The sequence below is a fragment of the Pseudomonas sp. Irchel 3A18 genome, from assembly GCF_900187465.1.
Classification (GTDB): domain Bacteria; phylum Pseudomonadota; class Gammaproteobacteria; order Pseudomonadales; family Pseudomonadaceae; genus Aquipseudomonas; species Aquipseudomonas cichorii.
The window spans coordinates 245089-340794 of the sequence record NZ_FYDI01000007.1 but is presented as its reverse complement, the minus strand read 5'-3'; the positions used below and the strand labels follow the sequence as shown (position 1 = coordinate 340794).

At 59.0% G+C, this 95706-nt stretch carries 52 protein-coding genes; 9 read left to right on the top strand and 43 right to left on the bottom strand.

The window, feature by feature from the left end:
• Nucleotides 1–121: 121 nt before the first annotated feature.
• Nucleotides 122–604, bottom strand: a complete 483-nt coding sequence (locus CKW23_RS16665) for an SDR family oxidoreductase (RefSeq protein ID WP_095067992.1) — start codon at nt 602–604, stop codon at nt 122–124.
• 920 nt (nt 605–1524) lie between these two features.
• On the opposite strand from CKW23_RS16665, the gene CKW23_RS16655 reads away from it, so the two are divergent.
• Nucleotides 1525–1734: a hypothetical protein gene (locus CKW23_RS16655; RefSeq protein ID WP_025260164.1), complete on the top strand. Its 210-nt coding sequence runs from the start codon at nt 1525–1527 to the stop codon at nt 1732–1734.
• Nucleotides 1735–2175: 441 nt separating this feature from the next.
• Here the strand turns inward: CKW23_RS16655 and CKW23_RS16645 are convergent, their stop codons facing one another.
• From CKW23_RS16645 to CKW23_RS16515, 26 genes are all read right to left on the bottom strand, one after another.
• Nucleotides 2176–2973 (bottom strand): type IV pilus biogenesis/stability protein PilW, encoded by a 798-nt coding sequence (locus CKW23_RS16645; RefSeq protein ID WP_143498969.1) that lies wholly within the window; start codon nt 2971–2973, stop codon nt 2176–2178.
• A gap of 41 nt (nt 2974–3014) precedes the next feature.
• The gene (locus CKW23_RS16640) at nt 3015–6293 is read right to left on the bottom strand and encodes a calcium-binding protein (protein ID WP_177434653.1); all 3279 of its coding nucleotides are present in this window, start codon (nt 6291–6293) and stop codon (nt 3015–3017) included.
• Nucleotides 6294–6309: 16 nt separating this feature from the next.
• Nucleotides 6310–7332 (bottom strand): tetratricopeptide repeat protein, encoded by a 1023-nt coding sequence (locus CKW23_RS16635; RefSeq protein ID WP_025260168.1) that lies wholly within the window; start codon nt 7330–7332, stop codon nt 6310–6312.
• 5 nt (nt 7333–7337) lie between these two features.
• Nucleotides 7338–9374, bottom strand: coding sequence for a type VI secretion system tip protein VgrG (gene tssI / locus CKW23_RS16630; protein ID WP_095067990.1), 2037 nt, complete (start codon nt 9372–9374; stop codon nt 7338–7340).
• Between the two features lie 21 nt (nt 9375–9395).
• Nucleotides 9396–10403 (bottom strand): serine/threonine-protein kinase, encoded by a 1008-nt coding sequence (locus CKW23_RS16625; RefSeq protein WP_025260170.1) that lies wholly within the window; start codon nt 10401–10403, stop codon nt 9396–9398.
• On the bottom strand, nt 10400–11128 hold the full coding sequence (locus CKW23_RS16620) for a PP2C family serine/threonine-protein phosphatase (RefSeq protein ID WP_025260171.1): 729 nt from the start codon (nt 11126–11128) through the stop codon (nt 10400–10402). Before CKW23_RS16620 ends, CKW23_RS16625 begins: the two co-directional genes overlap by 4 nt.
• The gene (gene tssM / locus CKW23_RS16615; RefSeq protein ID WP_025260172.1) at nt 11128–14655 is read right to left on the bottom strand and encodes a type VI secretion system membrane subunit TssM; all 3528 of its coding nucleotides are present in this window, start codon (nt 14653–14655) and stop codon (nt 11128–11130) included. The genes CKW23_RS16620 and tssM overlap by 1 nt, the downstream gene beginning before the upstream one ends.
• Before the next feature lie 13 nt (nt 14656–14668).
• The gene (icmH, locus tag CKW23_RS16610) at nt 14669–15544 is read right to left on the bottom strand and encodes a type IVB secretion system protein IcmH/DotU (protein WP_025260173.1); all 876 of its coding nucleotides are present in this window, start codon (nt 15542–15544) and stop codon (nt 14669–14671) included.
• Between the two features lie 5 nt (nt 15545–15549).
• On the bottom strand, nt 15550–16881 hold the full coding sequence (tssK, locus tag CKW23_RS16605) for a type VI secretion system baseplate subunit TssK (protein WP_025260174.1): 1332 nt from the start codon (nt 16879–16881) through the stop codon (nt 15550–15552).
• 2 nt (nt 16882–16883) lie between these two features.
• A complete protein-coding gene (gene tssJ / locus CKW23_RS16600; protein ID WP_025260175.1) occupies nt 16884–17384 on the bottom strand; it encodes a type VI secretion system lipoprotein TssJ in 501 nt (166 codons plus the stop codon).
• Nucleotides 17385–17389: 5 nt separating this feature from the next.
• Entirely contained in the window at nt 17390–18586 is a 1197-nt protein-coding gene (gene tagH, locus CKW23_RS16595; protein WP_025260176.1) for a type VI secretion system-associated FHA domain protein TagH, read from the bottom strand.
• 17 nt (nt 18587–18603) lie between these two features.
• Entirely contained in the window at nt 18604–18744 is a 141-nt protein-coding gene (locus CKW23_RS16590; protein ID WP_025260177.1) for a hypothetical protein, read from the bottom strand.
• 87 nt (nt 18745–18831) lie between these two features.
• On the bottom strand, nt 18832–20349 hold the full coding sequence (locus CKW23_RS16585) for a sigma-54-dependent Fis family transcriptional regulator (RefSeq protein WP_025260178.1): 1518 nt from the start codon (nt 20347–20349) through the stop codon (nt 18832–18834).
• 10 nt (nt 20350–20359) lie between these two features.
• A complete protein-coding gene (gene tssH / locus CKW23_RS16580; protein ID WP_025260179.1) occupies nt 20360–23014 on the bottom strand; it encodes a type VI secretion system ATPase TssH in 2655 nt (884 codons plus the stop codon).
• Between the two features lie 13 nt (nt 23015–23027).
• Nucleotides 23028–24035, bottom strand: coding sequence for a type VI secretion system baseplate subunit TssG (gene tssG / locus CKW23_RS16575; RefSeq protein ID WP_025260180.1), 1008 nt, complete (start codon nt 24033–24035; stop codon nt 23028–23030).
• Nucleotides 23999–25786, bottom strand: a complete 1788-nt coding sequence (gene tssF, locus CKW23_RS16570; protein WP_095067989.1) for a type VI secretion system baseplate subunit TssF — start codon at nt 25784–25786, stop codon at nt 23999–24001. Before tssF ends, tssG begins: the two co-directional genes overlap by 37 nt.
• Before the next feature lie 127 nt (nt 25787–25913).
• Nucleotides 25914–26297, bottom strand: a complete 384-nt coding sequence (locus tag CKW23_RS16565) for a hypothetical protein (RefSeq protein WP_095067988.1) — start codon at nt 26295–26297, stop codon at nt 25914–25916.
• On the bottom strand, nt 26290–27789 hold the full coding sequence (locus CKW23_RS16560) for a PAAR domain-containing protein (RefSeq protein ID WP_095067987.1): 1500 nt from the start codon (nt 27787–27789) through the stop codon (nt 26290–26292). The genes CKW23_RS16565 and CKW23_RS16560 overlap by 8 nt, the downstream gene beginning before the upstream one ends.
• A 10-nt stretch (nt 27790–27799) precedes the next feature.
• A complete protein-coding gene (gene tssE, locus CKW23_RS16555) occupies nt 27800–28207 on the bottom strand; it encodes a type VI secretion system baseplate subunit TssE (protein ID WP_025260184.1) in 408 nt (135 codons plus the stop codon).
• Between the two features lie 10 nt (nt 28208–28217).
• Nucleotides 28218–29693: a type VI secretion system contractile sheath large subunit gene (gene tssC / locus CKW23_RS16550; protein ID WP_025260185.1), complete on the bottom strand. Its 1476-nt coding sequence runs from the start codon at nt 29691–29693 to the stop codon at nt 28218–28220.
• A gap of 28 nt (nt 29694–29721) precedes the next feature.
• Nucleotides 29722–30225 carry a type VI secretion system contractile sheath small subunit gene (gene tssB, locus CKW23_RS16545; protein WP_025260186.1) on the bottom strand — a complete coding sequence of 168 codons (504 nt, stop codon included), beginning with the start codon at nt 30223–30225 and terminating at the stop codon, nt 29722–29724.
• Nucleotides 30226–30257: 32 nt separating this feature from the next.
• Complete coding sequence (gene tssA / locus CKW23_RS16540; RefSeq protein WP_025260187.1) at nt 30258–31814, bottom strand: type VI secretion system protein TssA; 1557 nt, start codon at nt 31812–31814, stop codon at nt 30258–30260.
• A 653-nt stretch (nt 31815–32467) separates the two neighbouring features.
• Nucleotides 32468–33472: an SMP-30/gluconolactonase/LRE family protein gene (locus tag CKW23_RS16530; RefSeq protein ID WP_095067986.1), complete on the bottom strand. Its 1005-nt coding sequence runs from the start codon at nt 33470–33472 to the stop codon at nt 32468–32470.
• 73 nt (nt 33473–33545) lie between these two features.
• Entirely contained in the window at nt 33546–35042 is a 1497-nt protein-coding gene (locus CKW23_RS16525; protein ID WP_371856572.1) for an MFS transporter, read from the bottom strand.
• A 50-nt stretch (nt 35043–35092) separates the two neighbouring features.
• The gene (locus tag CKW23_RS16520) at nt 35093–38203 is read right to left on the bottom strand and encodes an efflux RND transporter permease subunit (protein WP_095067985.1); all 3111 of its coding nucleotides are present in this window, start codon (nt 38201–38203) and stop codon (nt 35093–35095) included.
• Nucleotides 38203–39360 (bottom strand): efflux RND transporter periplasmic adaptor subunit, encoded by a 1158-nt coding sequence (locus CKW23_RS16515; protein ID WP_095067984.1) that lies wholly within the window; start codon nt 39358–39360, stop codon nt 38203–38205. The genes CKW23_RS16520 and CKW23_RS16515 overlap by 1 nt, the downstream gene beginning before the upstream one ends.
• 151 nt (nt 39361–39511) lie before the next feature.
• Here CKW23_RS16515 and CKW23_RS16510 point away from each other — a divergent pair, with 151 nt between their 5' ends.
• Both CKW23_RS16510 and CKW23_RS16505 read left to right on the top strand, forming a co-directional pair.
• Nucleotides 39512–40213, top strand: coding sequence for a response regulator (locus tag CKW23_RS16510; RefSeq protein ID WP_025260193.1), 702 nt, complete (start codon nt 39512–39514; stop codon nt 40211–40213).
• A gap of 55 nt (nt 40214–40268) precedes the next feature.
• Complete coding sequence (locus CKW23_RS16505; RefSeq protein WP_095067983.1) at nt 40269–41576, top strand: ATP-binding protein; 1308 nt, start codon at nt 40269–40271, stop codon at nt 41574–41576.
• A gap of 16 nt (nt 41577–41592) precedes the next feature.
• On the opposite strand, the gene CKW23_RS16500 is transcribed toward CKW23_RS16505, so the two are convergent.
• Nucleotides 41593–43023 carry a diaminobutyrate--2-oxoglutarate transaminase gene (locus tag CKW23_RS16500; protein WP_095067982.1) on the bottom strand — a complete coding sequence of 477 codons (1431 nt, stop codon included), beginning with the start codon at nt 43021–43023 and terminating at the stop codon, nt 41593–41595.
• Between the two features lie 37 nt (nt 43024–43060).
• Nucleotides 43061–43276 carry an MbtH family NRPS accessory protein gene (locus CKW23_RS16495; protein ID WP_025260196.1) on the bottom strand — a complete coding sequence of 72 codons (216 nt, stop codon included), beginning with the start codon at nt 43274–43276 and terminating at the stop codon, nt 43061–43063.
• Nucleotides 43277–43480: 204 nt separating this feature from the next.
• On the opposite strand from CKW23_RS16495, the gene fhuF reads away from it, so the two are divergent.
• Nucleotides 43481–44209: a siderophore-iron reductase FhuF gene (gene fhuF, locus CKW23_RS16490; RefSeq protein ID WP_025260197.1), complete on the top strand. Its 729-nt coding sequence runs from the start codon at nt 43481–43483 to the stop codon at nt 44207–44209.
• Here fhuF and CKW23_RS16485 read toward each other — a convergent pair whose 3' ends face one another.
• The 10 genes from CKW23_RS16485 to CKW23_RS16440 form a co-directional block, all read right to left on the bottom strand.
• Nucleotides 44210–45853: a cyclic peptide export ABC transporter gene (locus tag CKW23_RS16485; RefSeq protein WP_025260198.1), complete on the bottom strand. Its 1644-nt coding sequence runs from the start codon at nt 45851–45853 to the stop codon at nt 44210–44212. It lies immediately after the preceding gene.
• On the bottom strand, nt 45850–49635 hold the full coding sequence (locus CKW23_RS16480) for an amino acid adenylation domain-containing protein (RefSeq protein WP_095067981.1): 3786 nt from the start codon (nt 49633–49635) through the stop codon (nt 45850–45852). Before CKW23_RS16480 ends, CKW23_RS16485 begins: the two co-directional genes overlap by 4 nt.
• The gene (locus tag CKW23_RS16475) at nt 49632–58673 is read right to left on the bottom strand and encodes a non-ribosomal peptide synthetase (RefSeq protein WP_095067980.1); all 9042 of its coding nucleotides are present in this window, start codon (nt 58671–58673) and stop codon (nt 49632–49634) included. Before CKW23_RS16475 ends, CKW23_RS16480 begins: the two co-directional genes overlap by 4 nt.
• A 2-nt stretch (nt 58674–58675) precedes the next feature.
• Nucleotides 58676–68140, bottom strand: coding sequence for a non-ribosomal peptide synthetase (locus CKW23_RS16470; RefSeq protein WP_095067979.1), 9465 nt, complete (start codon nt 68138–68140; stop codon nt 58676–58678).
• Between the two features lie 42 nt (nt 68141–68182).
• Entirely contained in the window at nt 68183–72991 is a 4809-nt protein-coding gene (locus tag CKW23_RS16465) for a non-ribosomal peptide synthetase (protein WP_095067978.1), read from the bottom strand.
• 66 nt (nt 72992–73057) lie between these two features.
• Complete coding sequence (locus CKW23_RS16460; RefSeq protein WP_074569179.1) at nt 73058–74011, bottom strand: TauD/TfdA family dioxygenase; 954 nt, start codon at nt 74009–74011, stop codon at nt 73058–73060.
• A gap of 156 nt (nt 74012–74167) precedes the next feature.
• Nucleotides 74168–75106: an ABC transporter substrate-binding protein gene (locus CKW23_RS16455; protein ID WP_236249412.1), complete on the bottom strand. Its 939-nt coding sequence runs from the start codon at nt 75104–75106 to the stop codon at nt 74168–74170.
• 27 nt (nt 75107–75133) lie between these two features.
• On the bottom strand, nt 75134–76183 hold the full coding sequence (locus tag CKW23_RS16450) for an iron ABC transporter permease (protein WP_025260205.1): 1050 nt from the start codon (nt 76181–76183) through the stop codon (nt 75134–75136).
• Nucleotides 76180–77163: an iron ABC transporter permease gene (locus CKW23_RS16445; RefSeq protein WP_095067977.1), complete on the bottom strand. Its 984-nt coding sequence runs from the start codon at nt 77161–77163 to the stop codon at nt 76180–76182. The genes CKW23_RS16450 and CKW23_RS16445 overlap by 4 nt, the downstream gene beginning before the upstream one ends.
• Entirely contained in the window at nt 77160–77963 is an 804-nt protein-coding gene (locus tag CKW23_RS16440) for an ABC transporter ATP-binding protein (RefSeq protein WP_025260207.1), read from the bottom strand. The genes CKW23_RS16445 and CKW23_RS16440 overlap by 4 nt, the downstream gene beginning before the upstream one ends.
• A gap of 279 nt (nt 77964–78242) precedes the next feature.
• Between CKW23_RS16440 and CKW23_RS16435 the strand changes: the two genes are divergently transcribed.
• On the top strand, nt 78243–80450 hold the full coding sequence (locus CKW23_RS16435) for a TonB-dependent siderophore receptor (RefSeq protein WP_143498967.1): 2208 nt from the start codon (nt 78243–78245) through the stop codon (nt 80448–80450).
• Nucleotides 80451–80510: 60 nt separating this feature from the next.
• On the opposite strand, the gene CKW23_RS16430 is transcribed toward CKW23_RS16435, so the two are convergent.
• Entirely contained in the window at nt 80511–81689 is a 1179-nt protein-coding gene (locus CKW23_RS16430; RefSeq protein WP_236250108.1) for a carboxylesterase, read from the bottom strand.
• Nucleotides 81690–81899: 210 nt separating this feature from the next.
• On the opposite strand from CKW23_RS16430, the gene CKW23_RS16425 reads away from it, so the two are divergent.
• The 4 genes from CKW23_RS16425 to CKW23_RS16410 all read left to right on the top strand — a co-directional run bounded on the left by CKW23_RS16425 (nt 81900) and on the right by CKW23_RS16410 (nt 86901).
• On the top strand, nt 81900–82934 hold the full coding sequence (locus CKW23_RS16425) for a LacI family DNA-binding transcriptional regulator (protein ID WP_095067976.1): 1035 nt from the start codon (nt 81900–81902) through the stop codon (nt 82932–82934).
• 153 nt (nt 82935–83087) lie between these two features.
• A complete protein-coding gene (locus tag CKW23_RS16420; protein ID WP_095067975.1) occupies nt 83088–84464 on the top strand; it encodes an MFS transporter in 1377 nt (458 codons plus the stop codon).
• A gap of 26 nt (nt 84465–84490) precedes the next feature.
• The gene (gudD, locus tag CKW23_RS16415; RefSeq protein WP_025260211.1) at nt 84491–85846 is read left to right on the top strand and encodes a glucarate dehydratase; all 1356 of its coding nucleotides are present in this window, start codon (nt 84491–84493) and stop codon (nt 85844–85846) included.
• A gap of 386 nt (nt 85847–86232) precedes the next feature.
• Nucleotides 86233–86901 (top strand): LuxR C-terminal-related transcriptional regulator, encoded by a 669-nt coding sequence (locus CKW23_RS16410; protein ID WP_025260212.1) that lies wholly within the window; start codon nt 86233–86235, stop codon nt 86899–86901.
• A gap of 29 nt (nt 86902–86930) precedes the next feature.
• On the opposite strand, the gene CKW23_RS16405 is transcribed toward CKW23_RS16410, so the two are convergent.
• From CKW23_RS16405 to CKW23_RS16395, 3 genes are all read right to left on the bottom strand, one after another.
• Complete coding sequence (locus CKW23_RS16405) at nt 86931–88937, bottom strand: MacB family efflux pump subunit (RefSeq protein WP_025260213.1); 2007 nt, start codon at nt 88935–88937, stop codon at nt 86931–86933.
• Between the two features lie 2 nt (nt 88938–88939).
• Entirely contained in the window at nt 88940–90091 is a 1152-nt protein-coding gene (macA, locus tag CKW23_RS16400) for a macrolide transporter subunit MacA (RefSeq protein WP_025260214.1), read from the bottom strand.
• 118 nt (nt 90092–90209) lie between these two features.
• The coding region (locus CKW23_RS16395) for a non-ribosomal peptide synthetase (protein ID WP_143498971.1) at nt 90210–95706 on the bottom strand (5497 nt) is incomplete at its 5' end.

Genomic DNA, 95706 nt, shown 5'->3' with positions numbered 1-95706 from the left:
GCTTGATGCGTCTTGAATCGGCACACTGCTGCTAAGCTTATTCACAATTGCTGGGGCAAAAATCAGCAATCCATCCTGGGTCAATTTTCAATCGGCAGGGTGGGTCAGTTTTCAATCAGCGCTAACAGGAGTGGATAGCCGCCTTGGTCGCACAGTACACCGGCACGTCAGCCATAGGCGAGAATGCCAGACCAGAGCTGACGTTAATGACGTAAGCGTTTTCTTGCTGCTTAAAGCTCGGCAGCAGCTCCGCAATCAGGTGGACAGGAGCCGTAAAGTTAACGGCGATTTCGGCATCGAGCGTATCCATATGCGGGTCGCTGTTGAAATCACGTTGGTTTTGAACGCCTGCATTGTTGATCACAACGTTGAGGCTTGGGTGGTTATCCTTAAGCCATTTCACCATCGCACGACGACTTTCCGTGTCGGCAATATCGCAAGCATATGGGATCAACGTTGGAACATCATTTTTAGCGCGAGCCAACATCGCCTCATTGCGGCCGCAAATGATCACCGTATTGTTTTCAGCAAGGCGTTTGGCGAGAGAGAAGCCGATGCCGGTGGCACCGCCAGTGATCAGAATGGTATTGCCATTGAGCTTCATGAGAGCTTCCTACTTTTAGTAAGAAGGTGCGCTGCACAAAGAGAGAAATCCGCAGGCACACCTCCACAACCGGCAAGCCGGGCAAGGTGTCGCGGATACCCTTTCGGGAGGAGTTGACGTTCCATGGAACGTTGACCGGGCTACCATCCGGACTGCACTCTTTCGACGCACAATTTTTACCAAGCTTTTGTGCGGATCACAACCCGTGTCGTTAGCTGCAGCTAACAAATATCGGGCATTGCAAAAGTGGATAAGGTTTCTCTCACGCCTGGTTAAGGCGTCCAGGGTCACACACATAAGTGCTATCCAGGTCTAAGGCGCTTGGCTTTCCAAAATCCTTGGAAGCCCGAGTGCCAGCAAGTCAATCGCCAGACGTGATCGTAATGAAAGGTGCTGAGCGTCAGGCCAAACAACGTTGCACTCCATCACCGCCCAGGGATGCACACGAGCAAAACCCAGCAAAATGGGCGCAACGCAGTACCGCCCAAATAGCACAGGAAGCGACACTCTCAAACTTGGCGACAACCTCCCGACGGCCAGTCTCCAACATGATCTCGCCGACGCGCAATTCCTCTATGGTTCGGAGGCATTGCTCGTAATACTGTTGGCCATCTTCGGTATGGATTAAAAGAGCTGCATTCGGCTTGAGGAAAGTCATTCTGGAAGCACATGACAAGAGCGAAGTTAATCTCTTTGCAGAATAATGGCCAAGCCTTTAAAGCATATCAACAGCTACTGCCAATGTGACTGCCGGGGATACGGTGACTCTCTTTTAGCCTGCCTGACTGGAGATAGATGATAAGGCATGCCCACAGGCCATTGCTCACAACGCCTGGAGCACACTGGGGTCGATCAGCTCTAAAGCTCATCGAAAAGCGGCCGTTACACTGGGTTCAACCCTCACTCACGGAAGTAGTGACATGCAAATAACCAACAATCCTCTGCCCATACTGACCCCCGGCGGTACTCGCCCGGCGACTCCCCTGCCCGTTTCTCCAACCCCGCCGCCACCCTTGACCGATGAGCAAAAAGCAGCATTGGAAAAGCTCAGGGATCAGTTGCAAAATCCGACCAACCCTCCGGTTACTGTGACGCCGGTGAAAACCTCGCTGATCGATGAAGTGGTTTAATTCGACACAGTAATGGTGTTCAGGAGGTTATTTCCAAATAACCTCCCTTCTGGTTAACAGCCGTCTACGTTACCGCACTGAATCCAGCCACGAATCAACGTCCCGAGTCATTCAACTCAACGAATACTGTTCGCTGGATGAGCACATGTTTTCCATCAGGAGATGGTGGCGATAGAGTTCACATTCAAACCTGTCGAAGCTCTATTGTATAAGAGAAAATTTGAATCGTTTTTTATAAAGCCAGCCTCATCCCAAACTGCACGGCCTGTATTCCATGAGCCAAGCCTTAAGATGGAGCCCTCAACACCCAATAATAATGCGGCAATCTTAATCATATTTGCCCTGTTACTTTTAATGTTTTCCCAGGCTTTGTAGCCTGGGTTGTAATTGAGATATTTTTATCGCCTGGTCGAGGGCAGCTAAAATAAGTGTCTTCATGCTTTATTTTATGCGCTCAAAAACTCGCATTGGTATCTTTTTACTTTTTCCGGCAGCATTCATTGCGTCAGTGTATTTTTTGTAATACCCCACAGCCTCAGTGGTTTTTTTCATATTCCAGAGAGAGTCAGCAATATTCAGCATCAATACTGTGCGCTGGCCGACAGATTCAAGGCCTCGATATATTTTAAGCGCAGAAGCATCATCCCCTGCTTGCGCCAGATAAAACCCCAAATCATTTAACGCTTGGGTGTTTTTTTCGGGGGAATAACAGCTCATGTAAGAGTCGCCCCCCATAAACATCTGATCTTTTATCGCTGCGGCCCTAGAAGCTGCTTCGCCTATAACAGAAGTCGACTTTATCAACTCCTTAGGGCTTATTGTTTCCAGTTGTGGCTTTATAGTTTCTCCACCATCCGTTGACCAAGTGCCCTCCTTCCAGCTTCCCGAGCAAGCTTCAGCTGGCCGAGAGAGAAGTACACACCCGCTGTCCATGGAAATCATATCGCAGTAATTTTTTTCAGTACTTGTAACTTTCTCAGAGTCATGCAGCTCACCAAATACTGTTCGCTGAATTATTGCATACTTCCCATTCGGGGAGATGGCGGTAGAGTTTGCTCCCAAACCTATCGAGGCGCTTGAGCCGCCATCATACAAAGGGACGCTCAGGCCGTTCTTTGCAAAATCCAATTTACTCCAAACGGAAAAATCTTTATTCCATAAAGAAAAATTTAAAGCTGAGTTTTCAGCACCTTTTAAACTAAGGTCTGCCGCATTGCAAGTAGCCGCCAACGAGAGCAAGCAGTATAGGCCTGCGCCGAAGTTTCTGAGATATAACATTATTACAATTCTGCCTTTAGGTGGTTGTATCGAAGTGATGCGTTTGTCATTCTCCTGCCGGAGCCATACAGATCAAGAACCTTTCTTTCATGAACGTCATGTGTTGCTCCCCATGTATCAATATTTTTGCTGATCGTAGGGTTTTGAGCGAAAAAAGCGTTAAGTGCAGTTCCTAGGTCATCACTTACATAGCCCGGCCTGTTGATATCATGGTCAAGCACCACTGCTCTACCGAGAGCTGTTTTAAAGAAAGCTTCGGCAGTAAAACTATAGCCAGTGGGTTTCTTTTTCAAGGCGCTTCGCAATCTATCTATAAAGTCCATTATCTGTATTTCTATGTATGATGAACTTGCGATTGCGCAGGCCATCACTGAAACCGGCTGACAGTTAACTACCTGTCCAAAAGTTGACTCGCCGCAACCAATTTTCAAGTTGGTCTTGAGTGCCTGCCCTTCTAGCTTGGCACCATTAGCGCGCGCTTCTCCTTGATAATACATTTTTGGCGAAGTTCCAGTCTCATCAAGCTTCCAGCCCTTAGATTCAAAATACTCGATATAATCTTCAGGGTATTTGTCTTTGAATTTTTTGACCTGCGCAGGTAATTCTCCCCCTCCAGAAATATTAATGGTTTTTTGCATTGCGCCCGCAGTGATCACTTCACTGTCGTAACTTTGTACGCCATTGATTTTCGCCTCATTGCCTGACATCACAACAATTATTTTTTTCTCGATCGCAGTTATTTTTCCTCCTGAAACCAGCTCATCCCATTGGGGAGCACTACCAAGCTCTTTATCACCCGTATGTAATGGCCCATAATGTGTCATGCTCGATGAAATCCAGCGAGTAACCTTTACAATGGCGTTGCAGTCACAGGTTTTCTTAGCCCTCATTATTGTAATAAACTCGACAGGATGAAAATGCCAAACCAGACTCGACCCTATCGCCGCCTTCCCAGACAAGTCATCCCAAAAAGCATACTTGTCAATACGCTCTTTCTCATGCTTGAGGGTTTTCGGCGAAGTCTCCAGCAGCGCATCCAGCTTGCTCCACTTCGCTGAACCGGACTTGTCCTTCCACTCCGTCGGATGATAAGCAATCAGCCTCGACCATTGATCTCTCGTATCCTTGTTTTTCAAGGCTTCTGACAGCTCGTCAGAGCTGACCTCCTTATCATTGTTTTTATCGATTTTAGCGAAAAGATCCTTGAAAAATGGCGGCATGTCATCCGGATCGAGAAAACCGTCGGCTGTAGTGTTGGTTTCTTCGACAATCTGAAAACCCAACTTCTCCCAGTCATGCTGAGTGATGAGCTGCGCACCTGTCTTTTTCACCAGGCCGGTCAGCGTCTGGTTGTCATCGACGACGCTGACTTCATACCAGTCTTCGTTGTTCTCCTTGATGACAGGTGCCTTGGCCAGATCGATGGCATGTTCTTTCTTGAGGGGGGCAGTTTCGGTGGCAGAGGCTTTTACCTTGAGTTTCGTGTCTTTTGCCAGGTAAAGATACTGCTTGCCTGTTTTCAAGCCAGCGATGTTCTTGAGAAATTCCTTGACCTCTGCTTCGGCGGTGAAAATCTCGACGTGTACCTGATGCTTGCTGCTTATTCCTCCCTCTTCACCTGTGAGGTTTTCGGTCAGCCCCAGATAGCCAATAGGATCGCCTGCCTTGATGCCTGTACTGGCCGTTTCAACCGAGTCGAAACTGCTTGGGGTCAGAGATGTCCATTCGACAACTTTGTAACTTGCTTCGTTTTCCACACATATCCAGAAACTTGGCGGTACAGTACCTGCCCCAGCGACTTCGCCACTAACCAAGGTGCATTTCGCCATTCTGCGGAGTTTGCCCCCCACGTTGAGAGTCAGAACCTCTTTGCTCTCAAACTCTACGATACTGGTGGCGTTGAGTTGGGTGCTGTACTTGTCTCCCGCTGGCTGACCATTTTGTGGATTCACCGGATCCTTGTACAGATCGAGCTTGATGGCGGCAGTCGCCTTTACCTTACCCTGCCAATAGTTCGGGCGCAGACGCTCAACGAGCTTGTCCGCTGTCCAGATTTTGTCGCCAGCGGAGTTTTTATAAGGCGCGTCGTTTTCCTTGTAGGCGAACCAGATTTCATCGCCTGCGTTACGTGTCGTACTTGAACCGCTTTTTACCGACCCGACAAGAATCTTGCCCTTGGCGTATACCTTCACGCCTTCGCTGGCCTGATCGATAATCTCCAACCTTGTGCCTTTCTTGATCAGGCCATAAGACTGGGCACCCTCTACCCAGGGAGCCTTGTCGTAAGCCTTGTAATCACCAACGTTCATCGTAACGACGGGCTTTGGTGTTTCTTCCGGGGCCAGTGGGTAACGTGCGTAGGGCAACAGATGCATGTACAAACTGTAGAAATTCAGTTTGTTCTGCTTACCTTTGTTGGGGCCTTCTTCCGGGTTTGGTGCTGATTTGTATTCGTGGCGCACCAGACAAAAGGAGTTGGAGTACTTCAACTTCTTCTCGTTGTCGCCGAAGGTCGACTCCAGGTAATCCTGATTCAGGCGATAGGCGACAACCTCACCATCGGCCATGCAGCGTACGGGTTCATTCAGTACGCACTGTGGAGCAGTTTTGTCTGAGATATGAATTCCGCCATGCCAGAACCTGTTGCTACCCAGCAGGTAATGGCCAGATGTTTCGCCCTCCAATGCTTTATAGACGTCTTCCACGTCGGTGAACTGCTTACCGTCAGCCTTGCGGAACGGGTACTGAAAGTTCAACAAGGGCGCAGGCCCGGCAGGTGCTGGAGTCGGTTCTGGTGCTGGTGCTGGGGTCGGAGCAGGTGCTGGCGAGCCCCCTGTTCTGAACTCTTCCTTTGCTCTCAGGAATTTCGTCGGGACTGGCCAATAGTAACTAAGAGGCGGTCTTGGGCCAAAAGCCGCAGTGGCATTACCACTACTCTGAGCGCCGAAAAATTTTCCACCCTGAGTCACAGGGTTATAGTCTTCAACAATACCTGTATGAAATAGTGCCACACCACCACGAACAGGAGGTATATTAATCCAGAGCGCGATATCTCCCTTTCTCACATCTTGCGGTAATACGGTCGTGTAATAGGTCGAGTTATTCATCACTCGAGTATCTTCATACGGAATATTGTAACCAGCGCCTGTCAGCAGCAGGTTGACCATATGAGAGCAATCAATCGCCTTTTTGCCGTTAAATAGGGCTGTACCATTACCACCCATCTTGTAAATATAATCGCCGCCGGTGTATCTGCTTTTTAAATCAAGTGGCTCTGTCATTTCTACATCCTGAGAATTAATAGCAATGGCTGGCTATTGTGAGGTCAGCCGCCTGCGTCTTCAGACGCTGCACATTAGTAGCGGCGGTTTGATTACCTTTATCGGCGGCTAGACGATAACAAGCCATCGCTCTAGGTACATCTTTAGTCCCCCATTTCCCGTCTTCAAAGACATAGCCCAGGTAATTGATCGCATCGACAGAACCCATGGATGCAGCTCGAACAAGCTCCTTTTCTGCCAGATCGGGATGTTGGCATACACCGTTGGCTGCAATGTCATTGCCATAGCAGTAAAAAGTCGACAAGCTCGCAGCTCCATCAGCAAGAGTAGTTGCAGCCGCTTTTAAAAGCGCCTCGACCTGTGCGGTTTCCAACTGTGGAGCCATGCCAGAAAGACTCAAACTTGCAGCATCCAGGCTGGCTTCAGGATCACCCGAGGCGGCAGCGCATAGATAGTTTTCCAGAGTCGCTTCAAATAATTCGGTAGTAAGCGGGTACTGCTCTGCCCCTGCTAGCCCGGAGTAAGCATCAGCACGTTGATAGCAGTAATTTTCAGTACGACTCATACCGGGTCTTTTTTCTGCCAACAGGTCTTTCTCACTGATCGACCAGTCTTCCATTCCCCCAAGCACCCAGCACGTCTGGCGAGTAAAGTTGAAGATTTTGATATTGCTGTTACCGGCACGCTTATCAATGACATTGACGTGGCTGTCGTCCACGTTCTCAATGACAACGCCTTCAGTCTTATCCGAAGCCATCGGTGCCATCAGTGGAAAAGCCAGCTCTGTATTCCTCACCTTAATAGTCTGAGGTTCAAATTGCTCAGCCTGTGCCGCAGGCTTGAGCACCAAAGCCGTTACCGTACTTGCCGTGAAACGCTGCTGCACTTGCGGAGCAGTAGAAAACGCCGTGAGGAAGGTGGTGAATTCCTCGGATGGGCACTCATCAGATGCACTGGCACTACCATGAAAAAGACTAAGGCCTGATGTAGCGAAAATCATCGCAGCCAGCAGGCGTCTTTTCTTTAATAGACTATTCATATCAATCACTCAGAAAACACAAAAAAAGCCTTCGGCTTAACCTTCTCAGGCGGCGCATTCACCAACGCCTGATCCATCAAACTCCCCGCCTTGTCCTTATCCGCTGCCCCCGGCAACACGGGTGGTTTGATCGCGATTCCCGTACCTGACCCTGCCGAGCCGCCGGCATTGATCTTCACTACCGGGCCGATCACGGTGATGCCGCCGCCATCGAGCTTGATGAAGCTCCCGCCTCCCAGCGCCGTCAGTTCCGTGCCGGCTTCGATGACGATCTTGTCACCAGCCTTGAGGTGGATTTCTCTGCCGACGCTGGTCAGTTGTGCAGTACCGAGCTTCACATGCTGGTTTTGTCCGATGGTGAGGTGGTCATCCATCCGGACCTCGACCTTGCGATCGCTGTGGGTGGTGCGGTGTTCTTCGGCCTTGAGCTCGGTGTAGGTGTTTTTCTCTACAGTGTCGTGGCGTTCGTTGCCGACGCGGATTTTCTGGTCGTGCTCGATGTTTTCGTCCCAGTCGCGCTGGGCGTGGATGTAGATCTGTTCGGCACCTTTCTTGTCTTCGATGCGCAGTTCGTTGTAACCGCCACCGCCAGGAGAGCTGAGGGTCTTGAAGACGGTGCGGGTCTTGTTGGCTGGCAATGGGTACGGAACCTGGTTTTCCTTGTGGTACAGGCAGCCGTTCACCAGCGGCTGGTCGGGGTCGCCTTCGAGGAAGGTGACGAGGACTTCCATGCCGATCCGCGGGATGGAAATAGCGCCATAGCGGTCGCCGGCCCAGGCGCTGGATACACGCAACCAGCATGTGGTCTTGTCGTCGGCCTGGCCTTCCCGGTCCCAGTGGAACTGCACTTTGATCCGGCCGTACTGGTCGCAGTGAATCTCTTCACCTTTTGGCCCTGTAACAGTGGCTGTCTGGGTGCCGAGAACACGGGGTTTGGTGTGCTCCAGCGCCGGACGGTAGAACACGGCCCACGGGGTGGCGAGGAAGCGGTTGCGGTAGCCCTGATGGAAGTCGTCCTTGTTGTCAGTGGTGTCGCTGGTGACCGACTCTTCCAGCACTTGCGGCTGTTTGCCTTCGTGAACGATTTCGGTCAGCAACCACAGGTCGTTCCACTCGGTCTGGGGATGATCCGAGATTTCCAGAAAGTGCCCGCTGGTGAGGGTCGTCTGGTCGCCCCAGCCTTCGACCTGCTGGTAATCGGCGCGATGACGCTCCAGAGCGCGCTGGCTGAGGAATTTACCCCGGGCGCGGTCCAGGAAACGGCCAGGATAGTCGTAGTCTTCCAGATCCGGCTCGGTGCTTTCGTCAGCGGGCTTCCAGGCGGCTTCAAGTTGTATGCCGGGCTTTTCAAAGTCGTAGTCACGCCGAGTGACACGACTAGTGCGCGTTTCCAGGCGAAAGTTCAAGCCTTTGATTACCGGTTCGTCGGCAACCAGACCGCTGCCTTGTACATACGCCGTTGGCTGACCGAGTTTGGGAAACACAGTCTGATCGTCGCCAAATACCAGCAGATGAAGCTTTTCGCTGTGCTGGAAGTGATAGTGAATCCCCTCCTCTTCACACAGGCGCTGGATAAAGTGCAGGTCGGTTTCGTCGTACTGCACGCAATACTCACGCTTGGGGCACTGCTGGCTGAGCTGGAAGCTGTAGGCGTTACCCTTGATGCCGTGCTCTTCGAGGATCAGCGCAATGATCTCGGGCGACGACAGTTGCTGGTAGATACGCTGGTTGGTCCTGTGGTGCAGGTACTGCAACTGCGGAACCAGAGACAGGATGTAACGGGTCAGACGCTTGCCGGCGTCGCCCTGGGCGATACGGTATATCTGGCCATGAATGCCGCTGCCCTGAGGATCGAACGCCAGAAACGCCTGCTTGTGCAGGAGCTTTTCCAAGTCCAGATCAGGGTTTTCGCTGACAAGTTCCACGTCGAAACGAAAGGCCTGGCTGATGCCTTCTGTACCAGTAAACGACAGCACCTGCAGATCGCCCTCGTAATCTTCGATGGTCAGGCTGAAGTGCGTTTCGTTGGAAGGGTTGAACATTGTTTGCTCCCTGTTCGGTAGTCATCCGTTACGCCAAGGCATCAGACGCTGCTGCCAGGACGAAGTGACGGTGAAAGCGTCACGCAATTGTTTGGCGGTGATCCTTCGATCCCCGGCATCGAAAGCCAGTGCTGCGCGCAGGGCTGGCCAGCAGTGTCTGGGCAAGTTCTTCGGCGCTTGCAATTCACGATCGAGGCGCTCGTCACGGGCCTGGGTCGAGGGCAAACGGCGAAACGGGTGTTTGCCTCCCGCCAGCTCGAAGATCACACAAGCCACGCCGAAAATATCGGCACCTGCCGACAGTGGCTTGCCTTCGAGCAATTCCGGGGCGGCATAGCCCGGTGTCCAGGCATGGAATCGCTCGCGGCTCAGGTGCGGCAGACCGGGCAGGATACCCTCCTCTGCCTGGCCAAGGCCAAAGTCGAACAGGCGTACGCCGTCTTCTGTGACCATGACGTTGCTCGGCTTCATGTCACCATGCAGCACGCCATGAGCATGGGAATAGGCCAAGGCATCGAGTAACGGCAGTGTGATGTCACGCAGTTCTTTCCACGGCAGCCCCAGAGGCCGCTCACAGAGCAATTTGTCCAGGGTCAGCCCACGCATGAGTTCCATGGTGATGAAGGCCCGCTGACAGTCAGTATCCACTTCAAAGTTATGCAGGCGCAGTACGTTGTCGTGGCGCAGGCGTCGGGTCAGGGCGTACTCGCTGTAAAGCAAGGCGCTGGCATCCGGCGACTCTGCAAATTCTTCGCTGAGGACTTTCAGCGCGATATAAGGATCGGGATCGCCGAACTGCTCGCTCAGCAAGTCCCGGGCACGATAGACCAGGCCCATGCCACCGGCACCGAGCAAACGCTCGATACGGTAACGACCTGCCAGCAGATCGGGCATCTCCGAGATGCTGGCACGGGTCGGCGCCGGCGCAGCGTCTGCCTTGTGCGACTGGGCGAAGGCAAAGTAGGTCAGATTGCTGTCCTGCTCCTCGCTCACCAGCAAGTCGTCTATCGGTCGCATGAGTTCAGTCATTGGCGGATTACCACGGCCGTCAGGTTGTCCCGTGCCGAACCACGCAGGGCACCATCGAACAGGCGCTCCAGCGCAATCTGCGGCGCAGTCAGGCTCAAGGCATTGCCGAGTGCATCGCTGCTGAGCCCTTGATACAAGCCATCGCTGCAAAGCAGAAAGGTATCGCCGGGATACACTTCCAGCTCCAGTACATCCAGGGTCAGTTGCTCTGCAGCCCCGACTGCACGAGTCAGGGCATGGGCGCCAGGATAGGCCCGCGCCTGCTCCGCGCTCATTTTCTGCTCGTCGATCAGTTGCTGCTGCAGCGAGTGGTCCCTGGACAACTGATACAGACGCTGACCGCGCCACAGATAGCAGCGGCTATCGCCGGCCCAGATGCAGGCCGCACGATTACCCTCCACCAGCAGCGCCACAACGGTGCTGCCCATGATGCTGTCGTGGCGTCCGGCGGTGACAGTCAACTCTTGCCCCAAACGGCGATTGAGCCAGTGCAGGCACTGGCGTATGTCCTTGAGTCGTTCGTTGAAATCATTCTGCACCGGCAATTCCGCCAGGCTGGCGACGATCAACTGGCTGGCGATATCGCCCCCCTGATGACCGCCCATCCCGTCTGCGACCACCCACAGCCCATGCTGTGGGGAGTCCAGAAAAGCATCTTCGTTGCGCGCCCGAACCTTGCCGGCATCGGTGCGCGCAGCGCTGCGCCATGGGCTGGCTACCAGCATCAGAGCTGCACCGGCATGCGGAAGGTACGCAGCACGCCCATGTCGAACGGGTTCGGCGTGCGCTGGCTGGTCAGCAGGTAGTTGGCGCGCAGGCCACCCACGTCGGCCTTGAGCACCAATACGTCACGCCCTGTCAGGTATTCGGTCTGCATCAGGTCGAACAGACGGAACAGTGACCATGGGCCAGTGTTCTTCTCGATACCCAGCGGGCGACCGACCATTCTGTCGAGTACCAGGCTGGTGCGCCCGTCTTCGGCATCGGTTGGCCATTTGAACGACACAGGCACGATCGGGCCATGGCGGTATTCAATGGTCTTGTCGCCCAGCTTGAACTCGGAACGGCTGACTGCCGGGTCCAGGGTGTAAGGCTCCAGCTTGAACTGCACTTGCGGCTCGGCCGGGTTATCGGCGAAGAAGCTCTGGCGGATAACCAGTGCAGACGCCATCTGGTCGAGGTAGACCTTGGAGACCGGCAGGCTGTAACCGTCGACAGTGCGCATACGGTAGTTACCCGGATCGCCACTGACGAATGGACGCATGTAGCTGTCGAAGAAGCGATCGGCAATACCTTGAGCCTTGAAGAACTCACGGAAGTCGCTGATTGCCACGTCGCTGGCGCTGTGCGCGTTGAACGGATAACGCTGGTTGATCGCCTTGCCGTAAAAACTGTACAGCTCGTTCTGATAACGCTGGTTCAGGTACTGATAGGAATCACGCAGCACCAGGCGCCATGTGTCTTCAGCCAGGACGTTGAACCACACACCCACCGGACGCGGCAGACGGCTGGATACAGTGCGCAGGTTGCTCAGCGCATCACGCTGGCCACCCATGCGGTTCTTGGCCAGCTCGAACGCGGCCTGATCCGGAGAGCTGGAGCGCGCCAGGCTGGCCATCTGCATTTGCAGTTCGTTGAGGGCTGCCAGGGCTGGCGTCAGGTCAGCGGTCGGGCCGTTGTTGTCATCCAGCAAACGGTGCAGCGGTTCAAAGCGGCTCTGCAGGGATTTGCGTGCAGTATCCGGCAGTTTCTTCGCCAGAGCATCAGACGCATTGCCTGCTGCAGCGGCTGCTACCTTGCCGAGTTTTCCGCCCTTGTCGGCCAGTTGCGCGGCAGCTGCAGCGGCTTCTTCTGCCGTTTCCGCGACCACCGGGAAGCGGGTGTTTTCACGCACTTCCACCAGCATCTGGATGACCGGTGAGTTGGCTGACGTCAGGCCTGCCAGTTGCTCGGCACCCTCGCCAAAGTCGTTGATGGCCGGCAGTTGAACCTGGCCTACCGCTTCACCCCAATAGTTGGCGTAGTCACGGAAATACAGTTGCTCCAGCTCAACCATCAGGCGACGCAAATCCATGCTGCTCAGGCCAGAGCCTTCACCCAATACCCAGTTGTCACGCAGGATATCGCTGACCAGCATCGAGCCCTGTACCGAGAAATACTGCTGGTAACCCTGTTGGGTGTAGAAGCCCGGAATCACGTAGTCGGTGCCGACAAACAGCGAGCCTTGTGGTCCCAGGTGTTGGTCCAGACGGTATTCCGGCAAGTTGCGAGCCTGTTCGCGCAGCATGCGGTAGACCACGTTGGCAAGGGACTCGCTGCGCAGAATCTGACGCGCCTGAGCCACCAGTTGCTCGTCCAGGGGATAAACGAACGGCTGCTTGAGCAAACGCTCGAAGTGGCTGTTCAAGCCGTTCTGTACGGCAGTGTTGCCACTGTAACGCTGGGACCATTCTGTCGCGACCCAGTCCTTGAGCCATTGCTCGTCACGACGGTCCTTCATGTTCAGCATCAGGTACGCACGCAGGCTGTTGAGCAGGCGATCGCGGTCCTTGGTGTTGGCACGCACCTGGCCTTCCAGCAGGGTTGCGACCCGTGGCAACAGTTGTTCTTCGAGCTGACGATCGTAAGCGTCCTTGACGACCGGGTTGACGACTTCACCCTGATACAGACCACCGCGTTCGTGGTAGCTCACATCGTCTTTTGCCGGGAACACCTGGGTAGCGGCGTAGCTGGTGTCCAGGGTCTTGAGCGCTGCCATGGCATCATCGCGGGTGCTGAGAGCCGAGCGTTGCTGGGTCCAGGTCTGAGCAAGGTTGCGCAGGTTTTCCAGACGCTCATAGTTGGCAGAGAAACCGCTTGCCCAAAGCAGGCCGAACAGTCCCAGTGCTGCCAGTGCGCCCACGTACAGCGCACGTTGGCCCCAATGGATGCGGCTGCGTTCGCGTTTGTCCAGACCCGCAAGATCGGCCTCAGGGAAAATCACCCGGCTGAGCAAGTGGTGAATGAAGCGCGAGCGACCGCTGCGCAGGGTTGGCAAGATGCCAGCATTCAGGCCCAGGTTGGCGCCGATACCAGCAGTGGTGGCGTCCATTTCCGCAGTCAGGTGCGGCGCGCTGGTCAGGTAGAAACCACGCAACTGGCTGGCACGCTGGTAGCGGTTGCCGGTGAATGCCATGTCGACGAACAGGCACAGACGCTCGCCGATCTGACCCAGTTGATGCGGGAAGTCGAGGATGCGGCCACGACGCTGGGTGTCACGCTCCTGGTGCATGCGCATGATCACCTGGCTGTTGAGGCGACGCAGCAGTTCTTCAAACTCGTTGCGCAGCACAGCCACATCGGTGCCAATCTGCTCTTTGCGGAAGCTGGTACCCAGTACCTGATCGCTTTCTTCGCGAGTCAGTTGATCGAAGAACTCATCAAAGCCCAGCAGGCTGTCAGCCTTGCTCAGCACCAGATAAACCGGCACGTCCACATGCAGTTTCTGATGCACGTCCTGCAGGCGGCCACGCACCTGACGAGCCAGGGTTTCGAGTTGCTGTTCGCTGCCCTGTAGCAGGGTTTCCACCGGAATGGTCACCAGCACGCCGTTCAACGGACGATTGCGACGACGCTTGCGCAGCAGGTCAAGCAAGGTGCTCCAGGCACTGCCATCGACTTCGGCATCCGGCTGGGTCAGGTAGCGGCCAGCGGTGTCGATCAGCACGCCATGATCAGCGAAGTACCAGTCGCAGTGGCGGGTGCCCAGGGTGTCTCGGGTCAGCTTGCGTTCGATCTTGTTGATCGGAAACTCAAGGCCGGAGAAGTCCAGCAAGCTGGTTTTGCCACTGCCTTGTGGCCCGATCAGCAAGTACCAGGGTAAGTCACTGCGCCAGCGCTCGCTACGGCCGCGATACAGGCTCGACGTCTTCAGGGTCTTGAGCGCATCCTTGAAACGCACTTTCAACTCTTTCTGTTCTTCGTCGATCTGCTCTTCGCGGCGGAGACGATCCTGGCCGTCTTCGCTCTCTTCCATCGCTTTCTTGCGAACACCGGCGCGCCAGCTGACGAAGACCATGGTCAGGCCCCAGATCAGGAACAGCACGCTGATGGTCAGCAGGCGGGAGGTCGAGCCTTCCCAGAACTTGTAGTCATTGACCGCCAGCAGCGGCCCCACGAACCACACCAGCAACGCGACAAACAGTACCAGCAGCAGCGTCCAGACCCATGTCTTGCGCAGGAATGCGCCGACTTTCTTGAAAAAATTCTTCATCACGCGTCCCTGATTACGGCTGCGACTGCGGCTGAACCGCGGTCTGATCAAACGGCTGATAAGGTTGCAGAACGGTGTCGCGCTGCTCGCCCAGCATCCAGGCGAAACCGGAATACATCACCACCAGGCAGACGAAGGTAAACAGCACCACCATCCACACCGGCACGATGCGTACCAGGCTGCGGCGCTGATCGTTCAAGCCTTCCCAATGGGGCGACAGCTCACGTGGTACATCACCGCGCAGTTGACGGATCTGGCGATACAAGGCGTCACGGATGCCTTCGAGCTCGAGCATGCCCCGTGCCTGGACCCGATACTTGCCTTCAAAACCGAGGGACAGGCACAGGTACATCAGTTCCAGCATGGGCAGATGCTTGACCGGGTTTTTCGACAGGCGATCCAGCAACTGGAAAAACTTCTCGCCGCCGAAGGTTTCATTGTGGAAGCTGCTGAGCAGGCTCATCTGCGACCACTCGCTTTCGTTGCCCCAGGGCGTGGTCACAACCGCTTCATCTACCACAGTGCACAGCACATAACGGGCAGCCATTACCTGACTGCTCTCGGCACCGTTGTGCAAGGCGCGCACTTCAAACAGTTTCAGCCCGGCCGTCAGTCGATCGTTGAGTGCGTACAGGTCCTCGCGGGAGTCACTGTGCTTGAGTCGCACCACTTCAGACAGCAGCTCGGAGCCAGCAGCCACCAGCGAATTGAGGCTGATGTTGAACGCTTCGGCCGGGCGCAGGCGCGCTGCATAGATCATGCGCTCTTCAAGCTGCTCGAAGCGTGGCGGCGCTGCGAAGTCGGTCAGCGGGCTCGATGCAGGCCCATGGCCCTGACGGTCGAGCAGGACGGTCTTGTCGTCCTGGTTGTATTCCGTGTCCTTGATCATGTCGATCAGTTCCTTATGGCCCAGAATTTCAGTTCAAGCTCGGCGAATTCGCCGGATACATGGAACGCGAAGCCGCCGGAGCGCTCGAGTTGTGCCAGGTCTTCGGAACTGAGTTCGAGGATGAAATAGGTTTTGTTGGAGTGGAACGCGATCTGCCGCGGGGCCACCGGCAAGGGTTTGACCTTGATGCCTGGCAGGTGCAGGTTGACCAGTTGGCGGATACGCTCCACCGGGCCGACCTTGAGGTGCGCGGGCAAGCGATGACGCAGCTCTTCGGAATCGCAGTTGGCACTGGCCGCCAGCACGAACGAGGCTGAGCCCAGCAGAGTGTGATCGTGCAGCGGCGAGACAATGATGCCGTACTGGCGCGCCTGCAGAATCAACTCGATGGCATGCTGCTCCAGCACCATCGACAACACCTGGCGGATCGCCTCCATCAGTTTGCGGAAGCTCGCGCCCTGGTCGCTGTGCTGATAACGGCTGTCCAGGCGTGGGCGTTTGCTGTCACTGGAAAAGGTCGCCAGATCGCCAAGCATGGTCAGCAGCGTGCGGTACAGTTCTTCCGGGTGAACCTGCTCCAGGCCCAGATAGTGACGCAGCAGCAGCTCGGTGCGGTTGATCAGTTGCAGCATCATGAAGTCGCCGACTTCAGCGCCACCCACCTTGCCGTTGGAGCGAATCCGGTCGGCGATGGTGTCGCCCCGGTGGCTGAGCATGCTGATGACTTCCTTGAGGCATGACAGCAGGTAGCTGGAAGCGTGCGCCTGGATGTAAGTCGGCACAAAGTCCGGGTCGAGGCTGATCACGCCGTCCGGCGTCGTATCGAGCACTTCGCAGATCTTCAGCTTCACGTAGGCCTGATCGCTCTGCTGCTCGCCGAGCAACAGTTTGAAATCGGGACGACCACAGCTGACCTGACTGGCGGAGTCGTCGCCGGCATTGGAGTCGGCCACTTCGGCTTCGTACGCGGTATAGCGCGCCAGCACGTCGGACTGCTCCGGACGACGAGCCTCGATGTGATTGCCGGTCACCAGCGGCAGTGCCAGATAGACCGGTGTATTACCGGTATTGGGTGGCACGTCGAGAGCCAGCGGCTCCGTGTTGCCGCCCAGCTCGAACAGGCTGCCGTCCGGCAGAATCCCCGAGGCCTGACTGACCACCAGCTTGCCCATATTGAGGAACTGCAGGTCGATGTCCAGATTGAGGAAGCCCCAGGTGTAGCTGCCCAGCAGCTTGGTGCGGGTCTTCATCTGGTGATCGTAGTAGCGATCGTTGTGCTGGAAGTGCTGCGGACGCAGCAACATGCCTTCCTGCCAAATGACTTTATGAGAGTTCATGGTCAGTCGACTGCCTTGGCGAGCGATTCATTGGTGTTGCGAATACCGTTCTGATCAAGAACCAGTTCGGCATCGGTGAGTGCCAGCGGAGTAACTTGAAGCGTGTAGCGCCATCTGGTTTCCGGCAGGTCGCGGTAGGCCGCGAGGACACCGACGTAACGGCTACCCTCTCCCACAGTCAGCTTGAGTTCGACGGTTTCACCCGGACGCAGCTCCAGCTCTTCGCTGGTCACCATGTCCGGAGCCAGGGACTCCTTGGCGCGCTCATAAAGGCTGAAGAAGTCCGCATTCTCGAACGCCACCGGGTGCTTGAGCTCGAACAGGCGTACCACGATCGGTGACGGACGGCCGTTGAGGTCCGGGTTCAAACGATCACTGGCCGTCAGCTTCAGGTTGAGCTTGGTGAGATGGGAGTACGGCGAAAGCGTTGAGCAGCCGGCCAGCACCACCAGGGCGGTCAGCGCAGCCAGCGTTTTAGAGAAAGCAGTCATACGGCGAGACATGCGCATCATCCTTGGTGATCGGTGTGGAGGGTGGAAATCAGGCGAATCTGCTCTTCATAGGCCTGGGCGAAATCGCGGGCCATCAAACGCTCGCTCCAGTCATCATCCTGGCGCAGCGCCTGGTGATAGCGCCCGTAAGCTCTCCAGCGACTGCCGGACGTGGCAATCAGCGGTTTGTTGTCGCGCTCGAAACGCAGGGTGAGCTGTTGCGGCGAGAAGTGTTCCAGGGTGCCGCGAACTGCGGCGCGGCTGGCGGTCAGCAAAGCCACCTGATGCGCCTGCAGATCACGGAATGCGCGGGATATCGCCTGCTCGGCCGGCAACTGCCCAGGCTTGCCTGGCTGCAACAGAATGCCCAGTGCTTCACGAGTATCGACGGCAAACTTCAACGGGTTCTTCTGACTGCCCTGAACCGTGGTCTGCGCCAGGCGTAATTCGTTTTTCAGCTCGCTGCGGGTGCGCAGGCTCTGTTGCAGACCGCCGATGCTTTGCTTGAGCAAACGGGCTGCATTGAGCGCCAGTGCCTCTTTTGCATCGTGATCGAGATCCTTGAGGTCAACCCCCAGAGCCACAGCAAACTTGTCCCAGAAAGCCTCGGACTGACGCTCGACCGGTGGCGGTGCGGGCGCAGGTTCAGGCTTTTTCGCAACCTCGACCAGTTCCGGCACCAACAGGCTTTCCATATCGATGCGGGCATAGTCGGCACGCTGCCGTCCATCATCGATAGCGGTGTTCGGGGAGATCAACTCCTCGATTTCCGAATAGACACGCTCCTGCTGGTCAAGGGCGTTCAGCGGGTCCAGGTCGAGGAAAGCATCGTCAGGGATGATGCTGCCTGCCGCTTGTGGACGACCGACTTCCACGTCGAAAGTGGCCGGGTCACGAACCAGCCGCGCACGAATCTCGAAGTCACCCAGGACATACACACTGCCGTGTTCGATACGTACGGCTTCACCCTTGCGCAGACGCGCGCCGTTGGCACTGTCCTGAATACCGTTGCTGCTGGTATCGGTCAGGAAAAACGTTCCCTCGCGATAGCTGATCAGCGCGTGATGGTTGGACAAATGACGCTTGCGGTCCGGGATGATCCAGTCGCAGTCCTCTCCCCGACCAATCACGCCACCAGCCTGCTTGAAGGTCTTCTGGCACAACTCCGTGGGCACGAACTGCTTGGTGTTAAGCATTTCGAAAACCAGTTCCATGATGATGCTCCTTGCGGTCACTTGCCGCGATTGACCGCCTGAGGATCACCCAATGGGCGATAGGTGTTGTCGTTGAATTTGTAATTGCCGCTGCAGCCGCCAAGGCCGCATAGAACGACAAGTGTCAGCAGGAAGGCTTGCCAGTGACGAACAGACATCAGAGGGTCTCCAGGAGTAAGCACAAAGCGCCGGACCTTTCGGAGGGCGCTGTTAGAAGCGGATGAATTGGAAAAGAGTGTTGTTGCCTACCCATTGAAATCACCCAGATTGATATTCAGGCGCTCAAGGCGGTAAAGCAGCGTGCGCCTCGGCAAGCCGAGTTCACGCGCGGAAAGAGTCTGGTTGCCATCGTTCTTGCGCAGGCAATCGAGGAGCATGCAACGTTCTACCTGTTCCAGGCGCTCGCGCAGATTGAGGCTGCTGTCCAGAGGAATGGCTTCTGTGCGCAGGGAAAAGTGTTCGGCCAGCAACTCACCGCCCTCGCACAGCAGCACGGCACGTTCGACCAGGCCCTTGAGCTCGCGAACGTTGCCGGGGAAGGCATAACTGGACAGGTGAGTCAGTGCCGAATCCGACCAGCGCAACGACTCACGCTGCAGGAATGCACAAGTCTTGTCGGCAAAGTGCCGAGCCAGGTCGACAATGTCGCCTTCGCGCTGACGCAAAGCCGGCAGTTCGATAGGAAACTGCGCAAGGCGGTAGTACAAGTCCTCGCGGAATGTGCCTTCACTGACCATCACCGACAGGTCCCGGTGCGTGGCGGCGATGATACGCACGTCGATCTTGTGAGTCTCGTTGGAACCCAGCGGCCGAATCTCGCCTTCCTGCAGGACGCGCAGCAGCTTGGCTTGCAGGGCCAATGGCATGTCGCCGATTTCGTCGAGCAACAGGGTGCCGCCATTGGCTGCGTCGAAAAGCCCTTCACGGTCAAAGTCAGCACCGGTGAATGCGCCCTTGCGATAGCCGAACAACTCGCTTTCGAGCAGGTTTTCAGGGAATGCCGCACAGTTCTGCACGATGAATGCCTTCGAGTGGCGCGGGCCGAAGTCATGAATCGCCCGTGCGACCACTTCCTTGCCCGTCCCCGTCTCGCCGCGCAACAGCACGGTATAAGGGCTGTGCAGGACTTTGCTGATCATCGAGTAGGTACGGCGCATGCTTGCGCTTTTGCCGATCAGACCGTAATCGCTGGCATTGGGCACGCGGGCCGATGCAACGGGCAGCTCATCCGTGGGCTGACGCAGGCGCTGCATCAGATGCAACTGGCCAAGTACAAACGAGCCAAGCTGCCCGAGTGAGTCGGCAAAACCTTGCAGGTCGACATGCCGACGGCTCGCGCACAACAATACGCCTTCGACGGATTTCTGATGGGTGACCATGGGGACACACAGCAGCGACTGCCATGGCGTGGCCTGTGCCGGCAGGAAGCTGGTTTCATGCAGGCTGCCGCTCAGTTCACTGAGGAACAGCACACGATTCTGGCTCAGGGCGAACTGCAGCAACTGTTCGTCGCTGTAATCAACCGGCAAGCTCGCCGCTTCCCGTGGTTGCAGGATGCCATCAAGGCACTCGGCATTCATGCCCAGGCAGGTGTTGGTGGCATCCAGCAGGTAGAGCTGAGTCAGCTCGCAACCGCTGAGTCCGGCCAGCCCGCGCACAAAGCCACCCAGCAGATCGGCACCGCTGGCCGCCCGCGACAGTTCAGCGTACTGCGCAAGCAACGCTTCGGCATAGGCCAGTGGCTGAGGCACCTGAGTGAACATCACACCCACCTCAGGCGAACTCGCACGTCACACTGGCGTTGCCGTCAAGCGTGGCGTGAACCCGCTTGAGGCTTTCACCGGTGGCCATGGCATCCAGAAGGCGGTCGGCCACCAGCGGCAGAACGTGCTGATCCAGCAAGTGATCGATCAGGCGCGCACCGCTTTCGCTCTGGGTACAACGCTCGGACAGGTGATCCACAAGGTTCTGGCACCAGGTGAACTCCAGTTGGCGACGGTTCAGGCGCTCGCCCAGACGACCGAGTTTGATCTCGATCAGCTCGCGCAGCACCGGGCCGCCGACCGGGTAATACGGCACGACGCGCATACGGGCCAGCAGCGCCGGCTTGAAATGCTTGCTGAGGACTGGGCGGATGGTTTCTTCCAGCACTTCGGCAGACGGACGCTCGCCGTTTTCGCACAGTTCGGCGATACGGTCGCTGCCCAGGTTCGAGGTCATCAGGATCAGGGTGTTGCGGAAGTCGATCTCACGCCCTTCCCCGTCGTTGGCCACGCCCTTGTCGAAGATCTGGTAAAACAGGTTGAGCACGTCCGGGTCGGCCTTCTCGACCTCATCGAGCAACACCACGGAGTAAGGCTTCTGGCGCACGGCTTCGGTGAGCATGCCGCCTTCGCCGTAACCGACATAGCCCGGTGGAGCACCGATCAGGCGGGAAACAGTGTGCTTCTCCTGGAATTCGGACATGTTGATGGTGGTGATGAAACGATCACCGCCGTACAGCAAATCCGCAAGCGCCAGCGCGGTTTCGGTCTTGCCGACACCACTAGGACCGACCAGCAGGAACACGCCCACCGGTGCGTCCGGCTTGTTCAGGCCCGCAGCCGTGGCGCGCATCGAACGATCAAGCGCATGTACGGCCTGTTCCTGACCACGAATGCGGGTACGCAGGTCAACGGCGAAACTCGTGACCTTGGCATTGTGCTCACGGGCCAGTTGCGACAGCGGCACACCGGTCCAGGCGCTGATCACTTCGGCCACCAGACGCGGGCAGACTTCGAAGCTGACCAGACGCTCCTGGGTCTGGGCGGCGGTCAAGGCGCTATGGGTCTGGTTCAACTCGGCTTCCAGCGTCTCGACACTCAGGGCTTCGTCGGCTTCATTGCTCAGGGTTTCGATGACCGTGCCTTCGGCGTCTTCTTCGACACTGATGGTCGGCTCGACCGCTGCGGCTTCACGGGCCTTGGCCAGTTGCTGACGAAGTTCCAGCAGACGCTCGGCCAGTTGCTTCTGTTCGGTCCACTGGCTTTCCAGAGCGCTCATTTCGCTTTGGGCTTCCTCCAGTCGGGCTTCCAGTGCATCAAGGGCTTCATGGTCGATCAGCAGACCGGCTTCGGCATCACGGCGCAGCGCCTGACGCTGGCGGCCACCTTCAGCCAGCTCGCCACGCAGGCGCTCAAGGCTCTCAGGAGCCGCGGCCAGGCTGATACGCACACGGGCGCATGCGGTATCGAGAACATCGACAGCCTTGTCCGGCAACTGGCGGCCTGCCAGATAACGGGCAGACAACTCGGCGGCACACACCACGGCGTCATCGCGCAGGTAGATACCGTGGCTCTTCTCGTAAACCTGAGCCAGGCCACGCAGGATGGTCACGGCTTCGCTGACAGTCGGTTCGTGCAGTTGCACCGGCTGGAAACGACGGGCCAGGGCCGGGTCTTTTTCAAAGTACTTCTTGTACTCCGCCCAAGTGGTGGCGGCGATGGTACGCAACTCGCCACGGGCCAGTGCCGGCTTGAGCAGGTTGGCTGCATCGGAGCCACCGGCATTGCCGCCTGCGCCAATCAGCGTGTGGGCTTCGTCGATGAACAGGATGATGGGCTTTGGCGAGGCTTTGACTTCGTCGATCACACCTTTGAGGCGTCGTTCAAACTCCCCCTTGACGCTGGCACCGGCTTGCAACAGGCCCATGTCCAGGGACAGAAGCTCTACGCCCTTGAGAACTTGTGGCACTTCACCCGCGGCGATGCGCGAAGCCAGACCTTCGACGATGGCGGTTTTACCCACACCGGCTTCACCGACCACAATCGGGTTGTTCTTGCGGCGACGGGCCAGAATATCGACCATCTGACGGATAGCGCCGTCACGGCACAGTACCGGATCAAGTTTGCCGTCACGAGCCTGTTGGGTCAGGTTGTGGGTGAAGCGCTCCAGCAGCGACTCGCCCTGCACTGCCGGTTTTCCGCTGGCCGGTTGTTCTTTCTGGGACAGAGCGAACTCTTTCAGACGTTCAACATTCAACTTGGCCAGCAATGGTTGGTAGCGGCTACCGGCATAGCGCATCGGGTTGCGCAGCAGTGCCAGGATCAGTGCGGCCTGCTCGACCTGGCTTTGGCCCAGCTCAAGGTTGGCAACCAGCAGCGCATCCTGCAGCCATTGCACCAGCTCCGGCGCGAACACCGGGTTGCGCGAAGCGCTGTGCTCGACCCGCGACTGCAAGGCTGCGCTCAGTTCACCGGCATCCACTTCGGCATCCTGCAAAGCGCGCGCGAGCAAGCCTTGGGGACGTTCCAGCAGGCCCAGCAACAAGTCTTCGACGAGGATTTTGCTACCGCCACGGGCAACGCAGCGCTCGGCCGAACGTTCCAGATCACGACGGGTTTCGGCGTCCAGTGCCTGAATAAGTTGTTGCAGGTCTACGTTGATCATGGGTCATCTGTCCTTAATGAGTTTTGCTGCCCAGGGTTACCACACCGTCCGCTTTTTCGCGGCCGAGCCAACTGGTCCATCCCAGGCGACAGGCGTTTTGTTCACCGATGCGCAGTTCGCGTATTTCTTCCTGGCGCAGTACCAGGCGAATGTCGTAATCAAGCGGGTCACGCAAGGTGAACCGCACCAGCGCGCACAGCGGCTGGTAGCCGAAACCGATTGGCAGGAACTCGTGAAAGCGCTGCCAGTCGAGCTCGCGAATGTGAATGCGGAACTTGCCGCTGCGGTCGCGTACATGTTCACCCAGCACCAGGTCTTCCCCGAGCATGCTGTTGGCGCAACCCAGACGATTGCGCTGCTCGTCGAGAATTTCCACCCGACGCTCGATGCACTGCTCGATGGTCAGTTCGGCGTGCTTGAAGTAGTAACGCAGCACCGCTTCGATCAATGCTGCCGAGTGAGCACGCAGGCTGAGCAAGCCCAGATATGGCAGCAGGCGCTTCCAGTTCAGTTCCTTGGCGCGCCGGATCTCTTCACCACCAAGGCCGATCAGGGCGAAAAGATGCGAAGAAAACGCATCGACCGCGCCGCTTTCGAAGCTGGCCCGATAGCGGTATTTTTTCCAGATCGGCAGCATCAGCCGTTGCAGACGATGGTGAAACAGATCGAGGAAATTGCGGGTCGGGTTGCCGTCCTCGCTGTCGCCCAGCGCCTGTTCGCCATAAAACGCAGGCAGCGGCGAACCGGAACCCACCAGACCGATCAGGTTGAAGCGCATGCGCGCTCGCATTTGCCCGTGCTCTTCAAAAAACTCCACGCGATCAACGTCACTGCCAGGGAAACCCAGGCTCGGGTTGGCCTGGAATTCCAGCTGGTCGTACAGGTCGTCCTCGCTCAGGTACGGGTGCGCCTCGCGCAGCCGGTCGATGACCAGCAGCACGGCCTGAAACAGCGAGTACTCTCGTATACTTCGGGTCAGCCCGCTTAAAGCAGGGGCTGAAGGCCCATACGTGGTGTCCATTGGTACACCTCTCCCTGTGTGCTTTTTACCCGCAGCTCATGGTACGAATTGAGACTGGCGTAAAGCGCGAAAAACTCGTTGAGAACCGAAGCGAACACGAACAGGTCGCCTTCGCCGATATACCCTTCCGGGTCGATGGTCAGTTCGGTGCGCAGACCGCGTACCGGCAGACCACGGTGCAACCGGTCCACGTGTTGATGCTTGATCGACTTGAGCCCGCCCAGCAGGCGCTTGCTGACCTTTTCCGCGTGCTGGTCGTAGTAGCGCGGCAGGTCGTAGGTTTCCAGAATCACCTTCAGTGCATTGACGTCGGCCAGGGACAAATAGTTAAGCGACATGTTGCTGATCAGCTTCCACAGGAAGTCACGGTTCAGCGGCGGCGCAAAACTCGACGTGGCCGGGGTGATATTGCGAAAGCTCAGGAACTCCGGCGTCTCTTCACAGGCCACGCAGATATCGCCGAGCTTGAGCTTGCGCGGCAGGTTCTGGTTGGTGCACATCAGCTCGATAGACAGGGTTTCGTGGGCTTCGGTATGACGGATACCGAAGCTCAGGTAAGTGTCCAGGCCGTGATGCAGCAAGGATGAACGCTGGCGGATACTGTAATGCGGACGGCTATTGGGCACATCGAAGCTCGGGTCATGTTCAAAAGACTCGAACGGCACGTACTCCTGATAACCGAGGCCACCGGGCTTCCAGCCGGTCACGGTTTCTACCGAGAACACACCACAGTTTTCCAGATCGTATTCCGCTGGCAGAAGCAGGTACTCGTCCTGTTTGCCATCGAGACGGATCGGCAGCGCATCGTGCTTGAACAGGTTGACGATGGGCGTGCAGAACAGCTTCACGTTATCCAGGGTCGGACGCAGGCGCTGGATGCCGCTTTTACGGATATCGAAACGCAGTTCCAGGCCACGCATCTGCTTGAGGGTGTCTTGCGGCAGCGCTTTGAGAATATCCAGGCCGTTGACGTCGACGAACAGGAACTTGTCCTGAAAGGCGAAGTATTCCTGCAGGTAGCGATAGCCGCGGAAGGTGTTCAGCGGATACGGGATCAACGCCTCTTCCTCGGCAAAACCCACCGGCTGTACGCGGTCGCCCGGTATCTTGAATGCCATCGGAATGTCGTTGACGCCATTGATAGGCTTGCCGGCTCCGTCCAGAGGAATCAACTCGATGCCTTCCAGATTGCGCAACAAGCTGAGGTAAAGCATCTGGCTGATATAGCGCTCACCGGCGAAGTGCAGGCGCAGACGGCTCAGTTCCAGTTCGCCCAGATGACCATCAGCACTCATCTCCAGGCGCAGACTCAACAGCGAACCGTCGCCCTTCACCGAGTAATTCAGTGCCGCCAGATCCAGCGCCAGCACCTCGGTCGGGTAGCAGGTACGGAAACGGCAACGCACGTCATCCTTGGGCACGCTCTCGACGGGCGTATCACGCTCGACATTCAACGCAGGCCCTGAACGCTTGAGCGGATCGAACTGCAAAATACTGAACGCCGGCAGCGGCCGCATATAGTTGGGCCACAGCAACTGCATCAGCGAATGGCTGAGCTCCGGCAATTCGTCATCGAGCTTCTGGCGCAGACGCCCGGTCAGGAATGCAAAACCTTCCAGCAACCGCTCCACATCCGGATCACGCCCGGCCTGCCCCAGAAAAGGCGCCAACGCCGGGCTACGCTCGGCGAAACGGCGGCCCAACTGACGCAGTGCGGTGAGTTCGCTTTGGTAGTAGTGGTTAAAGGACACGGGTTACCTGCCTGGTAGTGGATCTCATGAAAAAGCGGTTCTGCTGTTTTTCAAGATGCGATGGACATTAAAAATGCAACTGAGTTCTTATTTGATGATGCGATAAACAATCGCAACAACATGCTAACTATGGGCAGATCGAAACATCATTGATCGTCCACTCACGCTGAGTACCCTCAGTGACTTTTTCTACATTACCCAAGTACTGCCGCAACCTGGCACCGTCAACCACTTTAGTGCCAGTCGCATCACTTATTGTCAGAAAATAGTTGTCCGGAATCTGTCCAATCACATCTTCCCCATAAGAAGCAAAACTCGCCACCAATGCTCGGGAGTCTGTTTCAGACTTTACGTTGCGCTCCAGCGAATGCAGGTTGGAACTGTTGGAAATCTTCATTTCTAGTGTTTGGCTGCAACGGTTCTTGACATAAACATGGTTGTTGTAAACCTGCTGTGCAGCACAGCTCGTTAGAGAGGTAAAGAGCAGGATGGAACCGACGACTTTAATCATCGAATTCAATCCTTGCCAGCCAGAGCAAGCTTTTGACGTCCTGTTCGGAAGCAACCATACGGCTCCGTAACTCGGAGGCCAAGACGGTGTATTTGCTGAAGTAATGCATCACGTCCACTTCACCCGATTCTGGAGTTGGATGATTTTCCTTCGGGTTTTGCATCAGCGTGGAAGAGTCTTTGTGCGTCCATGAGTAGGTAGGAATCAGGCCCCCACCATATTCGTTGAGAATCAAATGTCCGAATTCATGAGCAGAAGTTTCCTTAAACTCTTCTTTTGCAGAGGTTATTGCAGTCAACGCGCTCAAGCCTTGGAGAGTAACTAATTGCTCATAGGCATAGCCGGCGTTGTGATAAACCTTTCTGGCAATAGCCAAACTGGTCGAACGCCCGAAGTCCGCTGATAGCGAATCAATAAGCGGAAAGTCGCCAGCTTTTGGTAGGGTATTGACTTCTGCCTTGACAGTTACTTTGTAAACGCCCTTGTTCGTCGTAATGCCACTGGCGATACCTGCACCACGCGAGCCATCACGCGACCAATACAGCTCAATCCCTTCCTTGGCCCAACCCAGCAATGTACTGAACGGTGTTGCTGCCAAACCCGGTGTAGAACCGCAGCTGCCGCCATCGGAGAAGCTCGGGCGCAGCACGGTTTCAACGGTCAAGGCGTTACGGTCGATACGCACGTCGACCCATTTCACTTCGTTAGCCGAACACTTGAGTTTCAGATCGACAACCTGGGTTTCTCCGTCCCCAGTCGCTGTCAGCCGTACTTTAAGGTTGGGGCTTTTCAAAACCCGGGTATCGAGAATCCCCGTGCTGTCATAGCCGTCCCACTGCCAGGCATGCTCACCATTAGGGAGAAATGGTGCTGTATTGGGCTCGGAATAAATCAGTTTCTCACCGTCCAGAACCTCCAGCTTCACGTTGTCGGCGGCGGACTTGCGGTTTTCAATTACAAACTCGATCAACTCACGATTCTTTGTTGCCCCCTTCTTGAGTTCATCGAAGTCAGGCACCTCCAGCGGCGTGAGGATCGAATTACCGCCAGACTTCAGGCCAAGCTGATAGTCAGGTTGAGTTTTTTTCTCGTCGGCCATGGCGGTTGGCACAAGCGCATCTACGATCGTACCCAAAGTGGCTGCTGCTACTGCGGTGACTGCGGTGACTGCCGCAGCAGCGGCACCGGAAAGTCCGGAGAACGGAGCCGGCGTATGCGTATTCCCGATAATCACCGTCCCGGACCCGGCCGTCACCTTGTTGCCATGACTACCCACCGAACCTACGGTCGCAGCCGGTTTGCCATTGATCAGAACGGTTGTTGCAAGATCACCCACCAACGCACCGCCACAGGCCGAGGCATCGCCTTGGCGGGCGGCCGGGAGGCCGTCGAAGAAGACGTCGCCGGAACCGGCGGCAATCGGGTTGGTGCCGTGGCCGGAGACAGGGCAAGCAGTCGGGTCGGATACGCGTGCAGCGGGTTTACCGGACATCGGAGTCTCCTTAGTTGACCTTCACTTGACCGCTACCATCCAGGCGCGCGGCGAAACTGACCTGACGTTTGAAACCATCAACTTCCAGCAGGCCTTCGATGCTGAAGGACAGGCGAAGCTGATCGTTGTCACGCGGCAGGGAAATGACACGCACGTTGCTCAGGCGCGGCTCGTAGGCTTCGATGAAGCTTTCGATGGCCAGGCGTGCCTGACTCAAGGAATCGTGCAGGCTCAGGCGCATGTCATTGAGATCGGGTAACCCGTAATCGGACAGCGTTTGCACGCTGCCCGCACGGGTGCTGAGCATCTTGGCCAGATGGGCAGCCACGGACGACATGGCGGAAACCTCGCGGCTCCATCCGACGCGTTGATCCGCGTCGCCATTCAGGCGTTCGAAAAGGCTGCCGTATCCAGTCATGAGTTGCTCCTTACTCTTTGTCCAGCTTGCCAACCAGCGACAGGGTGAAATCGGCACCCATGTACTTGAAGTGCGGACGCACGTTCAGGCTGACGCGGTACCAGCCCGGCTCCCCTTCTACATCGCTGACGATGATCTGGGCAGCGCGCAGCGGGCGACGGCCACGCACTTCGGCGCTTGGGTTTTCCTGGTCGGCCACGTACTGGCGAATCCACTTGTTGAGTTCCAGCTCGAGGTCGGTACGCTCTTTCCACGAACCGAGTTGCTCGCGCTGCAGCACTTTCAGGTAGTGAGCCAGGCGGTTGACGATCATCATGTACGGCAGTTGGGTGCCGAGCTTGTAGTTCAGCTCTGCTGCCTTGCCTTCTGCGCTGATGCCGAAGAACTTCGGCTTCTGCACCGAGCTTGCGGAGAAGAACGCCGCGTTGTCGGAGCCTTTGCGCATGGTCAGGGAAATGAAGCCTTCCTCGGCCAGTTCGTATTCACGGCGGTCGGAAACCAGAACCTCGGTAGGAATCTTGGTTTCGATTTCGCCCATGCTTTCGAAATGGTGCAACGGCAGGTCTTCAACAGCACCACCGCTCTGCGGGCCGATGATGTTCGGGCACCAGCGGAACTTGGCGAAACTGTCGGTCAGCTTGGTGCCGAACGCGTAGGCCGTGTTGCCCCACAGGTAGTGCTCGTGGCTGTTGGCGACGGTTTCCTTGTACACGAACGATTTGACCGGGTTTTCTTCCGGATCGTACGGGTTGCGCAGCAGGAAGCGCGGCACGGTCAGGCCAACGTAACGGGAGTCTTCCGACTCACGGAAGCTCTGCCATTTGGCGAATTGCGGGCCTTCGAAGTGATCTTTCAGATCCTTGAGGTCCGGCAGACCGGTGAAGCTTTCCAGGCCGAAGAATTTCGGGCCGGCAGCGGCAATGAACGGCGCGTGGGACATGCAGGCTACGCTGGAGACGTACTGCATCAGTTTCACGTCCGGGGAGCTTGGGGACATGTAGTAGTTGGCGATGATCGCGCCAACCGGTTGTCCACCGAACTGACCGTATTCAGCGGTGTAGATGTGCTTGTACAGACCCGACTGCATCACTTCCGGCGAATCTTCGAAGTCGTCCAGCAGGTCGTCCTTGGAGACGTTGAGGATTTCGATCTTGATGTTTTCGCGGAAGTTGGTGCGATCGACCAGCAATTGCAGACCACGCCAGGACGATTCCAGGGACTGGAAGTCAGGGTGGTGCAGAATTTCGTCCATCTGACGGCTGAGCTTGGCATCGATCTCGGCGATCATGCGGTCAACCATGGCCTTCTTGACCGGCTCACCGTTGTTCTGCGGCTTGAGCAGTTCTTCGATGAAGGCAGATACGCCGCGCTTGGCGATGTCGTAGGCTTCGTCGTCCGGTGTCAGGCGGGTTTCGGCAATGATGCTGTCGAGAATGCTGTATTCGCCGCTCTCGTTGCTCTTTTGCTGTGCTGCGCTAGTGCTCATTGTGTTGGCTTCCTTGACTGATAGAGGCTCAGGCTTTCGGGGCTTCGGCGTTCAGACCCAGCTCACCGAGTACGCGACCGCGGGATTCGTCGTCGGCGAGAACGCCTTCGATGGCTTTGCGGAACGCAGGCGCGTTACCCAGCGGACCTTTGAGGGCCACCAACGCGTCGCGCAGTTCCATCAGTTTCTTCAACTCTGGCACTTGCTCGACCAGGCTGGCCGGGTTGAAGTCCTTCATCGAGTTGACGCGCAGCTGCACGGCCAGCTCTTCATTGTCGCTTTCTTCCTGAAGGCGATTCGGCACGCTCAATGTCAGACTCAGCTCTTGCTTTGCCAGCACTTCGTCAAACGTCATTTTGTCGATGCTGATCGGCTTGCGATCTTCGATCTTGCGTTCGTCCTTGCGGTGCGTGTAATCACCGATTGCAAGCAGCTTCAACGGCAGTTCGATCTCTTCCTGTGCACCACCGGTGGCAGGTTTGAAAGTGACGTTGATGCGTTCCTTGGGGGCTACCGAGCCTTCTTTGGCCATGGCTTTTCTCCTTGCGGTTGTGGCCCTGGGGCCTATTCGAGTACCACTTCGAGGTCGAGGTGGCACAGCCTGCGATAAATCTCTTCCTTGCGTTCACGCACTGCATGGTTCTGCGGTAACAACTCGTAGCAGCTATGCAGTAAATGCAGCACTTCCAGCGCAAGATCGGGCTCCCAGGCGCTCAGGCCTGAGTCCTGTAATGTTTGGTCGAGTGTTTCGAGCTGAGTCCTGGCCAGTTCGTATTTCTTGGCCATGAAGCACAGCCGCGCGAGTGCGAACTGCCAGAAAAACTTTACCCGTCCGCCGTTGGCGCTCTGCAAGCCCTGCTTGAGAATCTGCACGGCAGCCTTGAGGCCTTCCTTGCGCAGAATCGGCATGACATCTTCGAGGGCCTGCTCCCAGGCCGGCTGGATGTCGGCAACTTCAACCTTGCGCGGCGCACTGGCAGTCTGCAGGTGCGGCATGACATTGGCGCTGATCCAGGCGCGGGTATTCGGATCGGCAAACGGTGCGCCGTCGTGGAAACGCAATTCGATAATGCCGGGCAGGCGCTGGATCAACAGTGCAAAGTGGATTTCCACTTCGCGCATGGCCAGTTCGGCGTTCAGGGCTTGCAAACATTCCCAGACCATCCGCTGACCATCGAACCAGAATGGCGCCTTCGTCAGGCTGGCCTCCAGCTCTACCAGCAGGTCGGCATATTTGCCCTGGTCGTAACGATCCTGATAAGCCTTGAGTTTGTCTGCCGGCAGCCCGCGCAGCGCGGTGATCTGCTCGGCATTGCGCTCAGGAACCGCATCGATAGGCAGCCACAGCAGCGTGCGGCTGAGGCGCAAGGCACGCAGGTCACTGGCTTTCTGCTTGAGCCACCAGGCGCACAGCGGACGTGCGTTTTCCTGTTGGGCACGCAGGGCCTTGTGCGCCTCCTTCTCGTTGTCGATCGGCGCACCGGGCGTGAATAACTGGGTAGCGGCCTGCTTGACCTGAGCAACCGCTGCACCCACCACGCCAGGTTCCGGCTGGTTGTCGGCAGCGCGCTGGACCATGCTTTTAAGGCGGCGGGAAAGTGGCAACAGCAGTGGAGCATCATCGCCCAGATGTTTGGTGCACGCATTGTCGAGACCTTCAAGGTGCTCGACCAGACGGCGGAACAGAGGCAGTTGCTCTTTGATGGCAACGTTTTCGTTCAACACCTGCTCAAGGCGTGACACCAGCCAGCTGATGCCAGCGGCACGAGTACGAGCCTTGCTCGGGAAAACCTCGGGCCAGTGATTCTCGCAAAGATGGTGTAAAAGCCCGAGACCTGCCAACAGCCCCTGGAAGGATTCACGCTGATAAAGGGACCAGGTCAGCCAGGCGCCTACGCGCAAATCCTTGGACTGGGTACGAAGGAGAGCTTCACTGTTTTCGCGAATTTTCAGCCAGTCGATCTGACCGCTTTCGTGCATGGATTGGGCTTTATTCAGCTCGCTTTCCAGAGCCTCATACTCGCTTGAAAAGCGAACGTCCTCTCCCGCAAAGCTTTCGGCGCAAACCGGTGCCTTTGCGAGTTCGAGGTAATGAGCTGAAAGCTTACTTGAGTAGGACATCCATGACCTTCAATTACGATCACATCCAATATGGCCATTACAAGTGCAATGGCATAAGACAGCGCGAAGTGGTAGCGAACCCCTGGTTTAATTGGGAATCCCACCTTCTGAGGCCGTGGATCTTACTCACGGTGATGGCCACTAGCAAGTACTTAAACAGCAAGACGAAACTTCTTTATCTTTTGTAGGGATTTTCTTAAATCGCGAGAACTAATGATACCAGGCTGATGTCACACATCTCTGCCTCAGTGCGGCCCACACGGGATGGAACCCCATCCGGCACATCGCAACGGACGACATATCCATCCAGGCGAACCACTCTCTGCGAGGATGAGAACCATCATGTAAGATGATGGCAATTAGCAATCATCTATATATCAACAGCACCCACCACTAACTCTTGCGATTATTATTTTTATGCACGGGAACTAATGATATCAATATGATGTCGCCAGCATCCTGGCACTTGGCAATATGCAGACAAACATGTGCCGTAGTTATGACTGAATGTCATGACCAGATGAATACATACAAGTGACAGGTAATGAAAAGACCATCCTCAGGGTTACCCGGAGATGTCTAGGGGTATTTCCCCATTGCTGTGCATACATACACAGCAATGGAGAAAAGAAAGGCTTGATGACGAACCCGGGTTACTCCTGACTCCCTCCAACCAGCGTCTGCACTCTCAATACCTTGTTACCTGCCGTCACGTAAGCCCAGCGCTGTGAGCCCGCAGAGCAGAATGCAAGGTTGCCGGTATCCTCTGCAGCCACCTGCAATTTCCCCAGCAGTTCGCCTTTTGGCGAGAACACCTGGACACCTTCTTTGCTGCTGCTCCAGACATTGCCTTTGCTGTCGACCTTGAGGCCGTCGGGGATACCCGGAGTGATTTCGGCAAATGTCCGGCCATTGCTCAGTGCGCCCTTGTGTACCTGATAGACCATGATCTTGTGGGCCAGCTTCGGGTTCTTGAAGTCGTGGGCCAATTGCGAGTCGGCGACGTAGAGCAGGCTTTGATCAGGCGAAAAGGCCAGGCCATTGGGTGAATGAAGGCCCGGTGCCTTGAGGCGCGTCAGCTCCTTGAGCAGCGGGTTATAGCGATACAGGTATTCACCGCCCTGCTCCGGCTTTCCTCCGTAACTCTCTGCCTTGTTCAAGACGCCAAAGGTCGGATCGCTGAACCAGATATGGCCGCTCTTGTCGACGATGACATCATTCGGGCTGTTCAGGCGTTTGCCCCTGTATCTCTCGACCAGGGTTTGCCATTTGCCATCCTTTTCCTGACGCACGATTGCCCGTTCGCCGTGGGAGGCTGCAACCACGCGCCCCTCGGCATCCAGTGCCCGCCCGTTCTGATAGTGAGCAGGATCCAGCAAGGTCGTGACGCCGCTTTTCTCGTCCCAACTCATGACTTTGTTCGCCTTGACGTCACTCCAGAGCAGTCGTCCATCTGGCAGGCACAGCGGGCCTTCTGCCCACTTTGCTCCGTCGGTGAGCAGTTCCACCTTCGCATTGGGCTCGACTAGCGTGGAAAACGAAGGGCTGGTGGCAACCACCGTTATGGGCGAAGCCGCATCCGCAGCCATGATCTGGCTGGTTGCCAAGAGTGAGCTGCCCAATAGCAACAGGGACACTTTCTTTCGTAATTGCCGCATATTCCGTCCTTATATGAAGATACGTACGAAGCTGGTTTGACGGTAATCGGCGGCCGAAGTTTATTCCCGATGTCTATTGGCTACGTAACAGCTTCCAGACGACGATGCTCACCAGACCGATCAAGGCGCAAGCCGCGAGCAGAACCAGACTGTGTGATGAGCTGAAAGCCTGCTGCCCGGCCAGAACGAGTTGCTGCGCCTGATGCCCGCCCAGCGCCTTGGCAGCCATCATCGTTTCGCCGATCGAGCGCCCTGCTGTTTCGGCGATATTCAAGGGCAGGTCACCCGGCAGACGGATCGATCTTTCATAGCTGGACGTCAGAATGATTCCGAACACCGTGATCCCCAGCCCTGAGCCAAGATCATAACTTGTCGCCTCCAGAGCCCCGGCCGAGCCGGCTTTCTCGACTGGCGTATTGCTCATGATCGCGACTGAAGAAGCTGTCATGCCAACGCTGAGTGCCAGTCCGAGTGTCGCCAGGATGAAAATGACCCTCACACCGTTGCTGCCCAGGTCTGCAAGCGCCAGCCCCAACAGCGATACGGCAGAAACCAATAGAGAAAAGCTCGCCACCCGTCTCAACCCGGTCGCCTGAAGAATCATGCCTCCCAGTGGCCCGCCCACAGCGGAGCCAATCATCAGTGGCAGCATGAAAATTCCGGCCTCCAGAGGCGTTTGCCCGAGCACGAATTGCAGCTCCTGAGCGAGCATCAACTCAACCCCGGCAAGCGCTCCCATGACCATCAGTGACATGACAACACCTGCGCTGATCGCCGGAACAGAAAACAGGCTCAAGTCGAGCATTGGGTCGGGCGAGCGCAGTTGTTTACGTGCAAACCAGCACATCATCAGGATGCCGAATGCCAGGAAGAGAATCGTCATCAACAGGGAACAGCCTGTCCTGAAGCCGGATTTCAGGCCATATACCGTTGCCATGATGCCGAAGATCAGAATCAGGGCCTGGCCTATGGGCCACTTTCCGTTACTGCCTGCCGATAGCAGACGCATCGGGATATAGGCCCTCACCAGAGGCATGACAACAAGCATCACTGGCACGTTTATCAGGAATACCGAGCCCCACCAGAAATGCTCGAGCAGCGCCCCGCCAGCAAGCGGTCCCAGGGCAGCTCCTGCGGAAGCGACTGCACCCCAGATGCCCAGCGCCATAGCCCGTTCGCCTTCATCATTGAACGTCTGGCGAACGATGGCCAGGGTGCATGGCATGACCATGGCAGCACCAAAAGCCATGAACGCACGCGCCCCGATCAGGGCCGCGGCACTCGGAGCAAATGCCGCAAGAACCGAACCCGTACAAAAGATGCCAAGCCCCAGCAGCAACATGCGCCGATGACCGACTCTGTCGGCGAGTGTCCCCATGGGGATCAACAGGCTGGCCATCAGCAGCGGATAGATGTCGATGATCCACAGGACCTCGGTGCCGGTTGCCTGCAGGGCCATGGAAAGCGAGGGGACTGCCACGTGAAGAATGGTCAGATCCAGTACGATCGGCAGGAAAGCCATCATGACCGCCAGCAATACCAGCCAGCGGTTTAAAGTTCTACCCGACAAGACAGCTCATCCTTTTCAATACAGCACCACGAAAACACTTGGGCAACCCTTTATTCTTCACCAGCCGAGACACGCTGTGCTCTTTCACGCAGCCCCATGATCAGGACGAAAAACACCGGCACGAAAAGCACCGCCAGCGTTGCCGTGAGCATGCCGCCCATGACGCCGGTCCCGATCGCCTGCTGGCCGGCCGAGCTGGCCCCCGAGGCAAACGCCAGTGGCACAACCCCGAAAATGAACGCCAGGGATGTCATCACGATGGGCCGCAGACGCAGACGAGCCGCCCGGATACTGGCCTCGACCCTGCCCATGCCTTGAGCATGAAGACTCGTCGCGAACTCAATGATCAGGATGGCATTCTTCGCCGAGAGTCCGATGATGGTGATCATCCCGACCTTGAAGAACAAATCATTGGGCATGCCGCGCAAGGTAACAGCCAGCACCGCGCCGATAATCCCGAGAGGCACCACCATCAAGACTGCCGCAGGAATCGCCCAGCTTTCATAGAGCGCCGCCAGGCACAGAAACACCACCAGCATCGACAGCCCGAGCAGCAGCGGCACCTGGCCGCCGGATATGCGCTCCTGCAAGGAAAGCCCCGTCCACTGTAGGGCAAACCCTGATGGTAGCCCCGAAGCCAGACGCTCCATTTCCTCCATCGCATCACCAGTGCTGTGCCCCTGCGCGGGCTCGCCGGACAGACTGATCGCCGAGTAACCGTTGTAACGAGTCAGTTGTGCTGGCCCTTTCGTCCACTTGATAGTGGCGAATGCGGAAACAGGCACCATGCGCCCCTGACGGTTTTTGACTTCCAGGCGCAACAGGTCTTCAACCTGCTGCCGACGATCTCCCTCGCTTTGCACGATCACCTGCTGCATGCGGCCAAGATTCGGGAAGTCATTGACGTAAGCTGAACCCAGTGAGGTCGACAGCACGCTGGCGATATCCGAGAACGAAACCCCCATGGCGTGGGCCTGCAAGCGATCCACGTCAATATTGATTTGCGGGGTTTCCGCCAGAGAGGCTTCGCGCACGTTTTGCAGGATCGGGCTGTCGCTGGCTCGACGCAACAACTCGTCACGAGCCTGTCGCATCGCGTCATACCCTTGTGAACTGCGATCCTGCAACCAGACCTCGAAGCCGCCCGATGTTCCAAGACCTTCAACGGGAGGTGGCAACAGACTGAAGACCATGGCGTCCTTGAGACCTGAAAACACGGCAGTTGCCCGGTCGGCAATGGATTGCGCGGAATCCTGAGCCGCTCGCTCGGACCAGTCTTTCAGCGTGGTAAAGGCAAGCGCAGCATTCTGCCCGCTACCGGAAAAGCTGAAGCCGAGAATCATCACGGTATTGGTAATACCGGACTCCCGGGTGTTGTGTGCTTCGATCTGCCTGGCCACTTCAATGGTGCGTTGCTGACTGGCACCTGGCGGCAATTGAATATCGGTGATGGTATAACCCTGATCCTCCATTGGCAGGAACGATGACGGCAGACGGGCAAACAGCAGCCCCATGATGCCTGTCAGCAATAGAAAGATGACCATGTAGCGTCCAATGCGCCCTACTGCCTTGCTTACCAGATTTTCGTAGCCCTGACTGGCTTGCTCGAAGCGCCGGTTGAACCAGCCGAAAAAACCTTTCTTTTCGTGATGCGAGTTTGCAGGTATCGGCTTGAGCATGGTGGCACACAGAGCCGGTGTCAGGCTCAGGGCCAGAAACGCCGAGAACACAATGGCAACGGCCATGGAAATCGAGAACTGCTGATAGATCACCCCCACCGAACCCGACATGAATGCCATGGGAATGAAGACCGCTGTCAGCACCAGGGTTATTCCGATGATGGCGCTGCTGATTTCCTCCATGGCTTTGCACGTCGCTTCTCTGGGTGAAAGCCCTTCCTGGGCCATCAGTCTTTCGACGTTTTCCACCACCACAATGGCATCGTCTACCAGGATGCCGATTGCCAGCACCATGCCGAACAGTGTCAGCACGTTGATCGAGAAGCCGATCACATACATCACGGCAAAGGTGCCCATCAGGGCGACAGGCACCACAAGGGCCGGGATCAGGGTGTAGCGGATGTTCTGCAGGAACACGAACATCACGATGAACACCAGCACCATGGCTTCGATGAGGGTGTGAATGACTTTGGTGATCGAGACCTTCACAAAAGGAGACGTATCGTAAGGAATGTCGTATTTCACACCCGCCGGAAAGTAGCGCGAGAGTTCATCGAGCTTTTGCTGCACCAGGGTCGCGGTGCTCATCGCGTTGGCTGCCGGCGCCAGTTGCACTCCGACGGCCACCGATGCCTTCCCATCCAGACGGGTGGCGAAATTGTAGTTCTGGGCACCGACTTCAACCCGGGCCACATCGCCGATGGTGACGGTTGAACCGTTGGTGTTCGACTTGAGCACAATCGCGGCAAACTCCTGAGGCGTGCTCAACTGCCCCTTGACCATGACGGTAGCGGTCAACTCCTGATCCGTGGAGGACGGCAAATCACCAATGCTGCCCGCCGCAACCTGTATGTTTTGCTCGGCAATAGCCTGGCTGACATCAGCCGGAGTCAGATTGAAAGCCACCAGTTTCTGCGGATCGATCCAGATGCGCATGGCACGTTCCGAGCCGAATAACTGGGCCTTGCCCACGCCTTTCAGGCGCTTGAGTTCGTTGATCACGTTGCGCGTCAAATAGTCGCTCAGCGCAATCTCGTCCAGACGACCGTCAGTGGAAGTCAGCGTCGCGATCATCAGGAACCCGGCGGATATTTCTTCCAGTTGGAGGCCCTGCTGGCTGACCGCACGAGGCAAGCGCGGCTCGATGACTTTCAGACGGTTCTGCACATCGACCTTGGCCAGCTCGGGGTTGGTGCCCGGCTGAAAGGTAATGGTCATGGTCGCCGTGCCCTGGCTGCTGCTGGAGCTGAAATACAGCAAATTGTTGACGCCGTTCAGCTCCTGCTCGATCAGGCTCACCACGCTCTCATCGATGCTATTGGCGGACGCGCCAGGGTAAGTGGCCGTCAGTTCGAGTTGAGGCGGCGCAACGCTGGGGTATTGGGCCACTGGCAGCTGAGGTATTGCCAGCAGACCGGCCAGCACAATGAACAATGCGATGACCCAGGCAAAAACCGGCCGGTCGATAAAGAACTGCGCCATTACTTCTGCTCCTGGGCCAGGGCATCCGCGCCCTCTTCCTGCACGGTGACTGCACTACCCGGTTGCACATGTTGCAGCCCGGAAACGATGACCTGGTCACCGGCGTTCAGACCGTTCTTCACGATCCAGCGATTGCCTTGTACGCCTCCCAGCTCAACGCCCCGCTCCAGAACCTTGCCCTCATCCACAATAAGAACCAGAGCCTTGCCTGCCGCATCACGTTGTACAGCGCGCTGAATGACGGTAATGCCTTGTGCCGTGCGAGCCTGATCAAGCTGTACGCGGATGAAGCTGCCGGGCAGCAGCTCATTTTTCAAATTGGGAAATTCACTGCGCAGCGTGACCTGACCGGTGCCTTGATCAACGGTCAGGTCGGAAAACAGCAACGTCCCCTTGTGCGGATATGGGCTGCCATCTTCCTGAATGAGTGTCGCGGTAATCTGTCCCGGCTCAAGCTGCTGCAATCCGCCTTGCTGCAACGAGCGACGCAGCTCGCTTATCTGGCGGGTGGACTGGTTGATGTCGGCATAGATCGGCTGTAACTGCTGGATGGTTGCCAGAGCAGTTGCATCGCCCTGCCCGACCAACGCGCCTTCGGTAACCAGCGCCTTACCGATTCGCCCCGAGATGGGCGCAGTGACGGTTGCATAATCGAGGTTGAGCCGGGCGCGTTTGAGCGCAGCACGGGTTGAGGCGACATCGGCCTGGGCCTGCAGGAAGCTGGCGCGAGCGTTTTCGGCGTCCTGACGGCTGACGGCGCTGATCTTTGTCAGCTCGGCATAACGCTCGGCCTGCAGACGAGTCTGATACTCCGTCGCCTGTGCCTTGCGCAAAGCCGCTTCGGCACTTTCGAGATCGGCCTGAAAGGGGGCAGGATCAATGCGGAAAAGCACATCGCCCTGCCTGACATCGGAGCCTTCACGGTAAACCCGTTGCAACACGATCCCTGCGACCCGGGCACGGACCTCGGCGACCCGTGGCGAAACCAGGCGGCCATTGAGTTCAGTGGTGATGATCAGGGGACGCGTCTTGACTGTTTCCACCTTCACTTGAGCCGGCATGTCTGGCTCAGCCGTGGGCTTGCCACAGGCAGTCAGTGCGGCAAGACAGGCACACAACAGAAAACGACTTGGATCGAGACGGAATAAAGACGGCATTGTGGCGCTCCCCTGAAGATAACGCCATGCTAAAGACTGCTTGCGCAGCGCATGTAAACAAGTGTTGGGAAGATGTTAATAAGTGTTAAGGCTTTGCTCGTATCCGGCATGCCTTGGTTATGCTGTCCCCTTTGCACAAATGGCCTGAACAATGACCAGGATTATGCTTGTCGAGGACGACATTGCGCTGGCAGAGCTGATTGCAAGTTATCTCCAGCGCTTTGACTACGATGTCACGGTCGTCAACCGGGGAGATCGTGCGCTCGAGGTCATGCATCGTCTACGTCCCGACCTTGTCATCCTTGATCTCATGCTGCCTGGGCTCGATGGCTTGCATGTCTGTCGACAGTTGCGCGACGAAAGTCCCGTTCTGCCCATCATCATGCTCACGGCCCGGGACAAGAACGACGATCAGATTCTCGGCCTTGAAACAGGTGCCGATGACTACGTCGCAAAACCCTGTGACCCTCGCGTACTCCTGGCGCGAATCCGCACCCTGTTGCGGCGCAGCCTTTCTAGCGAGACTCGTCACGATGCCCAGCAGATTGTCCTGGGGCGGCTCTTGATCGATCTGGCTGAGCGACAAGTGAAATGGCGCGACCAGGATGTCGAGCTTTCCTCCGGGGAGTACAACCTGTTACTGGTGCTTGCCAACCACGTGGGAGAGGTATTGAGTCGCGATCAGTTGATCCAGCAGTTACGCGGCATCGAATTCAACGGTATCGATCGTTCGGTCGATGTCGCCATTTCCAAATTGCGTCGCAAGTTTGAAGACAACCCTGCCGAGCCTCGCAGAATCAAGACGGTCTGGGGCAAGGGTTACCTGCTCAGTCGCTCGGAGTGGGACGAGTAACAGGCCGGTTTCACGAACTCATTCCGCACTTCCCCGCAAAAGATAATGGATCGCCATGTTCAAGATGCTCGCTCGGCTTTACCTGATCATGCTGGTGACCTATGGCGTCGCGCTGTTTGCGATCCCGGAGATTGTGCTGAGCTGGTTCAACCAGCAAACCATCACCTATAACCAGGATCAGGCCAAGGGTACGCTGAGTCAAATCAGAAAACGCTTCAATCAGACACCGCAAGAAGCCTGGCCAGCGCTGGAAAACGAACTGCGGACCGATTTTGCCCCGTCTCGGCTGAGGCTTGTCTCCATAGACAATCCAGGCCTGTCGGAGCGTGAGCGCACCGCTCTCAAGCAAGGCCTGAATGCTGTGCGTTCGGACAATTATGGCGAGCTGGGCACAGCACTCACCCTGATCGCCCCGGATACGGTTGTCGAACTGGTAGCGCCCGATGCGCCTGTCGACATCAACATCATGTACTGGCTGATCAATATTCTGATCGGTGCCGCATTGCTGGCCTGTCTGCTGGTATGGATCTGGCCTCACTGGCGCGATCTGCAACGGCTCAAGCGTACGGCGATGACCCTGGGCAGCGGCAATCTGGCCGAGCGAACGCAAATCTCACCACGCTCGAACATTGGCGAGCTGGCCCAGGTGTTCGACACGATGGCTCAGGATATCGAAGGCCTGCTCAATCAGCAGCAGGAGCTCTTGAATGCGGTATCCCATGAATTGCGTACCCCCTTGTCGAGGCTGGAGTTCGGCATGGCGCTGGTCATGGCCGATCCCCTGGAGGCACCGACAAGGCTGCGTCTTGAACAGATGGTGGGCCACATCCGGGAGCTGGATTCCCTGATCGATGAACTGCTTTCCTACACTCGCCTGAAATCACCGAACCAGCGTCCACTGCCCGAGGCAATGCCACTGCAGACGTATCTGGACAGCGTGCTGGGTGGCTTCATCGATGAACAGGAAAACAAGGGGTTCACGTTACTGCTGTGCCTTGAGGATGCCGCAGGATACTTTGCCCTTGATCCTCGCCTGACTGCACGCGCCCTGCAGAATCTGGTCGGCAATGCCATTCGATACTGTAACAAGGTGGTGCGCGTCAGTGCCATGCTGACAGAGCAAGGCCTCGTCATCAGTGTCGAGGATGACGGGATTGGCATACCTGTCGCCGAGCAGGAGCATATATTCGAGCCGTTCTATCGACTGGATCGAAGTCGCGACCGTGATACGGGAGGATTCGGTCTGGGGCTGGCCATCAGTCGTCAGGCCATTGAATGCCAGGGTGGCAGCATTACTGTCGATTCATCGCCACTGGGCGGTGCAAGATTTGAGATATTTCAGCCAGCACGGAAGGCTGGCTGAATATTCATTGTACAGCTCACGCGCTGTGCAACACCCGCCCCTTTACCTCGGCAATCGCCTTGTCCAGGGCAACCTGGAAGACCCCGACCAGCACATCGATTTCTTCGGCCTGAATGATCAACGGCGGCAGGAAACGCACGACCGCTCCGTGGCGTCCGCCCAGCTCCAGAATGACACCCAGGTGCAGGCATTGGCGTTGAATGGCCTGGGCCAGTGCGGTATCCGCTGCTGGCACACGGCTGTCGCCCGGCGTATCGCTGACGATTTCCACGCCGACCATCAGGCCGCGACCGCGAACCTGACCCAGGCATGGGTAATCGCTCTGCAACTGGCGCAGCGAACTCATCAGGCGCTGACCCATGACGTCAGCATGCCTCGGCAGGTTTTCGCTGATGATATGGCGCAGAGTCGCAGCGCCTGCGGCCATGGCCATCTGATTGCCGCGGAATGTGCCGGCATGGGAGCCAGGTTTCCAGGTGTCCAGTTCTTCCCGGTAAACCACCACCGACAGCGGTAGGCCACCGCCAATGGCTTTGGACAGTACGAGAATGTCCGGCTCGATGCCCGCATGTTCGAAGGCAAAGAGTTTGCCGGTACGACCGATGCCGGTCTGCACTTCATCGATGATCAGTGCCACACCATGTTTGCGGGTCAACTGACGCAGGCCCTGAAGCCAGCGCACCGGCGCGGGTATCACACCGCCCTCGCCCTGTACGACTTCAACCACGATGGCCGCGGGAGGCAACACGCCTGACTCCGGATCGCCCAGGAACTGTTCGATGAAATGCAGCCCGGCATCGATACCCGCTTCACCGCCAATACCGAACGGGCAGCGATAGTCATAGGGATACGGCAGAAACTGCACGTCAGCCATCAGAGAACCCAGCGCCTGCTTGGGTCCCAGATTACCCATCAGGCTCAAAGTGCCCAAGGTCATGCCGTGATAACCGCCGGAGAACGACATGATGGGTTTGCGTCCGGTGGCGATACGCGCCAGCTTCAATGCTGCTTCAATGCCATCGGCACCGGTAGGGCCGCAAAACTGGATGCGCGCATGGCGGGAAAAGTTTTCCGGCAATGCCGCGAACAGGTCTTCGACAAAACGATCCTTGACCGGTGTCGTCAGGTCCAGGGTATGCAGGGGCAAACCGGAATCCAGCGTCTGGCGCATGGCTTCGATGGCGACCGGGTGGTTATGGCCCAAAGCCAGAGTCCCCGCGCCTGCCAGGCAGTCCATGAACAACTGACCTTGAGTATCGCGCACATAAAGGCCATGAGCTTCCTGCAACGCCAGTGGAATGCGGCGCGGGTATGAGCGGGCATTCGACTCCCGTGCAGCCTGACGCTGCAGGTACTCATTGGTGTTCAGTTCACGGGGTGCCTGCTGACGAAACTGCTCCAGTGTGAAGGTTGCACTGGATGCCTGGCGGGGCTGGACGCTTTCCATATTGAATCCCTGAAATTGAAAACACGGTCGCAGGCGATCAGCCCTGCCCTTGTACCTGCATGGCCTGACGCAGGCTCAGCGGGCGCATGTCGGTCCAGACTTTCTCGATGTAGCTCAGGCAATCTTCCTTGCTGCCCTGAACATCGAGGGTGCGCCAGCCTTCGGGCACACTGCGATAGTCAGGCCAGATCGAGTACTGTTCCTCATCATTGACTACAACCAGAAAGCGCGTATCCGGACTGTCCAGACTCATTGTTTTTCTCCTTGAACAAGATTTTGATACATTCTCGACACATTACTACGAATGGTAGCAATTCTCATTAATATTTTATTACCTTTACATCCCTCTCAACCGCCGATGGCGAAGATGAACAGTCGCAAGACGCTGACGCCCTGTTTATACTTCCAGCCCCTCTGAACGATAACTGCTCTCAACAAGCGGTCCACGGATGAGTCGATGATTCCCAGCCTTGCTCCGCTGTTCACCGGTCCCCTCGCCGACTACGGTGAGAAACTGCAACTGCGCAGCCTTCCACGGGCCGACGTTCCGGGTGACCTGTTTTTCGAGCACGAGCATTTCAGTGCATTCGTCAATGGCCTGTTGCTGCGCTACAAGACCGATGAGCGTCTTGCCCTGGTATCGCTGTGGTCCAAGTGGTACTTCAGCACCTTCATGGCTCCGGTAATGGCCGCCAGCCTGCTGCAACAATCCGCACTGCCGCTTGCCCTGGCCTACACCGGCCTGCAACTGGGTGACGACTCCAGACCCAAGGCACTGCATCTGGCCCATGCCGGAAAACCTCTGCCAGCCTGCTCGGCCTTCGAGCGCTTTCATGACCTGATCGACAATCACCTGACACCTGTCATCGACGCCCTGGTCAAAGTCACCCGCGCATCGCCCCGGCTGTTCTGGAGCAATGCCGGCAACACCTTCGAGTTCGTCACCAGCCGTCTCGACCTTCACCCGCTGGCCAGCCCGCAAAGCACCGCACCGGCCCGGGAAATCCTCACTGCCCGCCTGCGCCCTGACGGCCGACGCAATCCGCTGTTCGCCCCCGTGCGCTACCACGACACCGGCGCAGATGAACCCCTGCGCCTGAGGCGCATCTGCTGCATCCGCTACCGGCTTCCCGGTGTCGGCTATTGCAGCAGTTGCCCTCTAGATGAATGCAGGCAGCAGGACTGACTATTTCACCAGCTGGAAAGGGTTTTCGGTTTCCCGGTCGTAATCCACCAACTGGCCGTAGTCGAGGCGATAGACCCGGTCGGCCACATCGAAATAACGGTCGTCGTGGGTGATGGCGATCACCGTCTTGCCAGCGGCTTTAAGCTCAGGCAGCAGGTCGTTGTAGAACACATGCCGGAATACCGGGTCCTGATCCGCCGCCCATTCGTCCAGCAGAAAGACTTCACGGCCTTCCATCATCAGCATCAACAGCGCCAGGCGTTTGCGCTGGCCCATGGACAAAGATGTGGTGGACAGGCGCCCGGCCGCGAACTCGACCTTATGTGCCAGCCCCAGACGCTCCAGATAATGATCCACCCGAGCCTCAAGCCCTTCATGATTACCTGCCTCGCCCAGCACATCGGCGAACAGATAGAAGTCGGCAAAGATGGCGGCGAAATGCTCGCGATGCCACTCGCTGGTGCTGATATCGAGCACCACGTCATTGAGTGAAACCTGGCCCGAAGTGGGGACGTAGAGCCCTGTCAGCAACTTGGCCAGGGTCGACTTGCCACTGCCATTGCCGCCGACAATGAAAATCAGCTCGCCACGGCGAATCGACAGATCCACCGGCCCCAGTTCAAAGGCAAATTCGTCACTCTGGCCGGGATAGCGATAACGCACGTTCGACAGGCGCAGTTCTTCAAAAGGCTGCGACGCCTGCTCCGGTGTCGTGAACTGCACCGTTTCCCCCAGGGCCAGGGCATCGATGGCCTGCAAGGCCACATGACCGCGAATGACTGCCGGAATGGCATCGAGGATCATCGAGATCGGCGTGCGCAGGAACATGATTGCCAGTACGTAACCCACCACCACCTGCTGGTTCAGCCAGCCAAGCCCCTGGCCAAGAAAGAACAGCGTACCGATCAGCACGAATACCAGCAGGGTCGTCCAATTGAGGTTGATTGCCCATAAGGTATCAGCGCGCACCGAGGCATCCAGCGACGCCCGTGCGATGGGCTCCAGCTTGTGCTGATAGAGCTGATGCCGACGCTCGCGGCTCAGGCCCAGTTCGCAACGACCATGAATGGCGGCCTCGAATTGTTCGGTCAACTGGTCATCCTGGCGCCGTACCGCCTGCATCAGGGACTTGATCTTGCGCCCGAGCAACACATCCAGGCCGACCCCGAAGGCAATCACCACCAGCGTCAGGAAGAAGAACGGCAAGCTCAGCCAGGCCATGTACGCCAGCCCCGTCAGCAACAACAGGCCGTTGTACAACGAAATCGGCAGTTGCTTGAAGGCAGTGGCGACGGTGGTCACATCTTTGGTCAGCGCGTTGTAGATGCGTGGGCTGCCCAGCCGCTCAATGCGCTCCAGCGCAGTACCCAGCACCTTGCCCACCAGTCGCAGGCGCAACTGGTAGACCAGACGATGGCCGATCTGCACCAGCAGCGACTGCGAGGTGATGCCGCTGACAAACAACAGAATCAGCAAGCCGCCGAATATCAGCAAGGCCTGGCCGATATCGCCAGGGCCTTGTTCCAGACTGCGGTTGATGTAGCCGATCAGGCCGATACTGGCCGCTGCACTCAAGGCGCTGCTCAGCACCGCAAGAAAAATGCGCCACCGAGCGTTATGCAGCAGTTCTTTCAATAGAATCATGACGCCGATACCACCTTGGCAGAAGTTTCCAACAGTAGAGGCAACAGGCTTTCGGCCAGTCGAGGTTCGCCAGGTATTTCGTGATGGCCTACGTCCAGCGTCCATTGGCGAACGGCCTGCTGCGTATGCGCTTGCCACTGGGCACGCAGATCGGCATGGACATTGCCACGCCACACCCAGACCGGCACATCGACGACAGGCAAGGTCTGCTCATACAGGCGCGTCTTGATCGAGCGATATTGCCCCAGCAGTGCAAGCAGCTCTGCGTCGGCCGCTTCCCATTGCAGATGCGAGCGCACCTGAGGATCGTTGAGCAACAGGGTAACGCCTTCGGCATAGTCATGACCGGCCAGCAGGCTCGTCAAGCGCTCCCGTAGCGATTCGCCAATCGGTTGCGCGTGACTGCGGCAATAGAAGGCAAAATCGGCAATCAACTGCCCCGCCTCATCGCCCTCACCCGCCAGACTGCGCCGGGCATCGTGATCGAGCACGGCGAGCCCGGCGATGTTAAAACCGCTGGCCTGCAAGTGCGGCACCAGCAACAAGGCCAGCCGCGAAGCCAGACTCCAGCCCAGCAGCACCAGCGGGCGCTGTTTCAGCTCGGCGGGAATGCTCGCGACATAGTGCTGCAACAGCATATCCATATCGCTTTCGTCCCAGCCTTTTTCCAGAGCCGCAAGGCCGAAGACCGAGACTTGAGCGCCAAGATTGTCCGCCAGTGGCTGATACGCCTGCAGATGCCCTTGGGCTCCGTGTACCAGCAGCAAGGCTGGCGACTGTTCATCGGCTTGCGTCAATACTTTCCAGGGGCCACGGCTCTCGCCATTGCCAAGGCCACTCACCAGGTCGCGCACGGTATGGCGCTCGAACAACAGATTGGTCGGCAGGTTGAGCGACAGACGCTCGCGCAGCAGAGAAACCACCTTGATCGCCGCCAATGAATGCCCGCCGACCGTAAAGAAGTTATCGGTCACCCCCAGGTCGTCGACACCCAGCACTTCGCACCAGATGGCCAGAATGGCAGTTTCCAGTTCACCGACCGGCGCCACTCGCGTGTTTTGCAGGCGTTGCCGGGCACGTTCCAACAGGTTTTTGCGATCCAGCTTGCCGTTGCTGTTCAGTGGCAGTGCCTTGAGCTCCAGAATACCGCTGGGCAGCATGTAGTCCGGTAGCTGGCGAGCCAGGCTGGCACGCAGTTGATCGGCTGTCTGAGAACCGGCCTCGTCCTTGACGATAAAGGCCAGCAGACGCGCATGATCGCCCTCGCCATCCAGCAGTACCGCAGCCTGCGATACGCCCGGCTGGGCCAGCAGTGCCTGTTCGACTTCCGCCAGTTCCAGACGGAAACCGCGAATCTTCACTTGCTGATCGTTGCGGCCCAGAATGCGCAGTGCGCCATCAGCCTGACGCAAGGCCAGGTCGCCGGTGCGATACAGGCGACGGCCACTGAGCGGGTCGATACCAAAGGCAGAGCCGCCCACATCCCCCACATAGCCGCGTCCGACACTGCTACCGCTGATGCACAACTCACCGGCCTGTCCCGGCGGTACTGGTCTTTGCTGTTCATCGAGCAGATGGATGCGGTTATCTCCCAGTACCTGGCTCAATGCACTGCCTGCCACGCCCTGATCGAGATCAATCGCTCGCCATAGCACCCCGACCGTGGTTTCGGTCGGGCCGTAATGGTTGTACAGGCGACAAGCCGGTTTCGCCTCGGCCAGACGGCTCAGCAAATGCTCACCGACGGGTTCCCCGCCCAGCACCAGGACCTTGCGAGGAAGAATGTCGGCGGCGTGCTCGCCCATCAGGGCTTCAAGATGCGAAGGGACGATCTTGAGGACATCCAGCGGATGACGCTGAAGTTCTTCTGCAAACGCCCGGGCATCGGTCACGGTGGACTGCTCCAGCACATGCACGCACCCGCCTTGCAGCCAGGCCGGGAACAGCACAGTGTTGCCCAGGTCCGCGAGCAACGACGACACCAGTCCATAATGCCCGCCCTCAGGCAATTGCAGCGCCCGGGTCACTTGCGTGACGTAATGGCGCAACTGAGCCTGTTCGATCTGCACGCCTTTAGGCTTGCCGCTGGTGCCTGAGGTATAGAGCACGTAGGCCAGGTCTTGGGCAGCAACAGGTTGCGGCGTCTCGAACAGCGGGCCATGGCTGGCTTCTGACCAGCTCAGAGTCCTGAGCGACGTTTCGGGCAGCAGGTCTTCCCCATGCAGCAACAGCGCCGGTCGAGCGTCGTCGAGAATACCGGCCAGACGCAACGGTGGCTGCTTGGGGTCCAGCGGCAGGTACGCGGCACCGACCTTGAAGCAGGCCAGCATCGCCACCAGCATGTGTGCGCCGCGTGGCAGGTAAAGACCAACCCGTTGTTCGCGCCCCACACCAGCCTGATGCAGGCTGCCGGCCACCCGGTCGCTCAGGGCATCGAGTTCGGCGTACGAGAATAGTTGATCCGCATAGCGCAATGCCGGCCGATCCGGTTGGGTCCGGGCGTGAGTACGCAAGGTGGCGATGATATCGAGATCGGCCTCAAGAGCCGGACGCGCCGGTGCCGGCAGCAGTTCCTCGGGCAAATGAAGGTCGAAGCCATTGATCAGCCCGTTGGGCGACTGCACCAGTTGCTCCAGCCAATGGGCAAAGCGCCGCAGCAATACCTGCGCCTGCTCGGCACGGTACAAACCGCAGTCATAGGCCAGCGCCAGTTGACCGCTGCCTTGTGCATCGAGGGTCAATTGCAGGTGCAGTTCGACCGGCGTATCGAAAGACAGCACTTGCAGGTCTTGCAGTTGCGGCGTGTACAGCACTCTCAGCCCTGCCTGGAAACTGGCGCGCCATTCCGGCAGCAGTTGGGCCTGGCCTGCATATTCCTGCCACTCGACAGCGTTTTCCAGCTGACGGGTCAGTTGCCGGGCCAGATTGACCAGGGTGCTGTGTTCGGAGAGCTGCACCACCATCGGCAAGGTTTGCTCGAAAACGCCATAAGCGCCCTGCAGCTCTTCATAGTCATCACGAGGGTCGTGCTGCAAGCCAAGCTGGCCATGCTGCTGACCATTGAGCCTGCCCAGCAGCGACCCCCAGGCCGCCAGTACCAGTTGCTCGACCTCCACGCCTTCGCGCTCGGCCAACGCATTCAGTGCAGTCGGCACTGTACGGGCAAGTTCCAGGCTGACCCGCGCATGGTTGCCACTGGCAATGCCATAGCGTTCGATCAGGCGCATGCCCGGCACATCCTGCAAAGCCAGATTGCGCCAGAACTGCGCGCCCTGTTCCGCGTCTTCGTCCAGTTGCAGGCCGTTGATCCACTCGACATATTCGCCGTACTGCATGGGCTCGGCTTCCAGCGCGGCACTGCGGCCCAACAAGTGCTCCTGCAACTGGATCAGGCTGCGCTGATCCAGCGAGTAGACAGGGACCGCCAACAACAGGCTGTCGTCCAGCAGCCAGGCCAGCACATCCGGCTGTTCAGCCTGGCAATGACGCTGAGCCTGCTCCAGCCAGCCTTGTGCATCATGGCCATCACTGACCTGAGCCTGACGCCAGTCCAGGCGCAGCTCGCTGAGTTCGGCAACCCGCTGGCGCAGCGCCGTGGCACCGACCGGGCGCTGATAGCGCAGGCGCAGGGCCTCATGTTGTTCCAGGCAGGCACGCAGGCGTTGTTCGACGGCGCCTGCGGGTACGCCTGTCAATTGCATACGTACCCAGCGCCAAGCCTGAGGGTTGGCCTGGGCAAGCTGTTTCTGTTGCGGTGAAAGCGTTAATCCAAGGTCCATCATGGGTTCAACTCTGCGTGGGTTTCTTCGGTCTGCGCCGGGGCAGCCATTACCTGATCACGGCCATAAATCTCGCCCATGGCCACCACAATCTTTCGCTCGCCGTCGAACGGGTCCCGGGCATGGGCCGCCAGCATATTGTCGAGCATCACCACATCGCCTTGCTGCCAGTCGAAGCGCACGGCGCAACGGTCGTAGGCAGCGTTGATGGCTTCGATGGCGCTCTCTTCAAGCTCCGAGCCGTCGCCGTAGAACACCTGCCTGGGCATGGTTGCTTCGCCATCGCGCAGGAACTGCTCGCGGATGTCGGCATCCAGAAAGGCCGGATGGTACAGTTGGATCTGGTTGAAGAAGCTCTCTTCGCCGGTCAGCGGATGCAGAATCACCGCCGGGCAGACCTGACGGGTATGCAGGTCGTTGGCGCCGCGCCACTGGAACTCGATATTGCTTTCACGGCAGATCCGCTCGACTTCGGCACGTTCCTCGGTCTGGAAGAAGTGCTGCCAGCTGACGTCCAGGCTGGTGCTGAAATTGCGCACGTACATCAATTGTTTGCTGCGCAGCTTCGCCTGCAACCAGGCCGGCAGTTCCCGATAGACCTCGCGGCTGTCGACAATCGGCGTCGCGCCACCGGTGGAGGCCGGAATCTCGCAGTAGAACCACTGCCGACGCGGCCAGCGATGCTGATGCGCGCTTTCGTTGTGGAACAGGATCATCCGGTCCTTGGGGTATGGCGTGGACTTGTAGATGTTCTTGCCGCCCTCTTTCTTGGGCAGATCACCGTACTGACCATAGAGCTGCGGGCACAAGGCCTGGCAAAAGCTCTCGAAATCGACCGGGGTCGGCAGGTCGAAACCACGGAACAGAATGCCGCCATGCTCGCGCAGCCAGCTCTCGACCTTGTCACGGTTGGCTTCAGCCCAGATGGCCGGGGCCAGTTCACGGTCGCGCAGGGTCACCAGCAAGGGGAATTTCGAGCCTTCGCGCAACGGTCGGGCTTCGATGGGCTCACGGGCTGCGGGAGAAGCGCTCTGGCGCATCTTGCCCAATTTGCTCATCTTGCGTTGCACCGGGTTGTCCGTGGACATTGCAGCAGCTCCCTTTACTGTCGGAATCAAGGTATCGATAGGGTTTTCAGGCGCGTTGAGGGCCATGTCCAGCAGCGACTCGAAAGCGTCTCGCAGGCGTTCGACCGTGGCCGGGCGGAACAGGCTGGTGCGATACACCCAGCGCAGGCTGATCGCATCCCCGTCTTCGCTGGCAAACAGCGCCATGTCGAACTTGGAGTGATGCTGCTCGCCGGTCAGCGGCTCGACCTGCAGGTTGCCCAACTGACGTTGCTGACGCGGCGTGTTGTCCAGGACAAACAGCGTTTGCAGCAACGGATGCAAGTTGGCCACACGCGGCAGTTCCAGGCATTCAACGACACGCTCGAACGGCGTGTCCTGCCAGGCGAATGCTTGCAGACAAAGCTCCCGGACCTGCTGCGCCTGCTCACGGAAACTCAGTTCCGGTTGCAGACGGATACGCAAGGCCAGCAGGTTGACGAAGAAACCGATCAGCGACTCGGTAGCCGGATGGTCGCGGTTTGCGACATCGGTCCCGATCACCAGATCTCGACCTTGGGTTTCGCGCTGCAACACGGCGGCATAACAGGTCAGCAACAGCATGAACGGTGAAGTACCACTTTCCTGGGCAAAGGCTTTCAGGCGCTCGACCGTGGAGGCCGACAACTGGAAGTCCAGCGCTGCACCGGTACCGGTGTCGCGTTCCGGGCGCGGGAAGTCGAACGGCAATGGCACTTGCGACGGGATACCCGCCAGGGTGCGCCGCCAGAAGTCCAGGCCTTCACGCTGACGCAACTGAACTGCAGGCGAGCCTTGCCACACGGCATAGTCGACGTACTGAATCGGCAGTTCGCCCTGCGCGGGTTGCAGGCCTGCACTGTAGGCTTCGTAGCCCTGAATCAGCTCATCCACCAGTACCGCGCCGGACCAGCCATCGGAGGCAATGTGGTGCATGACCAGTTGCAGCACATGCTCCTGCTCGCCAGTGCGATACAGCACCGCCCGCAAAGGCGCCTCGCTGCCCAGATCGAAAGGTCGCAACGCAACCTTGCGGGCCTCGGCCGACCATTGGGCTTCACTGGAGTCGATCACTTGCAGCTTTACCGACAGATCCCCATGAATCCGCTGACGCAATTCGCCGCCCTGCTGGTGATAGGTGGTGCGCAAGATGGCATGTCGGCTTACCAGTCGCTGCAATGAGCGTTGCAGGGATTGCTCGTCCAGCTCTCCGCGCAAGCGCACGTTGCTGCCCATATTGAAACTGCTGTCGGCCAGATCCAGTTGCTGCATCAGCCAGACCCGCTGCTGCGCCGAAGACAACGGCTGTGCGATTTGCTGATCGACGTGAGGAATCGCCAGCGAGCCGATATCCAGATCACGCGCCTGGCCTTCGAGCCGCGCAGCCAGCTCGGCCAGTACCGGGGTCTCGAACAGCCAGCGCAGAGGTACTTCAAAACCCTGCTCGCGCAAGCGCCCACGCACCTGGGCAGCCATCAACGAATGCCCGCCCAACTGGAAGAAATGACCGTCGGCAGGAATCTGCTGGCGTTTCAACACTGCGCCCCAGATTTCAGCCAGCAAGGTTTCGCTGGCCGATAGCGGACGCTGGACGGTGCTGCTGGCAGAGGTATCCAGTTGCAAACGTGGCAATTGCTTGCGATCCACTTTGCCGTTGGTGTTAAGAGGCAACTGTTCCAGTGCCTGCATATGCGTCGGCAGCATGTAAACCGGCAAGCGCGCCTGCAAATAGTCACGGATCTCGGTTTCGTCAGGTGAACTGCCAGCCTCTGCCACCCAGAACGCAGCCAGATGCTCGCCCTGCACGGCCACGACCGCCTGAACCAGTTTCGGGTGACTGAGCAGAACCGCCTCGATCTCGCCCAGTTCGATGCGGAAACCGCGCAGTTTGATCTGGTCGTCGGTGCGGCCCAGGTAATACAACTGCCCGTCGGGTTGCCAACGCGCCAGATCCCCTGTGCGGTACAGGCGGCTGCCATCGGTGCTGAACGGGTCGGCAATGAAGCGTTCTGCGGTCAGGCCAGGTTGCCCGGCATAACCACGGGCCAAGCCATCACCGGCGATGTACAGCTCACCGACGCAACCGGTCGGCACTTCGCACAAGTGCTCGTCGAGCACGTGGCAACGGGTGTTGAGCAATGGCCGGCCAATAGGCGCGACAGGTAATTGCAGCGCATTGATCGGGGTCTGGGTAGACCATACGGTGGTTTCTGTCGGGCCATAGACGTTGACGAGATGAGCTACGGATTGACGCAGCTCGGTGGCCATGTCTGCCGACAGTGCTTCACCGCCGGCCAGCGCCACACGCCCGGCCAGCACCTGACGGTCGCCCTGCAACAGCATGGCCCAGGTGGCTGGTGTGGCCTGAATCAGGTCCACGGACTGGTTCTTGATCAGACTGGCGAGCAACACAGGGTCCTGACGCTCGTCATCGTCGGCCAGCACCACGGAACCGCCGCGCACCAGCGGCAGGCACAGTTCCAGGCCACAGATATCGAAGGTGACGGTAGTCAGGGCCAGGTAACGCTGCACGGTGTCCAGTGGCAGCGCTTGCTCCATGGCCAGCAGGAAGTTGGCAAAGTTGCCGCGACTGATCTGCACCCCCTTGGGCTGCCCGGTGGAACCCGAGGTGTAGAGCGTGTAAGCCAGTTGTTGAAGGTTTCTGTCAGCCGCCGGAACCTGTGCCGGGAACTGTGCCAACGGCAGGTCGGCCCAGAGGTAGCAGCGCAGTGGCTCCGGCAAGTCGGCAGCCCGCGCATCGCAGAGCAGCAATTGTGGCTGCGCACGGGTGAGAATCTGCGCCTGACGGGCCGCTGGATGGCCAGGATCGAGCGGCAGGTAGGAAGCCCCGGCTTTCTGGATCCCCAGCATGCATACCAGCAGTCTTTCATCCCGTGGCATGCAGAAGGCAACTGTCGACTCGTGACCAACGCCCTGCTCCAGCAGCCAATGGGCCAGCCGGTTGGCCTGGGCATCCAGCGCTGCGTAGCTCAAGCGCCGATCTGCGCTGAATACCGCGACGCGCTCGGGATGCAGGGCCGCCTGTACTTCAAAGCGCGTCACAAAATCCGCTTCGCAGTGCACCTCCATGGACGTGCCCGAGGTGGCCAGTTTTGCAACCGAGCCCAGCGGCACTTCCAACAGGCTCTGCTGAAGATCAAGGCGGGTCAGGCTGCCGAGCAGGCCCTGATAATCCTCGACCAGACGCTGAGTGGTTTCAGGACTCAGCAGTGCGGTGGCGTACTCGACAATCAGGCGGGTATTGGCAGCGGCGCCACGCCCGTGGGTGAACAGGTTGAACGTCAGGTCGAACTTGGCACTGACCACACCGTCCGGCAGCGCCAGTGATTCCACGCTGACACCCGGCAGGCTGAAGCGGCGGGAATCGCCATGGTCGATCTGGTAGTTGAACAGGTTCTGGAACACCGGCGTGCGATCCAGATGGCGTTCAAAATCCAGCGTGTCCAACAGTTGCTCGAACGGCAACTCCTGATGGGCCATGTCATCGGCCAGTTGCCCGCTCAGGGTCGTGATGAATGCTTGCAGGCTTTGTCGGGCATCGATCTGTACACGGTGAGCCAGGGTGTTGACGAACAGGCCGACCAACGCCTGCCCGGCCGCCGACTCACGCCCGGCCACCGGCAAGCCGATGGCGAAATCCGTGCGCCCGGCATGTCGCCACAGCAGGATCTGGTAAGCGGCAAAGTACAGCACGAAAGGCGTAACACCCAATGCTCGGGCCTGTGCATCGACTGCCGCGCTCAGAACACCCGGCAAGACAAATTCGTCACGGGCACCTTCGTAGGCCTGCACCGCTGGCCGCAGACAGTGATCGGGCAGCTCAAGAGGTTCATTGCCCAGACCTTGCAGGCGCTGCTGCCAATAACCCAGCAATTGCTGGCCTTGCTCGCCGTCCAGACGTTGCCGCTGCTCTTTGATGAACGGCAGCAAACCGGTTGTTGCAGGCGTTGGCTGGTCCTGATAGATCAGCGCAAAGTCCTGAACCAGCAAGCCCATGGACCAACCGTCCACGGCAATGTGATGCACATTGAACAGCAGGCGGTAATCGCCGGGCGCGATGCTGAAGACATCGATGGCCAGCAACGGCCCGTTGACCAGATCAAAGACACGTCGGGCGGCCTTGGCGATGGTTGCCTGTTGCTCGGACTCGCTCAGGCCGCTGAGGTCATGCACATTGAAGATCGGCGTGCCTGTCTCGTCCAGACGCTGCCAGACCTGCCCTTGCTCTTCAAAGAAACGGCAGCGCAGCGCTTCATGCCGCTGGACCAGCGCCTGACAAGTGCTTTGCAGGCGCGGCACATCCAGATCACCGCGCAAGGCCAGCAACTGAGTGACGTTATAAGCGGTTTGCGCCGGATCCAGTTGCTGCATGAACCACACCCGCTGCTGGGCATGGGACAGGGGCTGCGGTTGATCTGCTGCCTGAATGGCTACTGGCGGCGTAACGGCCTTTGCTGCAACAGGTTTCAATACACCGGCCAGTTGCCGAGGCGTCGGATTTTCCAGCAACTGCCGAGGCATCAGGCGCAGTTCGGCCTTACGCAAGCGGGCAATCAATTGCAGACTGAGGATCGAGTCGCCGCCTGCGGCAAAGAAATCGGCATCCGGTCCAAGCCCTGGTTGCTCAAGCAATTCGCGAAAGGCGTCAAGAACCGTGGACAAGGCCGGCTGCTGGCGGCAATCGATGCACAGGGCCATGCCCGCCAGCGTGGAATGCTGCAAGACGTCCCGTGGTTTCAGCTTGAGCCCTGCGCGAGATGCCAGGCCGATCAGTTGCAGACTGAGGATCGAATCACCGCCGAGGGCAAAGAAATCATCCTCGCGCCCGACCTGCGCACACCCCAGCACCTGGCACCACAACTGCGCCAGTTGCTGCTCCGTGGCACCTGTCGGTGGCTGAGCGACTGCGCTTGCTGTTTCAGTTTCAGCCGGTTCCGGCAAGGCGCGGCGATCCAGTTTGCCATTGGCGGTCAGCGGCAGTGTGTCCAGCGTCAGCCAATGGGCAGGCAGCATATGCTCCGACAATTGATGCCGGGCCTCGGCTTGCACGTCAGCCAGTTCCTCAGCGCTCAGCGCGGGGCTGATATACGCCACCAGTTGTGTCCGGCCTTTGATTTCCTGTGCCAGCACCGCACCTTCGCGAACCTGTGGCCGGGCATTGAGCCAGGCACTGACTTCGCCCGGTTCGACCCGGAAACCGCGGATCTTGACCTGATCGTCCTGACGCCCCAGGAACACCAGACGCCCGTTGCGATCCAGGCGAACCCGGTCGCCGCTGCGGTAAAAGCGCTGGTGCTGGCTATGGCTCTGGGCCGTAGAACCGAATGCCTTTGCAGTCAGTTCAGGTTGGCCGAGATAACCCTGTGCAACCTGTGGGCCTGCAATCAACAGCTCACCGGCCACGCCCAGCGGAACCGGAATGTCATTGCCATCGACAATGCGCAGTTCACAGTCTGCCAATGGCTGACCCAAAGGCAGGTACTGCCCCGATTCCAGTGAATCGATGGACGAAATTTCGCCACAGATCACACCAATCGTGGTTTCCGAAGGCCCGTAGTGGTTGAAGATGCGCAGCTGCGGTGCCAGTTCGCGTACTTGCGTGAACAACGCCTGATCGAAGCCTTCGCCCCCAAGAATCAACACCTCTCTTGGCAACACCCGTCGGGCATCGTCCAGTGCCAGCAAACCGCGCAAATGCGAAGGCGCGATTTTCAGGCAGTCCACCGGCTGCTGGTCGAGGAAGTCAGCCCAGCCCGGTGGGTCGAAGGTCAGGGATGCGGGCGGCAGCACCAGCGGATCACCGGCATTCAGGGCTGCGAATACGCACGTCAGGCCCAGATCCGCAGCCACGGTGGCCAGGGTCGCCCAACGGCTGCCCGGTTTTGCCTGCAAACGTTGGCCGACAGCCGTCGCGTAATGCGCCAGATTGGCGTGAGTGACCAGCACGCCCTTGGGCTGACCGGTCGAACCCGAGGTGTAGATGAGATAAGCAGGCAGTTGCGGCTGGCTAAGGCTTTGGCCCGAATCCACAGGCGCGTCAGCCGACCAGTCGCCAGTACTCAGCTCAAGGCGCGCAATGTCGACACCGGTTTCAGGCGCTTCGGCCAGGGTCAGCCACAGGCTTGCGCCACTGTCCTGCAACAGTTGCGCAAGTCGCTGCGGCGGCTGGGCCGGATCGAGAAACAGGCAGACCGCACCGCGCTGCCAGCAGGCCAGGGTCGCCAGCAACTGCTCGGCGCAACGAGGCATGCACAGCGCAACCACATGACCCGGCTCAATGCCCTGCCCGGCCAGTTTTGCAGCCAGCGACCGGCTGGCGGCACCCAGGGTTGCGTAATCAATGGTCTGCTCAAGGCTGCACAAGGCCGGCGCGGTCGGTGTATGGGTTGCCCAGTGCTGGACTTGCCGGTCCAGCGGCAAGGGCGTCGAGCCCAATGCCGGACCGCTCAGTTCGCTCGCAGGCGAAACCAGTTGCAGTTCGGCCAGACGCCGCTGGGGATGGCTCGCAGCCTGCCCAAGAATCGCCAGCAGGTCGTCCAGCATTTGCTCGACCGTGGCGGCCTCGAACAATTCGTCGCTGTATTCCAGCTCGCAACGCAGGCGCGAGTCGGCGGTGCGCACCAGGCGCAGCGTCAGGTCGAAACGGGCATGGCGCTGCGGCGGGTCAAGCACTTCGACCGCAACACCGGGCAGTTCCAGGGTGCGGCTTGCGGGCAAGTCGACCTGCACGAACATGACCTGGAACAGCGGGCTTGAACGTGGGCGCTCAAGGCTTTCCAGCACATTCTCGAACGGTAGCAATTGATGATCGAAGGCGGCTGCGACGGTGTCACGGGTGCGCAGCAGTGCGCTTGTGAAGTCCGGGTTGTCCTGCAACTGCTGGCGGATCACCAACGTGTTGAGCAACGGGCCGATCAAGGGCACCAGTTCCGGCCGGTCACGCTGGGCGGCGGAAGTGCCAAGGCACACATCGTTTTCGCCGCTATAGCGGGACAGCAGACAACTGAAAGCGGTCAGACCGTAGATGTACAGCGTCACGCCTTGCTTGCGAATGGCGGCTTCGACGGCTGTCGTCAGTTCGTGCGAAAGTTCACGGGCAAGCACCGCGCCGCTATGACGGCGCTGGCTGGCCGCAGGGCGTGGGCGGTCCAGAGGCAAGGCCAGCGGTGCCGGGGCATCCGCCAGTTGGGTGCGCCAGAACTCGATGTGCTGCTGGCAACTGTCACTGTCCAGCCACTCCTGTTCCCAGGCCGCGTAATCGGCGTACTGAATGCTCAGCTCCGGTTGCCGGGCAGGTTCATTCAGTGCAAGCGCCCGATAAGCCTCGGCCAGTTCCAGAGTGAGCTGCTGAGCCGACCAGGCATCGTAGGCCACGTGATGGATGGTGAAAAACAGCCAGGTCGACTGGCCCTGCGCATCGCTGAAGGCCTGCCAGCGCCAGGGTGAAGACTGGGCAAGATCGAAGGGTTCGGCGAGCTGGCGTGCGTATTCGTCGGCACACCATTGCTCGTAGTCGGCCGCCGCCAGTGTCAAGCGCTCGACCTTTGGCAGAGACACCTGCAAAGGTTCGCAATGGGGCTGCAACTGACCTTGCGCATCAGTTGTGTAGCGTGTGCGCAGGATCTGATGACGGTCGGTCAACTGCTGCATGGCCTGTTGCAGACGCTGACCATCGAGGTCGCGGTCGAAACGCAGCACCGAGCAAAGGTTGTAGAGCGCACGACTGCTCAGGGCTTCAGCCGACAGAAAGCGCCGTTGCGCCTGGGCCAGCGGCAGGCTTTGACCTTCGCCGGGTACGGCAGGCACTATTGGCAGCCGCCAGCTATCGATGCCCTTCTCGGCCAGACGCTGGCGGAACAGCTTTTTCTTGTCCGCAGACAAGGACGCCAGTCGCTGTGCAATCTCCAGGAACGCTTGTTGCGTCATCCCACTCATTCTTATTCTTCCATCTCTGATAGCAGACGCTGCATTTCGTCCAGGGCTTCATCCGTGGAAGGCCCTTGGGGTTTTTCGATCTGCTCGGCAAGCGCAGCAATCGTCGGGTTGTGAAACAGGCTGCGCAGTTCGATCTTGATGCCGAATCGGTTCTCGACCCGGGTCATCAAGCGCATCGCCAGCAATGAGTGGCCGCCCAGCTCAAAGAAGCTGGTGAATACGCCAACTTGCGGCACTTCGAGCAGTTCCTGCCAGATTTCGGCCAGTTGCTGTTCCAGTTCGTTGCGCGGCGCCACTCCCTGAGTCGCGACCGGTTGCGGCGCAGGCAGGCTCTTGCGATCGATCTTGCCGTTGGCGTTCAGGGCAAAACGCGGCTGCTCGATGAAACCGGCAGGGATCATGTAGCCCGGCAATACACCCTCCAGATGGCGACGCAATGCCGCCTGATCCACCGGGCTCGGCGTTTGCAGCCAGGCGAACAGGCTCTGACTGCGCGCATCGATCATCACCACGGCTTCTTCCACGCCAGGGTAGCGGCGCAGCAGCGATTCGATTTCGCCCGGCTCGATGCGGAAACCCCGCACCTTGACCTGGAAGTCACTGCGCCCCACGTAGGCCAGCCGACCATCATTGCGGCGGCGCACCAGATCGCCGGTGCGATACATGCGGCTACCAGGCTCGCTGGCATAAGGATCGGGCAGATAGGCCGCAGCCGTGATCGCAGCAGCATGCTGATAGCCACGGGTCACACCGGAACCTGCGATATACAGCTCACCGGTGGTGCCCAGTGGCACCGGGCGCAGCATTTCGTCGAGGACATAGCAGCGGGTGTTGAGCAACGGCGAGCCAATATCGGCCACACCGTTCGGCACCTCCTGCAATGCCTGAGTGGTCGACCAGACGGTGGTTTCCGTCGGGCCATAGGCGTTGATCAGCGTCACGCCCCGGCTGCGCAGCTCGGTCACCAGTTCTCCAGGCACCGCTTCGCCACCGATCAGGCCGCGTACAGGAGGCCAGTCGGCCTGCCCGGTTTCCAGCAGAATCTGCCAGCCTGCCGGTGTTGCCTGGAACACTGTGGCGCGGCGCAGCAAGGCAAACAGTTGGTGGCCATCGACAACCTGCTCACGACGCGCAAGCAGTATGGCGGCGCCATTGACCAGCGGCAGAAACAGCTCCGGCTTGCACATATCGAAGGCGTAGGTGGTGCTGGCCAGCCAGACATCGTCAGCGCCCAATGGCAATTGTTGGTCGAGACCGGCCAGCAGATTGCTCAGGTTATCGCGGGTAACCTGAACGCCTTTCGGTGTACCGGTCGAACCCGAGGTGTAGATGACATAGGCCCGTTGTTGCGGATTCACCGGCAACACCAGATTCTCGGCGCTGTAGTCATCCAGCACCAGTTGATCGAGCAGAACCTTATCGACGCCGTTCAAGGCCTCGGCACTCAGACTCTCGCCAAGCACCCGTACCGGACGCGCATGTTCGATGATGAAACGCAGGCGGTCTGCCGGATGTTGCGGGTCCAGTGGCAAGTACGCCGCCCCGGCCTTGTGAATGGCCAACAGGGTTGGCAACAGCCACGGGCCGCGCGTCAGGCAGACGGCAATCAGGTCATCGGTGCCGACACCCTGAGCGCGCAGCCAATGGGCCAGGCGGTTGCTACGGGCATTGAGTTGTCCATAGGTCCATTGCTGGTCCTGGCAATCAACAGCCAGCGCACCAGGTGTCAGCTCCACTTGCCGCTCGAAACGGGCAATCAGGTCCACTTCGCGCTGCGGGGCCTGGGCTGGCAGGTTCCATGGGCGCTCGTCCAGTGCGTGATCATCATTGGCCAGATCGATATCCCACAGACGTGCTTCAGGCTGTTTCAGCATGCCTTCGAGCAGATTGCGGTATTCGTCGGCATAGCGTTGCGCAGTGCGTGGCAGGAACAGGTCGGTGTTGTACTCCAGCACGCACTGCCAGTCCTCACCGTGCTGCTCGATATGCAGACCGATATCCACCAGTGCGCTGTCGCTTTCGACATTCAGGCGCTGTACCGGCACGCCGGCAAAGTTGTGTTCCAGCGATGCGCTGACATCGCGCTGGATCAGGTTGAACAGTGCCTGGAACAGCGGCGTATGGCTCAGGTCGCGGCGCACTTGCAGGGCTTCCACCAAACGCTCGAACGGCACGTCGCCATGCTGTTGCGCCGCCAGGTGTGTGGCTTGCAGTTGCTGCCAGAACTGCTCGACCGATTGCAGCGGATCAATGCTGCTGCGCAAGACCTGAGTGGTGGCGAAATAGCCGATCAGGTTATCGGTATGGGCTTGATGGCGATGAGCGACCGGCAGACCGATCCAGATTTCACGCTGGCCGGAGTGTCTGGCCAGCAGGGTTTTCCAGGCCGCCAGCAAGGGGGCGAACGCCGTCAGGCCATGACTTTGAGCGGTTTCCCGCAACTGACCGACCAACGTGGCGGGCAAGCTGAAGCGCAAGCGCTGGCCGTTGTAGCCTTGCTCCGCCGGGCGTGGCAAGTCGGTCGGCAGGTTCAGCACCGGCGGTTCGCCTGCCAGGGTCTTGCGCCAGTATTCAAGCTGCGACTCGATCAGCGCCTGCCCGGCCGGGCCTTGCCAACTGGCCGCAATGTCGGCGAATTGCAAGGGCAGTTGCGGCAGGCAAGCGTTGCGGCCTTCCAGAATGGCCTGATAGATCAGTTGCAGTTCATTGAAGAAAATCTCCAGCGAACGGGCGTCAGCGATGATGTGATGCAGGGTGACCTGCAACACGCTTCGGCCTTGACCTTGATACACACGGACCCTGAACAGCGGCGAGGCCGTGAGATCGAAGGCGCGCTGTGCTTCCTGGCTGAGTGTCTGTGCGAAAGCCGGGGAATGCTCATCGACTTCCAGCGGCTCGACGCTCACCTGCACCGCTGCCTGATCCTCGACACGCTGGCGTGCGCCTTCGGCGGTGTCGCTGAATACCGTGCGCAGGCTGTGCTGACGGCTGATCAGTTGAGTCAGGGCCTGCTCCAGCACTGCCGGTTGCAGAACCGCCTCCAGACGCAAGGCCAGAGACAGATGATAAGCCTGGGTATCGCCTTGCAAACGATCCAGGAACCACAGACGCTGCTGGGTGAAATGCAGCGGTGCCAAAGGCTCCTTGAAAGGACGCAGGATGCCGTCGGACTCCACACGGGTCGTCGCCAGTTGCGCAGCCAGATCCCGCAGGACCGGGTGCTCGAACAGCGTACGCAATGGCAGGCGTCGACCATGCTGTTCGGCAATACGCGCCACCAGACGCGCCGCCAGCAGCGAATGGCCACCCAAGGCGAAGAAATTATCCTCGGCACCAATGTCGCTGCTGCCCAACAGTTCCTCCCAGAGCCGCGCCAGTTCCTGCTCCCACTCGCCGGAAAGCACACCGCGCTGGCCGTCGCGCTGGAGCGGTTCCGGCAACGCCTTGCGATCAACCTTGCCACTCGGGCTCAACGGCAAGGTGTCCAGATGCACAAACTGGCCTGGCAGCATGTAGTCCGGCAGTTGTGCGCCAAGGGTTTCGCGCAGCCACGTTTCATCCTGCGCATCGCCCGCGTAATAACCCACCAGCCGCGCCGCTTCACCGTTGCCCGACAGCACGACAGCCGCCTCGCGAATACCGGGAATGCGCGCCAGTAATGCTTCGATTTCCCCCAGTTCGATACGGAAACCGCGCAGTTTGACCTGGAAGTCCAGACGCCCCAGGTAATCCAGGCTGCCATTGCTGTTGCGGCGTACCCGGTCACCGGTGCGATACATGCGGGCACCGGCCACGAACGGATCCGGCAGGAACGCCGCTGCGGTCAGTCTTGGCGCGGCGAAGTAGCCACGGCCCAGGTTGGCACCGGCCAGATACAGTTCACCGGGAACACCTGCGGCCACAGGTTGCAGGTCGGCATCCAGCACATAGGCAGCGGTATTGGCCACAGGCTGCCCGATGGGCACTTCCACGCCAGTCTCACTGCCATTGCGGATCTCGAAGGTGCTGTAGACCGTTGCTTCTGTCGGCCCGTAACCGTTGATGACCCTGGCTCCCCTGCCCTCGATGGCTTCGGCCAGCGCACAGGGCAAGGCTTCGCCACCGGAAATGGCCCGCACACCCTGCCAACTGCGCGAGGTATGAGACACCAGCATCCGCCAGGTCGCTGGCGTGGCTTGCATGACGGTCGGTTGCGAAGCCAGCAGCAGTTGATCGATGGCCTGCGGGTCCCGGGCCTGTTCACGATCAGCCAGCAGAATGCTTGCGCCATGGGCCAGGGGCAGCAGCAGTTCGACAATGGCAATATCGAAAGTCGCGGTGGTCAAGGCCAGGACCCGGTCCTGGCTGGTCAGCGGCAGGACGTGCCCGACAGCCAGCATCAGGTTCATCAGGTTGCCACGGCTGATCGCCACGCCTTTGGGCTTGCCGGTGGAGCCGGAGGTGTACAGCACGTAGGCAAGTTGATCCGCCGTCCATGCCGGTGTCCGGAGTGTTTCGGTCGAGTTCAGAGCGTCGATATCCAGCAACGGCACGCCGCTGTTCCACTCAGCCAACGCTTCCAGGCTCGCGGCAGTGCCCAGGCATAGGCGGGGTTGCGCAGCGTCCAGAATGTAACGACCACGTTCCGGTGGCGTGTCTTCGGCCAGCGGCACATAGGCTGCGCCAGTCTTGAGGATGGCCAGCATGGTCATAGGCAGACGGGCATCGCGGGGCAAGCTGAATGCCACACAATCTTCGATACCGACACCATGGGCCTGCAACACTGCTGCCAGTCGTTCGGCAGCCTGATTCAGTTCGGCATAGGTAAGGCGCTGATTGCCTGACAGGACGGCAATGGCGTCGGGTTGACGGGCAACCTGAAGCTCAAAGGCCTGGAGAATGTCCTGATGGCCATCGACTTCAGGGCCATCAAGCCGTGCCAAGGCACGTTCGGCAGGTTGCCAGACCAGTTCCCCCAAGGCTTTTTCCGGTTGGTCGAGCAAGGCATCCAGCAATGCCAGGTATTGACCGGCCATGATCTGTACGGTCTGTTCGCGGAACAGGTCGCTGCTGTATTGCAGGCTCAGGCTGATGCCATGTTCGCTGTCACGCACATCCAGGTGCAGGTCGCACAAGGCGCTGTCCGGACGGTTGTCCAGTGGCTCGGCGATGACATCGGTCAGCTCGAAACGCTCCAGCGCATTGCCGGGGAAGTAGTTGAACATGACCTGGAACAGCGGGTTATAACTGACTTGCCGCGCCACTCCGAGTTGCTCGATCAGGTAATCGAACGGCAAATCCTGATGGGACTGCACCGACACCGACAACGCCTGCAACTCGCTCATCAATTGCAACAGGCTGCGCTCGCCGGACAGTTTCTTGCGATACACCAGCGTATTGACGAAGCAGCCGACCAGAGGCTGCAACGCCGCATGATGCCGGTTGGCAGCCGGCACCCCGACAATGATGTCGTCCTCACCGCTGCGGCTGCGCAACAGCAACTGGAATGCAGCCAGCATCGGGACAAAATTGCTCCAGCCGTGACGGGCACTGAAGGCCCGCAAGCGTGCGGTCAAGGCTTCAGGCAGGCGCTGCTCGACGCGACCGCCGTTCTGGCTGGCCTGGGCGGGACGCGGGAAATCGGCCGCCAGTTCCAGCACCGGCAACTCACCGGCCAGTTGCCCGCGCCAGAAGCTCAGTTCCTGTTCGCAGGCCTTGCTGCTCATCCATTGATGCTGCCACAGGGCGTAATCGGCGTATTGCATCGATACGGCCGGGGCCTCTTCGGTCAGGCCCTGACGAAGATTGCGGTACTGCTTGCACAAACCATCGATAATCAGTTGTAGAGACCAGCCATCGGCAACAATGTGATGGCAGTTCAGTGACAGGACAAACGCTTCGGGTGCCAGACGATACAGCCTGGCGCGCAACAAAGGTGCGGCTTCCAGATCGAACGGCGTCATTGCATCCTGGCGCAGCAGGTCGTGCAGTGTTTCTTCGCTGTCTACGTCGATCAATGGCAGCTCAAGCTCGGTGCGGGCCAGAATCACCTGGCTCGGGCCTTCAGGCTCGCTGATGAACCCGGTGCGCAGCACTTCATGGCGGTCGAGCAAGGTCTGCAAGGCGGCTTGCAGGTCAGCGATATGCAGATCACCGGTCAGCCGCACTGCACCGGCCAGGTTGTAGGCCGGGCTTTGCGGGTCAAGCTGTTGCAGGAACCAGAGCCGTTGCTGGGCAAACGACAGCGGCAGTTTTTCAGGACGCGGCAAGAGCGTCGGCGACGACTTGGCGGTATCGGTGCGGTTTTCCAGCCAGTCGGCCATGGCGGCGATGGTTGGGCGCTCGAAGACCACGCGCAGCGGCAGATCTTTACCGCTGAGTTTGCCGATCAGGCCGATCAGTTGCGTGGCCAGCAGTGAATGGCCGCCCAGCTCGAAGAAGTTGTCTTCGACGCCGACCTGATCGAGCCCCAGCACGCTTTGCCAGGCTTCGACCATCTGGCCTTGCAGCTCGCTGCTTGGCGCCACATAACGGGCCTGGCTTTGCGCGGCAAAATCCGGCGCGGGCAAGGATTTGCGGTCGATCTTGCCATTGCCATTGAGCGGGAAGCGCTCCAGGAACATGAATGCACTGGGCGTCATGTACGGCGGCAGATTACCGAACACATGCTCGCGCAAAGCTTCGATGCCCGGCGGGGTATCGGCTACCACATAGGCCACCAGCACCTTGGAGCGCTGCTGGTCATCGCGGGCCACCACCACCGCTTCCCGGACGCCAGGGTAACGGGTCAGGCAGGCTTCGATTTCGTCCAGCTCGATACGATGGCCACGGATCTTGACCTGATGGTCGGTACGCCCGACGTATTCCAGATCGCCATTGGGCAGGAAGCGCGCCAGGTCGCCCGTGCGGTAGATACGGCTGCCATCGTTGGCAATCGGGTCCGGCAGGAACACTGCCGCCGTGCGCGCCGGGTCGGCCATGTAACCGCGACCGACACCCACACCGGCAACGAAGATTTCTCCGACCGCACCGGCAGGAATGGGCTGCAGGTCGGCATTGAGCAGGTAAAGACGATTGTTGAGTGTGGCACGGCCAATGGGCACGTTGATGCGTTGCTCTGGCAAGCGCTCACGCAACGGATGGAACGCCACGTCATCGGAGCATTCGGCCGGGCCATAGGCGTTCATCAGCGGAATCGCGGGATAACGCTCGAACCAGCGCCGCGCCAGCGCTGGCGGCAGCGCTTCGCCGGTGGCCAGTACCCAGCGCAGACGCGACCGGTCCAGGCCTGCATCGAGCAGGCTCTGCATCAGCGACGGCACCGCTTCAAGAATGCTGATGCCATGCCGCTCAATGGCTGACGCCAGATCGTCGGGGTTCTGCACCACGCAATCGCCAAGAATCACGGTACGCGCACCCAGCACCATACCGGCCAGGGTTTGCCAGACGGAGATGTCGAAACATTGCGGCGCGGTCTGGGCAATCACGTCATGGGCATCGAGCCCAAGCCCCGGCAGTTTGCCGAGAATGTTGTTGAGCATGCCCGCGTGGGCCACCATCGCGCCCTTGGGCGTACCGGTGGAGCCGGACGTGAAGATGCAATAGGCCAGCGAGCTGTCGTGCACCGGAATATTCAGGTCGTCATCGCTGTAACGGCTCAATACCGACGTGTCGTAGAGCACCGACTTGAGTGGCTGCTCCAGAAGCTCCACGGCCTCCATCGCCAACTCGCCCTGCCCTGCGCTATGGATCAGCAAAGGCGTACGGCTCTGGCGCAGCACCTGGGCCAGACGCTGTGGCGGGTTGCGCGGATCGAGCGGCAGCCAGCCTGCACCGGCCTTGAGGGTGGCGACGATCATCACTACCAGATCCAGGCCACGCTCGTCGAACACTGCGATCAAGTCGTCGGATTTGACACCCACGGCCCGCAGGTGCCGGGCCAGACGGTTGGCGGCGCGGTTCAACTGATCAAAGGTCAGGCTCTGCTCGCCATGCACAATGGCCACGCGATCAGGCGTCTGGCGAACCTGTTGCTGCAAGCGCTCGATGTACAAGGGTTGCAGCAGTTGCTCATCGGCGGCCAGACCACCCCCGGCCCAGACCTGATGCTGGAGGGCAATTTCGCGCTCATCGAGCATGGCCAGATGATGCAAAGGCGTTTCGGGTTTCGCGCTCAGTGCTTCGCCCATATTCAGCAGCAAGGCACGGAAGTGGCGCAGCATCTGTTCGATTTCTTCGCGCAGGAACCAGTCGGTCTGATAGGTCAGTTGCAAATGCAGACGTTCGCCCGGAACGATCACCACCGTCACGGGGTAGTTGGTGTGCGTGCGGTTGGCCATGTCGCTGATGAGGTAATCCAACTGGCTCTGACGCAGGTCGGAAGCAATCGGCGCGTTCTCGAACACGAACAGGCTCTGGAACAGATCCTGACGCTGCACTTCACTCCAGCGCTGGATTTCGGCCAGGGAAACGCTTTCGTGTTCCCGCAGGCTCAGGTTCTCGGTCTGCAAGGCTTTTAGCCATGGGCCCAGCGCATCGTCCGGCTGCCAGCTCCAGCGCAGCGGCAAGCTATTGATAAACAGGCCGACAATGCTTTCCATACCTTGCAAGTGAACCGGACGCCCGGCCACGGTGATACCGAACACCAGGTCGCGATCACCGCTGTAGCGCGCCAGCAACAAAGCCCAGGCGCCCTGCACCAGGGTGTTGAGGGTGATGCCGTGGCGGGCGGCGGTGTTTTGCAGGCTTTGGGTCTGTTCGAGGGTCAGATGCTCGACGCAGTCTTCGACGGGCTCGGCGGCATCCTGGATACGCCCCACATGGCCAAAACCAAACTCGTTGGGCGTATCGAAACCGGCCAGGCGTTGCTGCCAGAAGTCCTGATGGTCTTCCGGTTTCTGGGTTTCCAGCCAGCGAATGAAATCGCGGTACGGACGCGGTGCCGGCAGGTTCAGGCGGCGACCTTTCTGGGCGGCGCGGTAGCCGTTGAGGAAGTCCATCATGATGATCGAGAAGCACCAGGCATCCATCAGGATATGGTGATAGCTGCGCACGAACTGATAGGTGTCGGGTGCAATCTTGTACAGCCTGACCCGCATCAAGGGCGCCTTGGTAAAGTCCAGCCCCTGGGCACGCTCTTCGCTCAGCAGTTGTTCAAGACGGTCCTGTTGCTCGCCTTCACTCAGGTGCGACCAGTCTTCATAGGTGATCGGCAGTTCGACCTGCTTGTGTACCACCTGCATCGGACGCTTTTGCTGCTTCCAGACGAAAGACGTGCGCAGCAACTCGTGACGCTCCACCACCTGCGCCCAGGCCTGGCGGAAAGCTTCCAGATCGAGGTCGGGCATGACCATGACATGGCGATATTGCAGCAGGTACATCCCCTTGCCGGGGTGCAGCAGGCTGTGGAACAGCAATCCTTGCTGCATGGGAGCCAACGGGTAAATCGCTTCGATATTGCGCGAAAGTGCTTTGACCTTGTCGTTCATGCTGACGGTATCCGAACCTTTAATATGGGGGACGCAGGGTTGTCACTGCTCAAGCTGTTCGAGCAGGCCCAGGAATTCATCGTCGGACAGGCCTGAGTCAGCGAAGTCCGAAGCCGTGGCGCGGCCAGCCGCTGGAGACAGGCAGTGCTCCAGCAAGGCGCCGATCTGCTGCACAAACTGCTGCGCCAATCCGTTTACCAGTGCCTGATCATGAACATGCGGGGCATAACGCCATTCGATATGCAGCCGTCCTTCGTTCTCCAGCACCGTCACATCCAGCCAGTGGGTGCGGCGGGTATCGTCGGCGCGCATGCCTGGGCAGATCGGTCGGGCCAGACGCCAGAGACGCGAGGCCCCAAGCCATTGGTCCACACGGCCCAGATAGTTGAAGGTCAGCAGCGAGGCCGCTTTCAGCTCATTGGCCGGGTCGAGGCGCAACAGGCCGTAACCGATGCCTTGCTCGGGGACCCGGCGCAGAGCTTCCTTGGCCGCAATGATCGAGGACTCAAGGTCCCAGGAAGTCTTGACCGCCAGAGGGTAGCGACTGGTGTGCCAGCCCACCGAACGGGACAGGTCAGGGCCTTGTTCCCAGCCGCTGCGGCCATGGCTTTCCAGCTCAAGGGTGACTCGTTCGCGCCCTTGCCATTGACCGATGACACCGGCCAGTGCCGCCACCAGCAGATCCTGGACCTGGGTGCCGTAGGCTGAGTGGCAATCGCCTTGCAACCATTGCGTCTGCTCAACCGACAGTTGTGTATCCAGGGTGCGGCTTTCGCCGTATTCATTGGTCTGCTCCAGGGCTACGCCTTCAGCCACCAGTTGCTCATGCCAGTAATCCACCTGAGCCTGTACTTCGGGTTCGTTGCGATGGCGCTGCAAGGCTTCGCTCCACACATGGAAACCCGCCGAGACGGCTGGCAGAGCCAGGTCGGGTTGCAGGTACAGGCTTTCCAGTTCTTCCAGCAGCACTTGCCAGGACACGGCATCCACCAGCAGGTGATGGGCCGTACACAGCAGTTCCCGGCTTTGGGAGAAATACACCCAGCGGATCAAGGGTGCCTGATCAAGGCTGAAACCCTGCTGCCAGCGTTGTAGCAAGGCCTCGCTCAGAGGTTCCTGCTCCACGTGCAGCAGTGCCTCGACCTGCTTTTCGGAAAAGGCCTGATAACGTTGTTGCCAACCGTTTTCCGAGGCCTCGAAGATCAGCCGCAAGCTGGCATGGCGCTTGAGCAGCGCGCCAACGGCCTGGGTAAAGCGTTCCTGATCCAGCGGCTCGTCCAGTGCCAGCAACAGCGACTGGTTCCAGTAACCGGGCCGGGTTTGCTGCTGAGCGAAGAACCATTCCTGAATCGGTGTCAGGGCAAAGGCTGTGGTGGGTTCCTGGGCCTTTGGCGTAGCACCTGCGTTTGCCGCGCCAAGGTCAACTACCTGCTCTGCCCAACCGCGCACGGTGGGGAACTCGAAAATTTGCTTGGGCTTGAGTTGCAGGCGTTGCTGCTTGGCCTTGGCGATGATCTGCAAACTCAGAATCGAGTCACCACCTGCCGTGAAGAAGTTGTCGTCGGCACTCAGGTCAGGCTTGTCGAGAATTTCACGGGCGATGTCCAGCAGGCGTTTTTCGAGTTTGCTCTGCGGTGTCTGCGCCACTCGCGCCAAGGCCCGCACGCTTTGCTCGGCAAACAGTTGCTTGGGCGTCATCAGAATTTGTTGCTGACGCGCCAGGGCGATGATTTGCAGGCCGAGAATGGAATCGCCGCCATGGGCGAAGAAGTTGTCGTCCGGGCCAAGCTCGGGTTTGCCCAGCAGTGTCCGCCAGATATCCAGCAAGGTGCTTTCAACGGCATTCAGGGGTTGATTGCCTGTCGGCTCTGCCGAAGACGACTGAACCGGCGCCTGCTCGCTCAGATGTTTCAATGCCTGACGATCAACCTTGCCATTGGCCAGCAAGGCAAAACGCTCAAGGCAATGCCACTGGGCTGGCTGCATATAGTCAGGCAGTTGCGTTTGCAGAGTGCTCTGAATGCCGGCCAGAGCCTCCGGCGGCGCAATCAGGAAGGCCACCAGACGGTTGCCGGTCAACGGCGTCGGAATGTTCAGCACCCGGACATCGCTGACCTGCGCAATGGTGCGCAATTGGGCCGCGACTTCTGCCGGCTCGACCCTGTAGCCCCGGATCTTGACCTGCTCATCGAGCCGGCCAAGAAACTCCACCTGACCCTGATGATTGATCCGGACCCGGTCGCCGGTGCGATAGCCGTACTCACCAAAACGGGCGTGATCCGCATCCGGGGCACTGAGATAGCCCGGTGCGACGGTTGCGCCCTGAATGTACAGCTCGCCGCTGACGCCGATTGGCAACAACGCACCTTCAGGAGAACGAACACTGACTTGAACATTGGCCAGTGGTTTCCCTAACGGCGCAGCACCACTGCCTTCCACTTCATGGGTCAGGACACCGACCGTGGTCTCGCTGGGGCCGTAGTGGTTGACGATGCGCAGGTCCGTTTTCAAGGTGCGCAAGCGGCTGACCAGGTCATGGCCCAGCGCTTCGCCGCCCGTGACCAGACACTGGCGTGGCAGCAAGCGCTGCGGATCTCTGGCGACCAGCAAGGCGTTGAGATGTGACGGCACGATCTTCAGCAGATCGACGGGCTCACGCTCCAGCACGGCGGCCAGTTCCTCGGCATCGAAGGCCAGTTCTTCGGCCAGCAGGCGCAGACGGCGACCACTGAGCAAGGCCCCGAACAAGGCCGTATGCCCAAGGTCGGTGGCGCAACTGGCGAGGCTGGCGAGGCTGGCATCAGCGCTCAGATTCAGGCGTTCAAGGCAACCGGTCACGTAATGAATCAGGTTGCCCTGGCTGACCTTCACCCCTTTTGGCTTGCCGCTGGAACCCGAGGTGTACACCACGTAAGCCGTCATATCTGCCGCCAATGCAGCACGCAGCGGCGCGTCGCTGAATAACGGCGCAGTCGGAATTGGCAACCAGCGCACCTGCTCCGCCAACCATTCGGGGCGCGAGCCTTCGCCCACCAGCACTTTGGGTGCAGCGTCCTGGCAGATGTCCTGCAGGCGCGACTCTGGCCATTGCGGATCGAGGACCAAGTAGGTTGCTCCACTCTGCCAGGCCGCGAGCATGTGCATCACCAGCTCGCGACTGCGTGGCAGGCACAAGGCAATCCGCTCGCCAGCCAGATCCAGACCCAGGCGCTCTCCACGGGCAACCACGGCACGGCCCAGTTCGGCATAGCTGAGCGTGCCCTTTTCATCCTGCAACGCAATCGCCTGGGGCTTGAGCGCACACTGTTGCGTGAAGGCTTCCCAGGCATTGCTGACGACCAGCGGAGTGCCTTCACCCTTGAGCAGCGATTGCTGCTCGACTGGCAACCAGTCGAGTTCGGCAAAGGGTACTTCAGGCTGTTCGAGCACCGCATGGACCAGTGCCACGAACTGGTCGCGGTAACGCTCGACAGTCTGATGCAGGTACAACGCCTTGCTGTAACGCCACCGGCACAGGAAGCCTTCTTCCTCGTCGATGACCACCATGTTCAGCTCGTGGGCTGCGCCACGCTGCTCCGAGAGCAAACGGTCGACATACTGCTCGAAAGGCGCAATACGCTCCTTGTTGAGGGTGAACATATGCTGGAACAGCGGCGCCCTGCCCATCTGTCGTGGCAGGTCCAGCTGTTTGACCAGACGCGAGAACGGATAGTGACGGTGTTGCAGGGCCTGTTTGACGGTGGCGTCCACCTGTTTTGCCCACTCGCCACTGGACACGTCGCGGCGCAGACGGCAACGGATCGGCAGCGGGTTGACCAGGTAGCCCGGCAGGTTGAGGTGTTCACGGCGCAAACGCCAGCCGCTGGGGGTTCCCAGCACGAAGTCATCCTGCCCGGACAGCACGCCGAGAAACTGCTGGAACAGCGAGAACCAGAATACATAAGGCGTTACACCCAAGCCTCGGGCGACGGCACGGATTCTGGCCGTCGCAGCGGGATCGAAACGCACCGACAACTCGCCGCCCTTGAATGCCTGATTGCTGCCATAAGGGAAATCCGTCGGCAATTCCAGGGCCGGGGCTTCGGCCAGTTGCGCCTGCCACCATGCCAGTTCAGCAGGTTCGGCCGCTTCGCTGCGAATATGCAGATCACTGCAATAATCGCGATACGCATCGGGATTTACCGGAGCCAGCGACTGACCATCGAGCAACGCGAACAGCTCATTGAGCACGGTATAGAACGTGGCCAGATCCGCAGCGATGTGGTGAATCACCAGCAACACGCTGTATTCGGTAACGTCGCCCTGAGAGTTGCTCAGCAGGACAACACGGCTGACCTCGGCGGCTTCCAGATTGAACGGCTTGTCGGCCAGCCCGGTAATGTGTTGCTGCAAGGTATCGGCATCTGCGGCCTGCAATGCCACACGCTGCAAGGGCTGGATCTGTTCACGATGACTCCATTGCAGCAGCTCGCCATTACGCTCTGCATAGGCCGTGCACAACATCGGGTAACGCTGCTGTACCGTGCCCCAGGCATTCTGAAGGCGCTTGGGCAGATCATCGGTGACAAATTGCGCCTTGATACGCCCGGCATAAGCGATGTTATAGGCGCAGTTTTCAGGCTCCAGACGCTGTAGAAACCAGAGGGCCTGCTCGTTATCCGTCAATGGGCGGGCATCGAAATAATCGGGATGCTGTTGCAACCAGCGCAGTACCTCAGGACTTTTGGCCTGCAGTTCGGCTACCAGTTCATCGTTCAAGGCGCCCTGTGATCCGTGGGCAATGGCTAACTGGCCTTCGGCTATAGACAGGCGAATTCCGCGCAGCCAGCAGCGATGCATCAGGCGATCCATTTGTTGTCCTTTTTCTACTTGTTCGAAGTAAGCCGTCTATTGCGACAGCTTTCCAGATGAGAGTGCTCAGCTTGCCGAAGCAGGCTCCGCCATGGCGACCACGACCTTGCGTGCGCCCTGGAATGTCGAGCGGCCGTGGGCCACCAGCATGTTGTCGAGCATCAGTACGTCGCCTGCCTGCCAGGGGAAACTGACCTGGCAGCGCTGGAGAACAGCGCGTACATGCTCAAGAGCTTCCAGCTCGATGGGTGAACCGTCGCCGTAAAAAACGTTACGCGGCACGCCTTCCTCGCCAACGATGGAAATCAGCGTCTCGCGTACCGCCGGTGCAAGATTGGATATGTGAAACAGGTGCGCCTGATTGAACCAGACCCACTCGCCGCTCACCGGATGCCGGGCAACGGCCTGACAAACCTGACGAGTTGAAAGCTCACCCTCTTCATCCCACTCGAATTCGATATTGCTGGCCTTGCAGAACTGCTCGACCTGCGCCCGGTCTTCGGTGCTGAAAGCCTGTTGCCATGGCAGATCCAGGCCATTACCGTAATTGCGCACATACATCAGGCGCTTGTCGGCAAAACGCTGGCGAATGACCGGATCAAGCTGTCGATAGACCTCACGACTGTCTGCAATCGGGGTTTCTCCGCCGACCTGGGACGCCTGCACGCAATGAAACCAGATCTTCATAGGCCAGTTCAGGGAATAGGACTGTTCATTGTGCAGCGGAATGACCTGATGGGCCGGGTATTCGGTGGAGGTGTAGACGCGGTTGTTGAGTTTGGTGCGTGGCGTGGAAGCGTAGTCGTAGGTCAGCAGCTCATGGCCGAAGCTACAGGCAAACGCTTCAAAGTCGGCTTCGCCTTCGAAGGCAAAGCCTCGGAACAGAACACCACCGGCACGGGGCAATTCAGCCTCGACCACCCGCTGGATCTGCTCGCGATGGGCTTGCCAGGTATCGCCGGCAGCCGGCGCCTGAAAGATGAACGGCAGGGTCAGTTCACTCCCTTGGGAAACCTCCATGGATTGAACCTGTGTACGCGCCACACCCGTTTCCATTTGAACCCCTCGCCATCCCGATAAGCGTATTTTTTGGAGAGCACAAACTAATACAAACGAGTACCAACATCAATAGAGAATGATTGTCATTTATGACATTTGTATCAAAATTGACACAACTTATGGCGCTTGCAGCACGCTCTCCCGCTCACCGATATGCGACATCAGCAAATAGGCTGAACCTAACAGGCCTTGCATCGTATCGGCATAGCGGCTGCGGTTCAGATAAAGGAACTGACGATTCTTGACCGCAAACAGATTCTGCCATTGCGGCGACTGCCGGAAGGCCGCCGTGCTGGCCTCCGAATCTAGCAGCTCTTCATATGTATCAATAATGAAATCACTGTTGAAGTCGCCAATTCGCTCCAGGCTGTAGGGCACGTTCTGCCGTGCAGCGCTGTAAGCCGGGACACGTCCCAGGCCAAAATCGGCGATGACATCATCCATGCCGCCACGGCCGATCAACTGAAAGCCATCGGTGTAGACCTCAAGCGTCGTGACGGTCATTCGCGAAGGGTCCTTGACCCGTTTCTTGAACTCCTTGACGACCCATTGGTACTCACCGAGCATTTCGGCGTAACGCTGCTGCTTGCCGACCAGGTCGGCAAGCTCCTTGGCGTAGGTCTTGATATCGCTTTCACGTGCAGGCAACAGCACCACCGGCGCAATCTTGCTGAGCTTCTCCTTGATATCCGCGTGATATGACAATCCGATGATCAGGTCGGGCTTCAAGGCAGCAATCGCTTCCAGATCGGGCGCCTGATGCGAGCCGATGTATTGGATGCCCGTCACATCGAAACGCTCCTGGGTGCCGCGAAACAGCACATCGGAAAACAGCTTCTTGCGGCCTGTGGAGCCGCAGGGCTTGACGCCCAGCTCCAGCAATTGCGTGGTCAGGCTGAAGTCATGCAGCGACACGATGCAATGCGGCACCACTGGTACTTCGACCCGGCCAAAGCTGTTCTCGAACACCCTGGTTTCTGCAGCGTTCACATTTACGGCCAGCAATGCCAGAGGCACACACAACATGCACGCCACACCCCGGAAAATTCCTTTCACCCGCACTTCCCCCCAGACAATTTGTTTTTAGCGATTACGCTGACGCGCCAACAAGACCATCAGATAAGGCGCACCGATAATGGCGACCACCAGCCCGGCCGGTAGCTGCAAGGGTGGAAAGATGCCCCTTCCCAGTGTGTCGCCAGCCAGAACCAGCAGCGCGCCAAACAGCGCCGACAAGGGCATCAAGGCGCCATGGCGATCACCCGCCAGTTGCCGCGCCAGATGCGGAGCCACCAGACCGACAAAAGTCATGGTACCGACATTCGCCACAGCCGCCGCCGTCAGCATGACGCTGCACAGCAGCAAGGCAATCATGACACCCGTGACATTCAAGCCTCGGCTGAGCGCAACCTTTTCCCCCAGTTGCAGCAGGTTCAACTGCCGATGGCAGAACAACAACGGCACACCCGCCAGCAACAACCAGAGCCCAAGGCTGTTGACCTGCGCCCAGCCGGCCCGATGCAGACTGCCACCCAGCCACATCAGGGCCGACTCCACCTGATCGATATTGCCGTAGGTGATCAGCAGATCGGCGACGGCACTGAGCATGGCAGTAAGCCCCACGCCCACCAGAATCAGACGCAACGGCGAGATGCCCTGGCGCCAGGACAGCAGCGCAACAAAGAACGCCACGGCCAGACCGCCCGCCAGTGCCGCCAATGGATACAGCTCCAGCGGCAGAAGCCCGGGCCAGAGCACAATGATCAGCAACATGGTGACGCTGGCACCCGACTCCACACCCACCAGACCGGGCGCTGCCAGCGGATTGCGGGTCAACGACTGCATCAGCAGGCCAGCCAGGGACATGGCCGCCCCCGCCAGGATGGCCAGCAGCACACGGGGCAATCGCAGCTCCCAGAGCAGATTGCGGACTGTCGGACTGACCTGCTCGGGCGCCAGGACTGCCTGCCAGGCCTGAGCAACACTCAGGGAAAAACTGCCCACGGTCAGCGCATACAGGGCCAACCCGATCACAGCCCCTGTCAGCACCACCACCGAAATCAGGTCGATGGGTCGGGCAATCCAGGGAAGCAACGGCAAGGCTCTGGGCAAGGTCAGTCCGGCGCGCTTCATTTGACCTTCCTCAGCACCAGGATGACAAAAACAGGGCCACCGATCAGGGCCGTGACGATGCCGGTGTTGAGCTCGAACGGACTGACCACGGTGCGAGCCGCGATGTCCGCCAGAATCAGCAGCAGCGCGCCCAGCAAAGGGGCTGCCAGCAACAACCGACGATAATCGTCGCCAAACAGCAGGCGCGCCGCATGAGGCACCACCAGCCCGACAAAACCGATGGGGCCTGCCAGCGCCACGGCACACCCGGACAAGAGGACCACCGAAGCCAGCCCGAACACGCGCATCCGCAACAAGCTGACGCCCATGCCAGCAGCCGCTTGCGGACCCAGGCGGTGAGCATTCAAGGCCCGCACATTGAGCAGGCACAGAAACATGCCCAGCAAGACATAAGGCCAGACCCAGGCCTGCATGGTGCCGCCAGTCACGCCGATGGAGCCGGTCAGCCAGCGTCGCAGGCTGTCGAGCCCTTGTTGATCGAGCAATAACAGTATTGAAGTGATCGCACTGAACAGCGCCGCAATCATGGCGCCCGACAACGTCAGGCGAATCGGGTTATGGCCCCTGCCCGCCAGCAACAGGACGCCGATGGCAGCCGTCAGCGCACCGGCAAAGGCAAATAACGGAATCATCGACAAATCGTTGCCCGGCATCACCAGCAGCCCGAACACCACGAACAGTGCTGCGCCGCTGTTGATACCGAGAATCCCCGGATCGGCCAGCGGGTTATCGCCGACCGCCTGCATGATGGTACCGGCAAGCCCGAGGCTGGCACCGACCAGCAGCGCGACCAGCAGGCGCGGCAGGCGACTGCCACGAATGACACTGTGATCGGGATTGCCCGGCACATAAGCAACCAGTGCCTGCCAGGTTTCATGCCAGGGAATGCTCTTTGCGCCAACTGCCAGATGAATCAGTGCGGCCAGGGCGATTGCCATCAACAGACCCAGCCATACCGGCAACCGTAGACCGTGACTCACATCGCCTCCTGCACGGGCAGCGGCTTGCTTCGGTTCGACTGCGGGACGCATAACGGGTCGCCGGAATAAGGGTCGGTGATGATGTGTGCATCCAGATCGAAGACTGCCTTGAGGTTTTCCCGGGTGAACACCTCGGCAGGCGCGCCCTGGGCCAGCAAACGACCGCCACGCATCATCACCAGATGATCGGCGTAACGTGCGGCCTGATTCAGGTCATGCAGGACTGCCACGATGGTCTTGCCCTGCTCGCGCAGATCCACCAGCAGTTCGAGCAGCGTGATCTGATGGGCGATATCAAGAAAGGTGGTCGGCTCGTCCAGCAGAATCACCGGCGTATCCTGGGCGAGGGTCATGGCAATCCAGCAGCGCTGCAACTGCCCGCCCGACAGGGTTGCCAGCGAACGATCGAGCAGAGAGTTGATACCGGTCAGCTCGATGGCGCGGTCGATGGCCTGCTGATCCTGCCCGGACCATTGACGCCACCAGCTCTGCCAGGGAAAACGCCCCTGCATCACCAGTTCACGCACGCTCATGCCCGCTGGCGATGTGGTGCGCTGGGGCAGCAATGCCAGCTGTTGCGCCAGCGCCCGACGCGAATACTGGCGCAGCGGCTTGCCGGACAATTGCACCTCGCCAGCGCCAGGACGCAGCATGTGCGCAAGCACATTGAGCATGGTGGTCTTGCCGCAGCCGTTGGCACCGATCAACGCCGTGAAACGGCCTTCGGGGATGTCCAGGCTGACACCATCAAGCACAAGTTGTTCGCCATAGCCCAGCCGCACTCCGGTGGCTTTCAGCATGACCTTTCTCCCACCCAATAGAGCCTGATCGAATCGTCCGTCGAGCAATGCCCCGGCATCGTTTTTCATCCTGTCGTCACATCAGGGGCATAAGTGGGCCACAGAATGTGTCGAAAATGAAATAATTCTGTACCTCAGCAACAAATCTTAATGCAAAACCTTATCATTTACAGATAAAGTATGGCCAGTCGATACCAGCCCGGTTGAGCCACTGATGGCGCAGGATTCAGGGCAAATGGCTATTCCGAAAGTCAAAATGTACATCCAAGGACTTCCTCGATGCTCGAAAGAAAAATAACAGTTAGCACCGAAAACCGTTACACAAGGCGCCCTCCTGTGTTTCACCTGACCACCCTGGCACTGGCTTTGAGCGGCGTCATCTCGACGCAGGCAATCGCGGCGGATGAAGCATCCGACAAGAATGCCGTTCAACTCACCAATATCAACATCAACGCCGACACCCCGGAAAACCCGACTGCCCCGCTGGCCGGCAAGGTTGCACTGCGCAATACCAGTGCCACCAAGACCAACGCGGCCATCACCGAAACACCGCAGTCGCTGTCCGTGGTGACTGCCGATGAAATCAACGACCGCAAGTCCGACACCCTGGCCGACGCCCTGAGCTATACGCCGGGCTTCACCAGCCAGCCATCGAGCTTCAACCGCACGTCCGACCGTTTCCGTATCCGCGGTTTCGACGTAGAGTCTGCCACCGGCGGCTCACTGCGTGACGGCCTGCGCCTGCAGAACAACTCCTACGACGGCGTCCAGGAACCCTACGGCCTTGAGCGTGTGGAAGTGATCCGTGGCGCGGCCTCGGTCCTGTACGGCCAGTTGTCACCAGGCGGATTCGTCAACGGTGTCAGCAAGCGCCCGACCGATACCCCGCTTCATGAGTTGGGCCTGCAATACGGCAACAATGATCGCAAGCAATTGACGGCCGACTTCAGCGGCCCACTGGGCGACAGCGATACCCTCAGCTACCGCCTGACCCTGTTGCAACGCGACAGTGGCACCCAGCAGGACCATATCAATGACGACAAGCTCTACATTGCTCCGGCCCTGACCTGGCGTCCCAATGAAGACACGTCGCTGACCTTGCTGGCTTTCCACCAGAAAAGCGACACGCGCTTCTCCGCGCCCCTGCCTTATCAGCTCGTCAAAGGCCTCGGCAACGGTCCCTTTACCATTGGCCGTCACGACTTCATCGGTGAGCCCGGTTACGACGACATGAATGGCGAAATGTCCGCCATCGGTTATGAGTTCGAGCATCACTTCAACGACAACATCCGCATCAGCAACAAGCTGCGTTACTACGAAGCGGAGATGAAGTGGAAGTATATGCAGATCCAGACTGGTTTAGCTGCTATCAATGCTTCGGCGAATACGGGCTTGCTGCGCCGCCAGTACAGCGACCGTCACGAACGCTCCAGGGCCTTGACCAGCGATACCAACGTCGAGACACGCTGGAATATCGGTGGTGTTGAAAACACCTTCCTGATCGGCGCCGACACCTACGATGCCTCGTACGATTCGCATAACTTCCGGGCAAACTCGACATCTTTGAACCTTGCTACCTACAACTACGGGCAGCCGGTAGTAGTGAACAAGGCGCAGAGCGCTGACCGTGGTTCGCAAATCGATACCCTGCAAAGCGGCATCTATCTGCAGGACCAGATCAAGTTCGATGATCACTGGCTACTGCTGCTCGGCGGCCGCCACGACTGGGCCAATCAGGATCAGAAAGGCTTTGCAAGCGGTGTGAAACGACACCAGTCAGACGAGTCCACCACCTGGCGTGCTGGCCTGGTGTACCAGGCGGATAACGGCCTGGCTCCGTACATCAGCTACAGTGAATCGTTCTTCCCGGTATCGGTAGCCGATGCTCCGACCCAGAGCTTCGCCCCGACCGAAGGCAAGCAGTATGAAATGGGTATTCGCTACCAGCCTCCTGGCAGCAATATCCTGTTGAGTGCCGCTGTTTATGAGCTGACCCAAAAAAATGTGCTGAAACTTGATCTTGCCGGAAACGCCTCACAAGTGGGTGAACAGCGCTCCCGCGGACTGGAACTGGAAGCCAAGGCCGATGTAACGCCGCAATTCAGCGTCATTGCCACCTATGCCTACACCGACGCGCGCATTACCGAAAGTTCGGTTCCGGGGGAAGTGGGCCAGCGCAGCGAAGATACGCCGTACCATCAGGCTGCACTGTGGACCGACTACAACTTCGCCCTGTTCGGCATTCCGCAACTGAAGATTGGCGGCGGCGCTCGCTACAAGGGCACAACCCAGGCTTCGGGTATCGAGTCGCAGATGCCGGCTTACTTCCTGTTCGACGCCATGGCCAGCTACCAGATCGACAAGAACTGGGATGTTTCCCTCAACGCAAACAATGTGACGAACAAGAAGTACACCTACTGTGAATTTGCGATCTGCCGCTACGGCGATGAGCGCGAACTGGTGACTTCCGTCAATTTCAGGTGGTAAAAACCCTGTAGGAACGAATTCATTCGTGAAGCCTTTCGCGAATGAATTCGTTCCCACGACTCACCCCTTCGGCTTCGCGGCCTCCAGCACCCCCCGGATAACCTGCGATTGCCACGCAAAGTACGGGTTGTACGTCAGCCGTGCATGCACCTTGCCCGGCTCACGATAGCCCCACTCGGAATACCACACCTCCTCTCCTGCCTCACAGCGCGCAACATCCCTGGTATTCAGGCTGTTCCAGCAGAAACGCAGCTTTCCTGATCGACCGTAAAGCGCATTTTGTGGCGAGAACAGGATGCCCATGTGTGAAAACTGGCTGATACGCTCATCTGCCAGTCGGTCCGTGCGGGTCAGGATGCGTGATGAGTCCGGTGCGCCTGCCTTTTCCTGGCCATACCAGATCAACCGGCTGGCAGGGTTTGTAAAGCGGCTACTGAACAACTCTCGAACATACTGCACATCAACGACCGAATCCTTTTCAGTCAGGACAATAGCCACTGGCCGGTCGAAGTTTTCATGCTCTATAAGGCTGCGAACCGCCACGCTGCTGCGGTAGAACTGGGCGAAGCCGTTGGTGGGCACGTTGTAATAGCGTACCGGTGATTGCTGCGGGCGCGTCTCGTTGGGCGCGACGAGCCAGGTCCTGACGTGGGCCAGCCATGGCGTCACCCAATCGAAGGTGGCACTGGAACGGAGGGCTGGCGAAAACAGCACCAGGCCATTGATGCCGGGATCCTTCATGGCATAGGCGAGTGCCAGATTCGCGCCGGTCGAGAAACCTCCCAGGTAAACCTCAGGGAACTCCTGTCGCAGCAGTGCAATCTGCTCCTGCACAAGTTGCTGCCATTCTTCCAGGTGAATGTCGATCATATCCTCAGGCTTGGTGCCATGCCCGGGCAGCAATGCTACACGCACGACATAGCCCTGATCAGCGAAATCCTGAGCGACGTCAACGAATGACCAGGGTGAATCACCCAGCCCGTGCAGCAAGAGCAGCGCCTTGCCGGACGGTGCGGCAGGACGAATCTCGAAAGGCGCATTCCACACCAGTTCATTGTCACGATTTTCAGTCTGGAAAAGACGCCGATCACGAATTTCCTGCCGTGTATCTTGCAGATACGCCTGAAAGCTCGCGTGATGTGTAATGGTTCTTTCAGCTTCTGGCGGCCGGGTGCATCCCATCGCCAGAGTCATGAATGCCATGCTGGCCGCTACCCTGGCCATGAGTGATTGCTGCATCGCTCCCCTACTCCCGATCCTTACTGAACGTGTTTCCCTAAAAGTTGATCATCGTAATCATCCGCCTACACGAGCGATACTTTATTTGGTTGGTGGTTTCACACGGCATGGTTTGCCCTGCCCTGTATCCTTTCGTAAACTGCCCGCCACCCTCGGGGAAGCCTTGAACAGCGTGCTTCCCACTCATCGACCAGCGAAGTCAGGACACCCGTGGCAAGAAAATCAAGAAGGGATCTCATCAATGCAACGGGCACAGGAGATGTGCCGGTCACGGTGATCGATGTGGCTCGTGCAGCCGGGGTTTCCCCCATCACGGTTTCTCGCGCGGTCAATCGTCCTGAACTGGTCAGCGATGCAACCCGTGAACGGGTGCTGGAAGTGGTCAAGGCCATGGGTTATGTGCCCAATCTTCTGGCTGGCAGCCTTGCCAGCAGCAAAAGCAAGCTGGTGGCTATCCTGCTGCCCACCATTGCCCACTCGATTTTCGCCATTGCCGTGCAAGCCATCATGGATCGCCTGACGGAAGCCGGGTATCAATCGCTGCTTGGCCCTACTGGCTATTCCCCTGAAAAGGAAGAGTCTCTGCTTGAAGCCATTCTTGGTCGTCGCCCCGACGGTATCGTGCTGACCGGTACGCTGCACACCGAAGGCAGCCGCGCCCGGCTGGCCAGCGCCGGTATTCCAGTGGTTGAAGCCTGGGACCTGAGCGACACGGCGCTGGATATGCAGGTCGGTTTCTCCCATGAAAAGGTGGGAGAGTTTGTGGCCGATCACTTTGTCGCCAAGGGCTATGAGCGCTTTTCGGTGATCACAGTCGACGATCCTCGCGGGATTCGCCGTTGCAACAGCCTGATTCAACGGCTGGAGCAACATGGCCTATCTGAAGTGCCAGTCGAGGTGCTGCCTTTGCCCGCGACCTGGGAAGTGGGCCGCGAAGGCCTCAAACGTCTGCTGTTACGCCACGAGCGCCCACAACTGGTGTTCTGCAGTTCCGATACCGTAGCCATGGGGGTACTCGCTCAGGCCACGGAGTTGGGTTTGCGGGTTCCCCAGGACATTGCCGTGCTGGGCTTCGGCGATACGACCAATAGTCGGTTTGCGCAACCGGCGCTGTCGACCATCAGCGTCAACTCCACACTGATGGGTCATGAAGTCGCACAGGCTCTATTGCGCCGTTTTGAAGGCGATACCTCGATCACCCACTTCGACAGTGGCTTCTCGCTGATCGAACGCGCCAGCACCTGATCCCTCTCTTTTTTCAAAAAAATGCTGCACTGGGCTTGAATGATAACGTTATCTGAACAATGATAACGTTATCGTTGTACGACAACGTATAAGAACTCAAAACCTGCTCACGCCTATCTACCCGCATAAAAATAACTAGTGGGAGCGTCATACATGCAAGAACCCAAGAAAACCCGTGCCCGGTATCTGATCCTGCTCATGCTGTTTCTGGTGACCACGATCAACTTTGCCGACCGCGCCACCATCTCGATTGCCGGGTCCAGCATCCAGAAAGACCTGGGCATCGACTCCATCACCCTCGGCTACATCTTTTCCGCTTTCGGTTGGGCCTATGTGCTTGGCCAGATTCCCGGCGGCTGGCTGCTGGACCGCTTCGGCTCCAAGAAGGTCTACGCGGCAAGCATCTTCACCTGGTCGCTGTTTACCCTGCTGCAAGGCTATATCGGTGAGTTCGGGGTCGGTACAGCGGTGGTCGTTCTGATCCTGCTGCGCATGATGGTCGGCCTGGCTGAAGCGCCCTCCTTTCCGGGTAATGCGCGCATCGTGGCTTCCTGGTTCCCCACCAAGGAACGCGGTACAGCCTCGGCGATTTTCAACTCGGCCCAGTACTTCGCAACGGCCCTGTTCGCGCCGCTGATGGGCTGGATCGTCTACCGCTTCGGCTGGCAGTACGTATTCATCTTCATGGGTGCCATAGGCATCGTGTTCTCGATGATCTGGCTGCGGGTCATCTACAGCCCGAAGGATCACCCGCTGGCCAATGCTGAAGAAGTCCGCTACATCGCCGAGAACGGCGGCCTGATCGATCTCGATGACAAGAAAAAGAAAACCGACGCTGGTCCGAAATGGGATTACATCCGTCAATTGCTCACCAACCGCATGATGGCCGGCGTCTATCTCGGACAGTTCTGCATCAACTCGCTGACGTACTTCTTCCTGACCTGGTTCCCTGTGTACCTGGTCCAGGAGCGCGGCATGACCATCCTCAAGGCCGGGCTCATCGCTTCGCTGCCCGCCATTTGCGGCTTTCTCGGTGGCGTGTTGGGCGGTGTGTTCTCGGACATGCTGCTGCGTCGCGGCAATTCCCTGAGCGTGGCGCGCAAGACACCTATTGTCGTCGGCATGCTGCTGTCGATGTCGATGATCATCTGCAACTACGTCGAAGCTGACTGGATGGTTGTCGCCTTCATGGCACTGGCCTTTTTCGGCAAGGGCGTCGGAGCACTGGGCTGGGCGGTGGTGTCCGATACCTCGCCAAAACAGATCGCAGGTCTGGCCGGTGGCCTGTTCAACACCATCGGCAACATCTCCTCGATCACGACGCCTATCGTGATCGGCTACATCATCGCCGCTACGGGCTCGTTCAAGATGGCGCTGGTATTTGTCGGTGCCAACGCCTTGATTGCGGCCATCAGCTATCTGTTCATCGTCGGCGATATCAAACGCATCAATCTCAAAGGGATCAGTGATCCGCTGGAAGACAAGCCGCTACAGGCCGATTCGCCAGCCGCGCCTCACACTCCCCGCTGACTCACAACAAGAAAGGACTTTGATTCATGACTGTTCAGACTTCAAATCAGGCAACACACGGCGCACCGGTCATCACAGAACTGCAGGTCGTTCCCGTTGCGGGCCACGACAGTATGCTGCTCAACCTCAGCGGTGCCCATAGCCCGTACTTCACACGAAATGTGCTGATCCTCAAGGACAACGCCGGCCATATCGGCGTCGGTGAAGTGCCGGGCGGCGAAGGCATTCGCAAGACCCTGGAGGATGCCAGGGGCCTGCTGCTCGGTCAGTCCATCGGCAATTATCAGCACCTGCTCAAGCAGGTCCGCACAGCCTTTGCCGATCGCGACGTCGGCGGACGTGGCCTGCAGACCTTCGACCTGCGTATCACTATCCATGCGGTCACTGCCGTGGAGTCGGCCCTGCTGGATCTGCTTGGCCAGCATCTGGAGGTGCCGGTGGCCGCCCTGCTCGGCGAAGGCCAGCAACGGGATGCGGTGGAAATGCTGGGTTACCTGTTCTATGTCGGCGACCGCACCCGAACCGATCTGGCCTATCGCTCGGAGGCCGATGCCGATAACGCCTGGTTCCGCCTGCGCAATGAGGAAGCATTGACTCCGGAAAAGATCGTCAGCTTGGCTGAAGCAGCCTACGAGCGTTATGGCTTCAAGGATTTCAAGCTCAAGGGCGGCGTATTGCGCGGCGATGAGGAAATCGAAGCGGTCACCGCCCTGACCGAGCGTTTCCCGGAGGCGCGCATCACTCTGGACCCGAACGGTGCCTGGTCATTGAAAGAAGCCATCCGCCTGTGCCGGGACCAGCATCATGTGCTGGCTTACGCCGAAGACCCATGTGGCGCGGAAAACGGTTTCTCTGGCCGTGAGGTCATGGCCGAGTTTCGTCGCGCCACGGGTTTGCGCACTGCAACCAACATGATCGCGACCGACTGGCGTCAGATGGGTCACGCCATTCAATTGCAGTCGGTGGATATTCCGCTGGCCGACCCGCACTTCTGGACTATGCAGGGTTCGGTACGTGTGGCACAGATGTGCAACGAGTGGGGCCTGACCTGGGGCTCGCATTCCAATAACCACTTCGATATTTCCCTGGCGATGTTCACTCAGGTCGCGGCTGCCGCTCCTGGCCAGATCACGGCCATCGACACTCACTGGATCTGGCAGGATGGACAGCGCCTGACCAGAGAACCGCTGAAAATCGAGGGAGGACTTGTGGCCGTGCCGAAAAAGCCGGGCCTCGGGATCGAACTGGATATGGACGCTCTGCAAAAGGCCCATGAAGTCTACAAAGGCATGGGCCTGGGTGCCCGTGACGACGCTATGGCCATGCAGTACCTGATTCCAGACTGGACGTTCAACAACAAGCAGCCTTGCCTGGTGCGCTGATCGGTTCACAGTTGTAGGTCCGAAACTGGCCACTCAGTTGGCAGCCGGCGCACAACCCCCTTGTGCGCCGTTTTTTATCAAGGCCTGCAGACCCTGACGTATATTCTGCCAAAGTCGTAAACATGTAACAGGATGCGTACAAAATCTGAGACACAGCCTCGCTCCCGGAAGCTAAAAACGACTTCATATAGAAGCTACAAGCTGTTGATTTAATGGGGCTATCGCGCAACAGATCAAGTCCTCTCGCGCTATCGCCATCGGTCAAAAGCCTGGCGATTCATTACCTCAAAATGTATATACAAGCAATCACGCATATTCACATTCGTGACCGGGATCTCTTTATTGACGTCGAAAATGGGTCCCGCTACATCATCATGGATGAAAAAATGCCCCATAACCTGTTTCCGCAAATTGGCCCAGTTATCGCCAGTATTGGTACTCGGAATTTCTCACGTGCGTTTCAGGAACTGATCAATACGCAGCTTGGAATCGATGCCGCACATCTTCACGCGCTGCCACAGCCCCTGCAAATTGAGCATTCTTCCGCTCGTGCGGTGTTTGACGAAACGGTAACTTCACCGCGCAACCTCAGCCTTTTCACCGACTCGGTCCATCTTTACCCGACGCTGGAGTCCAATGGTTACTGCTGCCGAATCACGGTCTTTCGTGCGCCACCTTCACCTTGTTTCTCCGCTGGCGAGCGTCGTCGGTTGAAAGACATCTCGCCGTTCCTGTTTTCGATCCTCGAGAAACATGTGGAAGCCTTGCAGGCTGTCCTGTCCAGGGCCGAAGCCAACAAGACTGAAAGCCTTGAAGACCGCTTCCACGAGCGCCTTCGCGAAACCGGCCTGACGCTTTCCGAGCGGGAAACACAGGTCTGTCTCGGGCTGCTGGCCGGGCATACGGCCCTTGAGCAGGCCGAGCGTTTGACGCTGAAGGTCAATACCGTGGGCAGTTATCAGCGCCGCGCCGCCGTCAAGCTGGGGATCAGCGGGCGCAATTCACTGATGCGCTGGATGTACGCGTCGTCCGAAGGCATTTCCATAGCCAACTGAAGCTCTGGACCTGCCCTCGGACGCGGTTTTCAATCCCGTGCCAACGCTTCGATCGGATCAAGCCTTGCCGCATTGCGTGCCGGTACAAAGCCGAACAGCACGCCAATCAGTGTCGAACAGGCGAAGGCGGTGACGATCGAAGCCGGTGAGAACACCATTTCCCACTGTTTGACGAACAGCGTGAACAGGTAGCCGATCCCGTAAGACAGGGCGATACCGATAACCCCGCCGATCAGGCATACCATCACGGCCTCCACCAGAAACTGCTGGCGGATATCAGACTGGCGAGCACCGACGGCCATGCGGATACCGATCTCGCGGGTCCGCTCGGTCACCGACACCAGCATGATGTTCATCACCCCTATACCACCGACCACCAGGGAAATCACCGCAATCAGCGACAACAGCAAGGTCAGCGAGCGACTGGTTTTCTGCACGGTCTGCATGACGCTGTCGAGGTTATTGGTGAAGAAGTCCTTGGTGCCATGGCGCTGCAGCATGAGGGCCTTGATCTCTTCCTCCACCTGCTTGCTCGGCATGCCGTCCTTGACCCGCACACTGATGCTGTCCAGATGGCGCTGGCCCAGCACGCGACCGGCTGCCGTCTCGTAAGGCATCCAGATATTGAGGGTATTGCCGGCGATGAACAGGTTCTTGTGATCGCTGGTAACGCCAATCACCGTGCACGGCAGATTGCCGATCAGGATCACCTTCCCCAACGGATTTACACCCGGCCCGAACAGCCGCTGAGCGGTGTTGTGATCGAGCACCACCACCTGGGCCTGACGCCGTGCATCCTGCTCGTTGAAGGTGATGCCTGCCGCCAACTGGATGTTGCGCACCTGGAAGTACCGGTTGCTGACGCCGTTGAGCTGGGCATCGACGTCAATGTTGCGGTAGCGCACCAGCATGCTTCGACCGACCACCGGCGTAGCGCTGTCGATGTAATACATCCGATTGAGCGCCGCGACGTCGGACGGTAACAGGGTTTCGATGGACTTGGCCCGGCTGTCACCGAAGTTGCTGCCCGCGTAGATATCGATGGTGTTGCTGCCGATGGCCTGGATGTCCTTGAGCACGTAGCGCTTGGCACCTTCGCCAATGGCCGAGATGGACACGACCGAAGTGATACCGATGATGATCCCGAGCATGGTCAGCAAGGTGCGCATGCGGTGCGAAATCAGGGCGATCCAGGCCATGTTGAAAGCTTCGCGAAACAGACCGAGGCTGACACCCAGGCGCCGGGCCGCGCCCTCATGCTGCAACTGAGGCTCGGGTTCGGGCGCAGCCTGTGCCTTCTGCACCGTTCGCTGGTCACTGATGATCTCGCCGTCACTGACTTCGATGATGCGCTCGGCGTGGGCCGCGACCTTGGGGTCGTGGGTGACCAGAATCACTGTATGGCCGAGGCCATGCAGCTCAAGAAGGATGTTCATCACCTCCTTGCCGCTGGCGGTATCCAGGGCGCCGGTGGGTTCGTCGGCCAGAATTACCTGACCGCCGTTCATCAAGGCGCGGGCAATACTCACCCGTTGCTGCTGCCCACCGGACATCTGGCTCGGCCTGTGCGACAGGTGCCCACTGAGCCCCAGGCGCGTCAGCAACTCTGACGCACGCTGATGCCGCTGCGCCTGGGATTTGCCGGCATACACAGCCGGGATCTCGACGTTGCGCACGGCATCCAGGTGCGGCAGCAAGTGATAGCGCTGGAAAATGAAACCGAAATGGTCACGACGCAGCGCCGCCAGTTCCTCATCATCGAGGTCACGGGTTTCCTGGCCGTTGACCTTGTAGCTGCCGCCGCTGGCATGGTCCAGACACCCAAGGATATTCATCAGCGTCGACTTGCCCGAGCCCGAGGCACCGATGATCGCCACCAGCTCGCCTGCATGAATCGCCAGATCGATGTGCTTGAGTGCCAGAAACTCGCGGTCTCCGGCCATGAAACTGCGGCTAACACCTTGCAGGTGCAGAATCGGGCTGCCTGTATCGATCGTCGTCTCGTGAAGAGCTGCAACCTCTACCTTCTGGTTCATGCTCAGGACCCCGCCACGGTCGCTGACGGATCGGCGATGACAACCTGATCACCTTCGGCGAGCCCGTTCTTGATCTCCACCTGAACGTTATTGTTGATCCCGGTCTGAACCTTGCGCTCCTGGGCGAAGCCGCTCTTGTCCAGGACACGAACGGTGTAGACACCTTCTGCATCGCGATTGCCCAGCGCTGCCACCGGCATGCTCAGGGCATTCTTGGCGGTGTCGAGAACGATACGCACCTGAGCGGTCATGGAGATGCGCAGGCGATGATCGAGGTTCGGCACTTCAAACAACGCGTTATAGAACACTGCCGAGTTCTGCTTGGATGACGAACCGCTGCCTTCGGTTTCCAGGTAGTCCTGTGGCGCTGGCTCGGTGCCGCGCAGCGTGGCGTAGTAGCGTTTCTCTTCACCCAGAATCGTGAAGTAGACCTCCTGACCCGTGCTGATATGAATCACGTCCGCCTCGGAAACCTGAGCCTTGATGGTCATGGTGTCCAGGTCCGCCAGCTTGAGCAGTACCGGCGCAAGTTGCTGGGCGATAACGGTCTGGCCTTCCTGGGTCACGATACCTACCACGTCGCCGTCGATGGGCGCGACGATGCGGGTATAGCCCAGATTGACCTTGGCCGTGTCGATCTGCACCTGGGCGCTTTTGATCTGCGCATCCAGGGCGCTGACGTTGGCTTGCTGCACTTCATAGTCGGACTCGGCATTCTCGAAGTCCTGACGGGAAATAGACTGATCGGTCTGTAATTCCTTGTAGCGATCATAAAGGCGCTTGGCCTGTTTCATCTGGGCTCTGGCCGAGAGCCGGTCGGCCTGCAGCTTTTCCTCGTCCACTTCGGCCTGACGCAAGGTGTTGCGCAGTACCAGGGGGTCGATTTCAGCCAGCCACTGGCCCTTCTTGACCTTGTCTCCCAGCTTGACCTTGAGCGACTTCATCTGCCCGGAAACCTGGGCACCGACGTCAACCTGCTTGATGCCTTCCAGCACGCCCGTGGCCAATACGGCGTTCTCGATGTCGCTTCGCTCGACCCTGGCGGTGATGTAGGTCGGCGGCTTGGCCGGGGCTTCGATGGCATACAACACGGCACCGGCCACCAATACCAGGGCAGTACCCAATCCAACCTTACGCAATTTCGACTTGTTCATAGATGCCCACTGATACTTGAAGATCGCGCCCACCCAACGGGGCGTTAACTGACTTTTCGGTGTTCTGTGCAGCAGAGCTTCCCGCGCTCATCGGCGGGAAGCTCCTTTCTTCATGGCCTCATGACAGCGTTTCCTCGACCCCGACTGTCAGCCTGTCGTACCACCATGCAGCGAGGCTGTAGACGTCTGGCGCCTTGAGGATGCTGAAGTGGTTGCCCGGGCCATCCCAGATCGCCAGTTGCGGCAACAGATGCTGCCAGCCGACAGCCATGGCGGCCTGCTCGATCAGGTTGGCTTCGGCGTCCAGGCGCGTGTCCGTCACCCGCACCAGACTGGCCGGCCCTGTGTAGCCCTGGCCTGGCAGGTAAACGGTGCGCAAGGCCGTGGCGAAGGTGCGGAAGATCCCGTACAGAGCTTGTGGCGCCAGGCGTGGCGGCAACAGGCCGACACGAACCATGGCTTCCTGCAACATCCGCAACTGGGTGGCATCATCGCTGTCGGTGAAGCCTTGCTGGTCAAGGTCCAGACGTTTGCCGCTGGAAATCTGCAGCGCCTCGATCAGTTCCTTCAACGCCGCCGTGGTGGTGTAAGGCTTGCTGAGCACGCCTTCGCCGCCGGGCGCTTCGCTGTCGATCAGGGTCAGGGAAACCACTTCGCGGCCACGCTCCTGAAGCTTCACCGCCATGGCATGAGCCGCCCAGCCGCCAAAGGAATGGCCGACCAGATGCAACGGACCTTGAGGATAGAAATCCTCGATTTCCTGCACGTAACGGTCTGCCGCAGCCTCGACCTGGCTATGGGGAACGCTGCGCCCGTCCAGACCACGCGGTTGCAGGCCATAAATCGGCCAGTCTGGCCCGAAGGCCTCCACAAGGCCGATAAAGCTGGTGACGCTGTCACCGGCACCCGGTACGCAGAACAGCGGAGTCTTGCCGTTCTTGCCGCTCTGGATCGCCAACAAGGCCTGATAGCCAGGCGCTGCCGGAGCCTTGGCAGGTTCCGCCGCCAGCACCTGAGCGATGGCCTGACCCAGCACTTGCACATGAGGAGCCTGCATCATGGTCTGGTGATCGCCCGGTACATCGATGCTGTGCAGTTGACCGGGTTGCAAGGCCTCGGCCCAGCCCAGGGTCGCGCTGGTTCCGGTCGGCGCCATCGGACGTTCTTCGGCGCGGAACTGGTGCACCGCCAGGCTGATGGGCTCCAGTCGGTAATGGGCCAGAGCGTGACCGTGGGCCACTTCCCGCTCAAGGAAGTGCTGCAGTTGCTGATCGCTGGCCTGAGCCAGTTCAGGATGCAGCAGTTGCTCGTCACGGCACAGCAACAGCAGCGCCTCGAAGCCCGGTATGGCCGGTTGTTCCAGGATTGAAGCCAGACGCGCCAGTGGCGCAACACCCGCTTCGCCCTGAGCCTTCCAGTGCGCGGTGCAGTGAGACAGCAGTTGCCGCTCCGGCAGGTTCGGCCCTTGCCAGCGCGCCTTGCCCTGATCGGTCAGACGCGGCACGTAAGTGTCGATCAGGCCGAGGAAGTCGACCTTCTCTTCCATGCCCAGCAGTTGCGTGGCAACTTCATAAGCCAGCACTCCGCCGAACGACCAGCCAGCCAGACGGTACGGTCCCTGTGGCTGCACGTCGCGAATCAGCCCGACCAGACGCGCCGCCAGGCATTCCATGGTGCGCAGTTGCGGTTGACCCAGGCCAATGCCCGGCAATCCGTAGATCGGGAAGTCGCCTTGCAGATGACGGCCCAGCACCGGGAAGTAGGCATCCAGGCCGGTGAAGTCATGGACCAGGAACAACGGCGGCTGTTTGCCGTCCGCACGCACGGTAATAACCTCTTCAGCTTCTGTCGGCCCGGCTGGACGCTGGTCAAGCAGACCGGCCAGCGCAGCGATACTGGAATGCTGGAACAGCTCGGCCAGAGTCAGCGGCACACCAGACTTCTGGATCAGGCTGACCAGACGGATCGCCGACAGAGAATGACCGCCCAGCTCGAAGAAGCTGTCGTGTCGCCCTACTCGCTCGACTTCCAGCACTTCGGCCCACAGCTCGGCCAGACGCTCTTCCAGCGGCGTGGCAGGTGCCTGATAGGTGGCAGTCGCCATGGCATCCAGGCTCGGTACCGGCAGCGCACGGCGGTCGACCTTGCCGTTCTGGGTCAGTGGCAGTGCATCGAGGCCGACATAAGCGGCTGGCACCATGTATTCCGGCAAGCGGCCCAACAGATGGGTGCGCAAGGTGCTGCCGTCGAGTTCAGGGTCCAGACGGGTGAAGTACGCCACCAGACGCAACGCCCCCTGTTCCAGACGCTGGGTGGTGACCACGACTTCGCCGATGCCTGGGCACAGAGCCAGTTGCTGCTCGATCTCGCCCAGTTCGATACGCACACCACGGATCTTCACCTGATCGTCGTTGCGGCCCAGGTATTCCAGGGTTCCGTCGGCCAGCCAGCGCACCAGGTCGCCGGTGCGATACATCCGTGCTTGCGGCTGCGCAGTGAACGGATCGTCGAGGAAGCGCTCGGCGGTCAGGTCCGGACGGTTCAGGTAGCCACGAGCAACACCGGCACCGCCGATGTACAACTCGCCCGGCACGCCCAGCGGCACCGGCTGCTGACGTTCGTTCAGCACATAAAGACGGGCATTGGTCACCGGCTTGCCGATGTGCAGCACGCCGCCCACTTCCATGGTCCCGGAACTGGCCACGACTGTGGCTTCGGTCGGACCGTAGTTGTTCACTACGGCAAAGCCCGGATCGCGGTTGAAGTTACGCAGGCGGTCGCCACCGATCAGCAAGGTGCGCAGGGTCGGATGACGCAGCTCGCGGCTGAAAGCGTACTCGGCCACCGGCGTCGGCAGGAAGGACACTTGCAGCGGCTGAGCCAGCCACCAGTCAAGCAGCGTATCAAGCTGTTCGTTTTCCACCTCGGCTGGTGGAATGTGCAGCACGGCACCGGCACACAGAGCTGGCCAGATTTCCCAGGCCGTGGCATCGAAGCCAAAACCCGCCACGCTGGCGGTGTGGCTGCCAGCTTTCAAGTCGAAGGCCTGGCAATGCCAGTCCACCAGATTGTTCAGGGTGTGGTGTTCGACCATCACGCCCTTGGGCAGGCCGGTAGAGCCCGAGGTGTAGATCACATAGGCCAGGTTGGCCGAGGTCAGGCCCGGAACCAGCGGGTTCTCTGGACTGGCCGCCCAGTCCGCACGATCAAGGGCAATCACCGGCACCGGCAGTTCAGGCAGACGCGCCAGCAGGTCGAGCTGAGTCAGCACTACTACCGGCTCACTGTTCTCCAGCAGGTAGCTGATGCGGTCGTCCGGATGGCCAGGGTCGACCGGCACATAACCCGCGCCCGCCTTGAGCACAGCCAGCAGGCAGACCAGGGTTTCCAGCCCGCGACGGGCAACCACCGCCACCCGATCATCCGGGCGCACGCCTTGGCCGATCAGGTGATGGGCCAGCGCATTGGCACGGCGATTCAACTCGCTGTAGCTCAAGTGATGACCGCCCACTTGCGCGGCAATGGCATCAGGCTGCACAACCGCCTGCTGCTCGATGCGCTGGTGAACGGTCAGTGCCGTTTCATGCTCGGCCAGGTGATCGTTGAAGCCTTCCAGCAATTCGACCCGCTCGGCCACCGGCAGGATGCCCAGCGCCTCGACCGGTGTCTGCGGTGCCTGCTCCAGAGCCGCCATCAAACCTTCCACGGCGTTGATCAGGTACGCGCAGATACGCCGTGCATCGATACCCGCCGAGGTCAGCGCGCTCAGCTCGAAATCCTCGCCAAGATCGTCGACGCTCAAGGTCAGCGGATAGTTGCTGCGCTCTTGCGCCTGCAACAACTCGATCCCCTGCCAGGCCGTGCTGGCCGCTTCGTCGGCAGCTTGCGGTGCCGCGCTATGGCGATAGTTGAACAGCGCGCTGAACAAAGGCGCACCCGCTGGCAAGGCGCTGCAACGCTGGGCCAGTGCCAGCGGCGCATGCTCGTGGGCAAACAGCCCGGTCAGGCGGCGATGGGTTTGCAGAACCACGTCGCGCACCGGCTGGTTACCCAGGTCGATACGCAGCGGCAAGGTGTTGATGAACACACCCAGGGTGCGCTCAACCCCTTCACCGCCCTGCAAGCGTCCGAGCAACACGGTGCCGAACACCACTTTTTCACGACCGGACAAGTGGCCCAGCACTTGAGCCCAGGCCAGATGCATCAGGCTTGCGGCACTGACGCCCAACTGGCGGGACTGATCGCGGACCCGACGGGACAAGGCGCCATCCAGACGCTGACGGGCTTCGCCTGGCACATCCGCGCCCGGCAACGTCGCCTGACCGTAAGGCAAGGTTGGTTCGTCCAGGTCACCCAGTTGCTCGCGGAAGAACGCTTCATGGGCTTCATCGCCAGGCCCCAGCAGAGCCTGAGCGATGTAGTTGCGATACGGCACCGGCTCAGGCAATTGCGCCTCAAGGCCCAGCAATACGGCTTGCAACTCGTGGCTCAGCAGCTCCAGCGCCATGTGGTCCATGATCAGGTGATGGAACAGCAGCACGGCGACGATGCGCTGGTTGTCCGGATCATCGGCATGCACCAGACGCAACAGCGGTGCCGCGTCCAGATTCAGCGGCTCGGCGTCGCTCAAGGCGGCCAGCGGCACTTCGACCACCGGCAGTTCGGCATTGCGCCAGACCACCTGTACCGGCGTTTCCAGACCTTCCCAGCTCAGCGAGGTGCGCAGCACATCGTTACGGGCGATGACGCGCTGCAAGGCAGAGCAGAAAGCGTCCAGACGTTCGCGATTGGCAAAGGCAAAGCGCGCCTGCAAGCGGTAAGGATCGTCCTCAACCGACGTCAGGTAATGGTAGAAAATACCGGCCTGCAACGGCCCCAGCGGGTAAATGTCCTGCACGTTCGCAGCACCGCCAGGAATGCTGGCGACGATACGGTCGATGGCAGGCTGATCCAGCGTCACCAGCGGCAACAGATCCGGCGTAATGCGTGAGCAATCCGCCGTGATCAGGTTGGCCGGCACTTGCACGCCATGGCTGCTGCCGATGCCGCTGGCCAGAGCGGCCAGGGTTGGCTGGGCAAACAGCACGCGGATATCGGCTTCCAGCCCGAGACGACGAATGCGCGCCACCAGCGTAACCGCCAGCAACGAATGACCGCCCAGTTCAAAGAAGTTGTCGTGACGCCCTACTCGCTCGACTTGCAGCAACTCGCTCCAGATTTCGGCCAGATCGGTTTCCAGCTGACCTTGCGGTGCCTCGTAGTCACGACCCGGCAATGCATCACGATCCGGAGCAGGCAAGGCGCGACGATCGACTTTGCCGTTGGCCGTCAGAGGCCAGGCGGCCAGGCGCACAAAGGCGCTGGGCACCATATAGCCAGGCAAGACAGTCAACAGTTCGGCACGCAATTCGGTGACAGAAGTCGGCGTTGTATTGGCCTGCTGGATGAAATAGGCCACCAGTCGCGTCTGGCCCGGTTCGTCTTCGCGAGCCAGTACCAACGCCTCTTCGATACCCGGCAACTGACCCAACTGGCTTTCGATTTCACCCAGTTCGATACGTACGCCACGGATCTTCACCTGATCGTCATTACGACCCAGGTACTCCAGCGTGCCA

Bases quoted from the DNA above. Each gene is read 5' to 3' on its own strand.
- CKW23_RS16620 (WP_025260171.1), bottom strand. From the start codon at position 11,128: ATGCTGGTAGCCAGCCCATGGCGCAGCGCTGCGCGCACCGATGCCGGC.
- CKW23_RS16640 (WP_177434653.1), bottom strand. From the start codon at position 6,293: ATGACAGAGCCACTTGATTTAAAAAGCAGATACACCGGCGGCGATTAT.
- CKW23_RS16520 (WP_095067985.1), bottom strand. From the start codon at position 38,203: ATGGCGCAGTTCTTTATCGACCGGCCGGTTTTTGCCTGGGTCATCGCA.
- CKW23_RS16405 (WP_025260213.1), bottom strand. From the start codon at position 88,937: ATGAACCAGAAGGTAGAGGTTGCAGCTCTTCACGAGACGACGATCGAT.
- tssE (WP_025260184.1), bottom strand. From the start codon at position 28,207: ATGACTGGATACGGCAGCCTTTTCGAACGCCTGAATGGCGACGCGGAT.
- CKW23_RS16565 (WP_095067988.1), bottom strand. From the start codon at position 26,297: ATGATTAAAGTCGTCGGTTCCATCCTGCTCTTTACCTCTCTAACGAGC.
- CKW23_RS16515 (WP_095067984.1), bottom strand. From the start codon at position 39,360: ATGCCGTCTTTATTCCGTCTCGATCCAAGTCGTTTTCTGTTGTGTGCC.
- CKW23_RS16560 (WP_095067987.1), bottom strand. From the start codon at position 27,789: ATGTCCGGTAAACCCGCTGCACGCGTATCCGACCCGACTGCTTGCCCT.
- tssJ (WP_025260175.1), bottom strand. From the start codon at position 17,384: ATGTCTCGCCGTATGACTGCTTTCTCTAAAACGCTGGCTGCGCTGACC.
- gudD (WP_025260211.1), top strand. From the start codon at position 84,491: ATGACTGTTCAGACTTCAAATCAGGCAACACACGGCGCACCGGTCATC.
- CKW23_RS16465 (WP_095067978.1), bottom strand. From the start codon at position 72,991: ATGGATCGCCTGATGCATCGCTGCTGGCTGCGCGGAATTCGCCTGTCT.
- CKW23_RS16510 (WP_025260193.1), top strand. From the start codon at position 39,512: ATGACCAGGATTATGCTTGTCGAGGACGACATTGCGCTGGCAGAGCTG.
- tssI (WP_095067990.1), bottom strand. From the start codon at position 9,374: ATGTTCAACCCTTCCAACGAAACGCACTTCAGCCTGACCATCGAAGAT.
- fhuF (WP_025260197.1), top strand. From the start codon at position 43,481: ATGATTCCCAGCCTTGCTCCGCTGTTCACCGGTCCCCTCGCCGACTAC.
- CKW23_RS16480 (WP_095067981.1), bottom strand. From the start codon at position 49,635: ATGATGGACCTTGGATTAACGCTTTCACCGCAACAGAAACAGCTTGCC.
- CKW23_RS16470 (WP_095067979.1), bottom strand. From the start codon at position 68,140: ATGAACGACAAGGTCAAAGCACTTTCGCGCAATATCGAAGCGATTTAC.
- tssG (WP_025260180.1), bottom strand. From the start codon at position 24,035: ATGGACACCACGTATGGGCCTTCAGCCCCTGCTTTAAGCGGGCTGACC.
- tssA (WP_025260187.1), bottom strand. From the start codon at position 31,814: ATGTCCTACTCAAGTAAGCTTTCAGCTCATTACCTCGAACTCGCAAAG.
- icmH (WP_025260173.1), bottom strand. From the start codon at position 15,544: ATGATCAAGGACACGGAATACAACCAGGACGACAAGACCGTCCTGCTC.
- macA (WP_025260214.1), bottom strand. From the start codon at position 90,091: ATGAACAAGTCGAAATTGCGTAAGGTTGGATTGGGTACTGCCCTGGTA.
- CKW23_RS16450 (WP_025260205.1), bottom strand. From the start codon at position 76,183: ATGAAGCGCGCCGGACTGACCTTGCCCAGAGCCTTGCCGTTGCTTCCC.
- tssH (WP_025260179.1), bottom strand. From the start codon at position 23,014: ATGATCAACGTAGACCTGCAACAACTTATTCAGGCACTGGACGCCGAA.
- CKW23_RS16665 (WP_095067992.1), bottom strand. From the start codon at position 604: ATGAAGCTCAATGGCAATACCATTCTGATCACTGGCGGTGCCACCGGC.
- CKW23_RS16435 (WP_143498967.1), top strand. From the start codon at position 78,243: ATGCTCGAAAGAAAAATAACAGTTAGCACCGAAAACCGTTACACAAGG.
- tssM (WP_025260172.1), bottom strand. From the start codon at position 14,655: ATGAAGAATTTTTTCAAGAAAGTCGGCGCATTCCTGCGCAAGACATGG.
- CKW23_RS16485 (WP_025260198.1), bottom strand. From the start codon at position 45,853: ATGATTCTATTGAAAGAACTGCTGCATAACGCTCGGTGGCGCATTTTT.
- CKW23_RS16625 (WP_025260170.1), bottom strand. From the start codon at position 10,403: ATGACTGAACTCATGCGACCGATAGACGACTTGCTGGTGAGCGAGGAG.
- CKW23_RS16635 (WP_025260168.1), bottom strand. From the start codon at position 7,332: ATGAATAGTCTATTAAAGAAAAGACGCCTGCTGGCTGCGATGATTTTC.
- CKW23_RS16655 (WP_025260164.1), top strand. From the start codon at position 1,525: ATGCAAATAACCAACAATCCTCTGCCCATACTGACCCCCGGCGGTACT.
- tssK (WP_025260174.1), bottom strand. From the start codon at position 16,881: ATGAACTCTCATAAAGTCATTTGGCAGGAAGGCATGTTGCTGCGTCCG.
- CKW23_RS16410 (WP_025260212.1), top strand. From the start codon at position 86,233: ATGCCCCATAACCTGTTTCCGCAAATTGGCCCAGTTATCGCCAGTATT.
- tssC (WP_025260185.1), bottom strand. From the start codon at position 29,693: ATGAGCACTAGCGCAGCACAGCAAAAGAGCAACGAGAGCGGCGAATAC.
- CKW23_RS16440 (WP_025260207.1), bottom strand. From the start codon at position 77,963: ATGCTGAAAGCCACCGGAGTGCGGCTGGGCTATGGCGAACAACTTGTG.
- CKW23_RS16590 (WP_025260177.1), bottom strand. From the start codon at position 18,744: ATGTCTGTTCGTCACTGGCAAGCCTTCCTGCTGACACTTGTCGTTCTA.
- CKW23_RS16585 (WP_025260178.1), bottom strand. From the start codon at position 20,349: ATGTTCACTCAGGTGCCTCAGCCACTGGCCTATGCCGAAGCGTTGCTT.
- CKW23_RS16460 (WP_074569179.1), bottom strand. From the start codon at position 74,011: ATGGAGGTTTCCCAAGGGAGTGAACTGACCCTGCCGTTCATCTTTCAG.
- tagH (WP_025260176.1), bottom strand. From the start codon at position 18,586: ATGGAACTGGTTTTCGAAATGCTTAACACCAAGCAGTTCGTGCCCACG.
- tssB (WP_025260186.1), bottom strand. From the start codon at position 30,225: ATGGCCAAAGAAGGCTCGGTAGCCCCCAAGGAACGCATCAACGTCACT.
- CKW23_RS16430 (WP_236250108.1), bottom strand. From the start codon at position 81,689: ATGCAGCAATCACTCATGGCCAGGGTAGCGGCCAGCATGGCATTCATG.
- CKW23_RS16495 (WP_025260196.1), bottom strand. From the start codon at position 43,276: ATGAGTCTGGACAGTCCGGATACGCGCTTTCTGGTTGTAGTCAATGAT.
- CKW23_RS16530 (WP_095067986.1), bottom strand. From the start codon at position 33,472: ATGCGGCAATTACGAAAGAAAGTGTCCCTGTTGCTATTGGGCAGCTCA.
- CKW23_RS16420 (WP_095067975.1), top strand. From the start codon at position 83,088: ATGCAAGAACCCAAGAAAACCCGTGCCCGGTATCTGATCCTGCTCATG.
- CKW23_RS16475 (WP_095067980.1), bottom strand. From the start codon at position 58,673: ATGAGTGGGATGACGCAACAAGCGTTCCTGGAGATTGCACAGCGACTG.
- CKW23_RS16505 (WP_095067983.1), top strand. From the start codon at position 40,269: ATGTTCAAGATGCTCGCTCGGCTTTACCTGATCATGCTGGTGACCTAT.
- CKW23_RS16500 (WP_095067982.1), bottom strand. From the start codon at position 43,023: ATGGAAAGCGTCCAGCCCCGCCAGGCATCCAGTGCAACCTTCACACTG.